Below are 107,151 nucleotides of genomic sequence, written 5' to 3'. Positions count from 1 at the left end.
TAACTCTTTACCATGCTGTTCAAAAAACACTCACGAAAGATCAACACGCCCTAGTCTCACAAATCAGACACTCAGTATAAGTGGCTGTTGTACTATTGATATGTTGTGAATATTCCAATGCGTGATACTTCAATGATTTGTATGCAACAAAACCTGAAATTGCACTGAAAATGTATGGGTAAGCGAGAGGTAGTTACAGAATATTCAAGTGACATTCATGAGGGTTATGGAGGTAGGTTTATTTATGCTTCTGGTTTTTGGTGGGACTTAGAAGTTAGAACTCTTTACTAGAAGGAGCACAACCTAAGTGTTGCAATAGCACATAGATGCTTTCTTGATCGAGTGCCACGCGACGAAATAGATCGGCAAATGTCGGATCTCCACCGAAACACGTTTGGATATAGTGGTTGATTTCATTGCTGTCGTAGCCTTCGACGTACAAAGTTCTAACCCATTGGTACTCAACAGCCTTTAAATTGTTCAGTGTAGACTCGCTAAGAGTGGGGCGTATGACGCTCAAGAGTGGCTCCAAGAAATTCAAATGCATCTATTATGATTGGCGGTATTTAATCAGAGCAAAATGACGACTTTATTACAGTCAAAATAAATCAGTGAACAAGTGCCGATTCATTTCAACCTTTGGCTGGGTATCACGCTCTTATCGTCTGTATTGGGTGTGCAGCGGATTTGGCTGTGTAGAGCACGAAGGTATCAAATAGATCAATGCCAAGCAGGCGCTTGGCATTGTAATAAGGTTTTGTAGGGGGAGGGCAGCTGGTGGACCTTACTTAAGGTACTTCACGTGAGCTTCCATCTCTTCACCAATCTGTTTTCGCATGTTCATTAGGCGAATAGCCGAATCTCGTAATTCGATGTCTTCTGGCGTCTCTGGTATCCACTCTGGCACTTTAGTCGGATTACCATTCTCATCGACAGCGACCATAATAACGATACAGTGAGTTGTTAGGCGGTTATTGAGCTCTTTAGGGTCGCTTGCTTGCACGTCGATAGCGATATGCATTGAAGATGAACCTGTGTAAATGACCTTTGCACTTACTTCCACAAGGTTGCCTACATGAATTGGGGCAACGAATCGAATTCCGCCTGCATAGGCTGTTATACAGTATTTACCGCTCCAACCTGCGGAACAAGCGTAGGCTGCTAAATCGATCCACTTCATTGCTGCACCACCATGAACTTTACCACCAAAGTTCACATCCCCGGGTTCAGCTAAAAAACGCAGAGTAACGTCTCGTTTACCATCTTGTCGGCTATTGCTACTGCTCATCTATCTTCCTTCATTATTATTTTGCTGCGTAACATGCTTGTTACTTGCTAGTAACAATATACTTAAGATGACATAAGTTAAAGCGGATAATCTCATGGTTAAGACTATTTTTTTCAAACAGATGATCAGTTGATGAATATTGGTGCTTAAAGGCGTATCAGGCGAATGGCAAACATGGATGAAGTGATATCAAGCAAGAGAATAGAAATACTGATTAAGTCACTAGATAGGTCGATTGCAAAAAAAACACCTAGCGTAATGCTAGGTGTTTCTAAGCCGTGTGGTACTCATGTCGGTACTTTTTTGTGTTAGCCAACCAACCGCTGTTGATTTGGTTTAGTTAAAGTGGCTGTATCTCAGATACCACTAAAGTGGTAGTGATTATTGTTTTCTTATCAGCTCACTTTTACTGTTTTAAAAAGTATAGATCCTTCGCGTAGATATTTCCTTTCGGATTATTGTTTGGGAAGCCTTTTAGTGTATTTCGCACTAATCGTGTGTGATTGTAATGATATAAAGGTATAACTGCTGAAGAATAGTTGAGTAACGACTCATCGTGCTGATATAAAGTAAAGCGTTTAGACTAATCTTCCGTTTTACTCGCTTGCTGTAAGGGCTCATCATAGTATGGATTACAGTAGCCACTCTCATTTGCTGTGTGAAACGTGAGTTTGAATTTTTACCCTAATGTGAGCGTTGGGTAATGCGTTTAGCTTTGTTGAGGGAGAGGAGCCTCAAGCCTTGGTTTTCTTTTGATTTGAGCAAGGATGACACCGGAAATCACCATCACACCACCAATGATGTGGAACTGGTTAATCTCTTCACCAAGCCATGTCGCGGCTAATACGATCGCAACAACCGGAAGCAAGTTCATGAACATCGCGCTTGAGTCAGCACCAATCGTGTCAATCGCCTTCACCCACATCCAAGGCGCTAAAATTGAAGCGGCAACTGCGGCGTAAGCTATCAATGGGATCGCTTGTTGTTGTGGTAAAAGCTGTTCGCTGGTAAGCCAAAGTGGCGTAAGCATCGCGACAGCAAACAGACCCTGAATGTAAATCACCACCCAGCTACTGATGGGCATTTTCCAGCGTTTCAAGAGCACACAGTAAGACGCATAAACAAAGGCTGCAATTAGCATATAACCATCACCTTGAGTCAATTCTTGATGCATGAAGAACAAAGGGTCGCCTTTACCTAACATCAGAGCTAAGCCTGACAGTGACAACACACCGCCAACAATACTCAAACTAGAAATCGACTTGTGCAACAAAGGAACGCTTAGAAACACGCTGATCAATGGGACTAAAGACGTGATCAAGGCCATGTTGGAAGCGGTTGTGGTTAAGCCTGCGTAGTAACCTAGAGATTGGTTCAATACCATGCCTAAAAATCCGAGGAACGCTAATTTCGATAGGTTTGGCTTAATGACAGCCCACTGCTTCATCACCGGGCGAATACAGAAAGGCGTGAGAATTAACATCGCAAAAAACCAGCGGTAAAAACTCATCGCGCTAGGTTCTATGGTGCTTGCAGCAAGCTTGTTGACGATTGCATTGGCGCCCCAGATACAGACTGTAAAAAATGGTAAGAGATAATGCATGTGAATTCCGTCGCAAATGAGTTGATGCGGCTAGTTTGACAGGTCGTTATACTTACAAGTATCTTTAGAAAGACATCAGGCGCGATAGGAAGACAAGTTTGAAAAAACACTCCAGAAACCTTCACCCATCCTTATCAATTGATAAGGCACCATCCAACGTATTTATGAATTTTGAAGCGTTTCTTTCGAACACTGAAACCCGAGTTCATAGCCACTCATGGGGACAGGTTCAATTGATCAGTGGCGGTATATTAGAGATGGAAGCGGAAAGCACCCGATTTCTAGCACCACCACATTTGGCGATTTGGGTACCGGCCGGGGTGATGCATTGCAGTTATAACCGTAAGCCTTTGGACTACTGTTCGCTAAATATCGCCCCAGAACTCACGCAACACCTGCCAGATAAAACTAGCCTTATAAAGATCACGCCGATTGTGTCTTCTATTATCGATGACTTTCGCGAGCGTGGAATCAATGTTGCAGAAAAAGAGCAAGATCAAAGGCTCGTTCAGGTACTGCTTGACCAACTTGCGCAGCGTGAGGTTGAACACCACTTCTTGCCTTCGACCGACAATAAGTACCTCGCGCCTATATTGGCTTCTGTTGAAGAAAACCCAACCGACGAAGTGACACTGAAAGATTGGGCTGAACGTGTCCACACTACGGAAAGAACCCTTTCTCGCCACTGCCAGACGGAGCTTGGAATGAGCTTTACAGAGTGGCGACTACGAGTGCGCTACCTGTACTCAATGGACTTGTTAAGAAACGGCCAATCGGTTAAAGAGGTCGCTCTTACATTGGGTTATAACCAAGCAAGCCCATTTATCACCATGTTCAAACGTTACGCGAACCAAACGCCAGAGCAGTATAAGAACCGTTTGTTGTAGCTCGGTCTTGTTGCCAAAAGAACGGATGTTTGCGCTAGTTAGTGCGTAGATAGACCACAAGTGAATAGATAGACCATAAGTGAATACGTGCAGTATGAGCTTATGGAATCGCCCCTAACAGCCCATATATTTCGCTCTGTTGTTCGGTGACATCCTCATAGTGTTGGTTCAATAGAGCACTGTTGCTGCTCACTTTGAACAGTATGTACGTTTCTCCGTCGACCTCGAACCAATTGAAGGTTCCATGCTGGTTATACGTGGTCATTGTTTTGTTTATCTTCATGAGATATACATTAGCAGCGCAAGACATGCAGACGTACATAAGCCAAAGAAAGAAAAGAAAAACCACGAGCCTAATACTGTTTTTTCTTTTCCTACCTCTTCATTACTTTGCTGCCAACCAAGTTCACGAACCTGAGCCTTGGTAAGGTTTAAGTCTAGTTTCTCTATGTATTTGTTGAGTTCGTCATTGTGTACTGAGCTAATCATGTTCTATCTCCCCTAAGCATAAGATTGGTATTTTAGGGGAGCCCAGTGTTTGGTTAAATTAGATATTTTTCAACAGGCGTTAAGATAAATAGAACACGTGAAACAACAAAAAACCTCCGTGGTGGAGGTTTTGGTTGAAAGTGTTTTAGTCGATGGTTATGGCGATGTATTTGTTGTTAGATTCCACCTGTATTAATACACAATCTAATACCCAGTCAACTCCATATAGCCAGATCCGGAATGAGAACCTTTAATCATGATTGGCCCCTCCCAATAAGGAACCGACAGCGGCATTTTGGCATTTGGATTGAGTGCCGAGACGGTCAGTTCTATTTGCTGGCTTGGAATCGAAACTTGCCACTCTGTTGGGTATTCACGCCCGTCGATTTTAGTTTGCTTGATGGCGGTTAAGCTGATGTCTTGCTGCTTAATCGCGATGCCGGAGCCATCTTGATTCATCAACCTCGCATGAGAATAGCTGGCTTTGCCTGTAGTTGAGTTTCGAAGTTGAAATACCACCAAGCTGGTTTCATCACTCAGCCTTAGCGCAAACCAATCCCAACCTTGTTGCGAGTCGAGTAAAAACTGTGAGCTCCATTCTCTGTCTATCCAACCTTTGCCGGAAACTTGATGGGTGACGCCATCAATAGTTACCTCGCCCGATACATTGATGAATGGTTGGCTGTAGTAATAGGAAGCCACTTTGCCATCGCTACTTTTAGTGCTGTAGCCTTGTTCGCCTTGCTTTTGATATGGCGCGTTGTTGGTAAGCTTAAGCGAGTATCCAAATTGATCCGAGTTGGCGACCAGTGTGGCTGGGAACAGGTCATCGGTCGTCGACGTCCATTGCCAATCATCGAGGTAAACACGAAACGGCGAATCGCTTACACCCGCCAGTTCAGCTTGGTCACGTGACCATTTTTCATCGGCATAGTGTTTATTTTTAGTGGTGACAGCGCTGTGCGCCATGTAAATCTGCTGACTTTGCCACGTAGTTTCCTTGGTGCTATTGCCACTTTCATGTGGTGCAGCCGCAAAGCGGAACTGTGTCCATTGCACACCTAACACATTGTCTTCTTCATCAATTAAGTTTGCGGTTAAATACCACCATTCATGACGAAAATCTGGATGTGCTTGATGGTCGGCAGGGAAGGCGATGTCGATACCTTTAACTACCGGTGTGAATTGATCAGTCTCTTTTTGTGTTTCATCGTCGGTTTGTTTTCCAGTGCCAAGTATTGAGCCCATATTTTGAGCTGATGGTTGAGTGGACTCCTCACACCCTAAAAGGAGTAAGATGCCAAGTGTGAGAACGAAAACTCTCATTGATCGATTCATCACAACACCTCACTTTGCAAGCTGGATACCACGGGTTTACTGACCAAACGCCACAGTGGGATCAAGGTCGCAATCACAGCCACTAAAATGGTGATGGCTGCGATGCTGAGTGCATCACTCCAATTCCACACATAATTTAAACTCCAACCAAAGGCGCGCAGGGTAACGATGTCCGTCAACACATAACCGACCATAGCGCTGAGTGGTAAGGCGATAACCAGAGTGAAGGCGACCAGAACAACGATTTGCCCGACCACCATCGCCATCAATTTTTTCTGACTAACACCGAGCGCGTACAACCTTGCAATGGCGGCTTTGCGTGCATCGAGCAACATGAAACAGGCGCAGAACAACCCAATCACCGCCACCATTAAAGTGACGCCATTAAGCGCCCGCGTGATGGCAAAAGTTTGTGAGAAGATATCTAAAGCGATCGATTTGATCTGTGCTTGATCGTAAAGCTGACTAGGGTGCAAATTGAGTTGTTGGCGTAGCTGTTCGTACACCACTTGTGGGTCGCCAGATACTTTGATTCCCAAGCTGGTGGGTAAGTCAGTAAACCCGCTTTCGAGCCATAAATTAGGTGCAAGCAACACTTCGCCATTCGGTGAGCCGTAATCATGGAAAATCGCCCCGACGATGAGTGTTTTGTCTTGGATCGCGTCGAGCTTTAGTCGGCTTCCAAGGGACAAGCCGAGCTTCACTGCCGTAGGTTCGCTGATCGCCACGAATTCACCTTGGTAAAAGCGCGTCCAGAAATCATCAAGGTGGGATTGAAATACCATGGTTTGCTCAAGTGTGTCTTTGTCTTTGGTGTCGAGCAAAGTAGGTAAGCCCTGCAAGTTATCGTCGACATAATATTGCTTATAAACGGTTTCAACATTTTCAAACTGCTCTAACGCACGTTCCACATTCGCGATTTCACCTTGAGCAGGGCTAACGTAAATATCGGCATGTAAGCGCTGTTCAAGCCATTGCTTTAACGTGGATTCAAAGCTGCCGACTAAGGTATTCATTCCCATGTTAGCGGTGACGGCGAGAAGCAACGCCATCATGGCAAGTGAGAGAGGGGAGATAAGTTCACGTAGCTCAGCAAACAGATATTGTATTAACCCCGATTGGGTGCGTTTTTCGCTCCAGTTCGCTAGCACGCTTAGCGTTTTGGGCAGGTACAAAGGAATCGATACCACTAACACACCGAGCCATGCCATGGTGAAGCGATGATGTTCGCTCATCCATAAACCTGCTAACGCGAGAATAGTTAATACTGACCCGATAACAAACAGCTGATTTTCGTTAGACGTTTCCGGCGCTTGATAGAAACCGCCATGGGAAGAGAGGGGTTGTCGCACCCGCTGTTTAAAGTGTTGCCAACAAGCGACAAGCGTTGCGGCCAGCGTGAGTAGCAGTGCCTGCACTAACCATTGCCACTGCCATGTACCGGGAAGCAGTGTTGCACCATAAAGTTGCTCAAGTGTTATCGCGACGGTTGGATGCAGCCAATGGCTGAGTTGGATGCCGAGAATGAAACCAAGCGACGCGCCTAGTGTGACTAAAAGAGTCAGCTCGACTAACAGAGCTGAAAACACGATGCTTGGCGCAATGCCGGCTTGTTGAATTTGCACCAATAGCCGATTACGCTTCAGTAAACTGTACTTCACACCATTGTAAGCGATGAATAGGCCAACCAAAAACGCCAACAGACTCATGGCGGTGAGATTGAGGTGAAAGCTATCGGTAATTGAACCCAGATCCGTACTTTGGTTGTTGGAAATCCATCGTCCTTGCTCGCCAATAAGGCTTTGCCATTTATCCTGAGGATTGCTCTTAGTGTCGCTCTTAGTGTCAAAAATAGCGATGTAGCTCAGTTGCCCTTGCTTGTTAAGCAGTTGCTGAGCGAACCCAATATCCATCAACATTCGGCTACCTAGCTGCCATTCATCTGGTAGCACTACCACTTGAGTGAGCACTTCATCCAAAGTGAGTGTGTCTACTCCTCCCAAGTTCTGGTGTTGCGACTGGCTCATCATCACAATGGGTTCACCCGCTAAGAGTTGCGGCAAAGGTAAGGCATTGTCGAACAGGGAAATGTTTGGTTCTTTGGTTTGAGTGTTGCTTTGTTCGTCGACGCGAGCGTGACGAGATCTTGAAGTGAGGGCGGCGATCAACTCACTGCCTTGAACTGACCAACGTCGACCTTGCTCGTCTCTTACTCGCCCTTCTATAACAGGTAGCGCTGCGCTTAATCCACTTTGTCTTAAGCTGAAGTAGAGCGATTCCGGCAAATAGTTTTGCCCTGCTGGTGGAATGATAAGGTTCTGCGCTTGAGCGCTAAGTTGCTCGGTCGATTCTGCATAACTGCGCTTGGCATTGAGGTTGATGGCTTGCACTGCGACAAACAAGGTGACCGCTAACACAATGCCGATCAGAATCGCTGCGGCTTGCAATGGTGATTGACGATAGTGCGCCGCGAATAGATTCAGAGTCAGTTTGGTATGGGTGAGCTGGTTCTGAGCGAAGCCAGTTTGCTTCATTGGATTACTCACAACGCTGCTGCTCTTGGGGTTAGATCGGCGTTCCTTAAACAACCATCATCTAACACCAATTTTGTCTGCATAAAGCTGGCGCATTCTGGGCTGTGCGTAACCAAAAGCACCGCAGTGTTGCCTTGAGTGGTGATTTCACTCAGCAGCTTCATAACCTCTAACCCTGCTTTGTGGTCGAGGTTGCCTGTGGGTTCGTCGACAAGCAATAGTTTGGGTTTATGGGCTAGCGCGCGCTATTGCGACTCGTTGTTGCTGACCGCCAGAGAGTGCGGATACATGTCTTTCGAGTAACTCGTTGATACCCAATGCATCAACTAAATAATCGCACCAGTCGCTCCATTTTTGTTGATTCAAATGGAGCGGGAAGGCGATGTTTTGTTTTACGTTGAGTGGGGTTAGTAAGTTGAACTGTTGAAAGATCACGCCTAGCTTTTGATGGCGGAATCGGCTCCACTGTGGATCTCTCCAATCTGATGTGTTCTCGTTATCGAGCCACAACTCGCCACCAGTTAGAGGTTCAAAGCCCGCGATTAGGTTGAGTAAAGTACTCTTTCCACTGCCACTCGCCCCTGTTAAAGCCACGCTTGCGCTTGTCGCCAAAGCGAAGTCGACATTTTCCAGCACGTGATGGGTATCGTTGCCATCAACAAAGCTTTTGCTGGCATGTGTAAGTGTGACAATTGGGCTTTCCATTTCCTTTCCTTATAACCAAAACCTACCATCAAAAGGTGTCGTTACTTGTGGCAATTACTGAAGCGACAAGCTCTATAAAACTGTAGACAACAATTTGAAAAAGAAAGCGATTTATATCGAATAATTAATAACTTGTACTGCGAAAAGAGAGAAATAGATCAGTGTGAGGAGGAATACAGGTTTTTGTGGGAGCTTAGAGTCACCTCAGAGGCTTTCGAATTTATCGTCAGACGGTTCGTGACCACGTTTAAGTGCAATAAATCATGGTTTAACGTGTTAAAGGTTTTCTTTATGAAAGTGTGTTGGGGGAGGGGGATAGTGCTGTTTCTCTAACTTGTTAATGCCCCCAAGTTTCTTAGAGTATTAATTCTCTTGTTTTTACCCACTTTAGTTAGCCAAGTTCAACTAATCATTGTTTCATGTTTACTTGGTGGATTCTTATTACTGTCTCTGTGCAGACATTTCGTGTCCTCCCCTCTCCTGAGTTATACGCTTTGGTCTAAATAGGCAAGTATTCGCAATATCATTCAATCTATGTAAGTGGTGATTACAAGCTGTTCTAACAATTATAATTCCTTATTAATGAATGACTGTTTTTATAAGTTTCGGGCATTTGTGTTTAATAGTCCACAATATCAGTCACAAATCGGTCAATAACGGGCTTGATGGCGATTTCGTCACAGTTTTGCCATTTTTTCATTGGTAAATTAATAATCAAGCAAGCGGGAGACCATTATGAGAAGCCTACAAATTGTTGAACTAATAAATGATCAAAGAAGTGCAACCGTCGAAGAAATAGCAGAAGCCTTTAATGTTTCTGTGGAAACCATTCGTCGAGATTTAAAAAAGCTTGATGAATCGGGCGCACTTAAAAGAGTTCATGGTGGGGCTATTAGTGTTCAAGAAATTGATGAAGGTCTTTCTTTTCATGCGCGTTCTAAGGACTATATAGAAGAAAAGGAATTACTGGTAAGCAAAGCGTTAGATTATATTAAAGAAGAAATGGTAATAGGTTTAGACGCAAGTTCATCGAGTTGGTGTCTCGCTCGAGAGATTCCAAATATCAGTTGCACTATTATTACCAATTCTCTTCAGAATGTTATTGCCCTTGAAGGTAAAAGTAATATTAATGTAATTTGTACTGGTGGCAGTTATTCCGAGAAGTACAGTAGTTTCTATGGTCCACTAGCAGTGGAGACACTGGCTAATATGTCTTTGGACGTCTGCTTCTTTTCCTGCGTTGGGTTTGATTATGACTCAGGAGTTTGGGATTCAAATGAATATAACTATCAAATAAAAAGAAGTTTTATCGATATATCTGATCAAGTTATTCTAATTGCCGATAAATCTAAATACAAAAAAAGAAGTCTTCTTAAAATATGTGATAACGAATCGGTAGATGTAGTAATAACTGATTTGTAATAACGTGAAACAAAATAAACTTTAAAATAAAAATAAATAATTTAATTAATAAATAAGGATATCTTATGAATGATACTCTCAATATAAGTTCGTCTGAAACACAGAGGAATAATAAAGTAGAGGTAATACCAAAGGAAATTAAATTTGCTTTTTGGCTACTATGTTGTTGTTTTGCCATGTGGGGTTTGGCAAATAACATGACTGATGTACTTATTGCACAGTTTCGAAAAGTATTTACTTTAACCGATATGCAATCCGGTTTGGTACAAACGGCTTTCTATGGCGCTTATTTTTGTTTGGCTCTTCCCGCTGCGCTTTTCATACAGCGATACAGTTATAAAGCCGGAGTGCTTTTGGGCCTTGGATTGTTTGCAACCGGCGCACTGCTATTTTATCCCGCCGCGCAAGCAATGGAATATTTACCTTTCTTGCTGGCATTATTTGTTCTAGCTGGCGGTCTCTCCATTCTAGAAACAAGTGCCAACCCATACATATTAGCGATGGGTCCTGAAGAAACCGCAACTCGACGTCTAAATATTGCTCAAGCTTGTAACCCTATTGGTTCGATCACTGGGGTGTTAATTGGCAAATTTTACATCTTATCGCAACTAAACCCTGCAACGGATAGTGAACGTGCGGCCATGGCTGCTGACGAACTAGCGAAAATTCAATCTGACGAACTGTACGCAGTAATGATGCCCTATATGGGCGTAGCAGTTGTTATTGCTTTAATTTGGCTATTGATTCTTAAAACTAAGATGCCGGCCGCAAAGGACACAAGTACTACCGGTGAGTCTACATTTGGTCAGGCGTACCGCCGTATTGTCAAGCGAAGCCACTTCACCAAAGGCGTGTTAGCTCAGTTTTTCTATGTCGGTGCGCAAATTGGTTGTTGGTCATGGACTATTCGTTACGTGATGCAAGAAGTCGGCGGTACAGAAGCAGAAGCGTCAACATACCTACTGACATCTATTGTGATTTTCTCTGTCATGCGCTGGGTTTGTGTCGCGCTGATGAAACACATTGAACCACAAAAACTACTTGCTGCTTTGGCTGCGATCGCTGCGATTTTAGTCGCTGTAATCATGGTAGTGGGTGGGTTAGCAGGAGCTTATGCACTAGTCGGTGTGTCTGCATGTATGTCTCTGATGTTCCCGACTATTTTTGGGCTATCACTGAGAGATTTAGGGTCTGATTCAAAGTTTGGTGGAAGCTTCTTAATCATGGCAATCCTGGGTGGTGCACTGCTAACCGCCATCATGGGGCAAATCTCAGATGCAGCAGGCATTGGTGCCGCATTTGCTATCCCATTCATTGGCTTCGTTTACCTAGTGTACTACGGCGCAAAAGGTTACCAAGTTAAGTAAAGAATTATCCACAGGGGCAGCATTAACCTGCCCCCTGAATTAAAGAAATAATAAGGAACATCAATGATGTCACAGTTAGTTAAAATCGGTATTCGTCCTACCATCGACGGTCGTCAAATGGGTGTACGCGAATCTCTTGAAGATCAAACTATGGGAATGGCTCAGCGCGCAGCTCATTTTATTCAAGAGAATATTCGCCATGCTAGCGGAGAGAAAGTGGAGTGTATCCTTGCCGACTCTTGTATTGGTGGTGTAGCAGAATCTGCTGCGACGGCTGACAAATTTAAACGTGAAAATGTGGGCCTTGTACTGACAGTAACACCGTGTTGGTGTTATGGCACAGAAACCATTGATATGGACCCGCATACACCAAAAGCCATCTGGGGTTTCAATGGTACTGAGCGTCCAGGTGCAGTATACCTAGCCGCCGCGATGGCAGGCCACTCACAAGTGGGTTTACCGGCATTCTCAATTTACGGCAAAGAAGTGCAAGACGCAGGAGACGAGTCAATCCCAAGTGACGTACAGGACAAGATTCTTCGCTTCTGCCGTGCAGGTTTAGCCGTCGCGTCAATGCGCGGTAAATCTTATCTCTCGATGGGCTCTGTATCTATGGGCATCGCGGGCTCTGTGGTTAACCCTGAGTTCTTCCAGAAGTATCTGGGCATGCGTAATGAATATGTCGATATGACAGAAATCAAACGCCGTTTGGATCGAGAAGTCTATGACAAGAAAGAGTTTGAACTGGCACGTGCTTGGGTACGAGACTGGTGTAAAGAAGGTAAAGATTATAACGGCACCCCTTTCACCGAAGAGCGTAAAGCAGAGGATTGGGATACCGTCATTAAGATGACCATGATCATGCGCGATTTGATGCAAGGCAACCCAAAACTTGCAGAGCTAGGCTTTGGTGAAGAATCGCTAGGACACAATGCTATTCTGGCTGGCTTCCAAGGTCAGCGTCATTGGACAGATCATTTGCCCAATGGCGATTTTTCAGAGGCCATCTTGAACTCCTCATTTGATTGGAACGGCATTCGTGAACCAATCTGTGTGGCAACAGAAAACGACGCGTTGAACGGCGTAAATATGATGTTTGGTAAGCTACTGACGGGTGAGGCTCAGGTTTTCCATGATGTTCGTACCTACTGGTCTGAAGATGCGGTAGAGCGTGTGACAGGGACCCGCCCAGATTCCGGTTTCTTGCACCTGGTTAACTCTGGCTCAGCAGCGCTCGATGGGGCAGGTAAAGCGAGAACAGCTGATGGTAAGCCGGCGATGAAACCGCACTGGGAACTGACACAAGCCGACGTTGAAGCGTCTCTAAATGCAACGAAATGGTGCCCAGCCATTGAAGAATACTTCCGTGGGGGCGGCTTCTCGTCTCAGTTCCTAACTGAAGGTGGTATGCCATTTACTATGCATCGAATCAACATTATCTCGGGTATTGGTCCAGTGCTGCAAATTGCTGAGGGGCACTCTATCGAACTGCCAGAAGATGTTCATAATACCCTAAATGAGCGCACTAACGCGACTTGGCCAACGACCTGGTTCGTCCCTCGCTTGACTGGCCAAGGCGCATTTAAATCGGTTTATGACGTTATGGCAAACTGGGGCGCTAACCACTGTGTTATCACTTCAGGCCACGTTGGCGGCGATTTAATCTCTCTCGCTGCAATGCTGCGTATTCCGGTATCGATGCATAACGTGGATAGCCAAGACATCTTTCGTCCGCATACTTGGTCTGCATTTGGTCAGGATGTTGAGGGACAGGACTATCGCGCTTGTCAGAACTTCGGCCCTATCTATAAGTAATTCAATAGGTAACTAATTTTGCCTGCCCCAACTTGGGGTAGGCCTTAAAGGGGTGAGTTATGTCGATTGCTATTATTCTTGATTGCGGAGCCACCAACGTCCGCTCTATTGCGATTAACCAGCAAGGTGAAATTGTTGCGTCGCACTATATTGCTAATGAAACGCTACAGAATGGCACTAAACATGTTTGGGATTTTCAACAGATTTGGAAAAAGCTTGTTGAGTGTTCAAAGCAGGTAACGGCTCAAATTAATTCGACGGATATTGTTGCCGTTTCTGTCACTACCTTTGGAGTGGACGGGGCGCCCTTCGATAAAGATGGAAAGCAGATCTATCCCATTATTTCTTGGAAATGTGCTCGTACCGCGCCTGTGATGAGCCAGATCTCGCAAGATATTGACCGCGATGAACTGTATTTGACCAACGGCATCGGGGATTATTCGTTCAATACCTTATTCAAGCTTAAGTGGTTGAAAGACAACGAACCAAAAGTCTATAGCAATATGGATAAGTGGGTGTTTATTTCGTCGATGTTGACACAAAAGCTGACGGGCGAATTAACAACCGATCGAACGATGGCTGGCACGTCGATGATGACGGACCTAGACAGCGGTGACTGGAATGAAGGGGTATTACAGTACCTAGAGCTGACGAAGGCGCACTTTCCTCCCATGGTTGAAGCGGGCGAAATAGTGGGTTGTTTAAAAGACGATGTCGCCTTCCTGCTTGGCATTCCAAACAGAGTTCCAGTGATTTCAGCAGGTCACGACACTCAGTTTGCTTTGTTCGGCTCTGGTGCCAAAGAGAATCAGTCTTTCTTAAGCTCAGGGACTTGGGAGATCTTGATGGCTCGTTCGCCACGTCCTCAGTTAAAACCTGACTATCTCAAAGAGGGCATGACAACAGAGCTTGATGCTAAAAATGATTTGTTTAACCCAGCAATCCAATGGCTCTCTAGTGCAGTAATGGAATGGGTCGCCAACACCTACTTTACGGATATTGCCGAGAGCAGCAGTAAATACGCGGTGATGGTTTCGGAAGGGGAAGCGGCCCCTATCGGTGCAAATGGCGTTAGGTTCGATCCATCCTTTTTACTTGGTGGTGACGGTAAAGGAAATGGTGCGATTACTGGCCTGTCCATTAATGCCACAAGGGGCGAGATATACCGCGCCGCTCTAGAAGGACTGGCCTTCAAACTCAAGAGCAGTCTGCACTATCTTTCCACGACTTGTCGCTTAAATACCGAGTGTTTAATGGTGGTGGGTGGTGGGTCTAAAAATAGACTGTGGAACCAAATAAGAGCTGACGTTGTTGGCATCCCTATCCATGTGGTTGAACAGCCTGAAGCCACAGTGACGGGGGCAGCGATGTATGCCTTTGCAGGGGCTGGGGTATTTATTGATGCCAATCATGCCCAAGAAAATATGAAGCCTGCTTACCAAGTCATCACCCCGTCTGAGAGCCGTGAACAATACGCCCAGTTATTGGAGGAAATACACAATGCTTAAAGGAATCCATCCGGCAATAAGCCCAGAACTGCTTGCCGTATTAAGTCGAATGGGGCATGGCGATGAAATTCTGTTTGCCGACGCCCATTTTCCTGCGGAGACGTTTGGATCGCATGTGGTGCTAAGAGCCGATGGCGTGAATATCGATACGCTGTTAGAGGGCACAATACCGCTATTTGAGCTCGACGTGTACTGCCAAAGCCCGCTGATCATGATGCAAGCAGTAGAGGGTGACCAGCTCGACCCAACAGTTGAATCGAAATACATGGCGGCAATCACAAAGACCACGAAAGACAAGCCTGCATTAGAACACATGGATCGTTTTGATTTTTACGACCGCGCCGAAAAATGCTTTGCAGTTGTACTGACGGGCGAAACCGCTAAATACGGAAACATCATTTTAAAGAAAGGCGTAACGCCAGCTTAAGGAAGTAATACGATGACAATAACAAGAAATGAACTAGCACAAGACATTATCGATACATGCTTAGAGATGACTAAGCTGGGATTAAACCAAGGCACCGCAGGTAATGTCTCGGTGCGCTATGAAGGTGGTTTATTGATCACTCCAACGGGTATTGAATATGAGAATCTGACACCGGAAAAGATCGTTTTTGTAAGCGAATCCGGAGAATTTGAGGAAGGCAAAATTCCATCAAGCGAATGGGCTTTTCACCTAACCTGCTACCAAGCGAGAGAGGATTGCCATGCCGTTGTTCACAACCACGCCATTAACGCGACAGCAGTGTCTATACTCAATCGTCCAATCCAGGCGATCCACTATATGGTTGCAGCATCGGGCGCGGCAGAAATACCTTGTGTACCTTATGCTACCTTTGGCTCTCCTAAGTTGGCTGATTATGTAGATGCTGGCATTCGTCAAAGTAAATCTATTCTTCTTCAACATCATGGCATGATCACCGTTGGTGAAAATCTGAAGAAAGCATTGTGGTTAGCACATGAAACCGAGGTATTGGCTGAGCTTTATCTCAAGTGTGCAGCGATTCAGCCAGACGTTCCAGTGCTTCCAAACCAAGAGATGGATCATGTACTCGATAAGTTCAAGACGTATGGATTGCGAGTTGAGAAGTAATTGATATCGGCCCGATCCGTCGGGCTCTTACCGTAAAGGAATGACTATGGTGTTTGCATTAAATTTACCAAAACTATCATTATCCGGCGTAGGTGCGGTGGCAGAATCTGTTGCAGTGTTGGACTGTCGACCCGTAAAAAAAGCAATGATAGTGACAGATAAAAACCTTATTGAATTGGGGATATTAGATTCTCTTTATTGTGCACTCGATGATAAAGGGTTCGATTATGTCACCTTTGATAAGGTCACCCCTAACCCGACCGTTAGTTTGGTTAATCAAGGTGCTGAGTTTTACCAACAGAGCGGGTGCGATTGTTTGATTGCGGTTGGTGGCGGTAGCCCTATTGATTGTGCGAAAGCGATTCGTATTGTCACATCAAATGAAGGCGAAATCACCGATTATAATGGGGTCGGCCTGGTTAAGAATAGCGGTGCGTTCTTTATTGCTATTAATACAACGGCGGGAACAGCGGCGGAGATGACGTCCAATTCGGTGATTACCGATGAGAAGAATCTCGTTAAGATGGTGATCGTCGACACCAAACAGATTCCAGATGTTGCGGTTAACGACCCATCATTGATGGTTGGTTTGCCTGCCTCTGTTACCGCTGCAACGGGTATGGATGCGCTGACCCATGCCATTGAGTCGGTTGTGACTCCTGGCGCCCATCGTTTAACACTTCCGACCGCACTCGAGGCGGTTAAGCTAATTGCCAAATGGCTGCCTATGGCAGTAAAGGATGGAGCGAACATAGAAGCTCGGTCGGCACTTGCTGATGCGCAATTTTTAGCGGGGATGTCGTTCAACTCAGCCGGATTAGGCGCGGTTCATGCGTTGTCACATCAGCCTTCGGCAACACACAACCTAGCGCATGGCGTTTGTAATGCTATCTTGCTGCCTGTGGTGAGCGCATTCAATGCTCAAACGGTTCCAAGTGCGTTTAGGGAAGTAGCTGAAGCGATGGGTGGGGATACGTCTCAGTTAGACGACACTAATGCAGCCCTATTAGCGGTGGACCTGATTTGCACGTTGTCTCGTGAAGTGGGTATCCCTTCTGGGCTGGCTCATCTTGGGGTTAAGCATGCGGATATTGATGGTTGGGTTCAAAAAGCCATGGATGATGTTTGTATGGGAGGCAACCCAAGAACGTTGACCAGTGAAGACGTTTATCACCTTTACGAGTTGGCGTTATAGCAACCGTGTAGTGGTACTGTAGTGGCTGAGTGAATTTGGCCACTTGATTGGAGGTTTGCAATACTTGAAGTGATTCATAATCACTAATTTAGGAAACTCGCTGAGAAGATTTTGTCCAACTATGAGTTGGCCTTTGCAGATCATTCATCCAATATTAACCGTTTTACTCAGTACAGATGTGGTGTTGGAAAATGGGAACAAAAACGACCTAACCACGCTCTAAGCGTCGTTAAGTCGTTATTGGTTTGAGGTCAGGGGTTAATTGAGTGCTTCGATCAGAGTGATTTCGCGTTTGATCTGCTTACTCTCTTGCTCAGTTGCCTGCGCCAGTTTCTTTTCGCGTGTGGTTATGGCTGCTTGTTTGGCTTCGTCAGATGTGAACATCAGTTCTTTTACGTTGATAGAAGCGATGTTTGTGTAGCGGCCATCGTCACTGGTCGGGATTGATATGGTTTCATCATTAATCAAAGACTTTACGATCTCTCGCTGTTCATTGTAGCGGCTCTCTAAACCAGAAAGAGCCCATCGCTGCTGAGTTTTACCTTCATACTGACCGTTCTTTTCTTCTTTAAGATACTTGATTGTCATATTACGGATCGTGCCTGCTTCTTCTCCATACTCTGCTTCCGTATCAAAGAGTACAGGGAATGATTCACCTTCTAGCACGCCGCCTTTCTTGGTTAGATGACCCATTCGATAGCTATTCATACCAATACGGATTTCTGTTTGATCAGTAACCGGTGTGCCATCTGCAAACGCGAGGTTGGTGATGCGTGTACCTGCAGGCTGAGTGAGGTCGATGGTATAAGTCACGCCCGCGAAGAAGTCATTAGTTGAGTATTTTGAAGCTCTGCGTTCAGGGTTAAAGCTGTAGGTCACATCACCGGGTTGCACTGAGTTGAAGTAGCCCGCAGACCATTCCATGTAGGTTCTTAACTCTTTGCCTGTCATCTGGTAGACAGTGATTTCGCCACCTGCGTATTGGTAGTTGTACGCGATGTCTTTGGCTTTGATTGGGCCAACATCGAGCTCTGCATTGTCGTTGTCTATTTGAAGTGCAATGACATTGGCTTTGGGTGCATAGAAGAAGCTCGCTTCTTGGTATAGCGCACTGATGCCTGTGTCTTGAACGTGGACTTGAGGGATACCGCGGATTTCATTTTCAGGGACTAAATCAACGCCGGTAAGCTGAGCGATAGGTCTGTTCGCCATTTCTCGGAGTTGTTTGTGATAAGGCTGGTATAGCTCGTCCATATTCTGATCAGAATCTATACCTTTAATTTTATAGGTGAAGCTGTCTTTGTTGACGAGAGTGAATGTGCCATCGCGCTCTTCAAATTGAAGATCAATACGAGATAGGGCGCGGCCATATTTGTCGGGTTCAGTAATAATAACGCCATTTACAACGGCTTTATCGATGCGAGTGTGCATGTGGCCAGCGACGATGGCATCAAGCTCTGGGTTTGCATTGGCAATGTCGGTGACACCGGTGTCGGCAATGTCATTCTCGTTCTCAATTCCCATATGGGCAACCAATATGATGGCATCCACTTTATCATCAATCTCTTTGACGATTTTCTTCACTTCCAAGGTTGGATTAGTGAAAGTGACGCCTTCTAAACGGTTGGTACCTTGCGCAAAGACCTCCGTCATTGGGGTATCCATTCCGATCACGCCGATCTTAATGCTACCGCGTTCTAGGATGGTGTAACCAGGCAGGAATGGGTTTCCGTTTTTGTTCTTGATGTTGCCACCGAGAGACTGCCCTTTAAATTGGGTAACGGCCCTGTTGAGGGTTTTGAGGCCAAAGTCGAATTCGTGGTTACCTAAAACCCACACATCGTATTTCATGTGATTAAAGCCAAGCATCATTGGATCAACGGGCTCGTTTTTGAAGGTTTCTACGAAGTTGCCTTGGATGGTATCGCCAGCGTCGACAAGGATAATGTTAGATTGCTCTTTGCGGATCTCACCAACTTTGGTCGCGATTTGGCTCAAGCTACCACGAGTGTTGAGTTTATCTGCCGCGTAATCCCACGCCATAAAATGACCGTGGATATCTGAAGTACCCAGTATCGTGACATCGTGTATATCGCCATCAGCTGCAAAGGTGGGAAAGGCTAGAGAGAGTAGGATGGCGCTTGATAGTATGTGTCTTTTCATAAGTATGTTCACATCGTGGTTTTAAGTATGACGCTACCATATAGAATCGAGGTTATCTTATGGGTGATCAGTATCATATTTCTAATGATATAACTAATTGATGTTTCAAATAAATGTGATTCATGACCATCTCGTAACCACTTAAGTTATGGAGAAATGCACCACAACTCTTCGCTATCTTTTCAATCTTCGATTTCTTTAATCAAACTTCCTAAGCGATGGTGTATTAACAAGCACGCTTGTAAGTTGTTGAACGTCTTGCCTGTTGAAATAAACAAGGTATATATCGTCCAACTCTCACTTACTGTGGCAGTAAGATGATCTTGCCCTCTAGGCGTGTGGTTTTCGATTCAATGAGATCAATCGCGGTTTGCACTTCATCGAATGGTAGATAGCGGTCAACGTCGAGCTGAATGTCGTTTGTGATGAAGTGATCTAGCATGGTCGTGAACTTATCACGGCGAACATCTTTACCTTCTGCTTCCTCCCAATAACGCAAGAAGAAGGTGCTGAAATCGATGTGTTGGTTTTTCGCGTACTCAAAGAAGCGTGGCTCGTAAAAATCCAACGACAGCGTCCCATAGTTGATAAAGCGCCCGTTGTTGCCAAGGGTGTGAACAAGATCGGTTCCGGGTGAGCCGCCAATCGCATCAAAGGCAACGGTTGGCATAGGCAAGCCTAATGCCTTAATTTGAGAAACTAGATCAGCGTTCGCATCTATCACCCAACAGGAAGTAGCAGGGTATTGTGTCTGCTGTGATGTAACGACAATGATGTTGAAGCCGAGTGATGCTGATAACTGGGAGAAGATCTTACCGATGGCTGAACTGCCCGCGTTGATGATCAACACATCCTCTTGGGTCAGCTTGGCTATTTCTGTCGTTAGCACCCATGCGGTTAGCGCATTAATGTACAACTGACAGGCGTAGCCATTGTCTAAATGTTGAGGAATTTGGAACAGATCATCTGGTGATACATCGACATAGTTCTGCCATGTTCCACTGGTTGCCACAAGCACTCGTTGATTCACTATAAACTCAGCACTGCTGGATTCTACAATCCTTCCTACCGCTTCAAATCCCGGTACTCTCGGCGGCTGATGGCTATGTTTGTATTGGCCCACACCATAAATCGACAACAGATCACTAGGGTTGATGTTAGTCGCTTCAATTTGTACGCGAACTTTATCTTTGTCTAGTACCCCTAAAGCGACATGTTCTAACTTGAGAGATTCTTTTGGCTGACCGAAACGGAACTGGCTAATTCGGGTATTTTGCTTAGTGTCAGTCATAGTTTGGGCACCTTTATGGATTATGAGTACTGCATCGATTTTAAGTGTAGCGTGTTCATAAATAATCTTGGGTCGGAAATGTTGCTCAACATGGCTGGTGTTGGCAGACAATCGTCATCAACGTAGTCGACATAGTCTGCCGCCGAATCAAAGATTAAAATATCCAAAGCCAAACGATCCAAGTCATATCGGCCTCGGTGGATCATGTCCGCTGAAAACACCAATAAGTCACCGGCGGCTAATGGTATCTGCTTACCACCAGAGATGTCATCGCTGCTCACTTTGCCGTTTTCTTCTTGGCGAACATTGTACTCTTCTTCGTTGTCCCAACGCTTGTGTGTGCCAGGGATAAGTTCCATACCTGGCTCATCAAAAATGGGCACTCGCAGATGCAATACCTGGGTTTCCATGATGACTTTCATTTGGTCATCAACGTCGTAATCGTATTGACAGTCACGATGCCAGAAGTCTTTTTGTTGCGGATTTACTGGGTTGAAGAACAGCTGTGTATTCATGAATGCTGGTTTGTTCGGAATCACCGCATCAACCACGTTCATCACTTGTTTCGAGCTGATGAAGTCGAAAAGCACGCTTCTATCGTCGGCGAGCAAATATTCGCTTCCCGTAATTAAAGACGAGTTAAATGCTTCTTCTTTATAGAATTCTTCGTTGTCTGCTTTCCATGATTCATGAAATTTCAGCACGACTTTTCTAAGCGATGCAATTTGAGCTTCATCGAAATAATTTCTGATAACAAAGTAACCATGTTCGTTGTAACGGTCACTTAATTGTTGGCTGTTTTCTACCACTGATTACCTTCGTTCATTCTTTGCTGTATAATAACTAAGGTCAACAGCCCTAGAGAATTCTTGGGCGCATAATGCCAGACAGTCGTCATTCAACCAAGTAACGAGTGCAGAAGCCTGTAGATTCAGTGATGCGATAAAACTCTATGGGGGCGAGTGTTACATGCCTATCCATATCATGGACTCATGCGATAAAAATCTCCGCATATGTGATCTACCCCCTTTTTTTATAAAATAAAAAGATTCACATGGTGAATGTTTTTGTGGTTTGCATGATTATTGACCATGTTGAAATTTGGTTGCGTATGGAAGATAGAAAATCATGGATGGTTTTTCGCTGGATATGAGAACACTTAATTTTATTATTATTTTGTTCTCTTTCATTTACTGTATTGGCTTGTTGTTATTTCAATTCACTCAACAGTCCATTAAAGGGCTTTCAATCTTTTCCATTTCAATATTTGTTATCGGAACTGGGCCGTTGATGTTGAGCCTAAGAGGGGAGTTCCCTGATTGGGTCACCGTTATTGGTGCCAATATGGTCATTGCGCTTGGTTTTCATCTCGCCTTGTATAGCTTATGTCTGTTTCGAGAATACTCTCTCAAATGCACCTACCTCAGTAGTCTAATGATGTTGGCTCTTTTGCCATGTTTTATTTACTTCACGTTCTATGAGCCTTCCATAAAGGCTCGAATTATCCTCATTAGTTTATATCTGGCTTTTGTGACTCTTTGCACTGCCTTTGCGGTATTAAAGGGCCGGCGTGATGACTTGACTCTAGGTATTCGGATGATGGCCTTGTCATTTACGATATATGGCGGGTTTATGGTTTTTCGAGTTGTGGTGACGCTATTTTCAACTGAGCTCCAGGATTTCATGGCGGCCACTCTCATTCATCAACTTGCCTTTTTAGTGAGCATCGTTCTTATTGTGTCGATGAGCTTTACAATGCTTTGGCTGATTAACGCAAGGTTGCTTAGTTCTATTCACGAGCTGTCCTACAGCGATCCTCTAACGGTACTGGGAAACCGCAGAGCATTAGATGAGATGGTTCCAGTTATCATGAAGCAGGCGGAAACTGCACCTGTTAGTGCCATTATGATGGATATTGATAATTTTAAGTCGATCAATGACCAACACGGACACATTGTAGGTGACCTCGTGATCAAGTCTTTTGCTGAAATGGTTCAAAGTGCGATAAAAACATCGCCTAAAGCCAGTGCGTTTCGTTTTGGCGGAGACGAGATAATGATTTTATTGCCTAATGTCGATTTCCAACAAGCTCAGGTTATTGCCTGCAAGTTACGATTGTCTATTTCAGAGGTATCAGCAGTACAAGAACATGAGATGTTTCTGACATCGAGTTTTGGTGTTGCTCAGCTTCACCCGCATGAGAGTTGGAATGGGTTTATTAGCCGAGCCGACAAAGCGTTATATCAAGCGAAAACAAACGGTCGCAATATGACTTCAATTTGTCCTAGTCATATTAACGAGCTCGTCACTGCCACATAACCAATACTGCTGCGATAGAAAGCAAGATGAGCGCAAGAATGTCTTTGCGCGCGATGCTTTGCCCTAACCAGAAATAGGATATCAACACCATGAAGATCACTTCGACTTGCCCGAGTGTCTTTACGTACGGCACGGCTTGAAGCGACATCGCGCTAAACCAACCCAGAGAACCGATAACACTCGCTAAGCTTGTCATGATGACTAGTTTCGACTTCTTGAATATCAGGCGCAGCGTGTCGCGTTCTCTGAAAAAGAGATACGTACAGATAATCACTGTCTGAAGGGAAATGACGAGGAACAGCACCCAAGCAGCGCTATGAGGGAAGGGCAACCCTATGCTCAAACTTGCTTCCCGTACCCAAAGAGACGTTAAAGCAAAGGCGGTGCTACACGCCATACCTAATAAGAACACTTTCGGGGACAAGCTTCGCCAGCCAGAAGCGCTACTCATGATTAGCACGCCTAAAGTACCAATAAGTACGCCGACCCAACCTGTTAGTGTCAAAGCAGTACCAAAAAACAATACGGATAGCACAGCAGATACGGGGGCTTCACACTTGGCTAAGCCTGCGCCTATCGCATAGTTTTCGAGCTTGAACAGCATCACCATTAAGCCGGTCGCGAGGATCTGCATGATGGCGGCAGCAACAATATAGAAAACAAACTCACCCGAAAAATCCGGTGCGGATACGGGCTGCCATTGATAGAGGGCGCAGAGGTAAATAAGGGCGATAGGGCTAGCCCAAATAAATCGCGCTAACGTTACGCCAGCCACGCTCATGGTGCCACTTAATTTACTTTGAAAGGCATTGCGCCAAGATTGGCTAAAGGCAGCAAGGAGAGTAAAGGCTATCCAACTAAAAGACATGACGCGTCCATGTGTTATGTAATTTGCTGATTATATTAACAAATAAAACCAATATAAGAAGCGACTTGTTCTTTTAATAAGCAATAGTCAGTTGCGTGAATCGCTCGGTTTTGAAGAATATTCGGTCTTTCAAACTTGCGCTGTAAACCTTAACGGATTCATTTACTTGTCACTCGACATCAATCGATTGTTTAGAAAATCGCTTCTTTTCTGTTCTTGAAGTAGAACAGCGCGCTGATCAAAACGAACAGTAAGGTGAAGTAATAGAAAAAAGAAGACAGTGAGGCCAAGAAGGCAAGGTTCTGTTCTATTTCTTGTTCGGTGTAGCCCTGAGACACCAACTTATAGTAGTAAGCGTACAAGATACCGATCAGACCGTATCCGAGGTTAAACATCAAACCTTTGAAACTAAGAACGGTGGCTCTGTTGTGTGATTCGGTTTTTTTATTCAGGTGGTAGCTGATGAAAATGTTCATCGTCATGATGATAAAGATTAATACTAGTGCCGGAATGACTCCGTAAATCGACCAACCTAAACTGATCCAGTAATAAGTCGCCATGCTTGCCAATCCCATAACCACAATGAAGGTTTTAGCCTCCATACTCTCTGCTAATCTTCGGCTTTGTCCTGCCAATATAATCTTAAGCAAGCTGATACCCGCACCAATAAAACCAAAGTAGATAATTGGAATATCAATGGCCAGATAGTATTGGCTGTTCATGGTTAGGAACATGCGTGAGGTGTGTTCGAATAGGCTGTAGTAGAGCAAGATGAACAGCACGTAAGGCGTAGCGAATACCCATTTACCCGCATCGATCGTCAATTTAAGACTTGAGATGGTGGTTGCCAATTTGGTTTGGTCGCTTGGCATCACCTTTTTCTCTTCGCGCATATTAATCGCGGCATAGATGGCGATCATCGCTACAAATAGGGTGGCGAACACAGGAATACGCATCAGGTCTTTAGTGCTTTCTGGTTCGGCTAGTCCAAGGAAATGAAAGATGTTCGTCATAAAGTTCACGTCGTACATCGCCGCACCAATCAGCGTGACAAAGATACCGACCGTTGAGGCGACACGAAGCTGGATTTGCAGCACTCGCGGCCACAACTCTTCATTACCTTGTTCTTTTAAGGTGTCGTAAGCCAATGCCTCGTCGGCGCCGCTGGCCAGTGCCATCGCTAAGCCACTGAGAATCCGGTTAATCAGAAAGACTATGAACACCAAGTCGGGGTTTCCGGTTGGCACTAAGGCGATCATTGCGATCTCAACAAACATCACAATCGAAGACAGCACCACCAGTTTCTTGCGGCCTAAGGTATCGGCGAATGCACCCGACGGTACTTCAGCAAGCACAATGGTGGCCGCCCAAACTACATTGAGCATCGCGAATTGAGACAGGGTTAACCCGTAATCTAAATAAAGTAGTGTGAATATAGGGTAGTAAAAACGCGCAAAGTAGCTGCTTCTAAACATCAAGAAGTAGCGGACATTGGGAATTTTAAGGATCTCTTTGAGCGTCATGATAATTTCAGTAATTTAGATAACACATTATTATGTATAACCCTTTTACTCTTTTAAATCATGGAATTGTTGCCAAATCCCTAAAATATCTGGTTTGGGTGATCTTCGAACTCATTGTTCATAGTGGGTTATAGGTTTCTCGTCTTCAAATCACTTTCCCCTATTCATTTAGTTTGTGGTGCCGTTTCACTTGTTCGACTGATTTTGGTGCAAGATCGAACTTCTACAACGTCGCTCTCGTATTTACATCTTATTGTATGATTTAATTATTGGTAATAACGATACGCAATGAATCCAATGTAATTGAGGAAGCGAGCATGATCTTAGAGTCATTCAGTCTGGAAGGTAAAGTAGCGATAGTGACGGGCTGTAACACGGGGCTTGGGCAAGGTATTGCATTAGGCCTAGCGGAAGCCGGTTGTAAGGTTGTCGGTGTTAACCGAACAGAGCCTGAAGAGACTATTGAGAAAATGAGTGCAGCAGGTCATTCGTTCCTAAACGTGAGTGCTGATCTTCTCGAGCAAGCGTGCATTCCAGGGGTTATAGAGCGCACTTTGGCTGAGTTTGGCCAAGTCGACATTCTCGTGAACAATGCAGGAATTATTCGCCGCCAAGATGCTATTGAGTTCTCAGAGCAAGATTGGGATGACGTAATGAACGTGAACACCAAGACGGTGTTCTTTATGTCTCAGGCTGTTGCAAAGCAATTTAAGGCTCAAGGTACTGGCGGAAAGATCATTAACATTGCATCGATGCTCTCATTCCAAGGTGGCATTCGAGTTCCTTCCTATACGGCTTCAAAAAGCGCTGTGATGGGAGTGACACGTGCTATGGCGAACGAATGGGCGCGCGACAATATCAATGTGAATGCGATAGCACCCGGTTATATGGAAACGAACAATACTCAAGCTCTGCGTGAAGATGCTGAGCGCAATCAAGCGATTCTTGAGCGTATTCCGGCTGAGCGTTGGGGTAAACCGCAAGATATCGCAGGTCCTTGTGTGTTCTTAGCATCATCAGCATCGGATTACATTAATGGCTATACCATTGCTGTTGACGGTGGTTGGTTAGCACGCTAGTTGGTTTTTTATTCTAAATTTTGAGTTTGCAGCAATCTTGCAGGAGAAGATAAATGAAAATCGCTTTAATGATGGAAAACAGTCAGGCAGGTAAAAATGCCATGGTTGCAGCTGAGCTAGAGTCAGTGGCGGGTGGCATTGGTCACGATGTTTTCAACTTAGGTATGACCGACGAGAATGATCACCACTTAACGTATATCCACTTAGGTATCATGGCCAGTATTCTGATCAACTCAAAGGCTGTGGACTTTGTTGTGACGGGATGTGGAACAGGGCAAGGTGCTTTGATGTCACTGAACCTGCACCCGGGTGTGGTTTGTGGTTACTGCCTAGAGCCATCAGATGCTTTCTTGTTTAACCAAATCAACAACGGCAATGCTCTCGCTCTCGCTTTTGCTAAAGGCTTTGGCTGGGCAGGTGAACTCAACATTCGTTATATCTTTGAAAAAGCGTTCACAGGCGAGCGTGGTAATGGGTATCCACTAGAACGTGCAGAACCACAGCAACGTAATGCAGCAATTTTGAATGAAGTGAAAGCGGCGGTGGTAAAAGATAATTTTATTGATTCTCTGAGAGCTATCGACCAAGATCTAGTGAAAACAGCGGTTGGCAGCGAGCGTTTCCAACAATGCTTCTTTGAGCATTGCCAAAACCAAGAAATCGCTGATTATGTTCGTTCACTTTTAGATTAATTAGAGCGTTTAGTTCTGATAGAGCCAGCCTTGTTCGGCTGGCTTTTTGATGAATAATTAAAGCAATGTAATGAGACAAACAGTAATCAACTGGCTAAATTGCGATTCGTGTTTTCCTGCATCTACTCTTCATCTTCGGTTTCTTTGGAAGCATTTGAGGCACAGCCTTTCTCTAGCCAGTTATCGAGCACGCGTTGCAGTGCCTTCAAAGAGGTTGGCTTCTCTAGGCGACCATCCATCAGTTTGCTGATCATATCTAACTCGTGTTGTCCTGATTCGCCAGATAAAGCAATGATTGGCGTTTGAGGAGAGCGTGCCTTGATGATTTGGCTTGCGTCAAAACCATTCATTATCGGCATTTGTACGTCCATTAAGATCAAATCGACCTTGTGTGTTTTGAACAGCTCGACGGCATTCTCGCCGTTTTTAGCTTGTAAGCTATTTACGCCAAGTCGACTCAGGTACATCTGAACAAGCGTGCGTTGCACTTCTTTATCATCGACGATAAGCACGGTTGGAGCCAAATGGTTCTCTGGGGTTAGCGTACTTGTTGGCTCTGAACTTTGCGTTTCCGCTTGGTTATCTGGCTTAACTTCTGCGTTGGGTTTGTTTTCAGTTGTGGTTTGATTACTTTTCCAATCATTGAAGTAAGGCGTACGAAGTGCGTCTGCTTTGGGTGCATTGGGTACTACCGGGAAGTACAGGTGGAACTCAGTAAACTCCCCAAGTTTAGAGTGGCACTCAACTCGGCCGCCAAATGAACGCATCACACGTTGGCAATAGCCAAGCCCTAGGCCGCTACCACCGCTTTTTTGGTAAGAGAAGAAGTCATCAAAGATCTTATGTGCAATGGCTTCGTCAATGCCAGGGCCGGTATCTCGGAATATCAGAACGTTCTCGTAAGGCCCTGTGTTGGTGCTGATCTCAATTTGGCTTTCTGGATAAGAATCAAAGTAATAGATTGCATTACGTATCAGGTTGAAAATAACGAAATTGAATAAGGTTTCATTGAGCTTTGCTACAAAATCAGCGTGTTGTGGTAAACGAATGCGTTCAATGATCTTTTCATTCTCAAAACCATAGTGGCTTACGGCTTGATCTACGGCTTTGTGGATAGAGGTCATGGCCACAGGGCCGTGTTCAGGCGTACTGTCACTGACTTCGCGCAGGATGATATCAATCAGTTGTCGCCCGCGTTGAATCGCCGCTTGGCCATTCTCAATATCCTTTAGGATTTGTTTAGCTGGGGCTTGGTTATCAATGTGCTGTTTTAACACCTCAAAATGCAGCTGCACTTGAGCCAGCGGGTTACGCATTTCGTGTGCGATAGAATTAGCAAGCGCGCGACTTTGGCGAATGCGTCTATCGGCTTCAATGGTGCTTTGTACACGAGTTAACAAGGTTTGCAGTGCAGAGATCTCTTCGTTAGAGAACATCTTATCGTTGCTCTTATGTGATGAGACCAATAAGTGCGTGACCGATTTCCCCTGACCAAATAAAGGCATCACCAAAGCGGTGTCGTTTGAGCTCATCTTGTCATATAGGGCTTTTATCGAGCGCTTGGCTGGTGCGGTGTAATCAAGCTCCTGAGACAGCTCATCGAACACTAAAACGGACTTGTTGGTAGACAGGTAATCTTCGTAGAAGGTTTCGTTGTAGTTGCTGTTCACCAGACGCAACTTGTCTTCGGGAATCTGCAATAGGCTACCTAATCGACGCATTGCATCATCAATCGACAGCTTGAAATCCTCTTCTAGCGCGAGGATCTGTTGTACTGGCGTTTTCTTGTTTCCGTAGACAAAGAACGAGGCGTAGTGGCTTACGCGCTTGTAGAGAACATGCCACGTGATGCCGATAATCGCGCAGATTGGGATAGCAACAAGCCATTGACTGTCGTCTGTCAGCGGGATAAATATCGCGCCAAAAGGGATCACCAAAATAGCACAAACCAACATCGCATTTAGGCTCATGTACGCCAGGTATTTCACGCTGTAGAAGCGCGAGGTCAGCAGGGCATAGCCAACGAACAACATTTCACTTATCGACAAAGCTGGTGGCAGCCAAGTGAGCGAGAAATCACGCAAGAAGTAGGTCATGCCTAGGTGGATCGTCGCAGTAGACAGCATGAAGACTAAAATGCCGGCGATCATATAGTTGGTTTTGGCTAAAGTTAGCTTGCTGCTGTTGGCGCGCATGGCCACCAGGTTGAGTAGTGTTAGCACTACAAAGCTAATCATCCCAATAAAGAAGTACGGCGTATGCGGGCCAAACTCAATCACGAACTGGCTTGGGCCTGCAATGGTGACGTGTTCAACGGTTAACCCCGGACTTAAATTGATAAAGAAGGAGTAGACGGTCAGGGTGACGAAAATGGCTTGCTGCCACACATGAACCTTACCATTACGTTGTTCAGCGGCGAGTTTGCACGAGAAGTAATAGGCAAAGGCAAACGCAAAGAACGAGGCGAGGTTGGCAAACTTTGCGGCGAACACGGCGGCCGAGGCCCCAAGTTCCGGTAATAAGTCGGTATGGAAATAAGCGTTACTGCTGATCCACGCAACAATGCAGATCGAATACGCGATGTAAGGGGCATGGTGTGTCCCTGCGATCACTTCGTTCTTCTGTTTCAGGCGATAGCAGTAATAGAACAACCACATGACAACCACAGCCACGGTTGCAAGCAGTGTGATTGCTTTTGCATAGATGATCGCCTCTAGGCCGAAATCAAACATGTTCATCCTTTTTCACCGAGCTAGTTTTTCCTGCCGAGCGCGACTTTTCTAATGACTTTCTGCTTTCTCGCACTGCGCGTTTGTAGCTTCGAAAATCGACATTATTGAACGCTTTTACCATCATCTCAAAATTCCAGAATCCACGATAAATTGTCGTGCCATCGTCATTTAATTCGCAATATCCAGAATGGAAGTATGCATTGGAATCAATGGTTTGATAAAACTGAAGCATGAAAGGTTGCTCGATAATAGTGAAGCCAATCTTATAGCCTATTTGGTGTAACACACTCATCAGCTCTTTTTGAGAAAGGTAGAGGAAATAGAGCTTTTGTTGGGTATTGCCACTGACTGTCAGACGTAACACCTCACACAGGGCATCTTTGTCGGACAATTGTAACTGGAATTGTTGGTCAAATTCTGGGAGAGAGTAACATTTTGACAGTGTAGGCGGTGTGAAAAGTTGTAACCCTGCGAGTTCATCGTAGCCGTAATTGGGTAAACAGTATTGCCATTGCTCATTGCTGAACGGCGGTGCGTAACTTAGCCAAGTGTCATTCTTAGACCAGTCTTGAATCAGCGCAGAGGAAACCAGTGTTGGAAAGGCTTCATCGACTGGATGCTTGAGCAGAATAAAATGCTTACCTGCCTGAGAAAGGTGTAATAAAGGCAGCATCTCAAACCATTTCTCGCCCTTGATGAACACCTCGAGATTGCTTAAAGCAATGGCATCGCTGATTGGCATTCCTTGTGGGTGACTCGGTGTTTGTACCAAAAGTGGCTCATGTTCTATCTGTTCGATGATCGCACCGTAATAAGCACTGTCATTGATAGGGAGGTCGACATGAGAAATGGAGCTTGGATTTAATGGAGATTTTGCTTTGATCGCAGCAATTTCACACTCACACCAGAAATCTAGCCAATGCATATAGCACTGCCCTACAGCCTGCTCTAGAAGAGCAATCTCTGCAGATAGTGTATTTGGATAGCGCAGAATCAGATCGCGGTAGTCCATCACCTCAAACAATACAGAGTAGCTTTTGTTTTGATGCTCTGGGAAAAGCAATTCTAATTGGCTTCTACGATATTCAGTCACGCTTTGAAAAAGCTCAGTGCGCTCATGTGGCTGATAAGTGCTGATGACGAGCTCTATCAGCGCTCGCTGTTTTATTTCGATAGACAGACTGCTAGCCAACAGTGAGCCTAAAGACGACGTTAATTTCATGTTTAACCTAGCCTAGGTTTATATAATTATTTTTATTTGATCTGCACTATCTATAGGACACTGATTTTAGGTATGTGTTTGAAGTTACGTTACTTTGAGAGAGCTAATCGTAACTTTACTTGTGTCCATGTTGTGAGAAGTAAGTTGCATAATCGGGTGAGATTTTACTACTTGCACCCACCCTTAACAATAAAGATTTTCCATATTTGAATGAATTCACAGATGAACAAAGTACATTATTATCAACAACTTGTAGGGCTGGATCACAGTTTTAAAATCAGACATGATTAAGCCGAGCATAAACTTTTGAATTTATAAAATAATCTCAAATATCTATTTTTTGAACCAATATCATAATCCAAATCAACATGAGCTCATCTTATTAATTACAGCGTGAATGTATTTGGTGTGAGGTATGTAATTATCTGATTAATTATGTCTGTATTATTACTCGCTTATTCTCTCGCTACTCATTTTAATGATTTAAATATCAGGTGGATAAAAGCAGAGCTCCAGTGCTCGGCTTGTTTTCCTGACAATCTCCTGTGTTTATAGAGTAGTTACACCATAATCTCTGATGAAGTGATGACATTCGAGGTTTAAGCTTGCCTGCATATGAAACATTATTGCGAGTAATCCCTCGTAAATGATTGAGGTAGAGAGAATTTATGAAGAACGTACGATTAACATCATTACTTGGAACAGCAACCTTGTTTAGTGTCGTGGCGTTAGCTGGGTGTAGTCAGAAATCAGAGGTACCAACTCAACCGCAAGAGAATGCGAACCCTATCTGCAGTACTAAAAACCTGACGGGTGGTTGGTCGCAAAGTGAGATTACACCAGAAGCTAAGCAAGCTTTAAACGCAGTTCTTGGTCAAATGAACACTTCAGCTGAGCTCAAGCAGATCCTGAGTGTGCGAACTCAGGTTGTCGCGGGTTTGAATTACGCTATTGAGTTTGAAATGGATAATGGTGAAGTGTGGAACACCATCGTTTACCGTTCTCTACAAGGTGACATCGAAATGACGCAACCTGCACAGAAAGGTCTTCTGTGCTCATAATCTAGATGCGTCTGTATCTTGTGAGATAGGCTTATAGCAAATAAAAATGGCTCCGTATTGGGAGCCATTTTTGTTTTTAAGAAGACTGATTTGTTGAACGTTTTCAGTCGGCCAACTCGGGCTCAGCTAACTCCTGAACACAAGCACGGCTGATGTCTTCATCAATGTAGGCCATACCGAGTTTATTGAGGTAGTCCATGCGATCAGCAGTGCGAAGCTCGATGTCGGGGCCTGCAATGTTATTGGCTTGATAAATTTCAGTGAGGTGAGACACGAATTGCTCGCCCACACTCATCATCAATAGACTCATTGCTCCTACGTCCGGTCTTACTTTGGCACGTTGCTTTTCAGATAAGTTTACCGCTAATACGATAGGCTGTTCTTCACCTTCGAAGCGAACGCCTCGCTCACGAACGGTTTGTTGAGCCCAGTAATATGCCAGTTCTTTGCTCTGGGTGAGAAACACTGGCTCAACCGATTCGGTGTAGTTGTTGCCGATGGTCGCCATAGTTTTTGAAGCTGCTTCGTTGAGCGCTTTGTCTCCAGAACGTTTTAAACCTTGGCCTTGAATAGAAGCCAATAAAGCGGAAGATGTGCCGTGATACCAAGTATCACCCGTCGCGAAACCATTCTCTGATAACAGTGTTTTTGCATCTTGTAGGTGTGTAGGTATTGAAGTCATAGGCACTCTCAAAAAATAAGAATCTTAACAAATAGGAATCTGAACAAATACGTATACAGTTAGCTTAAACAGAAGTTGTTCGGTTAACCGTGGTGTGGAACACAAATCTGAGGCTTTGAGATAAAGCTGGCAGTACAAGCTTTATCTCAAAGCCTTCCCCCGGATCTTACCTAAGTAAGAGAGAAGGACGGGGGAGGCTTTAGCGTTAGCGATTAATCAAATTGGTTCGATGTATTCGCTTCACCTGCAGCTTTTAGTGCGTTCTCACCAGCAAAGTACTCTTTGTGGTCATCACCCATGTCAGAACCAGACATGTTTTGGTGTTTAACACATGCGATGCCTTGGCGGATTTCTTTACGCTGAACATTCGCAACGTAACCTAACATGCCTTGGTCGCCGAAGTACTCTTTCGCTAGGTTGTCAGTAGACAGCGCAGCAGTGTGGTAAGTCGGTAGCGTAATCAAGTGGTGGAAAATACCCGCTTCACGTGATGCGTCTGCTTGGAATGTACGGATCTTCTCGTCAGCGCTTGCAGACAGTTCAGTTTCATCGTATTCCGCGCTCATTAGGCTTGCACGGTCGTAAGCTGAAACATCTTTACCTTCTGCTACCATCGCATCGTATGCTTGTTGGCGGAAGTTTAGCGTCCAGTTGAATGATGGAGAGTTGTTGTAAACCAGCTTCGCATTAGGGTGAACTTCACGTACGCCGTCCATCATCTCTTTGATTTGACCGATGTGTGGCTTCTCAGTCTCAATCCATAGTAGGTCAGCACCCGCGTTGATTGCTTCAATACAGTCGAATACACAACGGTCTTCACCAGTACCTTGGCGGAATTGGTATAAGCCTGAAGGTAGACGCTTAGGTCGAACTAGCTTGCCGTCACGGTTAAAGCAAACGTCGCCTTCTGCCATATCTGCAACATCGATCTCTTCAACATCTAGGTATGAGTTGTAGATATCACCTTGGTCGCCCGGCTCTTTCACTACTGCGATTTCTTTTGTTAGGCCAGCACCTTGAGAATCGGTACGAGCAACAATAACGCCGTTGTCGATGCCTAGTTCAAGGAAAGCGTAACGAAGTGCGCGAAGTTTTGCGTGGAAGTCAGCGTGTGGAACCGTTACTTTGCCGTCTTGGTGACCACATTGCTTCTCATCGGCAACTTGGTTTTCAATTTGTAGACAACATGCGCCTGCTTCAATCATCTGCTTAGCCATTAGGTAGGTCGCTTCTGCGTTACCAAAACCTGCATCGATATCGGCGATGATTGGCACCACGTGTGTTACGTGATTGTCGATTTTGTCTTGGATAAGGTCTTGTTGGTTAACGTCGCCCGCTTCACGTGCAGCGTCTAGCTCACGGAATAAACCACCCAGTTCACGTGCATCAGCTTGGCGCAGGAATGTGTATAGTTCTTCTACTAGGCCTGCAACCGATGTTTTCTCATGCATAGATTGGTCTGGAAGTGGACCAAAGTCTGAGCGAAGTGCTGCAACCATCCAGCCTGATAGGTATAGGTAGCGTCGGTCTGTCTTGCCATCAAAGTGCTTCTTAATAGAAATCAACTTTTGTTGGCCGATAAAACCATGCCAGCAGCCTAAAGACTGAGTGTATTGAGAACTGTCTTTATCGTAAGCCTCCATATCCGCACGCATGATATCTGCCGTGTATTGCGCGATATCTAGACCTGTTTTGAATTTGTTTTGAGCTCGCATACGAGCAGCAGATTCAGCATTGATTGCATCCCATGGAGCACCTGCAGCGCTTTTTGCAACTTCTATCATTTCGATATCTTGTGTAATTTGCGACATAACTATTCCTTAGTTTCACGTGGGGTATGGTTGCCAAATTGGCTTGGATTAAAACTTTGCTATGGACAAAGAATAACCACGCATGTGATAATTTTGTTAATTTATAGTTATTATATTCGGTATTTTTCTTATGAATATTGCTCGTATAGACCTTAATTTGCTTGTGTATTTAGACATGTTGCTACGTGAAAGAAACGTTACACGAGCAGCAAATCAATTGGGTATTACTCAACCAGCCATGAGTAATGGCCTTCGCCGATTGCGTGATCTGTTTGAAGACCCGCTATTAGTGAGAACAAGTGAAGGGATGATACCGACCGAACGCGCGCACAAGTTGCAGCCACTGATTCGAAACATCTTGGCGAATGTAGAGAAGACACTGCAGCCGACCACAGAGTTTAATGCAGAAGACAGTGAACGCGTGTTTCGTATCATGGCGAGTGACTATGCAGAGTCGACCATTATTCAGCCGCTATTAAAAAAACTGAGCGAGATAGCACCGAAAATACGACTGGATATAATGACGCCAAGTGATGTGAGCTATCAGGATGTAGAGCAAGGTACCGTTGATATAATTATCAACCGATTTGACGATATTCCTCAGTCGTTTCACCAGATGAGCCTTTGGCACGACGGGTTTTCTTGTCTATTTAGTTGTGACAACCCGATAGCCGACAATTTCGATATTTTGTCTTATTTAAAGGCGCAACATATTTGGGTAAGTAAGACTGGTATGGGAACGGGAGTCGGGATAAACCCAAGCGAAGCACAAAAGCTTGGTTGGATAGATGAAGCACTAATGCGCATTGGTAAAACCCGTAACATCACGGTGTTTACGCGACACTACTTGTCGGCGATTCTCTTCGCACAACAGAAGAACCTGATCCTGACTATTCCTACCAAAGCCGCTCAACTGCAGCGCAATAACCCTAGATTGTTGATCAAGCCTGCGCCATTTGCGATTGAACCCTTTGAGGTGAAGATGGCGTGGAGTCCATTGTTACAAACCAATCCAGACCACCAGTGGATGCGTCGTTTGATTAAAAGTGTCGCTAACGAAATCGAGAGTGGAGTAACGGAATAACACAGTTTTTAGGGTATTTTTTATATGAATATCCAATATAACCGGCATAAATTAGCTAAATTCATGTCCGTTAAGTAAGTTTAAATCAGTAAAGTAAATTTGAGCTAGTCACGAAAATTTATTGAGTAGCCATCAATTAGTTTGAGAGAGATTTTATGAGCAGTCGTATTCAACAGGGAAGCTTGAACATTGATAGCACCCTCTACCAATTAATTAATGAGCAGGTGATTCCTGGAACAGGCATTGTCGCTGAAGACTTTTGGCAATCATTTGCAACCATCCTTGAAGATTTGGCTCCAAAAAATCGCGCATTGCTTATCAAGCGTGAAGATCTTCAACATCAAATTGACGTTTGGCACCAAGAGCGTGCTGGGCAAACGCTCGATCCTGTGGAGTACAAACAGTTCTTACAGCAGATCGGTTATTTGGTTCCTGAAGGCGATGACTTTCAAGTGACGACAGCGAGCGTAGAACCTGAGATCGCAACACAAGCAGGGCCGCAGCTTGTGGTGCCAATCATGAACGCACGCTTTGCACTTAACGCAGCCAATGCGCGTTGGGGCAGTCTATATGATGCGCTCTACGGAACGGACGTGATCAGTGAAAGTGATGGCGCGGAAAAGGGCGGAAGCTTTAACCCTGCTCGTGGCGCTAAAGTAGTGACTTATGCTCGTGAGTTCCTTGATGACGCAGCGCCATTAAACGGTGTCTCTCATAAAGACGTGACCAAATACAGCATCAGTAACGCTAGCATCGGCAATAAGCTCATAGCGACACTCGATAACGGCGAAGAAGTCACTCTCATTGATAGCGACCAGTTCATTGGCTATCAAGGTGACGCAAGTTCCCCTTCGTGCATTCTTCTTAAACACAATAATCTGCACATCGAAATTCAAATTGACCCAAGCGCACCGATTGGTAGCGTTGATGTGGCGGGTATTAAAGATGTGTTGGTCGAAGCTGCCCTAACAACCATTATGGATTGCGAAGACTCGGTTGCTGCAGTTGATGGTGAAGACAAAGCATTGGCTTACCGTAACTGGTTAGGCTTGATGAAAGGTGATCTGCAAGAATCACTAGAGAAAAACGGCAAAACTATTGTTCGTAACCTTAATCCCGATCGCCAATACACCAGCGTGACGGGTGGTGAGATTTCACTAAAAGGCCGCAGCATGTTGTTCATCCGTAATGTCGGCCACTTGATGACTAACCCTGCGATTATTGATGCCGAAGGTAATGAAGTGCCTGAAGGCATTATGGATGGCATGATCACTTCGTTAATTGCGATGCATGATTTAAAAGGCAACAGCGCGTACCAAAACTCGACTGCGAACAGTATCAACATCGTAAAACCTAAGATGCATGGCCCTGAAGAAGTCGCCTTTACTAATGAATTGTTTGGCCGTATTGAAGATGCATTAGGGCTAGATCGATTCACGATAAAAGTCGGCATCATGGACGAAGAGCGTCGTACTTCGGTTAACCTTAAAGAATGTATTCGTGCAGCTAAAGATCGTGTTGTGTTTATCAACACAGGTTTCTTAGACCGAACGGGTGATGAGATTCACACCAGTATGGAAGCGGGGCCTTTTGCTCCTAAAACACAGCTGAAAACCATGACTTGGATTGGCGCATACGAAGATCAAAACGTTGATCTTGGCTTAGCTTGTGGCCTGCAAGGTAAAGCCCAGATTGGTAAAGGTATGTGGCCAGAGCCGGATAATATGGCGAAGATGATGGACGCGAAAATCGGACATCCACAAGCGGGTGCCAATACCGCTTGGGTTCCTTCTCCAACCGCCGCGACTTTGCACGCGCTGCACTATCATAAGGTGAGTGTACCAAGCCGTCAGAAAGAGCTTCGTGAGCGAGTGAGAGCCAATGTCGATGATATTCTTACTATCCCGTTACTGGGCGATCAAAAACTTACCGCGCAAGATATTCAAAGTGAACTGGATAACAACACCCAAGGTATTTTGGGTTATGTGGTTCGTTGGATTGACCAAGGCGTTGGTTGTTCGAAGGTACCTGATATTAACGATGTAGGGTTAATGGAAGACCGAGCGACGCTGCGTATTTCAAGCCAGCATATTGCGAACTGGTTACGTCACGGCATTTGCGAGGAAGCTCAGGTAATGAAAACCATGAAGCGTATGGCCGCAGTGGTGGATGAGCAAAACGCTGGCGACCCGAGTTACCGTAACATGGCGCCTGATTTTGAAAACAGCATTGCATTTTCAGCGGCGTGTCAGTTGGTATTCGAAGGCTGTGCTCAGCCGAGCGGTTACACCGAGCCAGTGCTGCACGCGATGCGTCTAAAACTGAAAGCGCAGGGATAGTGAAGCAACCGAATAACAAAAACAGAGAATGTAAAATACTAAAAAAAGAAACCCCCTTTAACCGAGCCCAAGGTGCCGCGTTTTTATAGCGCGGCTTTTTTTTGATTCATTTTTGTGGTGGGAAGGGGGGAGAATGGGGCAGGTTAGTGCTCACTAAGACTTAATTATTTCCGAGCCCTAATCACTGCTAGAACTTAGTTACTACCAACCTTATTTTCCGCCAAAGCAAAGATACTTAATGTCCATGTACTCATCGATGCCTTCTTTCGCACCTTCACGGCCAATACCTGATTGTTTCACACCACCGAAAGGCGCGACTTCGGTTGAGATTAGACCATCATTAATGCCGACCATACCGTACTCAAGCGCTTCTGCAATGTTCCACACTCGGTGGATGTTCTGACTGTAGAAGTAAGACGCCAAACCATAAATCGTATCGTTGGCCATCTCGATAAGCTCTTCGTCCGTGTCGAATTTCATCACGGGCGCGACTGGGCCAAAGATCTCTTGTTGAACGATGTCCATGCTGTGTTTTACATCTTTAAGAACAACAGGTTGAATGAAAAGCCCATCAAGCTCTTGAGTTGGCGTCACAGGTGTCGCGCCTTGTTCTACCGCTCTGTCTATTAATGCTTGGATGTTGTTCTTCGCATTCTGACTGACAACAGGACCAATGGTGACACCCTCATCTAAACCGTTACCAATTTTAAGCTGTTGAACCGCTTGATCGAATTTAGCCACGAATTCATCGTATACTTTACTGTGAACGTAGAATCGGTTTGCACAGACACATGTTTGTCCCGCATTGCGGAATTTCGACGCCATTGCGCCTTGAACCGCCGCGTCGATGTCTGCATCGTCAAACACAATAAAAGGTGCGTTGCCACCGAGCTCCATTGAGGTGCGCTTGATGCCTTGTGCGGCTTGAGCCATCAAGATACTGCCCACTCGAGTCGAGCCTGTGAAAGAGATTTTTTTGATCAGTGGATGAGAAGTGAATAGGGTGCCAACTTGCTCAGGGCTTTCACCAAGAACGACTTGAAGTAGATCTTTCGGGATACCCGCTTGATAAGCCAGTTCAACCACAGCAAACGCAGAAAGCGGTGTTTCATCTGAAGGTTTTACGACAAAGCTACAACCAGCGGCTAGGGCAGGTGCTGCTTTACGAGTGATCATTGCAATAGGGAAGTTCCATGGCGTAATTGCACACGCGACTCCAATAGGCTGCTTGATGGTCACCAAGCGTTTGCCAGCGACTGTGCTAGGAATAGAATCACCATAAGTACGCTTGGCTTCTTCTGCGAACCACTCAATAAAGCTCGCGCCATACACGACTTCGCCTGTCGCTTCTGCTAACGGTTTACCCTGCTCAATCGTCATGATTCGAGCCAGATCTTCTTTGTTTTCAAGGATCAGTTGGTGCCAACGGTGCAGTGATGCAGCACGAGATTTAGCTGGAACCTTAGCCCACTCTTTCTGCGCAACATGAGCACGTTCAATCGCGTTTGCTAACTCTGCTTGTGATGAAATAGGTGCGTGTCCGACGAGTTCACCTGTCGCTGGATTTTTGACTGCAACTGCGTTGTTCGCTTCTGTCACCATAAAAGAGAGTAAGTGCTGGTTCTTAATGTTTAGCATCGTGATTCCTTTGTTGTGATTACTTTAGACGTGTTGCTTATATGCGGGTTGGCGAGTGTTCAAATGACTTCGACCAACCGTTGATTGGTCGAAGATAGTGGTCGTTAGCTCGTTAGCTCGTTAGCTCGTTAGTGCTTAAGTTGTTGCTTGCGAAGCGATAGCCACTCGAAGCGGTCTAAGAAAATGACCTATTGTTGACTCCAATTATCAGACTCTATTTTCGCTAGCGCTTTTGCGGCTTTCTGAAGAGCGGGTAGGTACTTTATCGCTTCATCAGGCTTGACTCGAATTACAGGCGCTTGTATCGCTAGGCCGAGGTTTGATTGACCCGTAGATGATGGGATCAGCACGGCGATACAGACTAAGCCCGGCAAAAACTCTTCGTCATCAATCGCAAAGCCTTGGATTTTAGCTTCTTCGATGTCTTTCTCTAACATCGAATAGTCTGTAATGGTGTTCACGGTGTATTGAGTCAGTGGCACATTTTCAATTAATCGTCTGCGCTGTGACTTAGACATGTGCGCCAAAAACAGTTTTCCGCTTGCTGAGCAATGCACCGGGACGCGAGAACCTGGGTGTAGATGAAAACGAAGGGGTGCTTCAGTTTCTGCGCGATCAAGATAGATGATCTCGCCACTTGATAGCGCCGTTAGGTTACAGCTTTCACCAACTTCTGCTCTCAGGTTTTCAAGAATGGTGCGTCGGGCACTGTGCATGGTGCTATTCAACAATAGATTTTCGGCAAGCTTTCTGAGTCGAATACCTGAGCTGTAGTGCTTCTCATCGCCGTCTCTTTGAATAATGCCTGCCGCTTCTAACTGCTGAAGCATTCGGTGCAGCGTAGGTTTTGGCAGTCCAGTTTCTTCGACTAATCCTTGAAGAGAAATAAACTCGTCTTTTTGCGCTATCACCTCTAATAGTGCAAAAAGTCGGAGAGTCGGTGTATCCCCTTGAACTGGTGGTGTTTCTGTTTGCATATAATGATCCATCCTTGCGATATGTCTATGCCTAAGAGTGTACATACCAAATCATTATTCTTCAATTATCTGAATAAAATTTGACCTTTTTTATTATTCCAATAATATAAATATAAATTATGGAACAATTAATCTCAATAAATGGAATTTAAGATGAAGGCGATTGGACGGATTATTGACAAGGCTCACTTAGATCGTAAGCGAGTGGTTTTGAGTGAAGCTGAGGACCCGCGAGTGCTAGCAGCCGCAAGAATGGCGATTGACAAACAGCTCGCTCACATCACCCTAGTAGGGGATGAACCAGCGATCATCGCTGCTGCAGAATTACATCACATTGATCTTGTAGGCATTCATATTGTTTCCCCACAGGCGTCATCACTCAAAGAAGTGCTCGCTGAGCGGTTGTATACGTTAAGAAAAGCGAAAGGTATGACTTACGATGACGCGCTAGAGTTGGTTCTAGACCCACTCGTTTTTGCCAATTTGATGGTCAGAGAGGGGCTGGTGGATGGCACAGTTAATGGTGCGGTTTATACCACGTCTGATGTCGTGCGAGCTGCGCTTCAGATTATCGGCCCCGCGCCAGACAGTGAATTGGTGTCCAGTTTCTTTCTGATGATGTTGTGTGAGCCTTTCCATAATCTTAAAGGCGGCATGATTTTCAGTGACTGTGGTTTGGTGATTAACCCCAATGAAACTGAGCTAGCATCGATTGCCGTAGCCGCATCAAACAGTGCTCAAACGCTATTGATGGAAGAACCTAAAGTCGCAATGCTGTCGTTTTCGACCAACGGCAGTGCCAAGCACGAATCGGTCGATAAGGTTCGTAATGCGGCTCAACTCGTGAAACAACGTTGTCCCGGAATCGCCGTCGATCAGGATGTTCAACTCGATGCTGCGATTGTGACTGAGATTGCCGCGAAAAAGCTGCCAGATTCAGAGGTGAAAGGTCAATCGAACGTGTTGATATTTCCCAATTTAGAAGCAGGTAATATTGGTTATAAGCTTGCGGAAAGGTTAGGCGGGGCAGTTGCGATTGGTCCACTGTTACAAGGGTTGAATCAACCTGCGAATGACTTATCAAGAGGGTGTAGCGCACAAGACATCTTTAATGTAATCGCGGTGACCGCGGTACAAGCGCAGCAAGGGAAAACAGCAAATTCAAAGACTGACGTGGCGGCTGATTCTGAAAAAAGAGATGAATCGACATTTGATTTTAGGTATTAACATCTCGCTCCTGAATCTAGCACTCAAATTCGCACTCATATCCAACCCCCAAACAACCAAATTAGGATAGCTAATGGAGTTACCTGTTTTACTCGCCATTCTTACCACTATTGCGGTGGGTACCTATTTTCAAACTGTCACCGGATTTGGCCTCGGTATCATCGTGATTGGTTTAACGGTTAGCCTTAATCTGGTTTCCTTACCCGTTATAGCCGCTGTGGTCAGTATTGTGACCTTGTTCAATTGCTTGGTCGCATTGATGGGTAAGCCACTGCTTGGGGAACTCAAGATTCTGGTGGTGTTGGTCATCGGTATTATTCCCGGCGTTTCGATGGGGGTGTACTTGCTGGACGAGTTAAGCGATTCGGCAACGCATATTCTCCGAGGACTATTGGGTGCGATGGTGCTATTCGCAGGTTTGAGTTTTATGTTCAAACCTAAAACCAGAAAGAACCGTTCGGCAACGGTAACTTTCTTGTTATCTGGTTTTAGTTCTGGGTTAGCGGGTGGGTTGTTTGGGATGGCAGGTCCACCGATTGTTTATCATCTCTATCGGCAACCTTTTTCTCTCGATCTGGTGCGAAGCACACTGCTGATGGTTTTCGCTTGTACGTCGATGTCCCGTACGGTCAATGTCTATGCGGCGGGCGACATGGAACAGAGCATATTGTGGTTATCCGCTATTGCTGTTCCTCTGGTGGCGCTTGTCACAATGTTTGCTCGGCGTTTCCCATCGCCGTTGTCTAATGATCAACTCAGAAAGCTGGTGTTTACGGTGTTAATGCTGATAGGCGGATATTTGATGGCTGTCTCTGCATGGTCGTTGTTTGGCTCCTCGTAAAACCATTCTCGACAAAGGAGGCTAGTGATTCGCTAGCCTAAGCTTCCCTGTTTAAACACGCTTTAGCATCTCAAATATGCTCCTAGATAGCCCAAACAAGCAGCTCTCTTGTACATCTAACGTGATGTTGCTGCGATAGTACGGGCTTAAATCGACGCCCATTCCCACGCCATGAATCTCAATACCGTTTTTGGTCGACTCACGTTCAATCACCTGTTTGAGATGGTTATCTAAATAGAACTGATCGTTGGCGGTACTGGTAGCGGTATCCATCGGGCAGCCGTCTGAGAACACAATCAAAACCTTTCGCTGGGCGGTGTGCTGCTGCAATCGATGACTCGCGAACTGAACCGCTTCGCCATCAATCCCTTCTTTAAAGATGTCGGCTTTACGAAGACTCGCAATGCCAAGTCGAGAACGTCTCCAATGGGTATCAAAATCCTTAAACACGATGTGCCGAACTTCGTTTAAGCGGCCCGGGTGCTTTGGTTGGCCTTGTTTAAGCCACTGCCGATAGACCTTGCCACCGTTCCAGTTATTGGTCGTAAAGCCAATAATCTCGAAAGGGATGTTGGCCAGTCCAACGGATTTGAGAATTGTATCAATCAGTAGGCTTAGCTTATGACTGTGCTTTTGCATTGAGCCAGAGCAGTCCATCAAAAATGTGATGGCACATTGATGAGATGTACCGATGTCAGGTTGATAAAAGACAGTGCTATCCAATGGCGCAGTGATGAGCTTGGTGATGGTAGTGGCGTTAACAATGCCTTCTTCTAAATGGTCCTGACGTCGGTTCCTTTGTAGCGTGGCGACAAAGCTAGTGAGCATAGCGGCCAAACGGCGAGTGTTTACTTGTCTCGCCATGATGTCATCGGTGAGTTTCTGTCTCAGTTCGAGTAATAGGGCGCGCCTGACGAGTTTGTCTGCCGCGATGACTTGATCCAATTCTGAATTAAAGACCTGATAATTTGCACCCGACAGCTCGAATACCTTGCTACTGCCTGTGATGTCGGTATCGACGTCTTCATCTTGAATGTCTCCATCAACAATCAAGGCAAGCTGCGCAAGGATCTTAATGTCTTCTTCGACTGTTGGTGTGGGCGAGTTATCGCTCTCTTGTTCTTGGGTTATTAACTCTTGTGCAAGGGCTGCAAGATCATTGGCGCTGTGTGCAAATGACTCTTGGTCGGTTCTATGCTGCTTTAAGCGCTTCAGGCTGTACCCGAAAGTAGGCACGATGCCGGCGCGAGTCGATTCAATGGTCTCAGCAATAGGCTCCGAAACTGGGACACCGGTTAAGCGGGTGTGGATGACTTGCATCAGTGTAAACAGCAACATGCCGATTCGTGATTCGGTGAAGCCATTCTGATGATATTGGTCGCTCCAATACGCAAAATTGAACTGAATACTGGTGGTTACACCTCTTAAATAAGATGGAATTTGCGATTCAATTCGTACCTGTTCGCAGAAATCATATAACAGACGTTCGACTTCGTTTTTCGGTCGTAATGAATAATGGAGGTCAGCGTCTGAAAGTAATAATCGCAGTGCCGATGAATCGATCTTGCCTTGCATCGATAGCTTGCTGTTTTTTAGCTCGTGGCGAGACACAAAGGTGAGATCGTTAGTATGCGCAGACTGATAATAGCAGGGGCTATTGCCTTTATAGAGACGTTCTCCCCGATAATTCAGACTCAACTCACCGCTGATCGCTCTGGCGACAGACACACCAATATCGAGGATCTTTTTCTGCTGGGAAGAAACATTGGCCATGGTTTACGACTCCGAGTGCGAATAGTTTTGAGTAGGCGTTTCCAAGGCTTCACCAAAGCAACGGAAATAGTATTCGCTAACCAGCTCTTTCTCTTCGTCTTCACAGCGATTTAAGAATGACAACCTAAATGCGGTGGCTACATCATCGAATATTTGGATGTTTTCAGCCCAAGTGAGCACCGTTCGCGGAGACATCACCGTTGAAAGGTCACCAGCCCTAAACCCGTTACGCGTTAATCCTGCGGTGGCGATCATTTTCTCGACCAGTTGTCGACCACTTTCATTATTCAGTTCCGGAAGCTTAGATAACACGATCTTGGTTTCATGTTGTGGGTCTAAATAGTTGAGCGTAGCGATGATGTTCCATCTATCTAACTGACTGTGGTTAAGCACTTGAGTACCCGAATACAAACCTGAAAAATTACCCAAGCCAAGCGTGTTGCACGTAGCAAACAGGCGGAAAGAAGGGTGGGGAGTGATCACGCGGTTTTGCTCGAGAGAAGTGTATTTGCCGTCTTGCTCTAAGAGTTGCTGAATCACAAACATCACATCAGGTCGACCCGCGTCGTATTCGTCCAATACCAATGCGATGGGTTGCTGGATACTTTGTGGAAGAATGCCTTCCTTAAACTCTGTTACTTGCATTCCGTCTCTAATGACGATGCTGTCTTTACCTATGAAATCCAAGCGACTTAAGTGTCCGTCTAGGTTGATCCTCAAACACGGCCAATTCAATCTTGCGGCAATTTGCTCAATGTGAGACGACTTACCCGTTCCGTGTGTGCCTTGTATCAATGTGCGACGATTGGAGGTGAACCCCGCCAATATAGCCAACGTCACTTCAGGATCAAAACAGTAATTTGGATCGACTTTAGGAACATATTCGCCCGCATGTTCAAATGCCATCACGGTTAGGTTGCTGTCGATCCCAAAGCGTTCTCTCATGCTTACTGGTTGCGTTGGTATCAATTCCGTCTCTTTCATCATATTTCTCTCTATATAGCTCATCACTTGTCGCTGCTATCGCGATATGACATCGATTATTAACAGCTCTTCTTAAGTTAATGGCACTTTTTGTACGAAAAACTACCAATAATGTGATCAAGTTTTATTAATTAGAATGAATTATTCCAATTTAATATAAAAAGTTGACGCGCAAAAATTCTACTACTAAGGTGAAGATGAATTCGAAAAAGAGACAATTCATTCCGAAAAATGAAATTTTGGTTAACTCAAGGAGAATGGAAGAATGAGCGAGCAAGAAAAACGTACGGTTGTTTCCGGCACAGTAACAATGACACCATCAGAAGCGTTCGTTGAAACTATGGTTGCTAATGATGTTACCGATATGTTCGGCATCATGGGGTCGGCATTTATGGACGCAATGGATATCTTTGCTCCTGCTGGCATTCGATTGGTCCCAGTAGTACACGAGCAAGGCGCTGCTCACATGGCAGATGGTTACTCTCGTGTATCGGGTCGCCATGGCGTGGTTATTGGGCAAAATGGCCCTGGTATTAGTAACTGTGTGACTGCGATTGCAGCGGCGTTCTGGGCACATAGCCCTGTCGTGATTGTGACGCCAGAGACAGGTACAAAAACAATGGGCTTAGGTGGTTTCCAAGAGTGTAACCAGCTTCCAATGTTCCAAGAGTTCACTAAGTATCAAGGACACGTAACGCACCCAGACCGTATGGCGGAATACACGGGTCGATGTTTTGACCGCGCGATGAGTGAAATGGGTCCAACTCAACTGAATATTCCACGTGACTACTTCTACGGCGAAACTCAAACTGAGATCCCTAAACCCGCGCGTTTAGACCGTGGTCCAGGTGGCGAGAAATCTCTAAATGAAGCGGCAGACCTGATTGCTGAAGCGAAATTCCCAGTCATAATTTCTGGTGGCGGCGTGGTAATGGCAGATGCAGTTCAAGAGTGTGCAGCGTTGGCGGAAAGACTGGGGGCACCCGTTGTGAACAGCTACCTGCACAATGACTCGTTCCCTGCTAGTCACCCATTATGGTGTGGTCCTTTAGGCTACCAAGGTTCGAAAGCAGCAATGAAGTTGATGGCTCAAGCGGATGTGGTTATCGCTTTGGGTACACGTCTTGGTCCATTTGGTACTTTGCCTCAACATGGCATGGACTACTGGCCGAAGAACGCGAAAATCATTCAGATTGATGCAGACAACAAGATGCTAGGTCTGGTTAAGAAGATTTCGGTTGGTATCTGTGGTGATGCGAAAGCAGCTGCGGTTGCTCTATCTGAAAGATTGGAAGGCCGTGCATTGTTGTGTGATGACAATAAAGGCGCTCGTCAAGACACGGTCGCAACAGAGAAAGCACTTTGGGAAAAAGAGCTTGATGAGTGGACACACGAACGTGACTCGTTCAGCTTGGATATGATTGAAGAAAACTCACACGAGACTCCGTTCTCTGGTGGTGAATACCTTCACCCGCGCCAAGTATTGCGTGAGCTAGAAAAAGCGATGCCAGAAGACGTAATGGTCTCAACCGATATCGGTAACATCAACTCGGTGGCAAACAGCTACTTACGCTTTGAAAAACCACGTAGTTTCTTTGCGGCAATGAGTTTTGGTAACTGTGGTTACGCGTTCCCGACCATCATTGGCGCGAAAGCAGCAGCACCTCATCGCCCAGCTATCTCTTATGCAGGCGACGGTGCGTGGGGCATGAGCCTGATGGAAACCATGACATGTGTTCGTCATAACATTCCAGTGACAGCCGTGGTATTCCACAACCGTCAATGGGGTGCAGAGAAGAAGAACCAAGTCGACTTCTACAACCGACGCTTTGTTGCCGGTGAGCTAGATAACCAAAGCTTTGCTGAAATCGCACGAGCAATGGGCGCTGAAGGTATCACGGTTGATAAGCTAGAAGATGTAGGTCCAACCTTGCAAAAAGCCATCGACATGCAGATGAACGAAGGCAAAACAACCATCATTGAAATCATGTGTACTCAGGAGTTGGGCGACCCGTTCCGCCGAGATGCGCTATCAACACCGGTTCGTTTCCTAGATAAATACAAAGATTACGTGTAAGTCATAGGAAATTTGTCCGGCCACAGAAATCTCGAGAGTGTTAGATAAAGTGCTATCGAGAATGTGGTCGGGCAATACCAACGGGTATTGGCAAAGGACTTAGGTGAAGAACGTAAACGCTTAGTTCAATAATTTCCAGTTAAACATTAGAACACTAATTAAATGTTCATTAGGAAAATAAATGGTTCTAGCTATATAAATTTTGTCACTCATTATTATTGTTCGATCCTTAACTAATGGATCCATAAATGGTCATCTTTGACGAAGATATATACCTATTATCATTTTTCAATAATTACAACTATACCAATTGAACAATTGATTAACGTGATTATTAATACTTTAACTTTACCGAATATAAATTAAATAACTTATTGTATGAATGTTGTGAAAAATAAACGTTATATAAGCTCACTCGAAGAGCTGTATGAAATAATCGATTCACTCATTGCTGAGTGTAGTGGACATCGTGATTTGATTTATAACGTGTGTGATTATGAAAATAATAACTTGATGCCGAGCTTAGGCCGATCAAATCGAAAGAATATTCGCCGTGTCGAACAAGAGCTTCTCTCGACCGTGAGAGTTTATGGTGGGCATTCGTTGAGTGCACACGAGATAAACGATTGGTTACTGATGTGTTTAGCCAAGAAACAGGGGTTTCCAACCCGTTTACTTGAATGGACAGATAACCTGATTAATGCGCTGTGGTCTGTATGTCATAGCCAAAGTAAAGACTGTATCAATATTATTAAAGCCATTGATTATCATAAAGTTAGTGTTTTCAACTCACCATGTGACCTCAATAGGACTCAGATATTCAATGTGGCTGATTGTGATCAGCAAGAGCAACGAAAAGATAAGTGGTATTCCATTCACCCATTTAAGGAAGGTGGCAATGATGCCATTCAGCCTTTGTACGATGAAAAAGAATATTCAAACGGTCTAGTATCCGTTCATATTCTTCCATCAGTGAAAGGCTTTGTTGCGTAATTAAATTTAAAGATAGAACAACCCCGTTTCGCGTATTTCTTAATCAATACGACAAGTTTCAGGCATACCTAACCCAGTAAGCTTGTTCAACGCTTTTATCATCGCGTAAGTCTCACCCACCTGGGCATTGTAATTTCTTAAGCTCAATCGTCCTCCTAGCAACTGTTTAACTCGATACATCGCTGTTTCTGACAATGAACGTTTGTGGTATCCATACCGCTCTTTCCAATACTTATTTGAGCCGTATAATTTCTGGCAACCCACGGCGAGATTTCGAGGATGACCACGCTCCCAGAAGGCTGCCCCTTCTCTTGGGGGAATAAGCGCAACGGCTCGCTTCATCTTAATAGCAGCGCGACACGCTCTCGTGTCGTAAGCGCCATCACCAGACACCTCAAGGATGCTTCGACGTGTTTGTTTCAGTAGGTTCGGGAGTACTTCACCATCTGTAACCGTTGATAAACTTAGCTCGGCGGCAATGATCTCATGAGTGCTTGTATCAACTGCAATATGCAGCTTTCGCCAGACTCTCCGCTTGCCATCCGTCCCGTGTTTTTTGACTTTCCATTCACCTTCGCCATAAACCTTAAGGCCAGTTGCATCAATGGCTAGGTGTTGTATCGCTCCTCTCGCTTTAGTCTTAAATGAGACCTCAACTTGCTTGGCTCTACGACTGATGCAGGTGTAATGCGGACAACTTAACGGCACATGGGCTAACCTAAATATCGAGTCGATAAATCCTTGCAGCGCTCTCAGTGGCATAGAAAAAACTCGTTTCACCATGAGTGCTGTCGTAATAGCTAAATCACTGAACCGACGTGGCCTCCCGCGCTTATTCTGTTTGCTTTGCGCCCACCCACTTATTGCTTCTTCATCGATCCAGAAGGTCAGAGAACCACGGTTAATGAGCGATTGGTTGTATTGCTTCCAGTTGGTTGTTTTGTAACAAGGTTTAGGCATAAGGCTACGAGAGAGAGTGGTGGTAGCTGATCAGATCGTAGGTTCTTGATTTAGTTCCATTGAATTACGCAACAAAGCCTCAGTGAAAGTAAACCTGATAAAGGAATTAATCTCCATGAATGTTTTAAATGAACCGACAGAATATATTGAAGAGACACTGGCTGATTTAAAAAATGAAGCTCATTTAGATAGCAATCAAGCAATGAATAAAGGTGAGGGTAATATCGAATTACAAGCTAATACTCATGATCGCCAGCTTGAGCAGTATGGCCGAAAGTACCATCAAGATTTTGATTTCGACTAAAGGCTAACACGTTCTAATTTAATTATACCTCTTATGTCGTCAGTGAAAAGTTGATTAAATAAAATTAGAACACTAATTAATTTATAAAAAGATGAAATCTGTGAGCTTAGAGATTGTTTATAACCTAACTCGAAGTTAGAGTGATGAACCTTGTTATCGAGTTGTTAAATTTTCACAAATCTAGTTTAAACACTCTAATAAAAAAGTGGCGCAAAGCTACTGAAATTTAAACCAATAACGAAAACATAAAGGATTCTGGAATATGAATATGCAAACCAATGCGGCGACATTCGTGCTGGAAAACCAAGTCGATACCGCTTTTTTACAGTCATTCAGTGATGCTTGGAATAACCATGATATCGAAGCGTTAATGTCGTTCATGACTGAAGACTGTGTCTTCCACACCGTGGCAGGTGAAGGCTTGCTTGGAAATACTATTGAAGGGTACGAAGCCGTTCGCAATAGCTTTGAATTGGTTTGGCAGAACTTTCCAGATGCAGCTTGGATCGACCCTGTCCACTTTGTATGTGGTGACCGCGCGGTGAGTGAATCGACGTTCTCTGCGACTAACCCAGATGGTAGCATCATCGAAGCTCGCATGGTCGACGTGTTTACTCTGAAAGATGGAAAAATCAGCGTAAAATTCTAAGCCCTGACGATAAACCGATTCTCACTGAGATGTTAAATCGAGCCAAAGAAAATGGTCGTGGCGCTTACACCTATCGATGGTTAAATCCGCTGTCGAGCAAAGTGGAAACTAAGCACACTTACTATCGAGTTATCGACAATAAGTTGGTTGGGGTGGGTTATTACACAAATTCAAACAACACGTAAACGCGTTTCTACGGAACCCTCAACCCAGTTAAATAAAGGGCTGGGGGCTCGAAATGCCGGTTTGTGTAAAAAAGCAATTTAGTAAAATTCACACTGTGTAATTTTTGTTGTGAAATTGTTTCAAAAATAACAGTAGTATGAAAAACATGGAAACCACACAGTAAAGAACAATTTTGAAAAGGGTCAATTGGGATGTTTGACCTTAATGAAATTTAAAGCCGTACGAGGGATAGACTATGAATATGCTGACACTAGACAAAACAGAACTTCACAGAAACCATTCAACTTTTATTGCTGAAGCTGTCTTTGCCGTCGAAATGGTGAAAGCAGACAAGCAACTCGAAAAGCAGAAAATGGCGAAACAGTTGCTTGATACTCTATTCCCTCTCGAGTCTGGTTCTCACGAAGATGTAGTGAGCTACGAGATTGACTACCGACACGTTCAGGTTTATTTCAAAAACGGTGAACACACAGGTTTGAAACGCGCTAAACACTTTGTGGCTTACACAGGTGATAAATCTAAGCCTTCAGCAATCCTATTCCGTGATGAAAGCGGTACGCACGTTGAAGTGACAATCGGTGCTCGTAAAGGCACTGGCCGCCTGGAGTTGGTTGATATTCAAGATATCCAATTAGAGACGTGCACCACGTTTGGTCAAACTGAGGCGAGCCGTTCTTCTGGCATCCGTCACTGGGTGAGCTTAGTAAAAGGCGATGAAAGTGGCCGCCCGAATGCATCAAGTGAAGACAAAGAGTTCACGGCGAAAAATGGTGAAGACTATAACCTAGGTTTTTGCTTCGCAATCTAACGAACTGTCTTTGAAATGTGCAGTGCTGATCTGTGAGACGCAGCACTGACATTTGAGCACTGATTTCTCTTTTACCTTTGGTAACTTTCCCCGCCCCTATAGCGGGGCTTTTTTATTAGAGCTATAAGTAAATTGGGTGATTATTAAAATTATCTGCAAAAAGTTTGGATGTGATTTTACGGTGCGTCATTTTAATTTAAATTGTTGTATTTGAAGGTTTTTATTTTTTTATTTTATTCTGTTTTTATTGGGTTAACTATCACTATCAACGGTGGTTTGGGTGACTGTTGAGCTAAAACTCAGTCAAAATGCTTTGAGCTGTGCTATAATGTGCGCCTTGGGATTGAGCCAGTAAGTCCATTTGTCACTAACTATTGTGATTTTTATTGCCTTTTATTTAGGCGGTTCGGCGAGCCAATCAAGTAGTAATTGGATACGGAGAGCGTCCTTATATTCGTTGATTCGGATATGCGAACATCATAATTTATGAGTTTTAAATCAAAAAAATACAGTATTGATTCTACTGACTATCAAGTTGGTCAAGATAACGTCAGTAAATGGGGCATGGATGTCCATAACACAGTCTTCGTAGCCTCAGTAGGCTTATCTCTTCTCTTCATCATCACTCTTCTTGCTCTTCCTCCTGCAGATGCTAAAGCTGCAATTGATTCTATTAAGGGTGCTGTTCTATCAAAGTTTGACTTCCTGTTTATGTGGGGAGCTAACATCATGCTAGCGTTTGCTGTTGTTCTTGCTTTTTCACCGTTGGGTAAAATCCGTTTAGGTGGTGAAGACGCGACGGCGGACTATTCAATGTCATCTTGGATTGCGATGTTATTCGCAGCAGGTATGGGTATTGGACTTATCTTCTGGGGTGTTGCAGAGCCAACTGCATTCTTCACGAACTGGTTCGGAACGCCATTAGACGCAGAACCTTTCACAGCCGCTGGTCGTGAACTGGCGCTAGGCGCAACCGTATTCCACTGGGGTTTTCATGCATGGGCTATCTATGGCATGACGGCGCTTTGTCTGGCGTACTTTGTTTATAACAAAGGCTTACCGCTATCAATGCGTTCTGTGTTTTACCCAATTCTGGGTGAGCGTGTGTGGGGCAAAACTGGTGATGTAATCGATGTACTAACCGTACTGGTTACTCTGTTTGGCCTTGCGACTTCATTGGGCTTAGGTGGTACACAAGCAGCAAGTGGTATTAGCCACGTGTTCGGTTTGGAAAACAACATCTTCCTTCAGCAATCTATCATCGTTCTGATCATGGGCTTGGCGATCATCTCTGTACTACGTGGTATGGACGGTGGTGTTAAGTTCCTAAGTAACCTGAACATGGTTATTGCATTCATATTCCTTGGTCTTATCGCTGTATTGAATTTCACAACTGTGCTTGATTCAATGGCAACGGCGGCAACGGGCTATGTGAAAAATATCGTAGCTTTGAGCCAAAGTGCGGGTCGTGAAGACACAACATGGCTGCATGGTTGGACTGTGTTCTACTGGGCATGGTGGGTAGCGTATGCACCTTTCTTCGGTATGTTCGTAGCGCGTATTTCTAAAGGCCGTACGGTTCGTGAATTCCTACTTTGCGTATTGATTATCCCAACATTGGTAACGTCGGCTTGGATGTCGATCTTCGGTGGCGTAGCTATCGAGCAAGTAATTAACCATGTGGGACAACTTGGCCTCGACCAAGGCATTACAGACGTATCTCTAAGCTTGTTCTACATGCTAGATGCTTACTCGTTCGGTAGCATTCTGTCAGTTCTCGCAGTCGCACTGATCATTGTGTTCTTCGTTACAACGTTGGACTCAGGCTCTATCGTTATCGATGGCATGACAGCGGGTGGTAAACTAGAAGTGCCAGTGAAACAGAAAGTCGTTTGGGCGGTTATCTCAGGCGCTATCGCAATGGTAATGCTGTGGATTGGTGGTACTCAATCAATCCAAGCTCTGCAATCTATTACGATTATTGCAGCACTGCCGTTTACGATCATTCTTTTGATTGGTTGTGTGAGCTTGTTGAAAGGCCTACTGACAGAAGTCGGTAAAGGGCAAGAAACGGTTACTCCGGCCATTAAGTAAGTACCTCTAGATAGGAACTTACTCTAATCAGCAGATTCAAAGCTCCCTTGCACCGCGTGCAAGGGAGCTTTTTTATGCCGTAGAAGACATCAGCGAAAGAGAAACAAAAAAGAGCCACAAGTGAGTAGTCATTTGTGGCTCTTTTAGTTCTTGGCTCTTAGTTATTAGTCTAGGTGCCCGGTTCTAGCTATGAGCGGGTTTACGCTTACGCGTTCAATTCGTGCTGAATAACGTAATCCAAAGCACCAACAACAGCAGCAACTTGAGCATCGTTACACTCTTCGTCTGTTACTTTGTCACTGTCTGGGTAAACCTCTGTGGTTGTACCGTACTTACAGTCAGTCACGCCGCCACATAAGCCAAGCTTCTTCATTGGGTAGTTGATCACGCCGTGTTGAGTGACGTCTGAACCAATGATCTTGCCTTCGTCATCCGCAGGCGCAATGTGGGTTACTTTTTCAACTGAAGCGATGACAGCAGCTTGGAATTCAGGTTGTGGGTTTTCAGTATCGCCAACAGTGTAGAAACCGTCTGGGATCATACCTTCGATGTACTCAATGCCATCACGAGCTGCGAGTGCAGGTCGGAATTCAGTTTCATCAGAGTCAGTCGTCTCATGCAGGTCAACGTGAACCAATACTTCTGGCAGAGACGCTACTAGAGCTCGTAGGTTTGCTGATTCTTCTGCTGGCGTACCGTCGTAGAAAGAGCGGTTTGGATCAACAGCATTTGGATTCCAGCGGTTGATCACTTCGTAGCCCCAAGGGCTTACACAAGGTGCGACAACAATGTTGAAGTGCGCTGCGTATTTCTCTGCTTGAGTCGCAGCGAATTTGATCGCGCCATGCACGCCACTGGTTTCGTAACCGTGAACACCACCTGTTACCAGAATCGTCGGCTTTGACTCGTCCCAGTTTTTGCTCTTGATAGCGAAGAGTGGGAAGCGAGCTTCGTCGTAGCTCAGTGCGCCGTATTGTTCGATGTCAAAGCGGTCTGCCAGTGCTTTAATCTTTGGTACAACTTCTTGCTGGTATTCACGCTTAACCGTTCGTTGAGCTAACCATGTTTCACGTTCTGCTTGTTGCCATTTTTGCCCTAGCTTACCAATCGGGTAGGTAGATTCACTTTTCATCTATACTTTTTCTTTTATGTTCGTGAAAGATTAAGACAGATTATTCCTGTCTAACAGAGACAGCAATAGAAAACACAACTTGTGACTTTATTTTTTACAGACTCATAACTTTGATGAGTGAATTGATGGTGTTACATTTTATTGATGGTTCAATTCTTTATAAAGAGACAACAAAATGGCTGGAGCAAGTTTACTAACACTGTTAGATGACATTGCAACCGTGTTGGATGATGTCGCATTGATGTCTAAGGTAGCCGCTAAAAAAACCGCAGGCGTATTAGGTGACGATCTAGCCCTTAACGCCCAGCAGGTATCCGGTGTTTCTGCTGAAAGAGAAATCCCAGTGGTATGGGCGGTCGCAAAAGGCTCATTTAAAAACAAGCTGATTTTGGTTCCGGCAGCACTATTGATCAGTGCATTCATTCCTTGGTTGATCATGCCACTACTGGTGATTGGTGGTCTGTTTCTTTGTTTTGAAGGGGCAGAGAAAATCTTAGAAAAGCTTTTTCCTCATGCTCATCAACACGAAGAGAAAGATGAGGAAAGCAGCTCGGGTGAATCTGTTGAAGAGTATGAGAAGCGAAAGGTCTCAGGCGCAATTCGTACCGACTTCATCTTATCTGCGGAAATCATTGTGATAGCTCTGGGTACCGTAACGGGTACAAGTATCGTGACTCAGATTCTTGTGGTGAGTTTGATAGCGGTTGTGATGACGATTGGTGTTTATGGCTTAGTGGCAGGGATCGTTAAGCTGGATGATTTAGGTTTCTATCTCCAGCGCACATCGAATGGGAGTACCATTAAAACCCGATTGGGTAATGGGTTAGTCGCATTTGCACCAAAGCTAATGAAGATGCTTGCGGTTGTCGGCACGGCTGCGATGTTCTTGGTTGGCGGCGGTATTGTGGTACACAACGTTCCAGCAATTCATCACTTAATTGAACCGATTATTATGGACTTCAGTGGACATACGATTGCGACTGCGGTGGTACCAACGCTATTAAATGGTGTGATTGGGGTTTTAGCTGGATTGATCGTTGTTGCTGTTTGGACTGTGATAGAGAAAATTCGCGGTAAGTAATCGCTCATTATTGGTCTTAATAAAACCCTCTCTCCACGAAACGAAAAAGGGGCACCATAATCATTATGGTGCCCCTTTTAGTCTAATGGGTCGTGTTTAATTAACACCACACTCTTATTTTTCAACATGAGCGCTTATTTACCGACTAAGCGTTTATTTTACAGACCAAGCAATCGTCTCGCCGCCACGGATTGGCACAACGATGTCTGAACCGAAAGGCATGGTTTCAGCAACATTCCACTCTTCTTTAACTAGAGTGATGGTATCTGAGTTACGTGGCATGCCATAGAAGTCTGGGCCGTTGTGGCTCGCGAACGCTTCTAGGTTTTCAAGCTTACCCTCTAGTTCAAACACTTCAGTGTAAAGCTCTACTGCAGCGTGCGCAGTGTAAGAACCCGCACAACCACATGCTGATTCTTTAGCGCCTTTGGCGTGTGGTGCTGAGTCTGTACCCAAGAAGAACTTCTTGCTGCCGCTTGTTGCCGCTTCGATAAGCGCTAATTGGTGCGTGTTGCGCTTTAGGATAGGAAGGCAGTAGAAGTGTGGCTTAATGCCGCCAACCAACATGTGGTTGCGGTTGTAAAGCAGGTGGTGAGCGGTGATAGTCGCAGCAACGTTGTCGTTCGCGTTCTTCACGAAAGTCGCAGCATCTGCAGTTGTGATGTGCTCTAGAACAATCTTCAGGTTAGGGAAGTCGTTCACAATCGGTGCAAGTACTGTGTCCAGGAACTGCTTCTCACGGTCAAAGATATCAACATCGTGAGCCGTTACTTCACCGTGTACCAGCAGCAACATACCCACTTCTTGCATTGCTTCGAGTACGTGGTAAATCTTTTGAGCTGAAGTTACACCTGAATCAGAGTTAGTCGTCGCGCCAGCAGGGTATAGCTTCGCTGCTACAACAGCGCCAGATTCTTTCGCTTTACGAATTTCATCAGGTGTTGTGTTGTCTGTCAGGTAAAGTGCCATTAGAGGCTGGAATTGCTCGCTTGGCTGCTGTGCCATGATGCGTTCACGGTAAGCAAGAGCCATTTCGGTATCGGTTACCGGTGGGATCGTATTTGGCATGATTAACGCTCGACCATTGTAACGGCTGATATCGCGAACTGTATCTTTTAATACTTCGCCATCGCGTAGATGAACGTGCCAGTCGTCAGGACGAGTAATCGTAAGTTGTGTCATTGAAGGCTCCCACCATTTGAAGTGTTATGTAGTTGGAGCCTAAACTCGGCGAAATCTGTGAAAGCAATCGCTTACGTTTAGGCGACAGGATGATAGTGGAAAAGTACTTTCATTTCATCCTATTTTTAACTCTTCATGGCTAGGAGCTTGTTTTTATGGATATTTTATTCGGTATCTATTTGTTAATAAGGGTTAGCGGGTGGCTACCCACAGACCATGGATCATTCCTGGAACCCAGAAGAAGAAAGTAAGAATGATATTAATCACCAAATCTTTCCCGGCGCCACGAGCGAAGAACACGCCAACAGGCGGAAGCAGTACACATAAAATGATAATGACGAGTTTGTTCATGATAAATCCTTTTTATTCAATGAAGGTTCAATGCGATAACCGTGTTCAAATTATAGAACGTATGGCGAAAGCTAATGCATTGGTGTCTTTATGTATATAAGACAGCCGTTTAAACATCTCAAGATATTAGCTTAGTATCAAGTGTTTAATGCCTACCAGTTTATCTATTTATAACCAAATGCTTATAATCAGTATTCCCATCAAGATATACATTTAATCATTTGAAGTTTGGCCGTGATTTTATGACTAGGCATTTCCAAGAGTCAATTTTACATATTTGCTAAACATATCCAGTTACAAAAAGATAACATCGCAATCTAATGTAGCATTCGTATGCTACAAGGTTAAATTTTAAAAAGGTCAAACGATATGTTAGATGTGTTGCCAAAGAAGGCTAATTTGTTGCAGGTAGCTTTAATCTTGGCTGTTTCAGGTTGTAATGGTGATTCAGGAGTTGGTTCTACTTCGGGCCCAGATAGCCCAGATAGGCCAGATCAATCGAACGTACTTTACTCCGTTCAAGATACCATGCAGCACACTAAACCTCGTGAAACTTTTTATGTTGATCTCTCCAACAATATGGAAAGTTCTGATGGGACACCTGTTGCTCTGCTGAATGTTGAATCCCTTAATTCTGACTATCATTGCGATGTGGTTTCTAACGACCAAAATGGTTTTTATATTAAAGCAACGCAAGTAAACCTATGTGACTACCGATTTCGTGTTGGATCCTCTGTGTCAAGAATGTCAACAGCGATATCTTATGATGGCTATAGTGAGGCTACAGCTCGAATCGCTATAGCTGAAAACAGTGAACAATTAATACCCATATCATCTGCAACTTCAACTGGAACACCCATTTCGGTGAACGTGAAGGACGAGTTAGCAAATTTGGGGTACGAGGTCGACACGAGTCGCTATACACTTAGTATGACGCTAACTTTGCCTAATAGCGATTCAACGCTTTCATCAGCAGTATCTGATCCCGCGAATAACGTTATAGAGTATACTCCAGGTGCTGGACTTGAATCTGGAGTTGAGAGGGTTTTATATAGCTATAGTGATGGAGTAAATGTTCTTAGTGGTAGCCTGGATATTGCAGTTTCAACAACAGTAAATGGTGCTCCAATAGCTAACTCTACATATATACAGACATTTACCGATCCTGATACCTTAAAAATAGTGTCAGAAGTTCCATACGGGAAAACGGTCACAATTGACGTTTTGAGTCTCATTTCTGATCCTAATGGTGATTCATTACAATTAATTGATGTCTATGCTTACGATGCTGATGTTGCCATTATAGAAGATGCTAACTTAGATGGTAATCTGTTCAATGACACTATTTTCACGTTTACTACTTCTAATTCTGGCTATCACAATATCACTTACGTTGTCTCTGATAACAAAGGAGGCTTTGCCACCGGGATAATAAAGTTAAAATCCGAAGACTTATACCCGATAATTGTTTTTAATGAAGGCAATGTATATCAATCTGTTACTCCACCTTTAACTATGGAGCAGGCAGAAACTGCGAGTATTGAATTCGAAATAATAGGAACAGGAGATGGCACCAATGCCGTCGATAATGTAACAACCGTAGCGCATTCGAAAGGTGTTGCTGAAGCAATTTGTACTGCAAGAGGTGCTTTTTTACCGAATCAAGTAGATTTGCAAGAACTTTATGCTTGGAAGCCTGATGGTCAAATATTTACAGACTATAGATATCCAAATGACAAACCGTATTGGACTAGTGACCAGGTTGATGAAACTACCACAACACTAGTCAATCTATTTGATGGTTCAGTCACTGCTAGTAATAATGAAGAGGTAAATTATGTTCTTTGTACTAATACTGAGTATATCCCAGAAATCACCCCAGTATCTATCAGTTTAAATGGTGTGACTTCGATTCAACGTGACTTAGATGTAGATAAACATGAATTATATCAGGCGACTATAACTAACTCAATTGGCCAAATGGAACAAGTTCCAGCCGAATATGTCAATTGGACAGTAACTGAGTTGAACGTTACTACCTTTGATGAACATACAGGTATCTTGACAGCGTATTCTACCGCAAATACTGAACCTCAATTTAATGTTAATATTGAAGCTTGCTATGAATCATTTTGTGATAACTTGAACGTTACTTTATTCGCACCTTTGGGTATAACTTCATATGAAGGAAGTGAATTTCTTCCGTTGTTTACGAGAGAACAAGTACTCCGCTATAGTGATAATAATACTTCGATTTTTGCTCCGAATGATACTGACGATTATTCGTATTCGGTAATCAGAAGTTTTGGGTATAACGCAAATGACACGAACTTTATAGAGTCTGGATATGATAGCAGCCAGACTGAATATTACTGCTCATCAATAAACTTCGATGGTGGTGGGTGGAAAGAATTTGACTCGTCAACTATTGCACTTCGGTTTGCTGGCGCTTGGAATGCAGACCCTGCATATAAAGCCATAACTGTAGGTCGTATATATTCAAATTCCGATTACCAAGATGAGTTTTGGTTCCGAGGAAATGGTTTTCTCTATAAGTTTTACATTAATAATTACGCGGAACCAACTAGTGATAACGGTGGTATCACGTATTATAGAGGTCCTGAAGATACTCCTGAGGCCGACCAAAATTACTTTGGTAGCCAAGTACACGTTTTTTTATCATGCTATAGATGATAGTTATGAGTCTGTCTCCCTTTAAAGTAGGTTGAAAATCTTTAGTAAGCCAGTAGCGATGTTACTGGCATTTTTAATGCGAATTATTTACGTGTTATTGTCATGTTGATATTTATTAATTAATAACCGCAAGGTAAATTCTCCGTCTCACTCTATTTCCCCAACTAAAGACATCACTTGTAAATTAAACGCTAGATTATAATAACTTAGGTTACGATTTAGGTAGTTTAACTTGTGATGGTCATAATTAATATTATATAAAGCAATATAATAAAATAGTTATGATGCTCATTTTTATAACTCAGATAGTCACCAGCGTTACCCCTTCTCATATCCAATTGAAACACCTTTCTCAAAGTTTGATAATGGTTATTATGATATCCAATTTAGTGTAACTGAAAGTATTTATTGTACAGATCTTATTCCCTAGATAAATGAACTAGTCGGCGATATATCGACTAGGCATATTTAACTATAAATAATTTCAACGTGCTAACCTAAAGCGTAGTTATTTTAATATTATATGCCTGTTGTTTAGCAAGAGGCTAACGCAATGCTTATATTATATTAAAGGAAATAAAATGAAAAAATTAACACTCATTACATTATTGTCTGCAATTACTGTTGTTCCGGCTTTTGCTGCACCTGGCGATACCTCTATTGGTTCTGTAGTATTCAGCGGCTTTGTTCCTGGTTTTGTATCCAACGGTGACATCCTTGTTACTGGTGCGGGCGGTAGTGAAGACCCTGCTTCTTTTGTTGGTACGTTACAGGTGAACGCTGACGGTACGTTCGCAACGACTAAACCAGTTGTTTTGGAAGCGCATGACTACACGGGGGCTGTGCTTGGGGCTTTAACTCCAGCTAACTGGACGGTATCACAAGTAAATGTGCTTCCAGCTTCAATGAGTGAAGTACAGTCTAACATTGTCGTCGGCGATAACATTTCAGCGACGGAGCTTACTGCAGCTGACTACTTAGCTTCAACTCAACTTTCAGCAGGCGATACGGTTCAACTGTATGTTGCTAACGATACAGCACACTCAACTCCAGATGATATTGCTGGTACAGAAGTTATCGTTAACGTTGATATGATTGCAACTTTGCCATAAGAAACAATCTCATTATTTGATAGGCACTTAATTAATTAAGTGCCTTGTTTTTCGAGGCTGATGAAAATGAATATCTATATAAATTATTTCTTTCTATTATTGCTTGTTATTTTTAGTTTCAATAGCTTTGGCTATGAAAGCTATTCATTTCCAGTAAATACACAAATAAATAGAGCGAATTTGTATGACTATTCTATAAATGTAGATTTATCTGATGAGTTTATTGCACTGAAGTATGATAGTGAGAACGAAACCTTTCTAAATGGGCGTTTTTATTCTTATATTAGAACGAATATACCAACAAGCACTGGGGATTCGTTTGAATACAGTTATAACATATCAGAGTTCACTTCTAAATGTGTTCTCAACGATAGCGGTGAGACTATGTATGATGATTTTATCGATCTCTATATCGATAGAAAACATTACTCTGATATTTCAGATATACCAAACTTTGAATTTAATAATATTAAAAATACTGAATATGAAAACTCTACCAATGAATTTGAATTAGTGACAAATAAAAATATACCGAGTGATGAGCCATTAGATTGCAATGGTCGTATTACGTTCAATGTGGAGCTTCAACTATAATGTTTATTAGACTTTGGTTTGGTTTAAACTTAATTATCATATTTTTCTTGGCCATAATATATAGTTCAAAATCCGTCGCAAATATTCCAGATGGATTTGAAGATATGTTTGAAGAGAAGTTGATAAGAATGCCACTAATTCTCTCGGCTGATAAGAACAAATTATTCTATTCGGAAGCTTTCATCTCGGGTGATGAAGTAAGAATTCCCACTTCACAAAAACAACTTGTAGCACAAGCATTGGCGAATGAACTTGGTATTGAGAAAGATGTTAGCGATGCGATGGCAACAACACTGGTAAATGGGGTTGAATCGAGCCTAGATTGTAAAGGTTATCGAAGTGAATGTGGTCTACTACCTGATTTATATGATTTTGTTTATGTTCCAGATAGCCAATCATTGATTATTCATGTTAACTCACAATTCTTAACTGAGATAATAGAAGAGTCAGAAATAAAATTTGTAAAAGAAGAGATCGATCAAAACGCGATCATTATGTCACATGGTTTGAATCTATCTGGTTCTTATAGCGACAACACTGATTATACATCGTCTTATTCTTATCAACATGAAAATTATGCAGGTTTTGGCAAGTATGGCTATTTGCATAATGATCTAAACTTTAGTGATGTCAATGGTTTCAGTTCGGATGACTCATCGTATAACTATGTTGGTGGTAATACTCGTTTCTCTGTCGGGTATAAATACCAAGAACGCCCTTGGAATAGTACTCAGTTTTTAGAAAATGGCAGCAAAACTTCTGGTTACATGTTGTCGATTGGATCGACGAGAGAGCTAGTAAAAAAATCATCTTCTAATTCTAGACGAGTATATTTGAACATTTCAAGATCTGGTCGACTAGAAATTAATGATGATAGAGGCCGTGTTCTATTAAGTCGTAATGTGGATGCAGGGCAAGAATACTTTGACTATAACGAGCTACCATTTGGTACTTATACTGCGACAATTCGAATATTTGATGGCAGTGAAGAGTTTTACACAGAAGATAGGTTGATAGTCAATACAAGCTCTTCGTCGATTAAAACCGGCGAACTAGATTATCATATTACAGCCGGTTATTTATCAAGAGACCTGACGAATACGGGACTAGAGGACGATTTTGACCAGAAATCCATCAACTTTGCTTATGATAATTATGAAAGTCCAATGTTCACCAATGGGAAATTGAGCTATCAAGTTACGGATTTTTTTGCACTGGGTGCAGGTTCGTTTATTACAGGGGAAGATAATTATAATTATGTTGGTGGTCATTTATCTTTAGGGGAAGTGTCCAGAATATCGGCAGTAACAGGATTATTTGACGATGGATCTAGTTTTTATAATTTTGATGTGGGGATTTATAACTTAAGTGTATCTTACACAAAATTTGATAGTGAAAATGATAATAGTATTGGAGATATTAGTTTGTCTCAACTTTTATTCAGTAACTCGAACTATACGTCATTATCAGTAAATTACAACAAGTACTTAACGAGAAATATATCATCATATATATCGGGTATATTAACAAAAAACCAATATAAAGATTTTAGTAATGGTTATAATAATGAATCAGAAAGTTGGTCTGCAAGAAGTGGCGTGCAGATATCATCATTACCACTTGACTCAAAGGTGAACTTAGAGTTATCAGCAAGTGAATCGAGCGATATAAATTATGGTGTTATGGCCTCAATAATTATTCCAATAGGCCAGGAAAACACATACACACATAGTACACAAGCACAAATAGATGATAGTGGTGATGTTGCGCTATCGCATAGAGATACAGTCTCAAGTAGTCTAATTAACAGAAACAATCTAAATGTATCAAGCTCTGCGGGACTTTATTATCAAGATTCTACTGAAGACCAAAGCAGTGCCGATTTATCATTGTCTGCAAATTATAAGAATAAATATATTGACTCAAACTCTTATGCCTATATCAATTCAAGTAGTAATACAAGTGTTTCTGCATATATTGGTACAAGTAATATCGTAACTTCTCAAGGAATAGAGTTTACGAGTGAAAAGTCATCTTCTTATTTTATTTCGAATAATGATACAGGGGAACTGTCTTCGGATGGAAAATTCTTGGCGGTAGTTAACTCCGAGCAGAATGGAAAACAAAGCAATGCTTATGTTAGTGGAGATGCTTTGACGGTATATCCATTAAAAGAGTTCTATGAATATGAATTCAAGCTTGATACGGAAGCCTCTGATTTTTACAACAATGGTGAGTCTTATACGTCGGCTACTAGTTATCCAGGAACTGTTATCCGTTTGGATACGTCGTTGTCTGAGTTGAAATCATTTATATCGACGTTTAGTGACATAAATGGAAATCCAATAGACGGAGTTGAATGTATCGGTGGAGGTTGTGTTTCTACTGACAAGCTTGTTGAAGGTGTGTATCAATTTAAGGTGAAAGATAAACAACCTTACAAAATTATATCTAAGGAAAACCAATGTGTAATACCGGAGTTATCATCGGTTAATAATTTGAATTTAGGTAATAACTTCTGTATGCCATCATTCGAAGAAAATAGTGAAGGTTATCAGATAGCCCTAGTTGATGGTGTTTATTATTACTACTTAGGGCAATACAAGGATAGTAATATTGTATTGAACTATCAGAACAAACTGAACAACTCAGGTGTTGAAATTATAAACAAAAAGCTTGGCGGTTATTTGTATATATTCGCTAAGTCTCCTGAGCAACTAACTACGGCAAACAAACTGTATGTTGATGAACTCATTAATTATGCAGTTCATATGGAGATGACGCCATATGCTTATAACTAACATAGAGAAAATTATGCAACGTGTAATATTTACTTCGATACTATTAATGACGACCTCTTTTAGCCATGCATTTAGCATAGATAAAATGCTTCTTATAGCTGGAGAAGATGGTAATGAAGTTTTTACTCTGACTAGTTCGAAAACTGAACCTGAATATATAAAAGGTAACGTTAGCCAAGTAAAGGTTGAAAACGGAGAGTTAGAAAAGGTAGAGCTAACAAAAGATAATTTACCTTTATGGGATCTTGCGCTATTACCCAATAAACTGATATTAAATCCGGGGGAAAGACGTCGTGTATCAGTAAAGAATTTATGTCAGGTTAATTGTGATGATTTAGAGAAGGACAAAGTTTATCAAGTGACTTTCATGCCTAGCGTTATCGATGGAGATAAAAAAGAAAGTATAATTGGTATTAATTATGGTTATGCTCCTTATTATATTGTACCTGCAAAAAATGCTAATGTTGACTACAAAGTTAAATATAACGGTTCAGAAGTTTATGTGGAAAATAATGGTAACACATTTTTCTACATACAGTTTGATAACTGTAAACCGAATTCTGTTAGTAACAAATGTAAACAAACTAATACAATACTATCTGGTCGAAAGAAAACCATAAAATTAGCAGAAGGCCTGCAAAATGTCGATTCGTTATCCGTTAAGGTAGCCAACCATGATTACAGTTATAACAAAAATATCACTATTAAAAAGAAATAGCCTAATTAGTATAGCGCTATTATTCACGGCTTTAGATAGTAGCCATGCTGCAGATGTATACGGAACGATTACAGCAAACAACTCTGTGGTTTGGAACAATGCGGCGCCAAATAGTTATTTCGGTAGTGAAGCTATATCTCCATCTGCATGGACGATAGCGCAAGAGCAACCAACGGCAGAGTGGTATCCCGCAACGATGGATAACCAACCCGTTAATAACGTTAGCTTTGTTAATCATTCTACAGGCGAAAGTTTTAACACCAGCCTGGAGTTGTTAGGCGTTGAGTACAATTTGGGTAGCTCGGCTAGTTATTTCACATCAAAAGACTACGGGTCAAATGTGGGAATGGGAGTTGCCAATGAGTGTGCAGCTACAAATATAAGTGGTTCGAGTGCGAAAGTGGGCCAAGAGTCGACTTTGTGTGTGTCGCGAATGGGTTACACAGCAACAAGCCGAATAGAGCCTTTTAAGTTTTATCGACCTGCTTTCGCTTTGCCTAATATCAGTAATGATGTGTTCGCAGCCCCTGTTGGATCTGGAACTTTTACGGCATCAATTAACCTTTCACCCACTTACTTTTTTACAAGTCAAACCGGTACGATGACTTATACCAGAGTGCCGGAGACGTTAATTATCACGATTGATTATCAAGCTGCGATCCTTGAATCATTAACGGTACTTGGAGACGGGAATATTGAACCCCAGTATGATACTGCAACAAAAAGGATCTCTGGTACAACGAGGTATGATGTTAGCTTGTTAGGGACTTTACCTACAGGCGTTATTATGACATTTAGCCCTACGTCAGGTGACTATGAGCTTACAAATATTGATAACTCGCTAGAAAAGATACCCTACACAATCACGTGTGCCATTGGCTGCGAAAGCCCTGACAAGGTGATTGTCCAAGACGGAGTACTTAATACCGCATCTTTTCCTGATTCAGAAGTGATTACAGTGAATGGAGAAGGTAGTAACAAAGTTGATGTAGCATACGATGTTAGTTTTGATGTCGATGGAAATGCACTCAGTTCAGGTAATTACCAAGGGTCGTTTAATGTTGTTTATGAGGTGAACCTGTGAACCGACTAATTAATAATATTTTTTTTATGTTTCTAGTACTAACCAGCGGTGCAGCGGTTGCTGAGAAGCCAACTGCTCATATTTTGGGGGTAGGGGCAAACTATGGCTATAATTTTGATGGAGATATGTTTGAGAATTCTCAATCTATTTATTTTCTCTACCAATATAACCGACTTCAATTGAATCTAGGTATCAAACATTATAAATTATTAGATGATTCTGAGTACATACCTGATTTAGGTTTGCTTTATAGTATACATGATGGAGAAGAAATTGATTTAAAGGTTGGAGTCGGATTTGAAGATAAATATCCAACAATAGAGTACCTTGCTGAGTATGCTTTGAATGAATATTTCGGTGCGAGTATCGCACTTAATCAAACGTTGAATGATGATTTTGGGCAAAATCAACGAGAAGCCGTGGTTGGATTATCTTATTATTTCAATGACAGTAAGCGTAAGATTGAGTCTGACCAAGTTGAACCTCGCCCTTCGTCACTTGAAATTACGAAAGCTCCGGATTGCACATCTGACCCAACTGATACGGACTGTGACTTCGATACTATGTCTAACAGTATATCCGAAGTTGCTGTTAAGCCGACATTACCTTATGTCGTACAAGAAGGTGATTGGTTATATGAACTACGTAGAAAGTTCGGCTTCGATTTAGAAGAGATCATTGAGAGTAATGATATTGAAAATCCTGATTTGATCATTCCTGGCCAAGTATTAGAATAAGCTCTTACCGGTAACCTGATCAATATTAAAGTATTACTAGACCTATTTCTTATAAGGTATGGTGATGCTTTTTTTTTGCACTCGATTAAATCTGTCTAACTATTCATCTATGATCTTACATAGCTTACGTTGATGTGAATAATCAAGTGTTGCCAAGAATCATGGTTTACATACCAGATCTTAGGTTCAGGTATTAAATATTACGAAGTTAGATAAAATTTAATTCTCTTAATGTAAAACCATTAAACTACTATGAAGACTTGCAAGATATGTATTAGCGTTTTACTCTTCGGTCTCTCCCTAAGGTTTAACTGCCATCAAATCGCTAACCAGTGCATAATATGCATAAGTCTGGTGAATTGATGTGGCCGTATCCATGCTATATAATGATCGTTATGAATGGACTTTTCTGAACAAATTAATGTTTACAAATCTAACATCACGGATGCAAGAGTGGCTGGTAGGCATTAGACTTCTTTTTTTCTGCGAATAAGCTAAACTCTCATATGTAACCAATTGCATTTGAGGTGTTTATGAAGTCGTTTGTCAATATTAAGGTCGTTTTATGTTCGTTTTTATTTTTTGCAACCTCAGCGATTGCTTCTATTAGTGCTGATGATGTCACGTTTTCAGGCCGAGTCGATGGAGATATACGAGCAATTTATTCTGACAAAAGTCTAACGAATGTGGATGGCATGCAAAACACGAAAGCTGTAAGAGGCATGACTCAGAGCAGTTATGTAACATTACTAAACAATGAAGTAGATGATGTAATTGTTCGTGAGGTTGACATGTAGTCAAGCGAACATAGCATATTAGATTCTAACTTTTTACCATATGCTTTAATACTCAATCGCTTAATTACATAGTATATAGATTGTACTGATAATTTAAGTGGGAAAATAATGAGGTATATTGGTTCAATAATATCGAATACGAATGTCAAAACTGTAGAGTTGTGTTTTGAAAGATTGAAGCAAGCAGGAGTTTATCCATCTTTCGATGGATTGGTACTCCTGTTAATGTGCGCGGAAAGAGACCGCTTAGCAACACTGAGAGCTAATTGAGCATGGGTTTGAACAGGTTTGACAGCCTGTAAGCAAGTTCAAGAACTCGGGTTGAGTAAATAGCTGGCTTGTTTTTATGTGCATTAAAGCTTTAGAATAATAGTGTTTACCAATTTTGATTGCACCGTTGGTTGATTTTTTCTCGTACGAAACAACAGAAAATCCCATTTTTTCGAGTACTTCTGCTGAGCTCTTTATAGCAACTGTTGTGTAGTAGTCGGTAATGTTAGCGTGTTTTGCTAGAAACCTGAATTCTCTATTTAATTGTAGACGAAAAGGTCGCTCGTACAGCGAATGCTGGCTCACCGCAAAATAAGCTAATTTTCGGCTTTTATTATAAGGAACGGTTTTTCTTAAATCTATTTCATTAATCGACTTTTGAGAAAGTGTTTCAATTTCGGAGATCATACCTTCAGTCGTGAATATAGTGCCTATGTTATGTCCTAATAGCTCCCCTGTGACGCTGTCGACATATTTATAGGCAATGAAATGTTTTTCATTGCAATAGTTTAAAAAATCGATTTTATAGAGTCCATGCTTAATATTCTCATCAGAGGTTTTCTCATGAAAAACAAGTACAGAATTTACAATCTCACTATCATTAGAATTTCCAATCGGATATTCACAAACAGGATTGTGTTCGATCATCGATGTTGACTGATAATTTGCTCTGGCGATCAAATTATTTAAACTACGGTATTTCTCTTCCATCAGAGAGTCGAATTGATCAACTCTATTTTTAGAACTAGGGTCTTGATGTAGTAAATGACTAACTTTAGATAGATAAGGCTCAAGATCGTTGGTAAATTCTCGCAAAACACGAATACTACGGCTAAGAGTTGGTTTAGTTTTTCCTCTTTCCCATCGACTAAGTGTAACTGTGTCAATGTTCGATAGATCTCCTCCGAGTAAGTTGAGCTTTGTAGCTGCTTGACTTTGTGTTAGTTCATTCGCGATTCGATATTTTTTTAAGTATTCGCCAAACACAGTAGTTTTCTCCAATCTTTTGCATAAGGCGAAGTATTATTATGTGTAGAAACTTAAGATGGTAGGCATCTTAATTTAAAGGCTGTTTGGCTATGCCTAATGATTTTTGATTGAGTATTGGTTATCCCACTGGGTTGTTTTTATGAGGGTTATTATTTCGGGTTGAGAAAGAAGTGTCGCTGTATCAATTTCGTATAAGCAATGTTCGAATGAGCGGTTGCCTAATTTAAAACCTCCTTTTTCTGACTCAATATCAAATGCTATTTTCTTAAATCCAAGTTGCTCTAAAATTTGTCCGATTTCAGGCCATGCACTAAAGAAATAATAACGTTGAACATTTGAATAGTGAATTAGGTTTATAAATTGAGAAACTAACATACATCGAAATATCTGGAAATTAGAAGAGTAACGATTATAATTACAAACCGATAACTTAGTCGAATTTTTATAACTGACAGATTTTGTCAGGTCGATATCAATGATTTTTGAATGAGTAACTTTGTCAAAATAGTCACTTTCGAATATAAAACTAATTGAGTGACCTACCAACTGCCCGCTTTCTGTTATAAATCTTTTTAAAATAGCTCGTTTGTTTTGTTGGTAGTCATATAGATTAATGTCGAAAAAACCCTTCGGTGTATGGATGGCTGTTTCGTAAAAGATTTTAAGGCTAGATAGTATCTTGTCATCATCTTTCAAAAGAAGTGGCATCTCAGTAATTAAAGTTGATTGTGGCTCTTGTGGCTCTTCATAACTTAATGATGAAAGCTTCGTTACCCTGTTATTAAAACGAAGTTGTTCAATCTCGTCTAGTAGCTTTGTTTCGTTTGGATTAGGTATTAATTCATAAAAGTCACTCAGGTCAACCTGTAAACAACGCAAGATTCTTAGGCATTTTGCAAGTGTTGGTTTGGTTTTTCCTCGTTCCCAACGACTGAGAGTTACCACGTCTACAGAGCGAAACTCTTCATTTGCAAGGTTTAACTTAACAGCAAGCTCACTCTGAGTAAGACCTAGTGAGACTCTCAATTCCTTTAAATAGTCACCAAACATACATTATCCCTAAGCGTAATTTGATCTAATTGAAGTATAGTCATCTATGATAGTTTATGGCGTTTTTAATAACCTATCTAAAAGTAACAGACTCGAGATTACCGTTTTGAAACGGCATTGTGTATTTGTACAGGAGTTCGTTTAACTACTTATGCAGTTTGTCTTCACGGTTAAGAAGTAGGCATGTAAAGCTACATATGATTTGTTCATGCTAATCCTTGCTAGTTATTGATCTGTAGTATGGATTAATCACAAAAAGAGGTTTGTTTATGAATACGAATATGTTGTCTGAAAATTTACAAGCCGAAGCACTTATTGACGATGTTAATCAGGGATTGTTTTATCCTGTTTTTCAACCGATAACTAATGGCAATGGAACTGTCGGTGCTGAGGTTTTGTTACGTTGGGAAAAAGGGCACGATGTTGAATCGTCAATTCGCTGTCTGTTAGACGCTAAGAAGATTGCATGGTTTACTCAAATATTCTTGTTAAGAGTGTCCGAGGAATTATTGTCTCAGAAGAAAATGATTGATTTTCTGACTATTAATATCTCCCCTGATCACGTTTTAAGTTTCACTTTTCTACGTGATATTTCCCCAATTTGGCAAGCATGCAACAAGTTAGGTATAACCTTATGGATTGAGCTTACTGAGAATGAACAATACCCGGTTGGCATTGACGAGAAAAGGATGATGTCCCAGTTTGGAGTATGTCGTGGTCTTGGAATTAAAATCGCGATAGACGACTATGGCAGTGGTTATAACACTGGTGAAGCACTGATTAGGGTTGTTAAACCGAACATAGTGAAAATAGATCGGTCGTTAATGAGAAACCGGAGTGATAATTCGACCTTTTGGGAGCGTCTTAGATTTTTAGCTCGGAAGTATCAGATTGAATTGTTATCTGAAGGTATAGAAAACCATGAAGATTTACGTTTTGCACAATCGCAGGGCATAGATTATTTTCAGGGCTATCACTTAGGCAAACCTGGCTCATTGAGTCAATTGTCGAAACAAGGTGCAGCATATTGCTGATCTACTTAAAAATAGCGTGAATAAATTCGGGTTACTTTTAGTGTGTAAAGCATCATCGTTAGTTTCAAGAGTTTTAGGTTTGCCGGAACATAATGCCATTCTATTAGTTTAATCATGCCTACTTAGTATCAAGTGTTTAATGCCTGCCAGTTTATCTATTTATAACCATTTGTTAGCATTGGGACAAACAACAAAACATTGGAATCGTTATGTCGCAGTCACCTTTGGATCAAAAGGCTTTGGAGCAAGAGCTTTCAGGTCAACAGCCCTCCTTATCTCAAATTAATGTGTTTCCGGTTAAATCAGTAGGTGGGATTGCACTCTCTTCTGCTTGGGTCGAAAAACAGGGCCTTACCTTCGACAGACGTTTTATGTTGGCCTTGGCTGACGGCTCAATGGTGACGGCGCGTAAGTACCCTAAAATGGTCAAGGTGTCTTCTAGCTTGCAGCCAGACGGTTTGATTTTTACTTACGAAGGCAAAGAACCGCTGCGCCTAAAATATGCAAACTTCAAGATGCAAGAAGCGCCTGCAACAGTGTGGAAAGATAGCTTCACTGCGTATACCACCAACGACGAGGCGGATGATTGGTTTAGCGATGTGCTTGGTGTTCGCGTAGAACTTCTGTTCTGTGGTGAGCAATCTAATCGTGTTCGAGAAAAGCTTGGTCAGAATGTCAGTTTCGCCGATGGTTACCCGATGTTAATCATCAGCCAAGCTTCGCTTGATGAGTTGAATCGCCGTAGTCCTGAAACGCATTCCATGGATCAGTTCCGCACCAATTTTGTCGTCTCAAACACTGAAGCGTTTGCTGAAGATGGTTGGAAGCGCATTCGAATTGGTGAGGTTGAATTCGAAGCGGTGAAGCCTTGTGAGCGCTGTATCCTAACGACAGTCGATGTTGAGAGCGGCGAATTCAGAGCAACAAAAGAGCCACTCAATACCTTTTCTACGTTCAGAGCCAATGAACGTGGTGGCGTTTTCTTTGGTCAGAACCTTGTGGCGAAAAATGAAGGTCTGGTGAAAGCGGGTGATGTGGTTGAGGTACTTGAAACCAAAGAGAAAGAACACTACGAAGACTCTTGGGTCGAGTCACTGCACTTAACTTGCGTCGAGCGTGAAGAGATCGCTCGCGACTTCACAACCTTTTGGCTAGAGCCAGCGAAAGAGAACAATTTATTACCAAGCTATCAGCCGGGGCAACATCTACCGATTGAAATGGTAATTAATGGCGAGAAAGTGTCTCGTCGTTACACGTTATCTTCTAGCCCTTCACGCGCAGGTCGTTTGGCGATTTCCGTGAAGCGAGTGGACGATGGTCAAATCTCAAACTGGCTCAATGATCACTTCCAAGTCGGTGACACGCTAGTTGCTCAGAATCCAGATGGCGCATTCTACTTAGAAGATAACCCAACACATCCATTACTGCTGTTATCAGCGGGAAGCGGCATCACCCCTATGTTGTCGATGCTTCGTTACTTAGCCGACCATGGTCAGATTGATGATGTGGTGTTCTATCACCAATGCAGCAGTGAAGAAGATATCCCTTATCAAGCTGAGATTGATAAGATCGCTCGCGAACATGCTGGTCTAAGTGTGATTTATTCACTAAGCCAACCAACGAAAGAGTGGGATGGTTTGTCAGGTCGTTTGAGTGTGTCTCATGTCGCCAAAATTGAGGACCTTCATAAGCGCCAAGCATTCGTGTGTGGCCCTGACGGCTTTATGGATAATGCCAAGAAATTGCTGATTCAAATGGGGCTGAATCCTCAGCATTATCATCAAGAAGCGTTTGGTGTTGCTCAGTCTACCGAAGAGGCGGTGAAGCAGCTGCAGTTAAGTGTGAACGGCTACCTGTTTGAAGGTAATAACCAATCAACCCTGCTAGAGCAAGCTGAGTCGGCGGGTGTGTCTATCGCTTCAAGTTGCCGTGCTGGTTTCTGTGGCGCTTGTAAAGTGACCCTTGAGTCAGGGCAAGTTCACCAACCGGATGTGCCTGCATTGCAAGAACATGAACGTAATATGGGTCAGATACTGGCGTGTTGTAGTGTGCCTCAAACTGATATCGAAGTTGTAGACTAACTCGGTAGGTCGGAAGGCCAGAAAGAAAAGCACATTGAATAGAAAAGGCCGGAAGTTCACTGAAATGAACTTCCGGCCTTTTTGATTCTAAGATTAATTCAAACAATTAATCGTAGATCGTTGGGATCGGTTGACGCTTGTGCTGTGTTGCTTTGTAGATGCCTACTAAGCGGTCTGACACGTCTTGAGGGACTTCTTTACCTTCAAGGAAATCATCGATTTGGTCGTAAGAAAGGTTCAATGCTGCTTCGTCGGCTTTCTGTGGATCAAGCTCTTCTAGGTCGGCAGTAGGCACTTTCTTAACCAATAGCTCTGGCGCACCTAGCGTTGCTGCAAGTTCACGAACTTGACGCTTGTTCAGGCCAAACAAAGGCGCTAAATCACATGCACCGTCACCGTGTTTGGTGTAGAAGCCAGTGATGTTTTCTGCTGAGTGGTCAGTACCAATCACAAGACCACCAACGTAACCCGCAATTTCGTATTGCGCGATCATGCGAGCGCGAGCTTTCACATTACCTTTAACAAAGTCGATTTTTGCTGAGTCTGTTGGTAGTAAACCTGTACCTTCAAGTGCAACGTGAGATGCTGCGTGAAGCCCATCAACACCCGCTTTGATGTTTACAGAAACAGATTGAGAAGGCTGGATGAAAGAGAGAGCAAGTTGTGCTTCATCTTCATCTTTTTGTTCGCCGTAAGGTAGGCGAACCGCAATGAATTGGTAGTCGTTGCTGCCAGAGTTTTCATTCAGGCTATCCACGGCCATCTGTGCCAAGCGGCCACAGGTCGTTGAGTCTACACCGCCACTGATACCAAGGATCAGAGACTTGCAGCCTGACTGCTGAAGTTTCGTTTTAATAAAGTCCACACGACGAGTCACTTCGAAGTGAGGGTCAATTGAAGGTAGTACGCGCATTTCGTCACGAATTAACTGTTCCATTCGTATTCCTTTCCTGCAAGCAAATTAAAAATCTAGTGTTATCATACCTAAATCATCCGATTTAAAAACCTCTTTGCACAAGCTTAGAAAGAGAAGGCAGTAATAAACAATGGAAAAAATAGCCATTTTCGGTAGTGCGTTTAATCCACCGAGCTTAGGGCACAAAAGTGTGATTGATTCGTTGGCTCACTTTGACAAAATTCTACTCGTTCCAAGTATTGCCCATGCTTGGGGAAAAGAGATGCTAGACTTTGATATGAGATGTCAGTTAGTTAACGCATTTATTAGCGATCTTTCACTGGATCAAGTGGAGCTTTCTTTGATCGAAAAGAGCCTATTTACACCCGGCGAAAGCGTGACGACTTTTGCTGTACTCAGTGAACTGCAAAAGTTACATCGTGACGCTGAACTGACGTTTGTTATTGGCCCAGATAACTTCTTTAAGTTCTCATCTTTCTATAAATCAGATGAGATTACCGAGCAGTGGTCTGTAATGGCTTGCCCTGAAAAAGTGAAAATTCGCAGCACAGACATACGTAATGCACTGATAAGTGGAAGCGATGTTGCAAAACTGAGTACAAAGTCAGTTACAAAGATGTTGCAAGATAGTGGACTGTATCAGATAATGTAAGTTCACTAATCAAGAGGTCAGAGGACTATGCTAAAGAGCGCGATATCAGCGACGTTGATCATGGCAGCATGTAGTATGCCTGCGTATGCTGAGTGTGATTTTTTTAGCTTAGATTCGATCATGCTGACTTCTGATGACGACAACTGTTTGGACTTTTCTTCGAGCATTGAGTCTTTTGGCCAACGTATGATGGAAATCAGTGGGCTGAGCGATGATGAACCGGAAAGCACACCGGACTATTGGTCTGACTGGGTTCTTCAAACCAAAGACTCGCCATTGCTGACACAAAGCATTGAGTCAAACTATGTTGGCTTGGGTATGTGGTTTCCAGAAGACCTTGAAGATGAGCAGTATGATATGTCGACTGAAGAGTGGTTGATGAATCATGGTCTTCAACTCAGCATCGGTTTTGGCGAGAAAGTCGAAGGGCAGCCGCGTATGCGCTTTGATTATCGTTGGCACGACTCACGTGACGCCGACCTAATGATGCAGGTTGAGTTGCCATTTTAGACAGGCAGATACACAGATAGATTGCTATCTACGTCTAAATAGTAAGAATTAAAAAAGCCGCAAAAACTCAGTTTTTGCGGCTTTTTAGTATCTGGCTTGCGAGTTTTAATACCAGCACTCACTTTCCGCCAAGCTATAAATCTTCACCAAAAACAAGCATACACAGTTGCTCGAACTCTTCTTCTTTACCTGAGAACAGATCATCAATCACAAGTGAACGTTTTTGACCTGACTGCATGCGTTTCTTCGCTTCTCGCATCACCATCACCAGAGTGTGCTCTTGTGGCAAGTTTGAGTCATCAATGTTCCATTGATTGAATCGCTGAGAAAGAGCACTTTCGCAAAGCAGGGGTTTAAACGACAACACTTCTTGCTTCAATACAGAAAGCATATCTTTAAACGCTTGTTCCGTATTATTGGCATTAGAAGCGCGAGCTTTGGTTTGTTCTAGCTTTTCTAGTAGTGCCGAAGAGAGGTTGGTTTGCGTGATGTAACCCGCTTGTCTTGGGAATGAATCCGTCAAACGAACAGAAAAATCGACACGGTTAACCTGAGTGTTTGGAAAGTAGGTCAGTGACGTTAGGCAGTCGTATGGAATCCAGACGCTTTGTCCTGGTTCAACGGCATACTCTTGTTTGCCTAACTTAATCAAAACCAAGCCACTTTGAACCGATACAAGGCTATGTTTAAGTACTTTCTTGCGTGGTGTGATCACCAAGTGTGAAAAGTAAGCCGATGTATATTCAATAGCGAAGTTCATAGATAGTACCTTAATTTTGGGGCGTCAAGATTACCGTTAATCTTAAAGAATGCCAACAATAACAGGGGATTTTCAATGTTTCTGGTCTGACCTTGTCAAAAGTATGGGCTCTGTAGCTGCGAGAAGTCAAAACAACGCGTAGAATGAGCCAGCTTTTTATTATATGAATTAAAAAATGACCTCTCCAACCGATCCATATGTTGATATTCGTCCTTACGGCGATGATGAAATTCCAGCGGCACTAAACCGTCTTATTAATGATGAAGAATTTATCAGTGCAATCTTGCACTACCGTTTTTCAAACCATGCGTCTTGGTTCAAAGCATTAATGAGCCCGATTTTGCGTGTGTACTTAAAAATGAAGTGGAGCAAGCTGACTAGCGTTGAATCCATTCAGATTGAAGTGAAAAAGTACTTACGCGACACGTTAGCGAAAACCACTAACGGTGTGACGTACACGGGTATCGAGTCACTGGATGCGAACCAAGCTTATCTGTTTGTATCAAACCATCGTGACATTGCTATGGATCCTGCGTTAGTAAATTACGCTCTGCATCAAAATAATCATCAGACTTGTCGTATCGCTATCGGAGACAACCTGTTGAAAAAGCCATGTGCGACTGAATTGATGCGTTTAAACAAGAGCTTCATCGTAAAGCGTTCTTTGAAAGGACCGCGTGAGATGATGAAAGCGCTAGGGCAGTTGTCTTCTTACATTAAGCACTCTCTAGAAACGGGCAACTCAATCTGGATCGCTCAAAAGGAAGGTCGTGCGAAAGACGGTAACGATTTTACTGAGCCAGCAATTTTGAAAATGTTCCACGTTGAAGGACGTAAGCAAAAAATTGCTTTCCCTGAATACGTGAAGTCATTGAAGATTGTTCCTGTGGCTATTTCTTACGAGAACGACCCATGTGACACAGCTAAAGCGATAGAGCTTTTCGAGAAAGACGTAAACGGCAGTTACGAAAAGGGTGAGTTTGAAGATATCGAAAGTATCATTCAAGGCATCATCGGTAATAAAGGACGCGTTCACGTTGGCTTCGGTCAGGTTATCGACCAAGATTTTGATACCCCTGAAGCGCTTGCTGAAGAGATCGATCGTCAGATCCACGATAACTACAAACTGTTCCCAGTAAACTTGCTGGCAGCAGAAAAAGAAGATGAGTCGATTACAGCGGCCGTTAAACAAGAGTTTGAAGCTAAACTATCGAGCCTGCCACAAGGTGCGCGTCAGTACTTGATCGATAGCTACGCGAATCCAGTGAAGAACATTGGTTAACGAGCGTTAGTTAGCTTGCTAGTTGATTAGCAACTTGATTGAATTGAAAAGGAGCCTTAGGCTCCTTTTTTGTTTCTGAACCGCTCCTTGCTGCTGCGATCGAGCATTAACGTATTAGAGCATTAGAGCATTAGAGCATTAGTCTGAATTAGCGTGCGACAGCGCCACCGAGATCTAGATTGGTTGGCCATGTGGTTACAGTGTTGCCGCCCAGATAGATGTTGCCTCTGACAGTCATAGTCTCGGGGAATGCTGTAATTCCAGAACCGCCTATATAAAGGTCGCCATCAATCACGATCCCGTTGGGTAGCTCGGTTAAAGGAGTGCGGATCACGCTCAGATCGCCTTTCACCCTAAAGCCATTCGGTAGCCTTTCCAGTGGAGTATCGGTGAGGTTGATAAAACCGCCCACTCTTACTCCTCTTGGCCAACTGGTGATTTGGCTGCCAATCAAGTCGACGTAACCTTTTATCTTAACCCCGCTCGGGACTCGAGCGAGTTGGCTGTTAGAGCCTTTAAGGCTGCCGTTCACTTCTAACCCTTTGGGTAGGCGTGTGATCGCCGTGTTCTCTATATTGAGATTACCATCTACCACCAAGCCAGTTGGAAGTGATGTATAAGGCTTATTTCGTAGATATAAGTTTCCGTAATTATCGAGATGGTTCAATATTTGATAGTGATCGAGTGGTTCAGCACTGACATTTGTTATGGTTAAGGAACCAATAATAAGTGCAATTATTCTGAGCATAACAGGCTTCTTATTACGATAGACGCTTACACTATAATGGAAAAATTAATCTCGCATAGTGTTTTACCCATTTGGCGGTAGATTAACGAGGAATGGAGCAAAGATGATAGGTAAATCAATGATTAGAGTAAATATACGAATTATTAAGGTATTTCTGATAGCCGCTTCAATGTTTGGCTCAATGTCTGCGAGTGCCAACAAAGTAATTTCAACGCCCGGTAAAGCTGCAGTGGTGGTGACACAAGGCGGTCAACAGCAACGAGTTTGTTATTACGATGACAAGGCTTATAGCATTGGGGCAGTGTTAGAGGTGGGGGGCGTAGTGATTCAGTGCGCTGCAGAAAATGATTTTGAGCAAAATGGTTCACTGGCTTGGGTTCAATTAAAAAAAGACGAGTAATTCAACTCGTCTTTTAATAAGAATATAAATGCTTATATTAACGCGCTAGAGAGCGAGTCTTAAGTTCAAAAATAATCTTCTCAGCGCTAACTTCAAATTTAAAGCGAGCGTTCAACTCTGTGCTTTCTTCAGTCATCTCTGATGCTTCAAATTCAACGTTGCTAGACACTTGTTTAGCAAGTTCAACGTACTTAGCAAACTCAGCTTCAATAAGTGCTTTTGAGTTTCCGTAAACCGTTACTTCAGCAACATCGTCGCCTTCTTTAATGATGAACCCGATTTCGCCTGCACAGCCGCAAGCCTCACATACATCGTTGTTACCAATATCTTGGCTCATAACAATAATCCTCTTACAAAGTCTGAGGTTATTCTAACGAGCAATTTGAACTGTATCTACAAAAATTAAAATCTTTGAACTAATTTATACTGGTATGCTATGTTGTTTGTTGAAGGGGTTAAATGAATGTGTACATTCGCGTCGCCAAATATGTATGTGATCTATCTCATGTTTTGTTGATAAGCAGTGTCATTAATTTGTTAGAATATCATTCAGTTAGTTGCGTCGTAACTAATTTTATAAGACTATCTATTGCTTGATAGGTATTTATACAATGAATTTATTGTTGGGTATTTGATATTCTAAGTTGTTATTTTAGATTAACCACTTAGAGAGGTAAGGTGACTTTCGAAGAATAATTAGACAAAGTGCCCAAAGAGGCAGCACTGTAAAATTGTTCGTACAAAGTATTTGTTGGTATTTAATGGAAATACTTGCGAAAAAATACCTTGCTCACATAATGCTGATAACGATTTTCATTCTGACTTCATTTGATTGAGTTAGATGGATTTACAAAGAGAAGAGCCTGAATATGCCAAAGCGTAGTAAAGAAGATACAGAAATCACGATCCAGAAAATCATGGATGCCGTTGTAGACCAGCTACTAAGATTGGGTTACGACAAGATGTCATACACGACGTTGAGTCAACAAACGGGTGTTTCTCGTACAGGTATAAGTCATCACTTTCCAAAGAAAACGGATTTTACTGCTGCTCTAGACGGTCGTATTTTCAAGATGTTCGTGGAACACATTGACTTCGAAAATGGCCTTGACGCATTTTCAGCTAGCTGGGTTGCAGCACTTGAAGACGCTGAGTTCCTAGCAATCTTACGTTTGCTTTTCCATCATATCGTTACTGCTGAGAGCGCACATGAGTTCGCTGCAAACGGTATTGATCGTCTATACAAGCTGACTGAAACTCAGTTTGGCGATACTAGCGGTAAAGAACTAGAGTGGTTGATTGGTAAATCATTGATTCGTATGAGCCAATAATCAGCACTCAATAAAAGAAGCTCCTGCGGGGGCTTTTTTTGTGCCTGCCGTTTCACTTCTTGTGCGTTTTTCTCTCAATCCCACACCGATGTTGCTGTTTGCTGAATGATGTTATTTCTTTTCTTTTTATATGCTTACGCCCGCGGCTTGTTTTTCTCTTCAGTGTTAAAAGCTAAGTAACCCTAACAAGTAGAGTTCATTTCTAGAGCCTCAAATGCTCAAGGTGAGTCGTTTTGGTGCTTGCTGTTGTGGTTATTAATAAAATTGAGTTTAAGCTGAGAGAGTGGCTGTGAGCCAATAAAAAGCCCCGAACAAATCGAGGCTTAGGATTACGTCATTGTTATCAAGAACGAATACTCAAAACGAGTCGCTCCTTAATCGGACTTATTGTGCGGGGTGAACCTGAGGGAAGCTCATGGTTGGGTGTTTTTCTACGATACTTTTGTAACCATACACATCTTCTATCATCGAAGGTTTCAGTGCATCCCAAGGCTTGCCATCACACACCAAATTGCCATCTTTCAATACCACCAATCGATCGGAATACTGCGCGGCTAAGTTGAGATCATGCAAAACCACGATAACCGCGGCATTGTGGTTATCGGCTAATTCTCTCGCAATCTTTAAGGTGTTGTGCTGGTGGGCAAGATCCAGTGCAGAGGTTGGTTCATCAAGCATCAAAATACATTGGTCACCAGAGTGGTGAAGCTGAGTTAATACTCGAGCCAAGTGCACTCGCTGCTTTTCACCGCCTGATAGTGAAGGGTAAAGCCTTTCACTCAGGTGAGTCACATCAGCAACATCCATTTTTTGGCTAGCAATGCTAGTTAGTTTTTTGTTGGATTCTTGCAGAGGAATCCCACCAAGCTCGACAACTTCATGTGCCAAGAATGGGAAGGTCAAGGTGCTGTGTTGAGGAAGCATAGCAAGGTGCTTAGCTAACTTGTGAGAAGGCCACTTGTCTTTGCTGTGTCCAAAATACTGGATATCGCCGTTGCTTGATATCTCTTGGCACAAAGCTTTAAGCAGCGTGCTTTTACCTGCGCCATTTGGCCCAAGCAGTGTGGTTACCTTTCCCGCTTCAATCTCAATAGAAACGCCATCTAATATCACTTTACTGCCGAACTTCACTTCGATATCGGTCGCTTTTAAAGCTGAAGGAAACATTAAAGGATTCTCCCTTTCTGTTGAAATAGTAGATATAAGAAGAATGGGGCGCCGATAATCGCAGTGACAATACCAACAGGAAGTTCAGCCGGAGCAAGTACCACACGTGAGAACATGTCTGCGGCGGTTAGCAGCAGTGCGCCTAGTACCGCTGATAGTGGCAACAGAACTCGGTGGTCAGGGCCTGCCAACATGCGACCTAAATGTGGGATAACCAATCCAATAAAACCAATCATGCCAGACAGGCTAACTGTGATACCAACGCCCGCAGCCGTCAGTAGAATCAGCTTTCGTTTCAGCTTTTGAACTGGGATACCAAGGTGTTGCGCTTCTGACTCGCCCAGTAATAGAGCATTTAGAGACATCGCTTGGCGGTAGAAAACAACAAACAAGCCAACGAGCGTGACAGCTGCCAGCAAAATTCCTGACCACTTAGCGCCCGCCAATGAACCCATCGACCACAATGAAAGATCGCGCAGCATTTGGTCATCAGCAATGAAATTCAAGAAGCCAATACCTGCGCCAGAGAGCGCACTGATCGCCACACCCGCCAACAACATGATGGTGGCAGAGGTGCCGAATTTACCTGTACCCAGCTTATACACCAGCAGCGTGGTTAAAGCGCCGCCAAGAAAAGCGAACACAGGAACCGCAGCAAAGTTCATGAAAGCAGGGTATTGAAGCGATAGCTCAGAGAACAAAACGATAGCCAGTGCAGCACCTAATGCTGCGCCCGCAGACACACCTATGATGCCAGGTTCTGCAAGTGGGTTTCGAAACAAACCCTGCATCACAGCACCACACAAGGCGAGGATCGCACCAATCAGCATGCACAAGATGGTTCTAGGTAAGCGGATTTCTTGAATCACTAAGTTGATGTGAGGTGCTAAGTCATTGTTTGGTTTAATTAAGCTTGTGGCGCTGTCCGCTAAGCTAATGTTCATTGGCCCAACAGTGATCGAGTACAGCGCGACAAAAGCTAGGGTTGCACCTAGAGCTAACATCGACGTTTTCAGTGGGACGGAGCGTAACAACATAAAGGGCCTCAATATCTATCGCTAACTTCGACCTCCTTCAACAACAGCGTGAGTCAGTTGGTGAGGGAAGCGAATTAGCGATAGCAGAAATAGGGTGGTTGAGTTATAGCGGGTAGATAAGAGCGTTTAATCGCTTAGCTTCTGAAAGGCTCTCGAGACCAAGTCCGCCAACCAAAGCACTGCCATTTACGGTAATGATTTGCTTGTTCATACCTGCAGGCGTTGCCGCTAACATAGGTAGCGATTTCAGGATGGCATCAGCACCGCCCATTTTTTGATAACTACGGCCGCTTACTAAAATGACATCAGGTTGCATCTCAACGAGTGATTCCATTGAAAGTGGCTTGTAAGACGTTAAGCTCTGAGCGGCAGGGGTGATACCGCCAGCTAACTCGATGATTGCGTTTGGTGATGTTTCACCGCCAGCAACGTTGGCAGGGCGACCTTCATGCAGCAACAGGAATAGAACTTTCTTCGCTTCGTTGCTTGGTACTTGGTTCGCTTTCAGTGCTGCGATCTTTTGATTCACATCGGTTTTCACTTGCTGCGAGTGGTCTTCGGTATGGGTGATCTTTGCGATTTGGTCGATACGCTTTAATAGCCCTTCCACGTTTGCTTCAGTGTTAACAATCTCTACATCGATGCCTGCCGATTTTAATTGAGAGATAGCGTTGTCTGGTCCCATTTCATCCGAGCCAATCAATGTGGTTGGCTCTAGGGCGAGTAGACCTTCAGCAGACAGGTTTCGGTGATAACCAATCTTTGGCAGGTTTTCTCCTTGAGGGAAGTGGCTGGTCACATCAATCGCCACTAACTGCTCTTCAGCACCTAGAGCTAAAACCAATTCAGTCACAGCACTGCCCGCACTTATGATTCGAGGTTGTTCTACGTCATTGGCCATTGCCGTTGGCGCAGTCAGTACCAAGCTGATTGCAGCTACTGAAAGGAGATGTCTCTTGGTCGTTAATTTATTGAGCACGTTTAAGTTGTTCATAATCATTTCTTTATATTATCTACTTGTTTCGCGAAGATTCTCAGTGAGCAGTCCGTTCGCATTGTGAGTTCGTATCGATAGAGAGGTTTAGCTCTGCTTCTTTGGTGTTAGTAATCAAGAGCCAAACTTCATGAAAATAGAGAGTTGTTCTAGCCATCTTCAGTGAGCAATTGAGTCGCTGGTATTCCGTTCTCTTGAAGGAAAGACAGCAATTTCACTAGGTTCTCAACGTTGGCGGCTTTATCTGCACCAATGATGATCGGCTTCTTGTCTGATGTGCCTGTTTCTTCTAGCAATGCAATCTTGAAGTTTTCCCAGTCGATGTACTCTTGGCCGTTAATCGCCCAGTAGGGTTCGTGGTCTAAGATATTGACGCTAATCGAATCTTTATGAACTTCAGAAACGTTCTTAATATCAGAGCTCGGCAGTTCGACTTCTAATGACTCCAACTTCACCGATGCTGTCAGCAGCAGGAAAACCATCACGATAAAAATGATGTCGAGCAGCGGTGTTAAGTCCGGCGCTAGGCTCTGTGTGTGAGATGAGTGGGGCGTTTTAATCATGCTTGTCTCGCATCACCGACAGCGACTTTGTTTAATGATGAATCTTTAGTTTCGTCAGACTGATTAGTTTGAATCGACATGCCTTCTAACCACACATTCACATAATTCAAAGTATGTTCTAGCTGCGCCAAAACCCTATCGGCCCAAAGTCCAAGCAGTTGAGACCCTGAGATCGCAGGCAGTGCAATCATCAAACCTGCAGCTGTGGTTCTCATTGCTAAGCCAAGGCCGTCAGCTAGATCGTTAGGTGTAATACTTCCGGTGGTAGCAGCTACACCTTTGAACATCTCAATAAGACCAAGCACCGTACCAAGCAAGCCAATTAGTGGACTGATCACGCCGATTAAACCAAGCAATCTTAAACCTGCATGCAGCTGGTGGCGTTTTTCTTGTAGCCAGATGCCTGCCGCATCTTCACGTAGTCCTTTCGAAAAAGAGTGGTGAGCAAGCAACATCGAGACGCCCTTGTACAGCAGCGGTCGTTTACCTGAAATAGACTGAGCGAGAGCCTCAATCTCTTTGCTGTTGGTTGGCGAGATCTGATTGAGTTCACGGCGAATGGCGCGTTTGCCAACACCAATGCTTAGCATGACTTGGAAGACTCGTTCAGCGATGATCATTGCGGTTAATGCTGAACAGATAAGAAGAGGCCAAGTCATTAAGCCAAGTTGATCTTGTAAGTAACTGATTTGTTGCATGATTAATCCAACCTAAAACGAACAGGTATTTGTACACGGTGAGCAATCGCTCGACCATTGACAGTGTGAGGTGAGAATTTCCATTGTTTAATGGCATCTAAAGCGGCGTTATCGAGCATTAGTGCGCCTGATGAATTTACTAATGCTTGTTTGATTTGTTTGCCTTCCGCGTCTAACCAGACCTCATAAGTTGCGACCCCTTCAACGCCCCGACGTCTAGCTTGGCGCGGGTAATTCGGTGGTGTGGGGCGTGAAGAAAAAGAGGGCTTAGTCACTAATACGGGCTCTTGGTTTGATACGCCTTGGTTTACTTCCTGAGGTTTGTTGGCAGACTCGGCCAGATTTCTATCGACTTTCTTGTCGGCCAGTTTTTCTGGTTGAGGCGTTGGTTTGGACTTTGGTTCTGGGCGTTCTTTCTTAACGACCTTTTTCTGAGTCACTGGTTTCTTTTGAATCGGCTTCTTCTCGACTTTCTTTTCAACAACCTTTTTCTCTACTTTCTTGGGTTGAGGCTTATTGGTGATCGCTTTTTTCTTTGGCGTCGGTTTGGCTTGCTTTGGCTCAACGGCCTTGGGTTCGACAGGTTTAGGTTCAGCTTGTGAGACCGTTTCTTTGATTGGTTCTGGTTCAACCGGCTCTGTGGTGGTTTTTTGTTGAGCTGGAGAAGGCGTGCTCTTGGGAGTGAAGTTGATCGATACCGTGTTCGATTGGCTACCTGCAGGCATCGCAAATACTTTGGATTCTTGAGCGACAAACAACAACGCGGCATGAATCACTAACGATGCACCGCCTGCAATAACATATCTAGGAACGTTCACAATCAATCCTTTACCAAATCAAAATTCTGTATCGGATTATTGCTTAGAATCTAAATAAGATCAATTATCAATTGCATTATCATTTGCGTGTATTTATGATTCTCTCAGTTTTTAGCGAATAGTCTTCCAGACTTTGCTATGTAAGTGTTTAGAGAGATTATATGAGTCCTAATATTTATAAATTTGACGAATCAATCTTGGGCATTTCTAGCCCTGATCCGCTTCGTTTTGCGTTTGCGAAAAAGCATTCTGCACACGCCGGAGGAAGTTCAATTCCGGTCGACCCCAGTAAGAAGTTAGAACTCTTTGACGAACTGATGCTGAGTGAAGGGAAAAAACAGGATACGCGTTGCTTGTATATCCACATTCCTTTCTGTCGTGTGCGTTGTACGTTCTGCAATTTCTTCCAAAATGCCGCAAGCCGTAAATTAGTGGATGAGTATTTCGATGCACTGATGGTCGAGCTAAAGCAGAAAGCCAAAACACCTTGGGCTCAGTCTGGACTATTTCACGCCGTCTATATTGGTGGCGGAACTCCCACCGATTTGTCGCCTCAACAAGTTGAGCAGCTGGGTAAAGCGATTCGTCAATATTTCCCCCTAGCAAACGATGTTGAGATGACATTGGAAGGGCGCATCAATCGATTTGGTGACGAGATGTTTGATCGTGCGCTTGAAGGTGGCTTCAATCGTTTCTCGTTCGGTATTCAAAGTTTCAATACTCAGGTTCGACGTAGTGCTAAGCGCCTAGATGACCGAGAGGTTGTGCTAGAACGTATCAGTTCACTAAGCCGCACCGAGCAAGCGCCAATCGTTCTTGATCTGTTATACGGATTACCACACCAATCTATCGAAGTGTTCCAACAAGATTTAGAAGACTACATGTCTACTGGCGCACACGGCATTGACCTCTACCAACTGATTGTTGCGGGCAATGCACCTATGCTTAATCTTGTTGAGAAAGGAAAAATCCCACCGCCTGCGAATACGCCAGATAAGGCGAGCATGTATTTGGCGGCTGTGGAGTTCATGGCAAAAAATAAGGTCAAGCAACTGAGCGTAAACCACTGGACTCGTGATAACCGCGAACGCAGCATTTACAACAGCTTAGCGAAAACTTATGCCGAAGTTCTACCCATTGGTTGTGGCGCTGGTGGCAACATCGGCGGTCATGGTGTGATGCAGCATCGAACTTTAGACAGCTACATGGAGTCTATAAAGCAAGGTCAATTACCTATTGCCATGATGACTAAGCAAAGCTCATTAGAGCCTATCTTCTCAACATTAAAGGCAGGTTTCGATTCTGGTGTTGTTAGAAGAAGTACGCTACCGAGATTTATGGGGCAAGATACGTTCGACTACCTAAAACCTTTGTTCGCACATTGGGAAAATAACGGTTTAGTTGAGCTTTCGGAAGATTATCTGAGCCTGACTATTGCTGGCAGCTTTTGGGCGGTAAGCCTAGCACAGAGTGTGATTCAAGTGCTTAACGCTGAATACCAAGCTATGCACCCAGCGCCTAAAGCGTCAGGTTCGGGCGTACACCCGCATGCAAGTTTGAAGCACGCTTAATATCGAATTTTTAGTTTATAACTTACTCGTTTATACGGAACATATTCAATGACAGATACAACATTAGAAATGACAGAAACTCTAGAACAACGCGTAGCTCTAATTTTAGAAGAAGAGCCAAAACTACTGGCAACAGCAATTGCTGAGAAGCTAGGTGTTTCAGAGGTTGAAGTGGTTGCTGCTTTTCCAAACGACATGGCGGTAATGCTAGATGGCAGCCGTGCTCAAGAGATTCTAGAAGGTTTAGTGGGTTGGGGCCCTGTGACCACTATCGTGCATTCATTTGGTTCTATCTTTGAAGTTAAAGCGCCATTCCCGAAAGGTAAGGTAGCGCGTGGTTACTACAACCTAATGGGCAAAGAGGGCGAGCTTCATGGTCACCTTAAACTTGATAACGTTAAACATATCGGTTTGGTGAGCAAGGCGTTCATGGGTCGTGAAAGTCATTACTTCGGCTTCTTCAGTGAAACCGGTGAGAACATTTTTAAGATTTACCTAGGCCGCAACGAAAAGCGTGAGCTTATTGCCGACCAAGTAGAACGCTTCAAAGCGTTAAAAGAACAAGCTTAAGTACAGTCAATAGTAAATAATCAGCAGTAATCTGACATAGGGTTGCCAACTGGCTTAAACAAGACATCAATGCTCGAGGATCGTTTAGTTCGCTAATGATTGCTCAACCTCGGGCAAAAATAATAAATCAGAGAAAGTGAAGAAAGGAATTACCCATGGAACAGCAAGTAAAACAAGAACGTCTACAAGGTCGCCTAGGTCCAGAAATCAAAGAGTTTCGCCAAGAGCGCCGTACCCTTCAACTTGCAACGGTTGATGAAGAAGGTCGCCCGAACGTAAGTTACGCACCTTTCGTTCAGAACCAAGAAGGTTACTTTGTTCTAATTTCTGATATTGCTCGTCATGCTCGCAACTTGAAAGCGAACCCTCAGGTCTCTTTGATGATGATTGAAGACGAAGAGAGCTCGAAGCAACTTTACGCACGTAAACGTTTAACGTTTGATGCTCAAGCAAGTGTTGTGGAGCGTGAAACGGAACTTTGGACTCAAGTGATTGGCCAGATGCAAGAGCGTTTTGGTGAAATCATTGATGGTTTGAGCCAACTTCAAGACTTCTCTCTGTTTAACCTTAAAGCTGAGAACGGCCTGTTCGTTAAAGGCTTTGGTCAGGCATACCAAGTGTCAGGCGACGATCTGGTGGATTTCGTTCACCTACAAGAAGGTCACAAAAAAGTATCTAACGAGTAATCTCGTTTAATCGATTTCTTTAGGAGCCCTCCAATGTGAGGGCTTTTTTATGTCTAAATCAAAGAGTTTGGTATATTGGCGTTTGATGACTATTTATATGTAAGGATCGGTACGTGAAACCAGTAAGTCGAGATTGGGACGAGTTCTGTTACCCGTTTATTTATGAAGACAGTCCTATCTGTGATTTTGAGATTTTGTCGGATGAACTTTGTTGCCGAGTTGGATTGGTGTTGTCTTTAGAGCTAGAGCCTCAGGTTCGTGAGATCCTGCAACGCTTGCAGCCAAACATCTACCATTTGAATGGCTCTGTGCGCGGTAAGCTTGCCATCACCGAGTCTGAATTGGTCGAGCTCAAGCAAGATTATCATCGTATCCGTGAGCAGTTAGAAGGGGGGGTTAAAGGCTTTGTCTTACCCGGTGGACACCGAGTGTCTAGTGAACTTCACTTGTGTCGTTGTCAGGCTAAGAAAGTTGTGCGAGCTTTGGTGAGTATTGAACATCATGAAAGCAAAAAGTCGCCAGACCCGATTCTTTTTAAATACGCCAACCTAGTCGCGAACACTCTCTATGCATTGGCCTCTTTTACCAATCATGTGAATGAAGTCGAGGAAGTGGAATTTGTGAGTAAGAGCTACTCTATGCCGAAAAAGTCTATGCCAGAAAACAAAGACTAACGGTTAGCTCTATTCTTATTAAGATTTGAAGAAAGAAGAGACTAAGAAGCTAAACCATTGAGCACTATGCCAGGTTTAGCTTCTATAACAGAGCCTAAGCAGCCGTAGAGGCGCCGTTTAAGACTTTTGCGCCGCGTAGCATAGCTTCGATTAATTCACCCGCGTTGAACTTCTCAAGCGCTTCATGCGCCCCCACCTGATTAGCACGGTCAACACAGATCTCGCTGGATAGTGAAGTATGCAAAATACAGTAAGCGTGACTTAAAGCGCTGTCGTTTTGCACTTCAAATGCAAGCTCATAACCATCTAATCCCGGCATCTCGATATCACTCACCAGAAGATCAATGGCATTGCCAGCGCTGGCTTGGCGTCGCATTAGGTCGATGGCATCTAAGCCGTTGTTACATATGCTGTAAGGGATGTTGATGCTGTCTAAGGCATCAGATAACTGTTTACGCGCAATCAAGGAATCATCCACCAATAAGATGTTCAACGCTTTGAGGCGTTCCCTTTCTACATCGGTCAGCATTGGGATGTGCGCATTCTCATAAGCTGGGTAGATCTTAGAAAGCAGCAGTTCCACATCGAGCATTTGGACAATACGGTCTTCAAAACGTGTAATACCGGTAACAAACACATTGCGACCCACACTGGTGGGTGGAGATTCAATGCTCTTCCAGTCGCACTCAATGATTTTATCAATCGAACGAACCAAGAACGCCACAACTGTTCTTAAACAGTCGGTGACGATGAGTACACAATCTTGGTATTCAGCGGGTGTTATCGGACGGAAGCCAATCGCAGCGGACATATCAATAACTGGAACCGTAAGGTCGCGGATAGTCACTGTACCAATTACGTGATGATGGGAGTAGGGGATCTGAGTCATCGGCTGAAAAGGGACGATTTCTCTGACCTTAAGCGTGCCAATCGCAAAACTTTGAGTGAGGGACAACTTGAACATCAACATTCCCTGTGACTGACTCGCTTTACTGATCGGTTTGGCCATAAGTGGCTCCTACTTAATACGCGCTTAATTTATAAGGATTAATTTAAAGGGAAATGGAAGCCGCAGCAAGTCGCGATGCGGTTTTTAATGGCCTTTAAGGCAGTTGTTTTCGGTTATAGAGTGAAGAATAGCGGTTCTTGGGTTAAAATCACGCTAAACGCTGGCTGTCGATGAATTTATGTCGATAAGCCGTTAGCGGCAAACAGATTTACAACAGTCAGTTCATTCGCGATGTTCTAAGTAATCGTCGTAAGTAAACTGGCAGCAACAAACTGAGAATTATCATGGCAAGAACAGCAGCAGCGCTTCATATTTTGGTGAAGCATAAAGAACTAGCAGAAGACATCATGACGCAGCTTAAAAAGGGCGCTAAATTTCAAACGCTAGCGAAGAAACATTCAACCTGTCCATCTGGTAAGAAGGGCGGCGACCTAGGTGAGTTCAAAAAAGGTCAAATGGTGCCTCAGTTTGATAAGGTTTGTTTCTCTGGCGAGACGCTTGTACCACACCTTGTGAAAACAAAATTCGGTTGGCATGTGGTGAAGGTTCTTTACAGAACTTAGTCATAAATATGTGTTAGATTGAATAAAAGGAGCGTATATACGCTCCTTTTTTGTCACTTTTTTGCGCATTTAAAAGCACTATGGCTGAGTGTTCATCCCAGACGTTATGCGATAATTGGCGCTACGCCCTTAACTATCCGCCGTGACTAATCGGTGAGAGGAGGAGGGGTTTTAATGAGTAACTCATATAATAAATACCATCCTTAAGGAAATTTATGCAGCTTTGCCTTTTAGCCTTTGTATTTATCTAGAAAGCTGTAAACGAGTTTGGTAGGAGAACAACATGGAGAGTTCAGCTATGTTAAGCAATCCAGCGACAGATGTCATATTGCATGCCTTTGACTGGTGCTACGCTGACGTAATGAAGAACGCCCCACTGATCCAAGAGTTGGGTTATAAATCTGTTTTAGTATCACCGGCGATGAAATCGCTGCGCGGCCCTAAAGGTTGCGATCGAAATTCTGGTACTCAATGGTGGCAACGCTATCAGCCCCAAGACTATCGTGTGATCGATAATCAGTTGGGTGACACACAAGATTTTAAAGCGATGGTCGACACGTTAAAGCGACATGGGCTTCGTACTTATGTGGATGTGGTGTTTAACCATATGGCCAACGAATCGGGTATCCGCGGTGATCTAACGTATCCCAATCAGCAAGACATGGCGTCTTATCAAAAAGATGCTGACTATTATGAATCCATACGTTTGTTTGGTGACCTTTCTGAGCCTCTTTTTGATGAGAACGACTTCGTGGAAGCGTTTGGTATCAAGAACTGGAAAGACACGTGGGAAGTGCAAAACGGGCGTATTACCGGTGGCGCCAGCGATCCTGGCCTGCCAACGCTACTCGATAACGATAATGTGGTGGCACAACAAAGAGCCTACCTAAAAGCACTGAAAGAGATTGGTGTGAAAGGATTTCGCATTGATGCGGCAAAGCATATGACACTGGCACACCTACGCAAGGTGTGGACGGATGACATCTGCGAAGAAATGCACATCTTCGGTGAGATCATTACCGATGGCGGCGCGACAGAAGAAGAGTATGAGCTGTTCCTTGAGCCTTATCTTAAACACACTCGCTTAGGCGCTTACGATTTCCCGTTGTTCAACACCATCTTCAAAGCATTTGAAGAGCAGGGCAGCTTTAAGTCTTTGATTAACCCATACTGTTTTGGTCAGGCTCTGTCGAATATGCGAGCGATCACGTTTGCGGTCACTCATGATATTCCCAATAACGAGGTGTTTTTGGAGCATGTGATGGATGAAGTGGATGAGCGATTGGCTCATGCTTTCATTCTTGGTCGAGACGGCGGTGTGCCGCTTGTTTACAGTGAACTGAGCACCAGCGGTATTCTGGACAAGAGCGGTCAGCCTCGTTGGCTTAACGACTGGCAAGCGCCTTACATGAAAAGCATGATTCAATTCCATAACCATGTTCATGGCGAAGCGATGCGTGTGGTTGAAGCGAATGATGATTTGTTGGTGTTTGTCCGTGGCGATAAAGGCATTGTGGTGATCAACAAGTCGAAGCGAAGCAAAACAGCCTCATTAAATTGGACTGGTGCGGTAACCGATTTACTGTCGGATGATGTGTTTGAATGTGTTGGTAAGGATTTAACCATCAAGGTGGAATCGAACCAATGCATGATGTTAACGACGAATGAATTGAAGCCTGTCACGAGTTAACTTGGATAGACTAGAAAGAGAAGCCCCGCTTACTGGCAATCAGTAATCGGGGCTTTTTATTTTAATCTATTGCTCGGTAACTAAACCAAATGGCGACTCAGCCAAACGGCAACTGAGCCAAACCTTGGTTAAACCGTAAACTTATTCAATAGCTCGTCTTGTTGGCGAACATTGTCAGTTTGCTGCTGCATTGCGGTATTCGCTTCTTGGGCCGCTGTTGATACTTGTGTTGAAAGGTCTTTGATCTTAACAGTGTTGTTATTGATCTCTTCCGCTACCAAGCTCTGCTCTTCTGCTGCTGAAGCAATTTGAATGTTCATATCTGAGATGCGTTGAATCGCGTCACGGATACGGTCAAGTGAAGAGTTCGCTTGCTGAGCGCGTTCAACGGCGTCAGTGGCTGTGTCTTTACTTTGGTTCATCGCGTTCGATACTGAGCTTGCACCCGCTTGGAGCTGCTCGATCATGTTGCGGATTTCCGTAGTTGATTCTTGAGTACGTTGTGCCAGAGTACGAACTTCATCGGCAACGACTGCGAAACCACGGCCTGATTCACCAGCACGCGCCGCTTCAATAGCCGCATTCAATGCCAGTAGGTTGGTTTGGTCTGCAATATCGTTGATTACTTTTAGAATTGTTTCGATGTTGGCTGTTGCTGATTCAAGTACTTGTACTTCGGCAACCGCTTGGTCGATACGTGCTGAAAGGTTATCAATCGCTTGAGTGGTGTCACTTACGACAGATGTGCCGTCTAGCGTTGCTTCGTCTGCTTCACGGGCTGCCGCTGCTGCGCCTTGAGCATTGTTTGCAACTTCAGTTGCAGTAACCGCCATCTCGTTCATTGCAGTCGCTAACTGTTCAAGCTCTTCCAGTTGGGTATTCATCGCTTTCGCTGATTCGCCTGCACCTTTAACCGTGATTTCAGTACCACGCTTAATTTCAACACCAATCGCTTTCGATTGAATGATCTGATTTTGCAGGTTTTCAGTAAAGGTGTTGAAACCTTTCGCTAGGTCAGAGAACTCTTGGTCTGTGTTGGTATCTAGGCGCTTAGTTAAATCACCTTGACCGCTCGCCACATCTTGAATGGCTTGGTTAAGCGCATCCAGTGGACGCATTAACACACGAATCAGAACAGTCAGTGCAATGATGCTGAGAATAACTGCAATCAACGAGTAGATCATTGAGCTGTTCTTCAATTCTTCAACGGTTTGGAACGCGATCTCTTCATCCAGGATGGCACCTATATACCAATCTTCACTAGGGATGTGGGTGAAATTAACTAGGAACATTTTGCCGTCGACTTCAATTTCTTGAGAGCCTTCACGAATAGTCGCTTGTGGCATGTAGCTTGATAGCGTTTCACCGTTGTTTTTCGCATTTGGGTGAGCAATCGTGGTGCCGTCGGCTGTTACTAGGAACAGGTAACCCGCATCAAACAAGTTCACTTGGTTGACCAAGGTAGCAAGGTTCGTCAATTCTAGGTCGTAGAACATACCCGCAGTAAAGCGGCCGTTGTCTTTAACTGGAGTACCTACTGATATGATGACTTTCTTACTTGATGCATCCACATAAGGAGCGGTAACAACTAAACTGTTTTTGGATTTAGCATCAATGTACCAAGGACGAATTCGTGGGTCGTAGTCTGGACCGGCATCCCAACCATCATCATTTTCAATAACGAAACCGTTTGCTTCATAACCAAAACCAACCGCTAGGAAGCTGTTTTTAAGCTTGGGCTTTTCTAAGATTTCTTTAACGTAAGCGCGATCTTCAGGGTTGATCTCGATGACTTCAGTCGTCGATTGAGCCAACGCTTTCTTGGCGTTCATCTCCGATACGACGGTATTTTTCACGCCCGAGACCATCTCTTTCAGGCTCGCATTGACGTGGTTTTCTACTGCACTTCTTACAGTGTAAAGTTGTTGTATTGAAAGCAATGATACTGTCACTAGCAGCAAGGCTGATGATGCAGCAACCACCTTATGGCTAAATTTCATTGAGTTTTCCCCTTCTCACAGGCTTTGCGAAGACTAAAGTTAATCGTGTTTTTGTAATTATATATATCGACTAGATTGGGTTTTACTTGAATGTAATTTCACAAAATAGACTGCAAAAATACAACAACCTAAACAATACAAAATTCACTAAATCACATATTTGTTACTTTTAGTATTTGGTTCAATGAGTTGGGGAATGGGGCTAGACAGAGTTTAAGGAGGGATTAAGAATGTATTAATTTGACGATTATGCGTTCAGTTTTCTATTAACAAGAGGTGGGTTGAATAAATGATATGAAATCAAGTGATATACAGAACTTATAAATTGATTGAACTCTAAATAATGCTGTGTATATATTTGTGCTAATAAAAAGCCCCACAAAAGTGAGGCTTTATAAACTGAATCTTTATTGAGTTACATAAGTAGTATCTAATTTAGAATATTAGATGCGCTACACCAGCGATAACTGGAAGCGTAATTAACGTACGTAGAATAAAGATAATAAACAGTTCTAAGATGTTCACTGGAATCTTACTGCCTAGAAGCAGAGCGCCCACTTCAGACATGTAGATCAGCTGAGTTACCGACATTGCTGCAATAACAAAGCGAGTCATCTCGTTGTCGATAGAAGCCGCAAGGATTGCTGGGATGAACATGTCTGCAAAACCAACCACGATGGTTTCAGATGCCGCAACCGCTTCAGGAACACCAAGTAGCTCTAGGAACGGAATAAAAGGTTGACCTAGGAATGAGAATACCGATGTGTATTCCGCAATAACCAGTGCCATCGTACCAAGGCCCATCACCACAGGCAGTACGCCAAATACCATATCCACGGCGTTACGGATGCCTTCAGCAAATACTGACTTAGCTGACTTAACTTGTGATGCTTTGTTTACTGCTAGCTCAAGACCCCAAGAGAATGTTGAGTGACCTGCAGGGATCGCGTCAGCGTCTTTGTGCGGCTTGCTGCCATCAATGAAGGTGTCTTTCTTCATACTTAGTGGCGGAAGGCGAGGGATGATTACCGCAGCCACAATACCCGCTAGACAGATTGCTGCGTAGAAAGGCAGGAATAGGTGCTCTAGCTCTACTTGAGCAATAACCACAAGACTGAACGTGATAGAGACTGCAGAGAAAGTCGTACCAACTACAGCGGCTTCACGCTGCGTGTAGAATTTCTTCTCGTACTGTTTGCTTGTAAGCAGGATACCGACACTGCCGTCACCTAACCAAGAAGCCATACAATCGATAGCACTACGACCTGGCAGGTTGAAGATTGGGCGCATCACTTTACTTAGTAAGGTGCCAAACAATTCTAGCAAACCAAAGTTAAGTAGTAGTGGCAGTAGTAAACCTGCAAAGATAAATACTGAGAACAGTGTTGGAAGTAGGCCTTCTAGTACGAGACCACCAGTGTTTTCTTCCCAGATAAACTCAGGGCCTACTTGGAAGAAAGCCATGAATGCAGCAGCACCACCGATAAGACGAACCAACAACCACAGTGGAGATGGGTTGAAAAGACCGTTTAAGAAAGAGCTTGATGTAATGAATGTAGGTTTGAAAATGGTGCTTAAAACGGAAGCTACAGACATGAAAGCAACGATTGCAGTGATAATAGCAACTAGAGACTCACCGAAAACCGCTTGAATTGATTTAGCTAGAATAGCGACAGGGATCGTTAGATCACCTTGATAGCTGATTGGCGCCATGAAAAGGAATAAACCAATCAATGATGGGATTAAGAAAACCCAGAAACTGCCTTTAGATTTCTCTGTTTGAGCAGTATTCTTGTTGTTAGACATGTTATTGTTCTCGAATTTCTACACGTAAAAAAGCCACATCCTTGGCATTTTTATTCACTAAACGTCCGTATTTTCTCATTGGGTGCAAGATTACCCAGTATTAATATCGCTTGCAATACTATTCATCAAATATCGCTAAATATTCATACTGGTTATTCTGCAACGTATTAAGAGTTTAGAATAAAGTGTTGCGGATGTTACGTAGTTTGAGGTTATATTGCCAGATATTTATAAATTGACTGGGGTTTCAGTTCGATAGGTCAAGTATAACCAGTAGCTAAACGCAATAATGAAAGCAAAAGAGGCAGGGAAAGCCAATGCCAAGATTTCGAAGCGTTGGAACAGACAAGCGCCAATTAAGCCGCCAAACAGGAAGCCAACCACAATGAAAATTAGCAGTTTGGCTTTACGGCGGTCAAAAGGCATCCCCTTTAAGCGAGCGCCAATCATGATCCCAAGATCGGTAATGATCCCGCTCATGTGTGTTGTTCGAATGATTGCCCCGCTGTAAGTGGTGATCATCGCGTTCTGCAAACCACACGCGGCTGAAGCGAAATACTGACCTGAAGTATAGCCTTGCAACAGTGTCCACAGCGCCAAAAACAGCAATCCACCCTCAATACATAGTGCAACACCGTAACGGCGCCCTAACTTCAATGCTTGGTTTTCAATAAAGAACCCGCTGAACGCCGCACCTAACATGAAGCTCATGATCACCAATAGGAGGTGAACAGAAGCCGAGGTCGGTGTAAGCAGGCTACTGCCTAGCAAAGACATGGTGCCGGAGATATGGGAGATAGCTTGATGTTGGAAGCCAAGTAAGCCGATAGCATTAACACTGCCAGCAAGACCAGCTAACAAAAGGGCGCCGTATTCAACCCAGCGAGGTAACTTAGAAATCATGTGGTTCACCCTGGGTTAAATAGAGGAGCAAGATTATAACGCTAGACAAAAGATACGCTAGCGCTGTGAAGCGGTGATATTTGATCTTAGGCAACAGTATTGCAGTTTGTTTTAATACTGTTGCTATATAAAGATAACGGTCAATAACGAGATAAAGATAACGCTCAATGACGAACTAGTTGTAATGGCTCATTTGGTGGTCGAACTTAACCCAACCGTGTTTGCGTTCTTCATAAACCGAAAAGCTCGGCAGTGGGAAGTCTTGCTCTTTAAATAATCCGAGCGGGACGATATAAAAATCAGCGGCGGCAACCGACTGCAAAAGCATGGTGGTGCCACACTTGGGACAAAACTGATAGGTGACTTCATTACCCGTATCGCTGATGCGTGAAAAAGAGGTCACTTCACCGCTGAGTGTAACTTGTTCTATTGGGAACCGAGCCTGAATGCCGAACACACTTCCGGTGCGTTTCTGACACTCATAGCAATGGCAGACAGATGTACGTTGAGGTTCACCTCGGCATACTAGGTTGACTGCTCCACAGCGGCATTCGCAACTTCTGATATTTCTATCTTTAATATGATTGATATCCATCCATGCTCCACTTCTGGTTAACCCTGTATTGATAATTATACTAAAGCCCTTTATGGTCTGCACAACTGGATGAAAACAAAAGAATATAATTGCCCATGAAAAAGAAAATCTTACCTATCCCTCTGATTCTACTGATTCCAATTGTCATGCTGGTTGTGGTGATAGTAGCGGGTATTTATCGCTTTAGCTTAAGTGATGAAGAGATCTTGGCGAAGTTTCCTTCTTCTCAAGTGAGTTATGACCCAGTCGTAGAAACCGTTTTTGATTTGAAGACGACCAATCCATGGACAATTAAAGTTCCTGAGACTAACGCCTACGCTTTTATCAATGAAGTTGATGAGCCTAGAGCCATCGCGTTTGGACGCTATGACTCAGGTGTTGAGCGCGGTGTGGTAACGGTAGACACCAATAATCTTTCAGCCGCCACGTTGGGCAAGGCGAGTTTCTTTGTCGCGCCGATGTGGATATCTAACCAAGGCAGCGGTGTTTTCTATTATCTAGGCCTGTTTAAGCATGACCAGCAACGAAGCCGTGTGGTGTTAGTCGACCAACTTTTACTGGGTGATCGTATACAAATTCAGACATTGGAGGTAGCTCAGCAGCCAGGTTCGCAATCACAGAATAAACTTACTGGGGAAGGTTTTATCGGCTTTACTCAGCATTCTGCGGAACAATCATTTGCAGAACCCCCTTCTGAAAAGGTGTTAATGAGTTTTTCTTTTGATACGCAATCAATTGGTAAGCAATAACGTTTTCGTGAATGTAAGGATCTGTTGTTTATGTGAGCCAAATTACATATTATCTTAGTTAGATGAATGAAATTTAGACACAGTTAGCTTTGTGTCCGCTTATTATTACAAATGGAGCTTGCGAATGATTAATAAACGTTTTTTTAAGACGAAAGATGAAGTTGAAGTGACCTTCGAGCTAGAAGCTCAGGAAGCGAACTCTGTATCCATCGTTGCTGACTTTCTTGATTGGAAAGCCACCCCAATGAAAAAACTGGCCAAAGGGAAGGTTTACAAGTTTAAAACTCGTCTACCTAAAGATGGCGAGTTTCAATTCCGCTACCTAGTTGATGACCAACAATGGGTGAACGATGCGAATGCTGACCGTTACATCCCAAATGAGTTTGGTGAAGACAACTGCTTAGTGTCGACGGTAAACGCATAATCTTTTCTTAAAACCAGCGACTAATTCGCTTCGTTTATTAATTATTCGAAACGGAATAACGTAAACCAATAGAAAGCAGAAACTAGCCGTTTCTGCTTTTTTATTTTTAAATTTAGCGGTTAATTTTATTTCTTATCTAGTGGCTCTTCATCTACGGCAACTCAATGACTTAGGCTAAGTTGGGAAGATTCACATCATATTATGACAATGCATTGATGATTTATGCGTTTGAAAAGCATATCCTATGCCTTTATATCGTAGAAAGACCTGTTTACCGTGTATTCAAAAATATTTCCCTCTCCGTTTGCTGAGCTTTCACCTGTAAAAAAAGTAGCTATTTTGGGACTGCCACTTATTGCTGCGATTGGTGTTGCTTTGCAATCGTCACAATCGGATCTGACGAAAACGATCGATCTTGATTTGCCCGACTCAACCGTTATTGAGTCAATTCTGTCACCATCTTCTGTTACCGTTATTGAGCCGCCGACATTTGAGTACCAAATTCAATCTGGCGATAACTTGAGTAGCATCTTCACTCAGCTTGGATTTTCTTACAAATCGATGATGAGCGTGATGGAAACTGATTTGAACTTCCTTGCTTTAGATACGCTTCGTCCGGGTAATACATTACGCTTTTGGCGTGATGAAGCGACCGGCGACCTTTCTAAAATGGAACTTCAATTTAGCGTCGCGGACAAAGTGGTTTACCGATTACTTGATGACGGCAGCTACGAATTCGAAGACATCTCTATTCCTGGTGAATGGAAGCAAAAACCTCTCGTGGGTGATATTCATGGCAGCTTCTCAATGTCGGCGAATAAAGCTGGCCTGAACAGCCTTGAGATTGACCATATTGTGACTCTTCTTAAAGACAAGCTGAACTTCAGCCGCGACCTACGTGCTGGCGATCAGTTTGAAGTGCTTCAAAAAGCGCAATATGTTGATGGTGTTGCAACCGGAAAACGTGAAATTGAAGCAATTAAGATCATGAATCGTAACCGCGTTGTGTCAGCATACTTACACACCGACGGACAATATTACGATGCTAATGGCGATAGCCTTCAACGTGCTTTCCAACGTTACCCAGTGAGCAGTAGCTGGCGTCAGAGTTCTCAATTTAACCCTAAACGTCTACACCCTGTGACTGGCCGAATCTCACCGCACAACGGTACGGATTTCGCGACACCAATTGGCACACCTGTTCAAGCAACGGGTGATGGCAAAGTGATCATGACGCGTAAACACCCTTATGCGGGTAACTATGTGGTGATTCAACACGGTAGCACTTATAAAACGCGCTACTTGCACTTAAGCAAGATCCTTGTTCGTAAAGGACAAACGGTATCTCGTGGTCAACGTATTGGCCTATCGGGTAAAACGGGTCGAGTGACAGGTGCTCACTTGCACTATGAACTGATCGAACGTGGTCGCCCTGTTGATGCGATGAAAGCGAATATCCCAATGGCCGATTCTGTGCCTAAAAAGGAAAAAGCGACATTCACAGCCGCGAGAGATGAAGCCGACAAGCTATTGAAGGCAGCGTTAGAAACGCGCAATCTAGCAATGGTTAATAATGCTAGTAAGTAGCTAGCCATTAAACTGTTTTAAAGCCGCAAGAGCATCACAAAGCACAGTCAGTGTTAAGTGATGCTCTTGCGGCTTTTTAGTTCTCAATAGAAGGTTCGGTAAGGGTTTAAACTAAAGGCTCTGAGTGCGCGACATAGCTAACGATAGCTTCAGGTCGCATTGGAGGTGAGTAGAGGTAACCTTGGATCTTGTCACATCCCATCGCGTGCAGCTTTTCTAATTGCTCGCGCTTCTCTACGCCTTCCGCAACCAATGACACATTGAGTCTGTGTGCCAGTTGAACAATCAACCACACAACACTTTCGGATGTTGAGTTTGTCAGCAAGTTTCGAATAAAGGTGGCATCAATCTTAATACAATCGATAGGGTAGCTATGAATGTAATTTAAGCTTGAGTAACCAGTACCGAAATCATCTAGAGCGATCGTGAACCCTTGTCCCCTTAGAAAGTCGAGTGCTGACTTTGTTTCTTGAGTTGGAGATAACAGAACGGTTTCGGTTAGCTCAATGACAAACTCGTTTGCTTTAAAGTGATGCTGTTCAATCGTTCGAGTGAGATAGGAAATATAACGCTTAGAATCGGTAAGCTCGTGAGCGGAGCAGTTTATTCCAAGCTTAACTTTGTAGCCTAAGCCTCGCTCCAATTTTGTTTTAGCGCGGCATACCAATTCGATGATCCGTTCACCCAGTTCCACGATCAACCCCGATTCTTCCGCTACCTGAATGAACTCCACTGGCGAGATGTCGCCATGTCTTGTGGTTTTCCAACGAGTTAACACCTCGAAGTAATCCCATCGTGTATCAATGTGATCAACGATTGGTTGTACAACCACGTACATTCCATTGTCATTAGGTGCCTGACTGTCTGATATGGGGCTATCAAGTTCACTTCGTAAGGCGGCGATTAACTCGGTTTTCCTTTGGTAACGAACCCTTAGGTGAGTGTCGTAACATTGAATGTATGTATCTTGACTATGCTGGCACTCTTTTAGCGCCAAACTGGTGTTGAAGATGATTTGTTCTACGTCTTTATTGTCTCCATCTGACCGGGCAATGCCGATGCTGACGTCGAAATCGATTTTGATATCAATACTAGTGTAACCTTGCTTTATCTTATCCAGAATTTGTTCGCAAACAGCTATTGGGTCTGAATGATAGGTAATGAATGCGAACTCATTGCCAGCCGTCCGGAACGTCAGGTTGTTGTCGGGCAAGGTTCGGCGCAAGGTCTCTGCAACGAACTGAAGTACCTTATCGCCAATATAATTACCGTGCATATCATTGATGGCTTTGAAGCTATTGATGTCGAGCAGAGCGAGCGTGAAGGGAGTGACACTCTGCTGAGTGATCGATTCCAAGGTGTCTGATAAGCAGCTACGGTTTAATAGCCCAGTTAGACTATCGTGTGATACTTCGTAGCTGAGTTGATTAACCAGTTGCTCAGAACGGTCGTTGAACCACATTTCACGCAAGGTGTGAATGACGATATCTGCGAACAACTGGTGGTGTTTTATCACGTCTTGTTGTTGATCTGTACTCATAGGCGAACTAAAGGTTGAGAAAAGCACACCCATGACTTCGCCACTTTGACTGCGTGCTGGGATAGCGATTGAGTTCTGTGAGGTGATTTCCTGTCTAAATGCTGATGTTGGGAGTGACTGAACGATATACTGAGCAAATGAGCAATCTGGGTGTTTTTGATTAACGGCTTGTTGGTATATGTGACCATGGCGTGCGTTTATTTTGTCATGCAGTACATGGTCAGAATGGGCAATTACCAAAGGAACCATTTGATCGGGGAAGTGCTTTTTCTCAATGATACTGGTGTATTGAGTACCGAAGGTTTGATGCAAAGTAAGCACGGCAGATTCTAAAAGGTCGATACCTTCCAATTTGAGTAAGCGGCCAATGCGCTCTGTGTCTATCATGCTATTGCGTGTATGTTGAGTCATAGTCACCATCCGTAGCCAACCAGAATCGTGTGTAAGCTGTATGTGTATGATCTTGTGTATACGATCTTGTAGCAGCGCTGTCTTAAGTATTAACAATGCAACTTGCATTAATAATCTTGATATGCGTCTAGTTTATTATTGGTCGTGTTGTGTGATTTTTCAAATTTAGTGCAATATATTTCACAAAATTTGACTATTTCTTTCTTTGTCTAGCCTATCTTTTAGGTGGTCTAAAAATAGCTTGGTTCGTGTATGTGAGTAGTCAAGCTTAGGGTAGTACGCGTAAACCATCACTTCGTCGGCTGTTATATTTGGTAATACTGGAACCAGTGTCCCTTGTTTAAGATCCTCTTTGATCATTGCTTTGATGGTTAACAGTACGCCCATTCCTCGCTTGGCGGCATGAAACAAAGCCTCAGGGTTGGTGGTCGCAAAGTTACCGTTCAAAGTGATGCGCTGTCCTTTAGTTAGCGTGACTTCACGAATAGGACGCTCTCCCCATATTAAGGAGTTGTGCTGCTCTAAGTCTTGCTCGTTGATGGGATAACCATGTTTAGCCAAGTAACTTGGTGCGGCATAAAAGCTAGCTTTGTGTTCGAACAGTGGTGTTTTCTTGAAGCTTAACGAGTTGAGTTGTTCCAGTTCACGACTGATCACCAGGTCCAAGCCAAGCTCAGGTAATTGACCTGGCGTGGTGGTGATAAGCTGTACTTTAATGTCTGGATACTTTTCTAAGAAGTCGTCCATGTATTGCACGAGAAACTTAGAACCAACAGCAATGGTTGCGCCTATCTTTAGTAGGCCCGCAGGCGTTTGGTTAACCGATCGGGTTTCATCAATAATCGATTGCCAATTATCGAGCTGATCCTTGGCTCGCAGATAAAAGAGAGCCCCCGCTTCGGTTTGGCTGATTGAGCGCGTGGTGCGCTTTAATAGTTGAGTGCCGATACGTTCTTCTAACCAGTTCACTCTTTTGCTGATCGCTGAGCTGGTGGTATTGAGTTTACGCGCTGCGCCATTGAAGCTGCCTTCTTCCACCACTTTTACATAACTTTTTACGTTAAGAATCCAATCCATATTATTTCCTGTTGGGACTTAATTAAATTCCAATTTAGCTAATTATCAATTATTGGTTTTGAATGTAAACTCATCTGATGAACAAATAACAAACGAATAGGGAATTTTTTGAGCCAATCGACCTTTAAAAAAACACCGCTACTCTTAGCCATGATGATCATAGCTACAGGGCAGGTAGGGGTGAGTATCTATTTACCATCATTGCCGCTAATTGCTTCAGACTTAAGTGTGACTCAGGTAGATGTACAGCTGCTCGTTACGCTGTTTCTTGTGGGTTTTGGCTTGTCTCAGCTATTTTATGGGCCGATGTCCGATGCCGTGGGGAGAAGACCTATCTTCTTGTTAGGTCAGGGTGTTTATTTGATTGGTACTGTTGTTTGTGTTGTTTTTTCCGACAACATGACGGCGTTAGAGGTTGGTCGCTTGTTGCAAGGTCTAGGGGCGGGTAGTGCCTCGGTTCTTGGGCGAAGTGTGCTGCGCGACAGCTATGATGGCCTTCAACTGACCAAAGCACTGTCTTATATTTCGGTCACCGCTTCGATCATGCCGATTATTGCGCCCGTGTTTGGTGGTTGGATCTCATTCCACCTCGGTTGGCAGGCGGTGTTCCTGTTCGTTTTATTGTATCTACTAGCGATATTCACACTGGGTTACTTTGTTCTGCATGAAACTTTGTCATACGGAAAGAGCCGCTTTGATGCGTGCCAAGTGGTGAAGAACTACGGACGCTTGTTGACCAATCGCCAAGTGTTGACCAGTGCCAGTTACAACTGGATGAGCTACATGGCGAGTTTGGTATCTTTATCGCTGTTTCCATTCTTAATGCAAGAGCAATTGGGGCTGACCGCCGCTGAGTATGGTTCATTGATGATTGTCCCTTCGGCAGGCTTACTGATAGGTAGCGTCGCTTTAAACTTACTCAATCGTAGGTTTAGTACGCCCCAACTGATGAGCCTAGCTATTTTGATTATCTTGGCATCGGGAACTTGGCTTCTTACTCATGAGTTATCCATCTTTAACTTAGTTTGGGCGTTTACTTGGTTGGCGATAGCACAAGGCATTTCGTTCCCATTATCAATCAGCATGTTATTAGAACCTCATAAGAAGCAAGCGGGCGCAGTATCGGCATTGTCGGGCTCTATTCAGATGTGTTTAGCGGGTTTATTGGGTGGGTATCTAGTAGAGAGTTGGGTCACGACTCATCTACAGTTAGGCGTGTTCTACCTCATTATTGGCGCAGCCATGGGCGGAGTGCTTTGGTCTTCAACCAAAATGAACAACAAAGGCGATACTGTTGAAGTGGAATATAGCTAAACACTAAATTCACTATCGTTTAACGCACCATCGTTAATACGTTGTATTTGTGCTGATGGTTTTCTACAATGCTTCGGTCCATTGAATAGGTAAAAACAAAATGCAGCAAAATGAATTTGAAGTACTGGTAAAAGCTATCTGCGCACTAGATGGCCTGCCTCAAGCGCTTGAGCTATTGAAATCCAATGAGGATACAGAAGTCGCTGAGGCTGCTGCATCACTGACTGGTCAATTTGCACTTGCTGAAGTGGAAGGCGAAAAGCGTATTTACCACGTGACGCTTCAAGAAAATGAACAAGGCGAAGAGCAAGAGTACATCGAACATGTCATGAATGAAGGCGATGACTTAATCAAATTTGCAGCTTGGTTCTTTGAAACGATGTTTGAATTGAAGCAAAAAGACACATACCAAATTGCCGGTAAAACTTACAGACAGCCAAAGCGTAGCTAGGTTTCTAAGTAAAGCATTTTAGAAAGCAGCTCTATTGAGCTGCTTTTTTTATCAGTGTCTAAATCAATGTCTTGGGTTGTTATTAGGAATGGAGCATTAAGCTCAAACCAGAATTTAGGTTAACTCATTGATATACAAAAACAATGCTGATTAGCACAGAGACAAAATTAGGCTAATTGCAAATGGATGCTTAATATTGCATTAAAGTGTGATTTAGATCTTTTTTTTGGGCGTTTTAAGTGTAAAATCCGCGCTAAAGAAAGTTGATTATGTGCGGAGATAAGCATGAATTACGAACTAGGCCACGCATACCTTGGTCAAATGGCAGCAAAAAACATGATGCACGAAGCATTGTACGGCACTTCAAAGCCAAAGAAACCATCGTTCTTTAAGCGAATGATGAAGAAAATGGCTAAATAAGCATTTTCAAAAACGGAATTTTAAAAGGCCTTAAACTCGATGAAGTTTAAGGCCTTTTTCGTTTTAGCGATTGGTGAAAGTTATCGCTTTGTTTTGTTGTGGATGGACACAAAAAACACTAATTAAGCTTCTGACTAATGGCTTTTAATGAACTCAGCCAGCAGATTGATTGGATAAGTCGACCACATTATTAGGGATGCTATCTAAGCCATTCTCTTTCATCCACGCTTCTAAGTTATCGGCACCACCGATGTACTTACCATCAAGCCAGATCTGCGGGACGGTGACCGGTGTTTTCTCACCAATGTGTGCTTTTACCTCTGGAATCATACGGTACAAAGCGGCGCTATCTTTTACGACATCGTGGTATTGGTATTCAACACCCGCTTCATCCAACATTTTCTTTGCTTTAACACAGAATGGGCAGGTCGCCTTACCATAAACGATGTTGCCTTTTAAGCTGTCTCGTTTGGTCCACTCTTTGATCACGGATTGGATTAACACACCGCGATTAAGCGCTTCACCTTGGCTGACAACCTTGCCTTCAACAACAAGGATTGGGGCGTGCCAAGAGCCAAGTTTTAGAGGCTCCCACCAGTGAGACAACCAATCTTTCACTTCCAGTTCGACATCGACATCTGATAACTCATTCTCAAAAGTATCCTTAAGAATGTCTTTGGTAAGGGTACATTCCCCACATGGGATATTAACTTTAAATGGACCCCAACTGCCTGCCCAACGGTATAGTGTAATCTTGACTGGTTTCTTCATGGTTACGGCCTCGTTTGAATTCTCTTATCCATATAGAACGGACTGTCGAACTATTTATTTCACCAACCTTAAACTTTCTTCACTTTTGAAGGTTTTTTAGTTTCCCAGTGCGTTATAAATGCAACTGACGCAATAATAATAGCAGCCCCTAGCCATAAACGACCCGGTGGAACCCAACTAAATACAATCCAACCTGCTAAAACATTTAGCGGTAATTTGGCGTGGTCAAAAGGTTGCACAAACGAAGCATCAGCGACCGAGTAGGCTTTTACTATCGCCCATTGAGCGAGTGCCGTCATAACACCGATAACAATCAATATAGCCCAGATTGTACCGCCGCTTGGCGTTTGCCAATCTGGCGCAGCAAGCAGGATGTTAAATGGTGTGATTAATAGTAGAAGATAGACCACCATGGTTGAAGGACTGTCTTGCGAAGAGAGTTTTTTCACCATCAGTGAGTAGCATGCCCAGAAGAAAGCGGCACCGACTGGTAATAACGTTGCCCAGTTAAAATCTTCAGCCCACGGCTCTAGAATCACCATCGCACCCACGAAGCCTGCTAAGGTCGCGCCCCAGCGAGCAGCCCCAACTTTCTCTTTTAAGAAAAGCCCTGAACCAATGGTTGCAAACAATGGCGATGTCATGAGAAGGGCAATGCCTTGCCAAATTGGTACTGGGTAAGCCAGTGCCCATATCCAAAGTTGAATACCAATAACAGACAAGAAGACACGGAATACGTGCAATTTGAGGTTGTCGGTTTTTAGTGCGCGACGAATGCCCAGCGTTTTCAGATAAGGAAGAATAGCGAACAACGCGATGGCGTATTGAATGACGGCAACGGTGGTAGAAGTAAGTCCGAAATGAATGCTAGCAATTTGAGTTAGGCTGTTAATAACGGCAAAGGCTAGGCCTGCGGTTAGCATCCAGCTAGCGCCTTGGATCGGATGGTGTTGTGACATGATGCTTCTAATTATTTGATGTGGTACACCTATGATACGGATTTAGCACCACTTAACCAGAAAAAGCATTGATGAAGTCAGTCAGAATATTTGAATATGAAAAAAGGTTGAGCTATTGCCCTAATGCCGTTCACTTAAGAGTGAACGGCATTTTTGTTCTTAGCATACCGTTGTGG

General features: G+C 43.5%; 93 protein-coding genes and 5 pseudogenes. 51 read left to right on the top strand and 47 right to left on the bottom strand.

Annotated features, from left to right (window positions below; translation table 11 throughout):
- Positions 1-274: 274 nt before the first annotated feature.
- The 4 genes and pseudogenes from AB6D06_RS16085 to AB6D06_RS16070 all read right to left on the bottom strand — a co-directional run bounded on the left by AB6D06_RS16085 (position 275) and on the right by AB6D06_RS16070 (position 2,891).
- The gene (locus AB6D06_RS16085) at positions 275-547 is read right to left on the bottom strand and encodes a hypothetical protein (protein WP_019822928.1); all 273 of its coding nucleotides are present in this window, start codon (positions 545-547) and stop codon (positions 275-277) included.
- Between the two features lie 237 nt (positions 548-784).
- On the bottom strand, positions 785-1,288 hold the full coding sequence (locus tag AB6D06_RS16080) for an acyl-CoA thioesterase (protein WP_019822926.1): 504 nt from the start codon (positions 1,286-1,288) through the stop codon (positions 785-787).
- Between the two features lie 406 nt (positions 1,289-1,694).
- Positions 1,695-1,949, bottom strand: a pseudogene (locus AB6D06_RS16075) (peptide ABC transporter substrate-binding protein); the annotation flags it as partial.
- 48 nt (positions 1,950-1,997) lie between these two features.
- Entirely contained in the window at positions 1,998-2,891 is an 894-nt protein-coding gene (locus tag AB6D06_RS16070) for a DMT family transporter (protein ID WP_372111013.1), read from the bottom strand.
- Between the two features lie 98 nt (positions 2,892-2,989).
- Here AB6D06_RS16070 and AB6D06_RS16065 point away from each other — a divergent pair, with 98 nt between their 5' ends.
- Positions 2,990-3,778 (top strand): helix-turn-helix domain-containing protein, encoded by a 789-nt coding sequence (locus AB6D06_RS16065; protein ID WP_065608445.1) that lies wholly within the window; start codon positions 2,990-2,992, stop codon positions 3,776-3,778.
- Positions 3,779-3,878: 100 nt separating this feature from the next.
- Here the strand turns inward: AB6D06_RS16065 and AB6D06_RS16060 are convergent, their stop codons facing one another.
- The 5 genes and pseudogenes from AB6D06_RS16060 to AB6D06_RS16040 all read right to left on the bottom strand — a co-directional run bounded on the left by AB6D06_RS16060 (position 3,879) and on the right by AB6D06_RS16040 (position 8,844).
- Positions 3,879-4,061 (bottom strand): hypothetical protein, encoded by a 183-nt coding sequence (locus AB6D06_RS16060; RefSeq protein WP_065583542.1) that lies wholly within the window; start codon positions 4,059-4,061, stop codon positions 3,879-3,881.
- Positions 4,058-4,267: a hypothetical protein gene (locus AB6D06_RS16055; protein WP_017060055.1), complete on the bottom strand. Its 210-nt coding sequence runs from the start codon at positions 4,265-4,267 to the stop codon at positions 4,058-4,060. The genes AB6D06_RS16060 and AB6D06_RS16055 overlap by 4 nt, the downstream gene beginning before the upstream one ends.
- Before the next feature lie 204 nt (positions 4,268-4,471).
- On the bottom strand, positions 4,472-5,605 hold the full coding sequence (locus AB6D06_RS16050) for a lipocalin-like domain-containing protein (protein WP_372099899.1): 1,134 nt from the start codon (positions 5,603-5,605) through the stop codon (positions 4,472-4,474).
- A complete protein-coding gene (locus AB6D06_RS16045) occupies positions 5,605-8,139 on the bottom strand; it encodes an ABC transporter permease (RefSeq protein WP_372099914.1) in 2,535 nt (844 codons plus the stop codon). Before AB6D06_RS16045 ends, AB6D06_RS16050 begins: the two co-directional genes overlap by 1 nt.
- Positions 8,140-8,147: 8 nt before the next feature.
- Positions 8,148-8,844 (bottom strand): annotated as a pseudogene (locus AB6D06_RS16040) (ABC transporter ATP-binding protein).
- 735 nt (positions 8,845-9,579) lie between these two features.
- Here AB6D06_RS16040 and AB6D06_RS16035 point away from each other — a divergent pair.
- The 7 genes from AB6D06_RS16035 (at position 9,580) to AB6D06_RS16005 (ending at position 17,244) form a co-directional block, all read left to right on the top strand.
- Entirely contained in the window at positions 9,580-10,266 is a 687-nt protein-coding gene (locus tag AB6D06_RS16035; protein ID WP_048662208.1) for a DeoR/GlpR family DNA-binding transcription regulator, read from the top strand.
- A 197-nt stretch (positions 10,267-10,463) separates the two neighbouring features.
- The gene (gene fucP / locus AB6D06_RS16030; protein ID WP_372099895.1) at positions 10,464-11,633 is read left to right on the top strand and encodes an L-fucose:H+ symporter permease; all 1,170 of its coding nucleotides are present in this window, start codon (positions 10,464-10,466) and stop codon (positions 11,631-11,633) included.
- 66 nt (positions 11,634-11,699) lie between these two features.
- Positions 11,700-13,448 (top strand): L-fucose isomerase, encoded by a 1,749-nt coding sequence (locus tag AB6D06_RS16025; RefSeq protein ID WP_372099912.1) that lies wholly within the window; start codon positions 11,700-11,702, stop codon positions 13,446-13,448.
- A 59-nt stretch (positions 13,449-13,507) separates the two neighbouring features.
- Positions 13,508-14,956, top strand: coding sequence for an L-fuculokinase (fucK, locus tag AB6D06_RS16020; RefSeq protein WP_017059997.1), 1,449 nt, complete (start codon positions 13,508-13,510; stop codon positions 14,954-14,956).
- Positions 14,949-15,383 carry an L-fucose mutarotase gene (gene fucU / locus AB6D06_RS16015; protein WP_017059996.1) on the top strand — a complete coding sequence of 145 codons (435 nt, stop codon included), beginning with the start codon at positions 14,949-14,951 and terminating at the stop codon, positions 15,381-15,383. The genes fucK and fucU overlap by 8 nt, the downstream gene beginning before the upstream one ends.
- 18 nt (positions 15,384-15,401) lie before the next feature.
- Positions 15,402-16,049: an L-fuculose-phosphate aldolase gene (locus tag AB6D06_RS16010; RefSeq protein WP_029236427.1), complete on the top strand. Its 648-nt coding sequence runs from the start codon at positions 15,402-15,404 to the stop codon at positions 16,047-16,049.
- A gap of 46 nt (positions 16,050-16,095) precedes the next feature.
- Positions 16,096-17,244 carry an iron-containing alcohol dehydrogenase gene (locus AB6D06_RS16005; RefSeq protein ID WP_121602281.1) on the top strand — a complete coding sequence of 383 codons (1,149 nt, stop codon included), beginning with the start codon at positions 16,096-16,098 and terminating at the stop codon, positions 17,242-17,244.
- 258 nt (positions 17,245-17,502) lie between these two features.
- On the opposite strand, the gene AB6D06_RS16000 is transcribed toward AB6D06_RS16005, so the two are convergent.
- The 3 genes from AB6D06_RS16000 to AB6D06_RS15990 all read right to left on the bottom strand — a co-directional run bounded on the left by AB6D06_RS16000 (position 17,503) and on the right by AB6D06_RS15990 (position 21,507).
- On the bottom strand, positions 17,503-19,407 hold the full coding sequence (locus AB6D06_RS16000) for a bifunctional UDP-sugar hydrolase/5'-nucleotidase (RefSeq protein ID WP_372111006.1): 1,905 nt from the start codon (positions 19,405-19,407) through the stop codon (positions 17,503-17,505).
- A gap of 301 nt (positions 19,408-19,708) precedes the next feature.
- On the bottom strand, positions 19,709-20,698 hold the full coding sequence (locus AB6D06_RS15995; RefSeq protein WP_017059992.1) for a zinc-dependent alcohol dehydrogenase family protein: 990 nt from the start codon (positions 20,696-20,698) through the stop codon (positions 19,709-19,711).
- 20 nt (positions 20,699-20,718) lie between these two features.
- Positions 20,719-21,507: a phytanoyl-CoA dioxygenase family protein gene (locus AB6D06_RS15990; RefSeq protein ID WP_372111003.1), complete on the bottom strand. Its 789-nt coding sequence runs from the start codon at positions 21,505-21,507 to the stop codon at positions 20,719-20,721.
- Positions 21,508-21,826: 319 nt separating this feature from the next.
- On the opposite strand from AB6D06_RS15990, the gene AB6D06_RS15985 reads away from it, so the two are divergent.
- Positions 21,827-23,017, top strand: a complete 1,191-nt coding sequence (locus AB6D06_RS15985) for a GGDEF domain-containing protein (protein WP_136981756.1) — start codon at positions 21,827-21,829, stop codon at positions 23,015-23,017.
- Here the strand turns inward: AB6D06_RS15985 and AB6D06_RS15980 are convergent.
- Complete coding sequence (locus AB6D06_RS15980; protein WP_372099890.1) at positions 23,004-23,885, bottom strand: multidrug transporter; 882 nt, start codon at positions 23,883-23,885, stop codon at positions 23,004-23,006. The two genes, AB6D06_RS15985 and AB6D06_RS15980, sit on opposite strands and share 14 nt — an antisense overlap.
- 191 nt (positions 23,886-24,076) lie before the next feature.
- The gene (locus AB6D06_RS15975) at positions 24,077-25,408 is read right to left on the bottom strand and encodes an MFS transporter (protein WP_136974696.1); all 1,332 of its coding nucleotides are present in this window, start codon (positions 25,406-25,408) and stop codon (positions 24,077-24,079) included.
- 317 nt (positions 25,409-25,725) lie between these two features.
- On the opposite strand from AB6D06_RS15975, the gene kduD reads away from it, so the two are divergent.
- Together kduD and AB6D06_RS15965 are read left to right on the top strand one after the other, a co-directional pair.
- Positions 25,726-26,487, top strand: a complete 762-nt coding sequence (gene kduD / locus AB6D06_RS15970; protein ID WP_017067926.1) for a 2-dehydro-3-deoxy-D-gluconate 5-dehydrogenase KduD — start codon at positions 25,726-25,728, stop codon at positions 26,485-26,487.
- 53 nt (positions 26,488-26,540) lie between these two features.
- Positions 26,541-27,179, top strand: coding sequence for an RpiB/LacA/LacB family sugar-phosphate isomerase (locus AB6D06_RS15965; RefSeq protein ID WP_017059986.1), 639 nt, complete (start codon positions 26,541-26,543; stop codon positions 27,177-27,179).
- A 122-nt stretch (positions 27,180-27,301) separates the two neighbouring features.
- On the opposite strand, the gene AB6D06_RS15960 is transcribed toward AB6D06_RS15965, so the two are convergent.
- Both AB6D06_RS15960 and AB6D06_RS15955 read right to left on the bottom strand, forming a co-directional pair.
- The gene (locus tag AB6D06_RS15960; RefSeq protein WP_372110998.1) at positions 27,302-29,911 is read right to left on the bottom strand and encodes a response regulator; all 2,610 of its coding nucleotides are present in this window, start codon (positions 29,909-29,911) and stop codon (positions 27,302-27,304) included.
- Positions 29,904-31,133, bottom strand: coding sequence for an acyl-homoserine-lactone synthase (locus AB6D06_RS15955; protein ID WP_017064276.1), 1,230 nt, complete (start codon positions 31,131-31,133; stop codon positions 29,904-29,906). The genes AB6D06_RS15960 and AB6D06_RS15955 overlap by 8 nt, the downstream gene beginning before the upstream one ends.
- A gap of 668 nt (positions 31,134-31,801) precedes the next feature.
- Here AB6D06_RS15955 and AB6D06_RS15950 point away from each other — a divergent pair.
- On the top strand, positions 31,802-32,194 hold the full coding sequence (locus AB6D06_RS15950; protein ID WP_017066034.1) for a cystatin domain-containing protein: 393 nt from the start codon (positions 31,802-31,804) through the stop codon (positions 32,192-32,194).
- Between the two features lie 103 nt (positions 32,195-32,297).
- On the opposite strand, the gene AB6D06_RS15945 is transcribed toward AB6D06_RS15950, so the two are convergent.
- Together AB6D06_RS15945 and AB6D06_RS15940 are read right to left on the bottom strand one after the other, a co-directional pair.
- Positions 32,298-32,876, bottom strand: coding sequence for a hypothetical protein (locus tag AB6D06_RS15945; RefSeq protein WP_372110995.1), 579 nt, complete (start codon positions 32,874-32,876; stop codon positions 32,298-32,300).
- Between the two features lie 212 nt (positions 32,877-33,088).
- On the bottom strand, positions 33,089-34,687 hold the full coding sequence (locus AB6D06_RS15940; protein WP_372059003.1) for an isocitrate lyase: 1,599 nt from the start codon (positions 34,685-34,687) through the stop codon (positions 33,089-33,091).
- Positions 34,688-34,817: 130 nt separating this feature from the next.
- Between AB6D06_RS15940 and AB6D06_RS15935 the strand changes: the two genes are divergently transcribed.
- Entirely contained in the window at positions 34,818-35,771 is a 954-nt protein-coding gene (locus AB6D06_RS15935) for a LysR family transcriptional regulator (RefSeq protein ID WP_009845781.1), read from the top strand.
- A gap of 155 nt (positions 35,772-35,926) precedes the next feature.
- Positions 35,927-38,110: a malate synthase G gene (locus AB6D06_RS15930; RefSeq protein WP_065583554.1), complete on the top strand. Its 2,184-nt coding sequence runs from the start codon at positions 35,927-35,929 to the stop codon at positions 38,108-38,110.
- Between the two features lie 210 nt (positions 38,111-38,320).
- On the opposite strand, the gene AB6D06_RS15925 is transcribed toward AB6D06_RS15930, so the two are convergent.
- Complete coding sequence (locus AB6D06_RS15925) at positions 38,321-39,748, bottom strand: NAD-dependent succinate-semialdehyde dehydrogenase (RefSeq protein WP_372110991.1); 1,428 nt, start codon at positions 39,746-39,748, stop codon at positions 38,321-38,323.
- 188 nt (positions 39,749-39,936) lie between these two features.
- The gene (locus AB6D06_RS15920) at positions 39,937-40,725 is read right to left on the bottom strand and encodes an IclR family transcriptional regulator (RefSeq protein WP_004731927.1); all 789 of its coding nucleotides are present in this window, start codon (positions 40,723-40,725) and stop codon (positions 39,937-39,939) included.
- 153 nt (positions 40,726-40,878) lie between these two features.
- Here AB6D06_RS15920 and pta point away from each other — a divergent pair, with 153 nt between their 5' ends.
- Positions 40,879-41,952 (top strand): phosphate acetyltransferase, encoded by a 1,074-nt coding sequence (gene pta, locus AB6D06_RS15915; RefSeq protein WP_372110987.1) that lies wholly within the window; start codon positions 40,879-40,881, stop codon positions 41,950-41,952.
- A gap of 73 nt (positions 41,953-42,025) precedes the next feature.
- Positions 42,026-42,793 (top strand): TSUP family transporter, encoded by a 768-nt coding sequence (locus AB6D06_RS15910; protein WP_372110984.1) that lies wholly within the window; start codon positions 42,026-42,028, stop codon positions 42,791-42,793.
- A gap of 51 nt (positions 42,794-42,844) precedes the next feature.
- Here AB6D06_RS15910 and AB6D06_RS15905 read toward each other — a convergent pair whose 3' ends face one another.
- Entirely contained in the window at positions 42,845-44,566 is a 1,722-nt protein-coding gene (locus AB6D06_RS15905; protein ID WP_372110981.1) for a cobaltochelatase CobT-related protein, read from the bottom strand.
- A 3-nt stretch (positions 44,567-44,569) separates the two neighbouring features.
- The gene (locus AB6D06_RS15900; protein WP_372110978.1) at positions 44,570-45,553 is read right to left on the bottom strand and encodes an AAA family ATPase; all 984 of its coding nucleotides are present in this window, start codon (positions 45,551-45,553) and stop codon (positions 44,570-44,572) included.
- Between the two features lie 262 nt (positions 45,554-45,815).
- On the opposite strand from AB6D06_RS15900, the gene xsc reads away from it, so the two are divergent.
- Positions 45,816-47,627: a sulfoacetaldehyde acetyltransferase gene (xsc, locus tag AB6D06_RS15895; protein WP_017057935.1), complete on the top strand. Its 1,812-nt coding sequence runs from the start codon at positions 45,816-45,818 to the stop codon at positions 47,625-47,627.
- Between the two features lie 378 nt (positions 47,628-48,005).
- Positions 48,006-48,605 (top strand): annotated as a pseudogene (locus AB6D06_RS15890) (FRG domain-containing protein); the annotation flags it as partial.
- A gap of 54 nt (positions 48,606-48,659) precedes the next feature.
- On the opposite strand, the gene AB6D06_RS15885 reads toward AB6D06_RS15890, so the two are convergent.
- Positions 48,660-49,580: an IS5 family transposase gene (locus AB6D06_RS15885; RefSeq protein WP_065583724.1), complete on the bottom strand. Its 921-nt coding sequence runs from the start codon at positions 49,578-49,580 to the stop codon at positions 48,660-48,662.
- Positions 49,581-49,659: 79 nt separating this feature from the next.
- Between AB6D06_RS15885 and AB6D06_RS15880 the strand changes: the two are divergent.
- The 5 genes and pseudogenes from AB6D06_RS15880 to AB6D06_RS15860 all read left to right on the top strand — a co-directional run.
- Positions 49,660-49,884: pseudogene (locus AB6D06_RS15880) on the top strand (hypothetical protein); the annotation flags it as partial.
- A gap of 262 nt (positions 49,885-50,146) precedes the next feature.
- On the top strand, positions 50,147-50,533 hold the full coding sequence (locus AB6D06_RS15875; protein ID WP_372110975.1) for a nuclear transport factor 2 family protein: 387 nt from the start codon (positions 50,147-50,149) through the stop codon (positions 50,531-50,533).
- Positions 50,524-50,718: pseudogene (locus tag AB6D06_RS15870) on the top strand (hypothetical protein); the annotation flags it as partial. The gene AB6D06_RS15875 and the pseudogene AB6D06_RS15870, both read left to right, overlap by 10 nt.
- A 236-nt stretch (positions 50,719-50,954) precedes the next feature.
- Positions 50,955-51,527, top strand: a complete 573-nt coding sequence (locus tag AB6D06_RS15865; RefSeq protein WP_017059967.1) for a malate synthase — start codon at positions 50,955-50,957, stop codon at positions 51,525-51,527.
- A gap of 486 nt (positions 51,528-52,013) precedes the next feature.
- A complete protein-coding gene (locus tag AB6D06_RS15860) occupies positions 52,014-53,621 on the top strand; it encodes a BCCT family transporter (RefSeq protein WP_372110971.1) in 1,608 nt (535 codons plus the stop codon).
- A 205-nt stretch (positions 53,622-53,826) separates the two neighbouring features.
- On the opposite strand, the gene AB6D06_RS15855 is transcribed toward AB6D06_RS15860, so the two are convergent.
- On the bottom strand, positions 53,827-54,753 hold the full coding sequence (locus tag AB6D06_RS15855) for a M14 family metallocarboxypeptidase (protein ID WP_102427972.1): 927 nt from the start codon (positions 54,751-54,753) through the stop codon (positions 53,827-53,829).
- Positions 54,754-54,928: 175 nt separating this feature from the next.
- On the opposite strand from AB6D06_RS15855, the gene AB6D06_RS15850 reads away from it, so the two are divergent.
- The gene (locus AB6D06_RS15850; protein ID WP_372110968.1) at positions 54,929-55,834 is read left to right on the top strand and encodes a DUF808 domain-containing protein; all 906 of its coding nucleotides are present in this window, start codon (positions 54,929-54,931) and stop codon (positions 55,832-55,834) included.
- Positions 55,835-55,987: 153 nt separating this feature from the next.
- On the opposite strand, the gene pyrC is transcribed toward AB6D06_RS15850, so the two are convergent.
- Both pyrC and AB6D06_RS15840 read right to left on the bottom strand, forming a co-directional pair.
- Entirely contained in the window at positions 55,988-57,016 is a 1,029-nt protein-coding gene (gene pyrC / locus AB6D06_RS15845; protein WP_372110965.1) for a dihydroorotase, read from the bottom strand.
- A 192-nt stretch (positions 57,017-57,208) separates the two neighbouring features.
- Positions 57,209-57,367, bottom strand: a complete 159-nt coding sequence (locus AB6D06_RS15840; RefSeq protein ID WP_017059962.1) for a YqaE/Pmp3 family membrane protein — start codon at positions 57,365-57,367, stop codon at positions 57,209-57,211.
- Between the two features lie 369 nt (positions 57,368-57,736).
- On the opposite strand from AB6D06_RS15840, the gene AB6D06_RS15835 reads away from it, so the two are divergent.
- The 8 genes from AB6D06_RS15835 (at position 57,737) to AB6D06_RS15800 (ending at position 67,904) form a co-directional block, all read left to right on the top strand.
- Positions 57,737-60,061 (top strand): adhesion domain-containing protein, encoded by a 2,325-nt coding sequence (locus tag AB6D06_RS15835; RefSeq protein WP_102427975.1) that lies wholly within the window; start codon positions 57,737-57,739, stop codon positions 60,059-60,061.
- Positions 60,062-60,642: 581 nt separating this feature from the next.
- Positions 60,643-61,173, top strand: a complete 531-nt coding sequence (locus AB6D06_RS15830) for a hypothetical protein (RefSeq protein ID WP_102427976.1) — start codon at positions 60,643-60,645, stop codon at positions 61,171-61,173.
- Between the two features lie 66 nt (positions 61,174-61,239).
- Positions 61,240-61,767, top strand: coding sequence for a hypothetical protein (locus AB6D06_RS15825; protein ID WP_372099862.1), 528 nt, complete (start codon positions 61,240-61,242; stop codon positions 61,765-61,767).
- Positions 61,767-64,568 carry a CS1-pili formation C-terminal domain-containing protein gene (locus AB6D06_RS15820; RefSeq protein ID WP_372099861.1) on the top strand — a complete coding sequence of 934 codons (2,802 nt, stop codon included), beginning with the start codon at positions 61,767-61,769 and terminating at the stop codon, positions 64,566-64,568. The genes AB6D06_RS15825 and AB6D06_RS15820 overlap by 1 nt, the downstream gene beginning before the upstream one ends.
- A 13-nt stretch (positions 64,569-64,581) precedes the next feature.
- Positions 64,582-65,286: a hypothetical protein gene (locus tag AB6D06_RS15815; RefSeq protein WP_372099859.1), complete on the top strand. Its 705-nt coding sequence runs from the start codon at positions 64,582-64,584 to the stop codon at positions 65,284-65,286.
- Positions 65,243-66,370 carry a hypothetical protein gene (locus AB6D06_RS15810; RefSeq protein ID WP_017059956.1) on the top strand — a complete coding sequence of 376 codons (1,128 nt, stop codon included), beginning with the start codon at positions 65,243-65,245 and terminating at the stop codon, positions 66,368-66,370. The genes AB6D06_RS15815 and AB6D06_RS15810 overlap by 44 nt, the downstream gene beginning before the upstream one ends.
- A complete protein-coding gene (locus AB6D06_RS15805) occupies positions 66,367-67,107 on the top strand; it encodes a LysM peptidoglycan-binding domain-containing protein (protein WP_065584792.1) in 741 nt (246 codons plus the stop codon). Before AB6D06_RS15810 ends, AB6D06_RS15805 begins: the two co-directional genes overlap by 4 nt.
- Before the next feature lie 533 nt (positions 67,108-67,640).
- Entirely contained in the window at positions 67,641-67,904 is a 264-nt protein-coding gene (locus AB6D06_RS15800) for a hypothetical protein (RefSeq protein ID WP_017062773.1), read from the top strand.
- Positions 67,905-68,150: 246 nt separating this feature from the next.
- On the opposite strand, the gene AB6D06_RS15795 is transcribed toward AB6D06_RS15800, so the two are convergent.
- A complete protein-coding gene (locus AB6D06_RS15795) occupies positions 68,151-69,161 on the bottom strand; it encodes a helix-turn-helix domain-containing protein (protein ID WP_372099858.1) in 1,011 nt (336 codons plus the stop codon).
- 96 nt (positions 69,162-69,257) lie between these two features.
- Positions 69,258-70,214, bottom strand: a complete 957-nt coding sequence (locus tag AB6D06_RS15790) for a helix-turn-helix domain-containing protein (RefSeq protein WP_102332686.1) — start codon at positions 70,212-70,214, stop codon at positions 69,258-69,260.
- 269 nt (positions 70,215-70,483) lie between these two features.
- Here AB6D06_RS15790 and AB6D06_RS15785 point away from each other — a divergent pair, with 269 nt between their 5' ends.
- Positions 70,484-71,248: an EAL domain-containing protein gene (locus AB6D06_RS15785; protein WP_372099856.1), complete on the top strand. Its 765-nt coding sequence runs from the start codon at positions 70,484-70,486 to the stop codon at positions 71,246-71,248.
- Positions 71,249-71,457: 209 nt separating this feature from the next.
- Complete coding sequence (locus AB6D06_RS15780; protein WP_017067429.1) at positions 71,458-73,329, top strand: hybrid-cluster NAD(P)-dependent oxidoreductase; 1,872 nt, start codon at positions 71,458-71,460, stop codon at positions 73,327-73,329.
- 106 nt (positions 73,330-73,435) lie between these two features.
- Here AB6D06_RS15780 and nadE read toward each other — a convergent pair whose 3' ends face one another.
- A complete protein-coding gene (gene nadE / locus AB6D06_RS15775; protein WP_017062768.1) occupies positions 73,436-74,266 on the bottom strand; it encodes an ammonia-dependent NAD(+) synthetase in 831 nt (276 codons plus the stop codon).
- Between the two features lie 109 nt (positions 74,267-74,375).
- Here nadE and AB6D06_RS15770 point away from each other — a divergent pair, with 109 nt between their 5' ends.
- The gene (locus AB6D06_RS15770) at positions 74,376-74,897 is read left to right on the top strand and encodes a nicotinate-nicotinamide nucleotide adenylyltransferase (RefSeq protein WP_372099854.1); all 522 of its coding nucleotides are present in this window, start codon (positions 74,376-74,378) and stop codon (positions 74,895-74,897) included.
- A 27-nt stretch (positions 74,898-74,924) separates the two neighbouring features.
- The gene (locus AB6D06_RS15765) at positions 74,925-75,407 is read left to right on the top strand and encodes a hypothetical protein (RefSeq protein ID WP_017067427.1); all 483 of its coding nucleotides are present in this window, start codon (positions 74,925-74,927) and stop codon (positions 75,405-75,407) included.
- A gap of 133 nt (positions 75,408-75,540) precedes the next feature.
- Here AB6D06_RS15765 and AB6D06_RS15760 read toward each other — a convergent pair whose 3' ends face one another.
- A complete protein-coding gene (locus AB6D06_RS15760; RefSeq protein ID WP_017064307.1) occupies positions 75,541-76,167 on the bottom strand; it encodes a hypothetical protein in 627 nt (208 codons plus the stop codon).
- A 175-nt stretch (positions 76,168-76,342) separates the two neighbouring features.
- Between AB6D06_RS15760 and AB6D06_RS15755 the strand changes: the two genes are divergently transcribed.
- Positions 76,343-77,449: a 1-acyl-sn-glycerol-3-phosphate acyltransferase gene (locus AB6D06_RS15755; RefSeq protein WP_017067956.1), complete on the top strand. Its 1,107-nt coding sequence runs from the start codon at positions 76,343-76,345 to the stop codon at positions 77,447-77,449.
- A gap of 148 nt (positions 77,450-77,597) precedes the next feature.
- Here AB6D06_RS15755 and AB6D06_RS15750 read toward each other — a convergent pair whose 3' ends face one another.
- Positions 77,598-78,197: a hypothetical protein gene (locus tag AB6D06_RS15750; protein WP_102427986.1), complete on the bottom strand. Its 600-nt coding sequence runs from the start codon at positions 78,195-78,197 to the stop codon at positions 77,598-77,600.
- 103 nt (positions 78,198-78,300) lie between these two features.
- Here AB6D06_RS15750 and AB6D06_RS15745 point away from each other — a divergent pair, with 103 nt between their 5' ends.
- Positions 78,301-78,597 carry a YnjH family protein gene (locus AB6D06_RS15745; protein WP_052878733.1) on the top strand — a complete coding sequence of 99 codons (297 nt, stop codon included), beginning with the start codon at positions 78,301-78,303 and terminating at the stop codon, positions 78,595-78,597.
- A gap of 37 nt (positions 78,598-78,634) precedes the next feature.
- On the opposite strand, the gene AB6D06_RS15740 is transcribed toward AB6D06_RS15745, so the two are convergent.
- Entirely contained in the window at positions 78,635-78,934 is a 300-nt protein-coding gene (locus AB6D06_RS15740) for a YfcZ/YiiS family protein (protein ID WP_048609733.1), read from the bottom strand.
- Positions 78,935-79,466: 532 nt separating this feature from the next.
- On the opposite strand from AB6D06_RS15740, the gene AB6D06_RS15735 reads away from it, so the two are divergent.
- Positions 79,467-79,928 carry a TetR/AcrR family transcriptional regulator gene (locus AB6D06_RS15735; protein WP_017062760.1) on the top strand — a complete coding sequence of 154 codons (462 nt, stop codon included), beginning with the start codon at positions 79,467-79,469 and terminating at the stop codon, positions 79,926-79,928.
- A 384-nt stretch (positions 79,929-80,312) separates the two neighbouring features.
- Here the strand turns inward: AB6D06_RS15735 and AB6D06_RS15730 are convergent, their stop codons facing one another.
- The 6 genes from AB6D06_RS15730 to AB6D06_RS15705 all read right to left on the bottom strand — a co-directional run bounded on the left by AB6D06_RS15730 (position 80,313) and on the right by AB6D06_RS15705 (position 85,205).
- On the bottom strand, positions 80,313-81,095 hold the full coding sequence (locus tag AB6D06_RS15730; RefSeq protein WP_050620596.1) for a heme ABC transporter ATP-binding protein: 783 nt from the start codon (positions 81,093-81,095) through the stop codon (positions 80,313-80,315).
- Positions 81,095-82,132, bottom strand: coding sequence for a FecCD family ABC transporter permease (locus tag AB6D06_RS15725; RefSeq protein ID WP_372110950.1), 1,038 nt, complete (start codon positions 82,130-82,132; stop codon positions 81,095-81,097). The genes AB6D06_RS15730 and AB6D06_RS15725 overlap by 1 nt, the downstream gene beginning before the upstream one ends.
- A gap of 103 nt (positions 82,133-82,235) precedes the next feature.
- Positions 82,236-83,126 carry a hemin ABC transporter substrate-binding protein gene (locus AB6D06_RS15720; RefSeq protein ID WP_372110948.1) on the bottom strand — a complete coding sequence of 297 codons (891 nt, stop codon included), beginning with the start codon at positions 83,124-83,126 and terminating at the stop codon, positions 82,236-82,238.
- A 149-nt stretch (positions 83,127-83,275) separates the two neighbouring features.
- Complete coding sequence (locus tag AB6D06_RS15715; protein WP_372099844.1) at positions 83,276-83,689, bottom strand: ExbD/TolR family protein; 414 nt, start codon at positions 83,687-83,689, stop codon at positions 83,276-83,278.
- A complete protein-coding gene (locus AB6D06_RS15710; RefSeq protein WP_017087354.1) occupies positions 83,686-84,387 on the bottom strand; it encodes a MotA/TolQ/ExbB proton channel family protein in 702 nt (233 codons plus the stop codon). The genes AB6D06_RS15715 and AB6D06_RS15710 overlap by 4 nt, the downstream gene beginning before the upstream one ends.
- A 2-nt stretch (positions 84,388-84,389) precedes the next feature.
- A complete protein-coding gene (locus AB6D06_RS15705; protein ID WP_372058176.1) occupies positions 84,390-85,205 on the bottom strand; it encodes a TonB family protein in 816 nt (271 codons plus the stop codon).
- A gap of 161 nt (positions 85,206-85,366) precedes the next feature.
- Between AB6D06_RS15705 and hutW the strand changes: the two genes are divergently transcribed.
- The 4 genes from hutW to AB6D06_RS15685 all read left to right on the top strand — a co-directional run bounded on the left by hutW (position 85,367) and on the right by AB6D06_RS15685 (position 88,706).
- Positions 85,367-86,776, top strand: coding sequence for a heme anaerobic degradation radical SAM methyltransferase ChuW/HutW (gene hutW / locus AB6D06_RS15700; RefSeq protein ID WP_372110943.1), 1,410 nt, complete (start codon positions 85,367-85,369; stop codon positions 86,774-86,776).
- A gap of 48 nt (positions 86,777-86,824) precedes the next feature.
- Positions 86,825-87,346: a heme utilization cystosolic carrier protein HutX gene (gene hutX, locus AB6D06_RS15695; RefSeq protein WP_372110940.1), complete on the top strand. Its 522-nt coding sequence runs from the start codon at positions 86,825-86,827 to the stop codon at positions 87,344-87,346.
- Positions 87,347-87,501: 155 nt separating this feature from the next.
- Positions 87,502-88,032 (top strand): heme utilization protein HutZ, encoded by a 531-nt coding sequence (gene hutZ / locus AB6D06_RS15690; RefSeq protein ID WP_004731858.1) that lies wholly within the window; start codon positions 87,502-87,504, stop codon positions 88,030-88,032.
- A gap of 113 nt (positions 88,033-88,145) precedes the next feature.
- Positions 88,146-88,706, top strand: a complete 561-nt coding sequence (locus tag AB6D06_RS15685) for an ATP:cob(I)alamin adenosyltransferase (protein ID WP_017062752.1) — start codon at positions 88,146-88,148, stop codon at positions 88,704-88,706.
- Between the two features lie 94 nt (positions 88,707-88,800).
- On the opposite strand, the gene AB6D06_RS15680 is transcribed toward AB6D06_RS15685, so the two are convergent.
- Positions 88,801-89,715 carry a chemotaxis protein gene (locus tag AB6D06_RS15680; protein ID WP_017062751.1) on the bottom strand — a complete coding sequence of 305 codons (915 nt, stop codon included), beginning with the start codon at positions 89,713-89,715 and terminating at the stop codon, positions 88,801-88,803.
- 281 nt (positions 89,716-89,996) lie between these two features.
- Here AB6D06_RS15680 and ppiC point away from each other — a divergent pair, with 281 nt between their 5' ends.
- Both ppiC and AB6D06_RS15670 read left to right on the top strand, forming a co-directional pair.
- On the top strand, positions 89,997-90,278 hold the full coding sequence (gene ppiC / locus AB6D06_RS15675) for a peptidylprolyl isomerase PpiC (protein WP_258185064.1): 282 nt from the start codon (positions 89,997-89,999) through the stop codon (positions 90,276-90,278).
- A gap of 283 nt (positions 90,279-90,561) precedes the next feature.
- Entirely contained in the window at positions 90,562-91,968 is a 1,407-nt protein-coding gene (locus tag AB6D06_RS15670; protein WP_372110937.1) for an alpha-amylase family glycosyl hydrolase, read from the top strand.
- Between the two features lie 128 nt (positions 91,969-92,096).
- Here the strand turns inward: AB6D06_RS15670 and AB6D06_RS15665 are convergent, their stop codons facing one another.
- From AB6D06_RS15665 to AB6D06_RS15650, 4 genes are all read right to left on the bottom strand, one after another.
- Positions 92,097-93,968, bottom strand: coding sequence for a methyl-accepting chemotaxis protein (locus AB6D06_RS15665; RefSeq protein WP_017062748.1), 1,872 nt, complete (start codon positions 93,966-93,968; stop codon positions 92,097-92,099).
- A gap of 435 nt (positions 93,969-94,403) precedes the next feature.
- Positions 94,404-95,774 carry a YjiH family protein gene (locus AB6D06_RS15660; protein ID WP_372058172.1) on the bottom strand — a complete coding sequence of 457 codons (1,371 nt, stop codon included), beginning with the start codon at positions 95,772-95,774 and terminating at the stop codon, positions 94,404-94,406.
- 228 nt (positions 95,775-96,002) lie between these two features.
- A complete protein-coding gene (locus AB6D06_RS15655) occupies positions 96,003-96,677 on the bottom strand; it encodes a YoaK family protein (RefSeq protein ID WP_017062746.1) in 675 nt (224 codons plus the stop codon).
- A 175-nt stretch (positions 96,678-96,852) separates the two neighbouring features.
- Positions 96,853-97,335 (bottom strand): GFA family protein, encoded by a 483-nt coding sequence (locus AB6D06_RS15650; RefSeq protein WP_170791798.1) that lies wholly within the window; start codon positions 97,333-97,335, stop codon positions 96,853-96,855.
- 32 nt (positions 97,336-97,367) lie between these two features.
- On the opposite strand from AB6D06_RS15650, the gene AB6D06_RS15645 reads away from it, so the two are divergent.
- From AB6D06_RS15645 to AB6D06_RS15635, 3 genes are all read left to right on the top strand, one after another.
- Complete coding sequence (locus AB6D06_RS15645) at positions 97,368-98,021, top strand: hypothetical protein (protein ID WP_017064322.1); 654 nt, start codon at positions 97,368-97,370, stop codon at positions 98,019-98,021.
- Positions 98,022-98,145: 124 nt separating this feature from the next.
- Positions 98,146-98,445, top strand: coding sequence for an isoamylase early set domain-containing protein (locus tag AB6D06_RS15640; RefSeq protein WP_009845720.1), 300 nt, complete (start codon positions 98,146-98,148; stop codon positions 98,443-98,445).
- A 276-nt stretch (positions 98,446-98,721) separates the two neighbouring features.
- Positions 98,722-100,032 (top strand): peptidoglycan DD-metalloendopeptidase family protein, encoded by a 1,311-nt coding sequence (locus tag AB6D06_RS15635; RefSeq protein WP_029235892.1) that lies wholly within the window; start codon positions 98,722-98,724, stop codon positions 100,030-100,032.
- 106 nt (positions 100,033-100,138) lie between these two features.
- Here the strand turns inward: AB6D06_RS15635 and AB6D06_RS15630 are convergent, their stop codons facing one another.
- Both AB6D06_RS15630 and AB6D06_RS15625 read right to left on the bottom strand, forming a co-directional pair.
- On the bottom strand, positions 100,139-101,983 hold the full coding sequence (locus tag AB6D06_RS15630; RefSeq protein ID WP_372110931.1) for a putative bifunctional diguanylate cyclase/phosphodiesterase: 1,845 nt from the start codon (positions 101,981-101,983) through the stop codon (positions 100,139-100,141).
- Positions 101,984-102,163: 180 nt separating this feature from the next.
- Complete coding sequence (locus AB6D06_RS15625; protein ID WP_009845717.1) at positions 102,164-103,060, bottom strand: LysR family transcriptional regulator; 897 nt, start codon at positions 103,058-103,060, stop codon at positions 102,164-102,166.
- Between the two features lie 108 nt (positions 103,061-103,168).
- On the opposite strand from AB6D06_RS15625, the gene AB6D06_RS15620 reads away from it, so the two are divergent.
- The 3 genes from AB6D06_RS15620 to AB6D06_RS15610 all read left to right on the top strand — a co-directional run bounded on the left by AB6D06_RS15620 (position 103,169) and on the right by AB6D06_RS15610 (position 105,245).
- Complete coding sequence (locus AB6D06_RS15620; RefSeq protein WP_372110928.1) at positions 103,169-104,374, top strand: multidrug effflux MFS transporter; 1,206 nt, start codon at positions 103,169-103,171, stop codon at positions 104,372-104,374.
- Between the two features lie 100 nt (positions 104,375-104,474).
- Positions 104,475-104,825, top strand: a complete 351-nt coding sequence (locus AB6D06_RS15615; protein ID WP_017057980.1) for a hypothetical protein — start codon at positions 104,475-104,477, stop codon at positions 104,823-104,825.
- 285 nt (positions 104,826-105,110) lie between these two features.
- Positions 105,111-105,245: a hypothetical protein gene (locus AB6D06_RS15610; RefSeq protein WP_010431176.1), complete on the top strand. Its 135-nt coding sequence runs from the start codon at positions 105,111-105,113 to the stop codon at positions 105,243-105,245.
- A gap of 153 nt (positions 105,246-105,398) precedes the next feature.
- On the opposite strand, the gene AB6D06_RS15605 is transcribed toward AB6D06_RS15610, so the two are convergent.
- Both AB6D06_RS15605 and AB6D06_RS15600 read right to left on the bottom strand, forming a co-directional pair.
- The gene (locus AB6D06_RS15605) at positions 105,399-106,016 is read right to left on the bottom strand and encodes a glutaredoxin domain-containing protein (RefSeq protein WP_017064328.1); all 618 of its coding nucleotides are present in this window, start codon (positions 106,014-106,016) and stop codon (positions 105,399-105,401) included.
- A 68-nt stretch (positions 106,017-106,084) separates the two neighbouring features.
- Entirely contained in the window at positions 106,085-106,975 is an 891-nt protein-coding gene (locus AB6D06_RS15600; RefSeq protein WP_017062738.1) for a DMT family transporter, read from the bottom strand.
- Positions 106,976-107,151: the final 176 nt, after the last annotated feature.

This window comes from Vibrio sp. 10N.239.311.G01, assembly GCF_041465805.1.
GTDB classification, from domain to species: Bacteria; Pseudomonadota; Gammaproteobacteria; order Enterobacterales; family Vibrionaceae; genus Vibrio; species Vibrio crassostreae_C.
This window is presented reverse-complemented; position numbering and strand designations above follow the sequence as displayed.

Bases quoted from the DNA above. Each gene is read 5' to 3' on its own strand.
- AB6D06_RS16085 (WP_019822928.1), bottom strand. From the start codon at position 547: ATGCATTTGAATTTCTTGGAGCCACTCTTGAGCGTCATACGCCCCACT.
- AB6D06_RS16080 (WP_019822926.1), bottom strand. From the start codon at position 1,288: ATGAGCAGTAGCAATAGCCGACAAGATGGTAAACGAGACGTTACTCTG.
- AB6D06_RS16070 (WP_372111013.1), bottom strand. From the start codon at position 2,891: ATGCATTATCTCTTACCATTTTTTACAGTCTGTATCTGGGGCGCCAAT.
- AB6D06_RS16060 (WP_065583542.1), bottom strand. From the start codon at position 4,061: ATGAAGATAAACAAAACAATGACCACGTATAACCAGCATGGAACCTTC.
- AB6D06_RS16055 (WP_017060055.1), bottom strand. From the start codon at position 4,267: ATGATTAGCTCAGTACACAATGACGAACTCAACAAATACATAGAGAAA.
- AB6D06_RS16050 (WP_372099899.1), bottom strand. From the start codon at position 5,605: ATGAATCGATCAATGAGAGTTTTCGTTCTCACACTTGGCATCTTACTC.
- AB6D06_RS16045 (WP_372099914.1), bottom strand. From the start codon at position 8,139: ATGAAGCAAACTGGCTTCGCTCAGAACCAGCTCACCCATACCAAACTG.
- AB6D06_RS16035 (WP_048662208.1), top strand. From the start codon at position 9,580: ATGAGAAGCCTACAAATTGTTGAACTAATAAATGATCAAAGAAGTGCA.
- fucP (WP_372099895.1), top strand. From the start codon at position 10,464: ATGACTGATGTACTTATTGCACAGTTTCGAAAAGTATTTACTTTAACC.
- AB6D06_RS16025 (WP_372099912.1), top strand. From the start codon at position 11,700: ATGTCACAGTTAGTTAAAATCGGTATTCGTCCTACCATCGACGGTCGT.
- fucK (WP_017059997.1), top strand. From the start codon at position 13,508: ATGTCGATTGCTATTATTCTTGATTGCGGAGCCACCAACGTCCGCTCT.
- fucU (WP_017059996.1), top strand. From the start codon at position 14,949: ATGCTTAAAGGAATCCATCCGGCAATAAGCCCAGAACTGCTTGCCGTA.
- AB6D06_RS16005 (WP_121602281.1), top strand. From the start codon at position 16,096: ATGGTGTTTGCATTAAATTTACCAAAACTATCATTATCCGGCGTAGGT.
- AB6D06_RS16000 (WP_372111006.1), bottom strand. From the start codon at position 19,407: ATGAAAAGACACATACTATCAAGCGCCATCCTACTCTCTCTAGCCTTT.
- AB6D06_RS15995 (WP_017059992.1), bottom strand. From the start codon at position 20,698: ATGACTGACACTAAGCAAAATACCCGAATTAGCCAGTTCCGTTTCGGT.
- AB6D06_RS15985 (WP_136981756.1), top strand. From the start codon at position 21,827: ATGGATGGTTTTTCGCTGGATATGAGAACACTTAATTTTATTATTATT.
- AB6D06_RS15980 (WP_372099890.1), bottom strand. From the start codon at position 23,885: ATGTCTTTTAGTTGGATAGCCTTTACTCTCCTTGCTGCCTTTAGCCAA.
- AB6D06_RS15975 (WP_136974696.1), bottom strand. From the start codon at position 25,408: ATGACGCTCAAAGAGATCCTTAAAATTCCCAATGTCCGCTACTTCTTG.
- kduD (WP_017067926.1), top strand. From the start codon at position 25,726: ATGATCTTAGAGTCATTCAGTCTGGAAGGTAAAGTAGCGATAGTGACG.
- AB6D06_RS15965 (WP_017059986.1), top strand. From the start codon at position 26,541: ATGAAAATCGCTTTAATGATGGAAAACAGTCAGGCAGGTAAAAATGCC.
- AB6D06_RS15960 (WP_372110998.1), bottom strand. From the start codon at position 29,911: ATGTTTGATTTCGGCCTAGAGGCGATCATCTATGCAAAAGCAATCACA.
- AB6D06_RS15955 (WP_017064276.1), bottom strand. From the start codon at position 31,133: ATGAAATTAACGTCGTCTTTAGGCTCACTGTTGGCTAGCAGTCTGTCT.
- AB6D06_RS15950 (WP_017066034.1), top strand. From the start codon at position 31,802: ATGAAGAACGTACGATTAACATCATTACTTGGAACAGCAACCTTGTTT.
- AB6D06_RS15945 (WP_372110995.1), bottom strand. From the start codon at position 32,876: ATGACTTCAATACCTACACACCTACAAGATGCAAAAACACTGTTATCA.
- AB6D06_RS15940 (WP_372059003.1), bottom strand. From the start codon at position 34,687: ATGTCGCAAATTACACAAGATATCGAAATGATAGAAGTTGCAAAAAGC.
- AB6D06_RS15935 (WP_009845781.1), top strand. From the start codon at position 34,818: ATGAATATTGCTCGTATAGACCTTAATTTGCTTGTGTATTTAGACATG.
- AB6D06_RS15930 (WP_065583554.1), top strand. From the start codon at position 35,927: ATGAGCAGTCGTATTCAACAGGGAAGCTTGAACATTGATAGCACCCTC.
- AB6D06_RS15925 (WP_372110991.1), bottom strand. From the start codon at position 39,748: ATGCTAAACATTAAGAACCAGCACTTACTCTCTTTTATGGTGACAGAA.
- AB6D06_RS15920 (WP_004731927.1), bottom strand. From the start codon at position 40,725: ATGCAAACAGAAACACCACCAGTTCAAGGGGATACACCGACTCTCCGA.
- pta (WP_372110987.1), top strand. From the start codon at position 40,879: ATGAAGGCGATTGGACGGATTATTGACAAGGCTCACTTAGATCGTAAG.
- AB6D06_RS15910 (WP_372110984.1), top strand. From the start codon at position 42,026: ATGGAGTTACCTGTTTTACTCGCCATTCTTACCACTATTGCGGTGGGT.
- AB6D06_RS15905 (WP_372110981.1), bottom strand. From the start codon at position 44,566: ATGGCCAATGTTTCTTCCCAGCAGAAAAAGATCCTCGATATTGGTGTG.
- AB6D06_RS15900 (WP_372110978.1), bottom strand. From the start codon at position 45,553: ATGATGAAAGAGACGGAATTGATACCAACGCAACCAGTAAGCATGAGA.
- xsc (WP_017057935.1), top strand. From the start codon at position 45,816: ATGAGCGAGCAAGAAAAACGTACGGTTGTTTCCGGCACAGTAACAATG.
- AB6D06_RS15885 (WP_065583724.1), bottom strand. From the start codon at position 49,580: ATGCCTAAACCTTGTTACAAAACAACCAACTGGAAGCAATACAACCAA.
- AB6D06_RS15875 (WP_372110975.1), top strand. From the start codon at position 50,147: ATGAATATGCAAACCAATGCGGCGACATTCGTGCTGGAAAACCAAGTC.
- AB6D06_RS15865 (WP_017059967.1), top strand. From the start codon at position 50,955: ATGAATATGCTGACACTAGACAAAACAGAACTTCACAGAAACCATTCA.
- AB6D06_RS15860 (WP_372110971.1), top strand. From the start codon at position 52,014: ATGAGTTTTAAATCAAAAAAATACAGTATTGATTCTACTGACTATCAA.
- AB6D06_RS15855 (WP_102427972.1), bottom strand. From the start codon at position 54,753: ATGAAAAGTGAATCTACCTACCCGATTGGTAAGCTAGGGCAAAAATGG.
- AB6D06_RS15850 (WP_372110968.1), top strand. From the start codon at position 54,929: ATGGCTGGAGCAAGTTTACTAACACTGTTAGATGACATTGCAACCGTG.
- pyrC (WP_372110965.1), bottom strand. From the start codon at position 57,016: ATGACACAACTTACGATTACTCGTCCTGACGACTGGCACGTTCATCTA.
- AB6D06_RS15840 (WP_017059962.1), bottom strand. From the start codon at position 57,367: ATGAACAAACTCGTCATTATCATTTTATGTGTACTGCTTCCGCCTGTT.
- AB6D06_RS15835 (WP_102427975.1), top strand. From the start codon at position 57,737: ATGTTAGATGTGTTGCCAAAGAAGGCTAATTTGTTGCAGGTAGCTTTA.
- AB6D06_RS15830 (WP_102427976.1), top strand. From the start codon at position 60,643: ATGAAAAAATTAACACTCATTACATTATTGTCTGCAATTACTGTTGTT.
- AB6D06_RS15825 (WP_372099862.1), top strand. From the start codon at position 61,240: ATGAATATCTATATAAATTATTTCTTTCTATTATTGCTTGTTATTTTT.
- AB6D06_RS15820 (WP_372099861.1), top strand. From the start codon at position 61,767: ATGTTTATTAGACTTTGGTTTGGTTTAAACTTAATTATCATATTTTTC.
- AB6D06_RS15815 (WP_372099859.1), top strand. From the start codon at position 64,582: ATGCAACGTGTAATATTTACTTCGATACTATTAATGACGACCTCTTTT.
- AB6D06_RS15810 (WP_017059956.1), top strand. From the start codon at position 65,243: ATGATTACAGTTATAACAAAAATATCACTATTAAAAAGAAATAGCCTA.
- AB6D06_RS15800 (WP_017062773.1), top strand. From the start codon at position 67,641: ATGAAGTCGTTTGTCAATATTAAGGTCGTTTTATGTTCGTTTTTATTT.
- AB6D06_RS15790 (WP_102332686.1), bottom strand. From the start codon at position 70,214: ATGTTTGGTGACTATTTAAAGGAATTGAGAGTCTCACTAGGTCTTACT.
- AB6D06_RS15785 (WP_372099856.1), top strand. From the start codon at position 70,484: ATGAATACGAATATGTTGTCTGAAAATTTACAAGCCGAAGCACTTATT.
- AB6D06_RS15780 (WP_017067429.1), top strand. From the start codon at position 71,458: ATGTCGCAGTCACCTTTGGATCAAAAGGCTTTGGAGCAAGAGCTTTCA.
- nadE (WP_017062768.1), bottom strand. From the start codon at position 74,266: ATGGAACAGTTAATTCGTGACGAAATGCGCGTACTACCTTCAATTGAC.
- AB6D06_RS15770 (WP_372099854.1), top strand. From the start codon at position 74,376: ATGGAAAAAATAGCCATTTTCGGTAGTGCGTTTAATCCACCGAGCTTA.
- AB6D06_RS15765 (WP_017067427.1), top strand. From the start codon at position 74,925: ATGCTAAAGAGCGCGATATCAGCGACGTTGATCATGGCAGCATGTAGT.
- AB6D06_RS15760 (WP_017064307.1), bottom strand. From the start codon at position 76,167: ATGAACTTCGCTATTGAATATACATCGGCTTACTTTTCACACTTGGTG.
- AB6D06_RS15755 (WP_017067956.1), top strand. From the start codon at position 76,343: ATGACCTCTCCAACCGATCCATATGTTGATATTCGTCCTTACGGCGAT.
- AB6D06_RS15750 (WP_102427986.1), bottom strand. From the start codon at position 78,197: ATGCTCAGAATAATTGCACTTATTATTGGTTCCTTAACCATAACAAAT.
- AB6D06_RS15745 (WP_052878733.1), top strand. From the start codon at position 78,301: ATGATAGGTAAATCAATGATTAGAGTAAATATACGAATTATTAAGGTA.
- AB6D06_RS15740 (WP_048609733.1), bottom strand. From the start codon at position 78,934: ATGAGCCAAGATATTGGTAACAACGATGTATGTGAGGCTTGCGGCTGT.
- AB6D06_RS15735 (WP_017062760.1), top strand. From the start codon at position 79,467: ATGCCAAAGCGTAGTAAAGAAGATACAGAAATCACGATCCAGAAAATC.
- AB6D06_RS15730 (WP_050620596.1), bottom strand. From the start codon at position 81,095: ATGTTTCCTTCAGCTTTAAAAGCGACCGATATCGAAGTGAAGTTCGGC.
- AB6D06_RS15725 (WP_372110950.1), bottom strand. From the start codon at position 82,132: ATGTTGTTACGCTCCGTCCCACTGAAAACGTCGATGTTAGCTCTAGGT.
- AB6D06_RS15720 (WP_372110948.1), bottom strand. From the start codon at position 83,126: ATGAACAACTTAAACGTGCTCAATAAATTAACGACCAAGAGACATCTC.
- AB6D06_RS15715 (WP_372099844.1), bottom strand. From the start codon at position 83,689: ATGATTAAAACGCCCCACTCATCTCACACACAGAGCCTAGCGCCGGAC.
- AB6D06_RS15710 (WP_017087354.1), bottom strand. From the start codon at position 84,387: ATGCAACAAATCAGTTACTTACAAGATCAACTTGGCTTAATGACTTGG.
- hutW (WP_372110943.1), top strand. From the start codon at position 85,367: ATGAGTCCTAATATTTATAAATTTGACGAATCAATCTTGGGCATTTCT.
- hutX (WP_372110940.1), top strand. From the start codon at position 86,825: ATGACAGATACAACATTAGAAATGACAGAAACTCTAGAACAACGCGTA.
- hutZ (WP_004731858.1), top strand. From the start codon at position 87,502: ATGGAACAGCAAGTAAAACAAGAACGTCTACAAGGTCGCCTAGGTCCA.
- AB6D06_RS15680 (WP_017062751.1), bottom strand. From the start codon at position 89,715: ATGGCCAAACCGATCAGTAAAGCGAGTCAGTCACAGGGAATGTTGATG.
- AB6D06_RS15670 (WP_372110937.1), top strand. From the start codon at position 90,562: ATGGAGAGTTCAGCTATGTTAAGCAATCCAGCGACAGATGTCATATTG.
- AB6D06_RS15665 (WP_017062748.1), bottom strand. From the start codon at position 93,968: ATGAAATTTAGCCATAAGGTGGTTGCTGCATCATCAGCCTTGCTGCTA.
- AB6D06_RS15660 (WP_372058172.1), bottom strand. From the start codon at position 95,774: ATGTCTAACAACAAGAATACTGCTCAAACAGAGAAATCTAAAGGCAGT.
- AB6D06_RS15655 (WP_017062746.1), bottom strand. From the start codon at position 96,677: ATGATTTCTAAGTTACCTCGCTGGGTTGAATACGGCGCCCTTTTGTTA.
- AB6D06_RS15645 (WP_017064322.1), top strand. From the start codon at position 97,368: ATGAAAAAGAAAATCTTACCTATCCCTCTGATTCTACTGATTCCAATT.
- AB6D06_RS15640 (WP_009845720.1), top strand. From the start codon at position 98,146: ATGATTAATAAACGTTTTTTTAAGACGAAAGATGAAGTTGAAGTGACC.
- AB6D06_RS15630 (WP_372110931.1), bottom strand. From the start codon at position 101,983: ATGACTCAACATACACGCAATAGCATGATAGACACAGAGCGCATTGGC.
- AB6D06_RS15625 (WP_009845717.1), bottom strand. From the start codon at position 103,060: ATGGATTGGATTCTTAACGTAAAAAGTTATGTAAAAGTGGTGGAAGAA.
- AB6D06_RS15615 (WP_017057980.1), top strand. From the start codon at position 104,475: ATGCAGCAAAATGAATTTGAAGTACTGGTAAAAGCTATCTGCGCACTA.
- AB6D06_RS15610 (WP_010431176.1), top strand. From the start codon at position 105,111: ATGAATTACGAACTAGGCCACGCATACCTTGGTCAAATGGCAGCAAAA.
- AB6D06_RS15605 (WP_017064328.1), bottom strand. From the start codon at position 106,016: ATGAAGAAACCAGTCAAGATTACACTATACCGTTGGGCAGGCAGTTGG.
- AB6D06_RS15600 (WP_017062738.1), bottom strand. From the start codon at position 106,975: ATGTCACAACACCATCCGATCCAAGGCGCTAGCTGGATGCTAACCGCA.